Genomic DNA, 115343 nt, shown 5'->3' with positions numbered 1-115343 from the left:
AGACATCGTCGCAACAGAAGTACCCAATCTTTTCAAGAAGTTCTATCGTGCCTCTAATGCGCGTTCTAGTAAGCAACTTGGTACTGGACTGGGACTGACAATTTTAGAAAAACTAGTGGAAAAACTAAAAGGTACTCTTACAGTTGATAGCCAAGCTGGGTGGATCAGCTTTACTATTCACCTTCCCCTCAGTAGAGTAAATCCCCTACCACTCAGGGTCTCCGCGTAAAACGATTCATTTACTAATTTAGTATGGGCTTAGGTTCTGATGAAAAAAGTCTTGGTCATTGAAGATGAAGAATTTGTTCGAGATAATTTGGTAGAACTGCTGGAACTAGAAAATTATGAGGCTATCAGTGCCCCTGATGGATTAGCAGGCATTCAACTGGCTCAACATCACCTGCCAGACTTAATTCTTTGCGACATGATGATGCCGCTTTTAGATGGGCATCAAGTTCTTCAAGCCCTGAAGCAAGCAACAACAACTGCGACAATTCCATTTGTTTTTCTCACAGCAAAATCGCATAAAACGGATACTGAACTTGGATTGGCGCTAGGGGCGAACGATTATTTAACAAAACCTTATACTGCTGCCGACCTACTCAATGTGGTGTCCCGTCTATTGAATTAATTCATATCTATAAAGTGGGAGGGGCAGACCCAGGTGTAACGGTTTGGGTAACCTGGCTGAATTTTGAAAGGCTAGGGGCGCTGAGTGGCGATCGCCAGCCGCACGCCAGGAATTGCTCGCAGCCGATCCATAATCTCCACGACCTGCCCGTGAGGCACAACTCGATCTGCATTGACGATCACCATTGGCCCATCTTGGGATGCTGCGGCCAGTTCACCCACCCGAATTTGTAGGGTTTCTGCATCCATAAATTCTTGATTCAGCGCAATTCGTCCTTCAGGGTCGATAGTCACAACCACCTGAGTTTGGTTTTGGGCTTCGGAGGTGACTGCCCCTGGCAAGTTGACTGGCAGCCCTTCTGAGCGGGTTAAAAACAGCGACGACATAATAAAAAACGTGAGTACCGCAAAGATCACATCGATCATCGGCACAATGTTGATCTGTGGTGGTGGCTCAGGATCATTGGGAAGACGCATAAGAAGCTCCTCCGCGCTCGTAGCGACGACGATACAGTAGTTCCATTTGCCCACCGTACTCTTGAATAAGGGCCACCTGCCGCTGGTACAAACCTCGAAACATATTGGCGAATAATAGGGTGGCGATCGCCACTACCAGCCCTGCCGCTGTGGAAATCAGGGCTTCGCTAATTCCTGAGGTCACTCCAGCGGTTTGCGTATTCGTCAAGTCGCCCAACCGCAGTGATGCAAAGGATTGAATGAGGCCTAATACGGTACCTAGCAGGCCTAGCAGCGGTGCCACGCTAATGACCGTATCAAACACAGTGCTAAACCGCTTGAGGAGCGGAAGCTCGGCCTGCGCAGAGCTTTCGAGCGCCAGCCGAAACTCGTCGGGGGTAGGTTGTTCTAGCTCTAGCGCTGCCAAAAAAATACGGGCCATGGGCAGGTCGGCATTCTTTTCCAACTGCTGAAAGGCGGCCCGCGAGCTCCGTCGATACAGGGCAATCGCCTCTTGAATGACGCGATCCTGCCGATTGGTGAGCTTCGACCAAAACACCAGCCGTTCCAAAATCAGCGCAAACGCCAACACCGAAAAACCCAGCAAGGGAAGCATCACGACTCCCCCTGCTTGAAAGAAATTTTGAATGTCCATAGGTCAATCTGGGGACAGACGGGCTATATACCAAGCCTACGCAAGGCACCGCACGGGCCCGATCCACACCTGAAACCAACTCAATGGTGAACAAGTGCGATCGCGTAAACTCAAACTGCAACAACCCTTCCAGCCAATTTCCCAAATCGCTGACCTTGGGAAATTACTGTTTGGGAAAGTGTTCTATTTGAGCATACCCGCTAAAGACCAGCTTTTGACCGTGGGTTTCTAGGCGGTTCACCCGCAGCATCACCCCGTCCAAATCAAACCGATCAAAATCCACCATATTGTCCAAAATTTCGGCAAATGCCATCGTCAGCACTTCCGATAGCCCAGTCATGTCAGCTGGAACCTCAGCCCCTTCAAAGCGCGGGTCTTTAAACGAAATGCGCTTGCGGCGCTCCACCGTCAACGTTGCCACCAGGCTAATCGGGACATCTTTGCGGTTGGGCAAATCGGTAACGGCTTGAAGTTGGATCTGGTTCTCGGGCAGCAGCTTCACCCGAATGTCGCGAAACGAGACCGGTTCCCCACCCGACAAATTAGTAACCGCTTCGGCCTTCACATTGACAAGATGCTGCGTCACCAAAGGCGACTCAAACGCTTTATTGATTGCGGCTTCGGTCAGCATGACTTGGGCTACAGCCTGAGTCGGTTGACGGAGCTTGATCTGCCCTGCAAGCACAGAGCCAGGGTCGATGCTCACCGCATCTGTCGCAAAAGACATTTCTTCCACTTCAAAATCGCGGCGAATGACTAAATTTCGACCGCTCATTTTGAAGCTGTCAATACTGCCCTGCAACAGCTTGCTCGAAGGATGACACTGAATATCAACCTCCACAGCTTCACAGGAAGTGAACAAATGGCGAATGGATTGACTGGCAACTGCATTCAGCATTTGCTCTCCCAAATCTGCATTGAGACTGCTCTTGAAGTTGTTGAGGACGCCAAACATGACAAACTGCCTTTTTGGGTTTGTTACCTTTTGTAACAAAACGCGAGATGAGTCGCAATATTTCTTAATCCTAGCGAAAGCTGTCGGTTTTGTGATGCCGAAATCGCTCAAATCCGCACTCTGGCTCAACGATGGCAGTCGATAAACGCTGCAACGCTATGCTGTGTAAGCAAAATAGCTTCCTCGACTGCATGATAGAAATTCGTAATCTTGCCTATAAGCTTGAAGAAGGTTGAAGGATGGAGGATGGGTGAATCGAGATGATGAATCGAGATTTTGTGGTGGACAGGTGAGCTTGGCGATCGCGAACCGATTACCCTGTAAAGGTGGGATCGAACGAGATGGGGTAGGTAGAGCGGTACTTTCCTGTTGATTAAGGTTGATTAAGTCTGTGGGTTTATCAACTCTTTTTGCCAGGATCGCCGTTGTCCTTGAATTGTTGACTTCAATCCTACAGAACAAGCCGTCCTTCATAATAGGCTTACCTGCCACAAAACGGTAAGCTAAATAGTTAATGACAAATGGCTATGTCGCTCAATAGCCAATGATTGTACTCCCCTAAATTTCGGACGCTGCGTGTGCCCAAAGCTGGCATCATTTACAACGATATCAAGCCCGTTGCTTGTCAAACTGCCGAAGAACTGCGTGACAAGCTTGTTTCCTATGGATGGGACGTGTTTTTGGCGACTGGGGTCGGTGGCATTTTAGGCTACTCAAAACCCAATCGCCCGATTTGCCATACTCCGCTCAAGAGTTTGGCACCTCAAGGCTTTGACGAAGACATGGCATTTGCCATTGTGCTGGGGGGCGATGGTACGGTGCTGGCTGCCTCCCGGCAGGTCGCACCGTGGGGCATTCCCTTGCTCGCCATCAATACGGGGCACATGGGCTTCTTAACCGAGACCTATCTCAACCGCTTACCCCAATCACTAGAAATGCTGGTGGAAGGGGCCTATGAAGTGGAAGAGCGGGCCATGGTGGCCGTGCAGCTGTATCGGCAAGATGTGCTGTGTTGGGAAGTTCTGTGCCTGAATGAGATGGTGCTGCATCGTGAACCGTTGACGAGCATGTGCCACTTTGAGGTTGAGGTGGGTCGGCACGCTCCGGTGGATATTGCGGCGGATGGCATTATTGTGTCTACGCCGACCGGCTCGACGGCCTATGCCCTATCAGCAGGTGGCCCAGTCATTACGCCGAACGTGCCGGTGTTGCAACTGGTGCCCATTTGTCCTCACTCGCTGGCTTCGCGGGCATTGGTGTTTGCAGACAGTGAGCCTGTGACGATTTTTCCGGCGAACCCAACCCGATTGGTGATGGTGGTGGATGGCAATGCTGGCTGCTATGTGCTGCCCGAAGATCGGGTGAGGTTGCAGCGATCGCCCTATACGGCTCGGTTTATTCGGCTTAAGCCTCCAGAATTCTTTCACCTGCTGCGCGAAAAGTTGGGTTGGGGGTTACCCCATGTGGCCAAGCCCACCTCGGTGGAACTTCCGTAGCGGTTGCGCGGTCGTTGACCTGGATGGCGCTGATAGCCGTTCAAAAGGTCGGCTAAGGGGCCAAGGTTTTTGCGCTGTGAGAAACCAGAAAGAAATGAACATGCTAGAACTGATGGAATGACAGCGGCCCTTATCGCAACAGTTATGAACACTGGAAACTTGGAACGTAGCCCTCGTGTGCTGTTGATTGAAACAGATGAGGTGTTGGCACAGCATGTGAGTGCCGATTTGCAAGATGCGGGCTATGAAACGGCGATCGCCTTTGATGCCGCTACGGGCATGCAACAAGCCAAAGATTTCCAGCCAGAGCTGATCGTGGTGGATCGGATGTTGGCCGGGGAGTCGGGTTTGCAACTGTGTACGCATTTGCGGGCTACGGGAATTCGCAATCCGGTGCTGCTGCTCATGGCCAAGGATGCGGTGGAAGATCGGGTGGCGTGCTTGGAGGCGGGAGCCGATGACTATTTCCTTAAGCCGTACCGTCCTGAGGATTTTTTGAAGCTGGTGCGGCTGTACCTTCAGCCGGATACCGCAACCAACGAACAGCTTCGCTTTGCAGATTTGATGCTGGATTTGGCAACGCGTCGGGCATTTCGGGGCGATCGCACCATTGAACTCACCATGAAAGAGTTTGAGCTATTGAAATACTTGATGGAGCATCCCCGTGAGGTGTTGACCCGCGAACAGATTTTGGAAAATGTGTGGGGTTACGACTTCATGGGCGAGTCCAACGTGATTGAAGTCTATATCCGCTACCTGCGGCTCAAAATTGAAGACGAAGGCGAGAAGCGGTTAATTCAAACCGTGCGTGGCGTAGGTTATGTATTGCGGGAGGCATAGCAGATGAAGCGAGAGAAGCAAACCCGGCAGGTTGTATCGGGTGTGGTCTGTTTGCTCAGCGTTGGTTTGAGTGTGTTGCTAATGGGTTGCACAAACGCTCCTGCTGATTCCCCCTCTTCGTCTCCAGCACCCAATCCTTCGACAGCGGCTGAGGCTCAAACGATGGCGCAAAGTTTGCCAATTACCGCCGAAGCAACGATGGCCGATCAGGTGATTCAGCTTGAGGTGGCGCGATCGCCCCAAGAGCAGGCCATGGGCTTGATGTATCGCCCTTCCCTCGAAGATAACCGGGGCATGTTGTTTCCCTTTCGACGCGCTCGTCCGGTGCAGTTTTGGATGAGGAATGTGCTGATTCCGCTGGATATGGTGTTTTTACGGAATGGAGAAGTGCAGGCGATCGTAACCGCTCCCCCTTGCGATGCCGATCCTTGCCCTACCTACGGCCCTCGGGTGCCCGTGGATAGCGTGATTGAGCTGCGTGGTGGTCGGGCTGCCGAGATTGGACTATCTGAGGGTGATCGCGTTGAGCTGCGATTTTTGGAGCCTTAATATCTGAAGCGTTGACTGGCGATCCCTTAAGGAACGACTTTCTAAGCTGTAGAACAGACTGTGGTTTTTAACGAACTGTAAACCAGTTTCAAGGACGGTTTGTGAACCCAAATCCCTCAGTCTGTAAGTTTTTCATGATTCATCGACCGACTAGAAAAAAATTACTAGATCGAACGATAAAAGAAATGCTACACTCCGATCCCATATCTGCGTAAGCCTGTGGAGTTTACGGAAATCGCTTTTATCGCCATGAAGAAATAACGTGTAATCCCGGTGGGTTGCGAGTTATCTCTGCGATGTAATAGGCACACCGGGAAATCTACAGGAATGGGGCGATCGCCAGTGCTATCAAATGCCACTGGTCGGTGTATTGAAAGATGTACCGATTGGCTTATGCAAAAAGCGAGTAGCCGGTGAACATGAATCATTCCATTGGGTCATTTCACCTATCCCATTGATCCGCCACGATATAAGTCCCACCTTGCGGTTGGGATCGCTTAATTGCCAAGCCTTGCCTTCAAACGCATTGGGTTTACCCCAGGATGGTTTCATCTGATGTCCCGCCTGTCGGGCGCTCCAGTGTAACCGCCTAACGCCTCAAAACTTGCATTCTCTTCGCTCAGAATTACCAACCACTAGCAACCACCAAGGAGGTGATGACAACGATGTCGCCTAATACCTATTCCAAATTGATTCAGTTTTTGCGAGAGGAACTGCTGCTCCCAGACTCTTCCATCGCAGTTGCGCAGCGCCACAGCGAAAAAAACCAGGGACCGTTGCCAATGGTGCTATGGCAGTATGGTTTGGTCACCTTGGATCAGCTCAATCGCATTTACGACTGGATGGAAAGCGCCTAGGAGATGGCCGATTTGATGTCGCGTGGCTCTGCCATTGCCTAGGCTTCAACATCGTCCAATTACGCCAATTACGGAAATTCACAAAATTATTGGACTGAGCGTGAGTACAGAGCGATCGTTAACCGCTTGTTGATGGCTAGTTGCTAATCACTAGTTGCTCTCTTCCAGTTGCGTTCTTAGCTCATCCAGGGAAGGGTCGCTTTCGGTGCTGGCTGGCAAGCTTGTCTCGCTAGGTGCACCCCCGGTCATCAGTTGTTGCTTCATAGCTGCGAGTTCGGCATCTACATCGCCGCTCTCTAGCGAGGCAAACTTTTGCTCTAGGGTGTCTTGGTTGAGTTCGGCGATCGCAGCAGAGCGGGCTTCCAGCTCCTGCACTTTGTCTTCCATGCGCTCAAAGGCGGCAACGGCACTGCTGGTGCTGGTGCGTCCCAGCATATCGTTCAACTTTTCAGAGGCTTGAGCCGAACGCGCCCGAGCAATGTACATATCCTTTTTGGTTTTTGCTTCGGCCAGTTTGCCTTCCAGCGTGACCAAGTTTTGCTTCATCTGCGCCACAATTTGGTTTTGCTGTTCAAGCTGACCTTTAATGGCGGTTGCTGTTTCTGTATAGGTTTTGCGGCGGGTCAGGGCTTCTTTCGCCAGTCCATCGTCGCCCTTTTGCAAGGCAAGCTGCGCCCGCTGGTACCATTCTGTTGAGAGCTGCTCGGCCTGAAGCATTTGCCGTTCGCTCCGCTTTTGAGCAGCGATCGCCTGAGCCACTGCCTGCCGCAGCTTGATCAGGTCTTCTTGCATGTCGATAACAGCCTGCTCCAGGATTTTTTCTGGATCCTCCGCCTGCCCAATCAAACTGTTGAGTGTGGCGCGAATCAAGCGGCTAAGTCGATCCAGTAATCCCATAAGAGTGCTCCGTTTGCCAGTAATACTCAGCGTTTCGGGCAATCGTAAATTTAGCGATCGCCCCATTAGCGTACCACTATTGCCTCTTTCCATCTTAACCCACGAGCCTGGGTCGCTCTGTCTCCAAAGGCATAAACCCAGATGTTTTGGATTTGGGATTGGCGTTTGTGCTGCGGCGTTGATCGGCAAGCGATTGACCTTTGTGGGGTGAGTGTGACCTGACTTTGCTGGGTCGTTGAAGGGCGCTGTCCGTTGGTTCGCGGAGTCGAGACTACCTAACCTACCCATCGCAAGCTGCCGAGCAACTTGCGTCACTCGGCAGCTTGCGGAATTCAATCCAAAATCAAAAATCCAAAACCCAAAATCCTACATTCTAGGCTTCTACCGGAATTTGCATTGCTTTGGCGAGCTCGGCGGCCACTTTGGGGCGAGAGAACTCGGGTGGTGGCAACTCACCACGGCGGAGCATTTCGCGCACTTTGGTACCCGACAGGTGAACCCGCTCTTCCGGCAGGCTGGGGCTGGTCTTTGTCGTGGCCATTTGCTGGGTACGGGTGCAGTAGAAGGCGTGCTCAAACTTGAGCGGGGTGATGCCAAGCTCTTCGGGCTTGAACTCATCAAAGATGTGCTGAGCGTCGTAGGTGCCGTAGTAGTCGCCTACGCCCGCATGGTCGCGACCCACGATGAAGTGGGTGCAGCCGTAGTTTTTGCGGACCAGGGCGTGGAAGATGGCTTCGCGGGGGCCTGCATAGCGCATGGCGGCGGGGTTAATGGCCAAAATGACGCGATCGCGCGGGAAGTAGTGTTCCAGCATGATTTCGTAGCAGTTCATGCGCACATCAGCAGCGATGTCATCGCTCTTGGTGGCACCCACCAGCGGATGTAGGAACAGGCCATCCACCACTTCCATGGCGCACTTGATGATGTATTCATGAGCGCGGTGAATGGGGTTACGGGTTTGGAAGCCCACCACGGTTTTCCAGCCTTTTTCCTGGAAGAGGGCGCGAGATTCCACTGGATCAATTTGGTAGGTGGGGAAGCGGGGGTCGGCATCGCGCTGAAGCAGCCAGATGGGGCCTGCCAGGTTCACAGCGCCCTGCTGATACACGACGGCTACACCGGGGTGCTTTTCCTCGTTGGTGCGATACACGTGCAGCGCTTCGTGCATTTTGTCGTAGGTGTACTTTTGGGTGAGCTGCATCACGCCCACAAAGCGATCGCTCGCATCATCCAGCCGCACTAGGTCGCCCTCTTTTACCGTATCAGCGACCTCTTCCGAAACCGATAGAGTGACAGGAATCGACCAGGGTAGACCGTTGGCCAGATACATCTCATTGACGACGCGATCGTAGTCGGCCTTTTCCATAAACCCGGTAAGGGGGCTAAAGCCACCAATCGCAATCATGACCAAATCCGAAAACGCACGCTCGTCGAGCTGAATGCGGGGCAAGTGGTCGGCCTTATCCAAAAATTCCTGCTTTTGTTCGGCAGAGCAGATGCGGTTGATCAGTTGCCCACCATGGGCGGCAATCGTTTCGATTTGGTGACTCAAGGCTTTTCCCCCTCTAACGGCTAACACTGCTAACCCTAGATCCTATTACGGGGCTGTAACAAATAAACAAGGATTGCTTGACAACCTGTAAAACCCTGATGAAGAAAGCGACGAACCATTCAAAACCGGGAAATTTAAACCCAGCAAACTCGGGTATAAATCTGTTCAACGGTTGATGTGCTTACCTCTATGCAGCTTCTGATTCTGGCCATTTGCGCGGTTGCTCTGTTTTTGACATGGTTGCTCTATCGCGAAATTCAGCGACAAAATCGACCCCGCATTTCCACAACACTGGTTGCCCACAAGCCAGCCAAACCGACTGGGAAGGCGAGCGATCGCAACTTCTCCTTTCGATTGAAACCAACTGCTGGCAAACTTCAGCACCGTCCAGTGACACAGGGTCAAGCGTCCAGAGCTGCTGGTCGCTCTCATGCCAAATTGGTGAAGCTGCTGAATGGCGATCGCTCGGCTGCTCAACGGTTAGTGCAGTCGCTCATGCTCAAGCATCCCGATCGTTCAGAGGAATGGTGCTACGAAAAAGCAGTGTTTGACCTGGAGCGCGATCGCGGCTAGCAGAACGTTAGGAACGGCGGCGATCGCCCCTGCGACGGGCATCCCGATTGTTGTGTCCACCTCGGTCTGCCTTGCGAATGCCCAGTGCCTCGTTGTAGATGCGCTCGTTGGCTTCGGCAGACTTGAACAAATCCACCACGGCCATGGGGTAATCCACACCAAGGCGCACCTCAAACCGCTGCTGTTCGATGGGTAGCAACTTCCATGGCTCGTGAACTTTGCTCGCGGGCAGGTTAGCCAGCTCCGGCAGCCAGTGTTTGACATAGGTTCCGTCGGGGTCGTAATCCTTGGCTTGCTTGGTGATGTTGAAGAAGCGGAAGCCCCGCGCATCATTGCCCACGCCAGCGGTGTAGTTCCAGTTGCCGTAGTTGCTGCACACATCGTGGTCGATCAGCAGCGACTCAAACCACTCTGCGCCCATGCGCCAGTCAATGCCCAGGTTTTTGGTGAGAAAGCTGGCCACATTTTGCCGCCCCCGGTTGGACATAAAGCCCGTTGCCGCCAGCTCGCGCATATTGGCATCCACCAGGGGAAAGCCCGTCATGCCCTCGCGCCACAGGTCAAATCGCTTTTCGTCTTGTTTCCAGGGAATGTCCACGCCTTGTAGTCCTGCGGGGAGGAAGACCTTGTTGCCGTGCTTGGCGCAAACGAACCGGAAGTAGTCGCGCCACAGTAGCTCAAAGATGAGCCAGTAGGTGGAATCGTTTTGGATGCGATCGCCCTCGTAGCGTTCCACTTCGGCATGGATATAGCGGGGCGACAGACAGCCCAACGCTAGCCACGGCGAAAATTTGGAGGAATAGTCTGCCCCCAACAGGCCATTGCGAGTTTCTTTGTAAACCCGGAGGCGATCGCCCTGCCAGAAATACTGTTGAACTCGCGCTTTGCCCTCCGTTTCGCCACCTCGAAATTCCAGAACCCCACGCGGATCGGGTTTGGGTGCTTCCAGCCCAAAGGTTGCCAGTTCGGGCAAGCCTCCCACCGAAACATTGGGTAGGGGTGGCAGTTGCTTGGGTGTGGGCAGCGGCGAATTCACCGACGACTCTCGCTCCACCTGCTTGCGAAAGTTGGTGAACAGCTCGGGAATTTGGGGAATGCCAAAGGGCAAGTCGTCGGGATAGTAGAGGGTATGGCCCCAGAAGGTTTTGGCCTTAACCCCAGTTTTGCTGAGGGCTGAGTTGAGCGCTGATTCGACGGCCCGTTCTTCGGATGTCACTTCTCGGTAATAGTAGACCGCTGCCACGCCCAACTCCTGAGCCATTTGGGGGATCACGGCTTCTGGCTTGCCAATGCGAAGGATTAGATCGCTACCGAGCGATCGCAACTGTTGCCGTAAGTCCGCCACGCTTTCCAGCAAAAACTGGGCTCGAAACGCTCCCGTTTTGGGAAAGCCAAAGGAAGTGGTGCCGAAGTGGCGCGGATCGAAACAGTACACCGGAAGGATGGAGGATGGCCGAGCCTGAACTGCCTGATGCAGCGGTTCGTGATCATGCACGCGCAGATCGGCACGGTACCAAATCAGAATGGGTGCTTGAGCCATAGGTAAAGTCGCAAAACAACAGCAGCAAGGGGAGAACCCACTGCCTCATGTTTGGTTATGGGTTTGTTCAAAAGGTTTAATCGGCAAAATGCCCTAAGGAGCGCGATCGCCTCCTCTCCTTATGATACAGTTCGTAACATCTGCATCATCTCTACTATCATCATTGATGGCGACCTGTTCTCTGGTGTCACTCCGGTGTAAATATTTCGCTGTTGATTGTTGTGAAATGATCACAAGCGCTTCAATTTTGAGGATGATGAACAGTTAGCCCGTGTGAGCGACCCCAAAACTCTGCACTGGGCGATCGCGGATATTTCCATGAACCGTTGCGTCAGTGGCAGCACAACGCCACTCTAAGAAGGGCTATGAAGCATTTAATTGAAGGCATTCGAAAGTTCCAGAAAGAGTTCTACTGCACCCATCTGGATTTGTACAAGGAACTGGCCAAAGGCCAGAATCCGCGGGTTCTCTTCATCACCTGCTCGGATTCACGGATTGATCCATCCCTGCTGACCCAAGCCAACCCCGGCGAAATTTTTGAAATTCAAAATGCGGGCAATATCATTCCGCCTTATGAAGCGACGAACGGCGGTGAGGGTGCCACGATTGAGTATGCCATTGATGCGCTGGGCATTCGCCAAATTGTGATTTGTGGCCATACCCACTGTGGAGCCATGAAGGGCTTGCTCAACATGGAAAAGATTGAAGATGAGCTGCCTCTGGTGCATGCCTGGCTCAAGCATGCCGAAGCCACACGCCGTGTCATTCAAGAACACTACGGTCACCTGGAAGGCGAGGATAAGCTCAAAGCTGCCGTAGCCGAAAACGTACTCACCCAAATCGAAAACCTGCGCACCTATCCCACCATTCACTCCAAGCTGTTTAAGGGTGAACTCAAGATTTATGCCTGGGTGTACGACATCGACACAGGCGAAGTGATGGCCTACGACCCCGAAGACCATTCCTACGTACCGCCTCAGGAAATGCTACCCCCTGAGGAGCAAGATCCATCCCTGGCGGCCACGTTTGCGGGGTGTGAACTACCGACTGCTGACCATAGCCGCCAGCTCAAATCTCGGCAGGGCCACAGCGGAGCGTCTAATCCGCGAGACCCGGCCCCTGGCTCTGTTTCAACGAAGACGAAAGAGTTTATGACTGCGCCCCTTGAGGCCGCGATCGCCCAAGATCGCCCGGTTCATGCCAGCCAGCGTATTCCTTCTATGTACATGTCGCCGGAACAAAGCGATCGCATCTATCGGGGCTCCAACGGCAGCAAACGCTAATCTTCAGCTGAGAACTACAAACAAGTTGAGAATTATAAAAAAGAGCAGGCGATCGCCCTGCTCTTTTTTGTGGTTTATAGCGCTACGCATTCGGAACCAGACAGGCTGTTCTTTGAAAAGCCGTGCGCTTTTAGGCAGCTAGGTTGAGAACCAGACATTGGGCTCCTAGGGTAACTGTTCCTCATCTAATTGCCTTTGCCAGGATAAAGAGAGGTATTAAAGCCTTCTTCTTCTAACCAAAATGGCGGCTTGTCTACATTGCGTAACCAATAGGTACGAGAGATGCTTACCCCTACATTTATTCCATCATGAGTGATACCGAATGCACCAAAATTATCAAACATGTAAAGTAACGGTTCGTAGGGCTCTGGATGTTCGGTCGTGCCAGCAATGCCACTATCTTTGAGTGCTGCCCAATGCAACTCCAACTCGCATACGTTTTGAGCGTGTTCGTTAAGGGTATATGAGAGAGTTTTAAATTTAGTTAAGTGATGACGCAGTTTATTAAGGATTTCGGGATTTGCTCGAATCGTTGGCTCTTTGTATTCTGCAACATCAAAAGGAACACGGATTGTTTCTGGAATGCTGAGTGTTCTCCCCCAAAGTGCCTGTCGTCGAATGAATTCCATCATTAATACCACTTGAGAGTCGAAAGCAAGTTTTGAAGGATTTTTTACTTTTCGCCATTCAATACTACAAATCCTGGAAAAGGCAGCCTCAGTGTGTGAATCAGGCATGTGTGATTATCCTTTAGCGATCGCACATCAGGTGGCAAAAATAGCGGCATCATCGCCAAACGCTTTGAATTCCAGCGCATTACCACTTGGGTCTAGCAAGAACATCGTTGCTTGTTCTCCCACTTCGCCTTTGAAGCGTACATAGGGCTCAATCACAAACTCGATGCCTTGCGCTTGCAACCGCTGCGCCAAGGCTTCCCAACTTGGCATATCCAGAATCACGCCCCAGTGCTGCACGGGTACCGACTTGCCATCCACCGGATTCGTTGCCACAGTTGTATCGGTCGGTTCGCACAAATGCGCCGTAATCTGGTGGCCAAATAGGTTGAAATCAATCCAGCGATCGCTCGTGCGCCCAACCGTACAGCCCAACACCGACTCATAAAACTCACGAGTCTTGTGCAAATCAGTTACCGGAAACGCAACATGAAACGGACGAATCGCCATACGAAACTCTAAACTCGCTACTCCGACAACAAAGACAGCTGCTGCCCACCTTGCGCCTCATAGAAAACGCGCTCCACATCGCCCCGGCGATACATCGGGGTTGTTTGCCGAAAGCGAGTCACCATGCGGTATGTGATTCCCGCAGCTTCCAACTGCGATCGCCCCTTCTCCTGCGAACAGCCCAAAATTTGAGCCGCATAGTGCAACGGCAACCACTGCTTGCCAAACCGCTCCAGCAGTACCTCATCCGGCTCGCTCAGCATTTCATGAAGCAAATGCTCCGCCAGCAGCCAACAGGCTAGCGTATCCGCCTCGGCCCGGTGCGATCGCCCCACCTGAAAGCCAAAATGCCGCACCAAATCAGGCAAACTGCGCGATCGCAACTGGGGTAGCATCAACCGAGCAAACTGCACTGTGCAAAACTGATCCAGGGCCATCCGCGCAAACGTGGTTCCCATGCGGCGGTACTCCGCCTGCAAAAAACCATAATCAAACTCCAGATTATGAGCCGTCAGCACGCCCTCGTTTAACCATGGCAAATAGTCCGGCAACACTTGCGCCGTTGGTGCAGCCGCATCCACCATGTCCTGCGTGATCCCGGTAAAGGCCACAATCCTAGGTGGAATCAGGGTCTCGGGATTGACCAAATGAGTGTGCTGCCATTGCACCCCATCAGCCAGCGATGCGCGCAGCACCGAAATTTCGGTAACGCGGTTAGTGTGCGGTTGGCTGCCCGTTGTTTCTACATCGACCACGGTGAGCGATCGCTGACTCACCTGCCGATAAAATGCAAGCAATTCTGTTGAAAGCATCATCCCGTTATACCGCAAACTGGCGTGAGCAACAGGTGCATCCCAGGCGCATCAGACCGCCCAGCTACATCATCGCCAGCTCACCCACCACATCCAGCCGCTTGCACTCGCTCAGGGTCATGTATCGTTCCGACAACGTTTCGGCAATGGTGGGAGAAATCCAGCCCATTTGCTTCAGCAAATGCGTTGCCACGGCATACTTGGCGCGCTTGGCTCCGTCATTGACCTTAATGGCAAGACCCAGCCCTTCACCCACCCGACCAATGCACTGAATTCCCTCGGCTCCCGCCTTGCTGACCAACTCTCCCGATGTGAGCTGCATCAAGTCGGTATCAAATTCGCCTTCGCCCGCAATCATGGTGGGGTGGTGAGTCATCGCCCGAACGATGCGCTCCATTTCTACACTGGAGCCAGAGGCCAATTGGGCATATAGCGAGGCCATTTGCCCCATTTGCAAAAAGTAGGTTGGGGCACCGCAGTCGTCGCGGGCAGCAATAAATTCCGCCGCTGGCATGCGCAGCAGTTCGGCAACTTTGCCAAGAATAAGCTGCTGCACCGGATGGTTGCGATGCAGGTAGGTATTGAGAGCGAAATTTCGCAGTTGGCACACCGCTAACATGCCTGCATGCTTGCCCGAGCAGTTGTGCTGGAGGGCGCTTTTTTTGCCATTGGGAATGGGGCATTGCAGGGCAGAGGGATCGACATCGCACCGCCACAAAATGTTGAATGCCTGCCGCACTTGCTCGACATGCCCCCGATGGGAAGCACACATAATGGCCAAGTCGCGATCGCTCAGTCCATAGCGCTCCAGTGCCCCAGTTGTGGCCACCGCCAAGGCCTGAAAGGGCTTCAGTGCCGATCGCATAAAGGTTGCCGTTTCGGCATTGCCAGCGACCGACAGCACGCGGCCGCGATCATCTGCGACTGCTGCTTGCACATAATGTTTTGATTCCGCAATTCCTTCGCGCAGGAGGCGAACTTCTAGCTCAGCCGTGTGTGTCCGTTTTCCCATTGTCATGGCTATAGACTGTGACATACTCCCGTCTCCGGTGCAAGTCCACCATCGAGAACAAGACACCGGTTGGACGCATAAACATGAGACGTGAAAACCCAAACCCTGTCGGGGCCGACCAAACTAGAGCCCAAACGACAAAATCCAGGTGCTGGCCCCTAGCACCAATAAACCACCAAACGCAGCAAAGGTGAGCAAAAGCCGCTGCAAGATGGGCTTGATTTGATACGTCACAATCAGGCGATCGCGTTGCAGCATTTCCTCGGGTTTGGTCCAGGTTTGGCCATCGTACCAACCCGACTCTTCGTAGAAAATGGTGTCCTTCATGAGGCGATCGCGCACGTACAGCCAGCCCAACAGCAGTTGCACCAGCGCCAGCAGCGGAATCACACAGGCACCGCCTGCTGCACACAGCACAAACTGCCCCGGATACTTATTGGCGGGAAAGCTGACCGTAGCAATCGGCGCAGAAAATGCCCAACTCACAGCCCACAACAGCAGAATCGGCTTGAGATATGCAACTCGGCTGAGCGTTGCCCACCGAAAAAACCAGGATTCGGTCAAATCCTGAAATTCATTGATCGGCTGCTGCTCGGTTGGCACCGGACAGACGGGGGCGGAAGGCTTCATGATCATGAGACGCAATGATTGCTCACGGTACCGGATCTGATTATGGAGTGTTTCCCAATGGATGAAAAGGGGCGAATGACTTGGGAAACTGGCAACGCCCGCTTAGGGCTGGGATGGCGTGAAAGGAACATGTTCGGCATGTCCCCAAAATGCTTCGAGACTGTAGAACTCACGCTCCCGAGGCATAAAGACGTGAACAATGACTTCGCCATAATCCAGCAATAACCAGTTTCCGTCGGCTTGCCCCTCGGTTCGCAAGGGCTGACGGTGCCATTGTTCTTCTACTTTAGCTTCAATACTATTGGCGATCGCACGAACCTGAGGTTGCGACAGGCCGCTGGCAATCACAAAATAGTCGGCCAAGTAAGAAACATCTCCCACTTTGAGGATCGTGATATCTACGCCTTTGCGGTCATCAGCGGCTTCGGCAATAGTGACAGCCAGCTGTAGTGCCGCATCCTCCGCTTGGGCAGATGCAGGAGTTGAGGCGATCGCATCAGGATTTCGAGAATAGGTCATCTAAAAAATCAAAACCTCACCATAGGTACAATGTGAACGATTGAGGCCACCTCACGTGCCTCGTTGCTGTGCAGTGCGGCTGGCCAAACCTGTGAACGGTAGACATGCAGCTGTCGAAGAGGATTGGCTATCGGCTCTATGGATGCACGAGCCATGAGCCATCCATGATCGCTGCGAACAAGGGTTATGGCCTGATCATAGTCAATTCCGACAAAGAGGGAAACTATCCATCATGACAGATGGCCACAGGAATGCACAAAGGCTCGTGTACCAATTGGTTCACCCGTTGCGGACTTTGCAAACATCCGTAAACAACCGTGAGTTTTGGCTTAGCTAAAAAGCCCCTTCGCACCAGTTCCGCAATTTGGCCCACCCTGCGGGAAGCAAGCTACATCCCCCAGCCCTTTCTCCTAGTAGTGGGAGAAGAGAAGCAAGATTCACAGTTCCTCTCCCAAGCTTGGGAAAGGGACTTAACGTGAGTTATGGATAAGCTGAAGTGCCCATTTTTGCGTGCGCGTTGCGCACGCAAAAATGGGTTTTTCTGAGGCTTGCGCGCCACGCAAACCTCAGAAAAACCCTGAACCGAAACTGACGGGATTTAGGGTGAGAGCTACATAAGGTGGGATGCATCCTAGGCATGGACTTTAAGTAGAGGGAAAGGAGATTAGCCGTGTTTAGGAATGGCCCGTTTGCGATCGCTCGACAGAAACCAGTTGCGTGTTTGCAGTGCCCGAGGATGGATCAGGCGGGCGGTCTCCAGCAGGTATTGAATCGAGTAGTCGCAGGTCATCCACACGGCGCGGAGCAAATTTTGAGTGCTCATGGCGCGGAGCTGCTGTAGAACAGCTGTGTCGCCTCGTCCTGGCTCTAGGGTATCGGCCAAAAACACAATGCAGCTCACTGGGCTCATGTTGGGTTGACCCAGAGTGTGGTTGGCGATCGCCCCCAATACTTCGGGATCTTGCACCCCAAACTCATTGCGGGCAATTACGGCCCCGATGTCGGCATGCAGCAAATGGGGATTCAGCTCATCAACTGGGTCTAGCTCCATCCCTTGGGCCTGGGCCATTTCCAGCAAACGCTTGGGCGAAAAATTTTTGGCTAGGTCGTGCATTAAAGCCGCTTGCGCTGCTTGGCGGGCATCCACGCCATGATGCTCGGCCAGCTCGATCGCCATGGCTTCTACTCGAAGAATGTGCTGCACTCGCGCTGGGGGAACCTCTTGTTCTAGCCACGTCAACACGCGCGATCGCAATGGCTGCTCCACAAACATGTGTTCCAAACGCCTCTTAATTTCGCCACTCTATTTTCTATAGTAGCGAGGTAGTCGCGAGGTATTAGGCGGGGTTTGGTTGGGATGGTGATGTAGACCCCAAACGAATGCTACCGCCGCGTGGCAACCTGTTCTGGAAATTGGGCGATCGCCGCAACTTTGGATTGACGCTGAATCAACCGTGCAAACAAGGCTTCGTATGCATCCAATGCGCGATCGCGAGCATAGTAGTTCAGGGCAAACTGTCGACCCTGCTGCCCTAACTCTGCGGCCCGCTCTGGGTCGTGGTATAAGCCGCGAATGGTTTCGGCAAGCATGCTAGGTTGCTCAGCCGGAACCACCACACCACCGCCACTTTGGGACAGGGCGCGCGCCGCCATCCCGTTGAGCGGCACTGAGGCCACAATCGGGCGACCGCTGGCAAGCAACAGCTGTAGCTTCGATGGCATGTTAAACGACACCACATTGCGTTTCTGCACGACCAATCCCACATCCGCAGCCGCCAACATCTCAGGCAAGTAGTGCCTGGGTTCAAAATCGCACAGCAGTACATTGTGGATATTGTGCGCTTTGCAGTACTGGGCTAGCCGCTGTCGAGCCCGCTCCTCGCCCACAATCACGAACTTAACATTCGGAAGGTCTTGCAACTTGGCGGCTGCATCCAGCACGGTTTCCAACCCTTGGGTTAGGGCTATGTTGCCGGAGTACATCACCACAAACTGATTGTCCAAACCGTAGCGTTCGCGAAAGGGGTTTCCAGCTTTGGGCGTTGGCCGCACAAAGTCGGTATCGACCCAGTTGGGAATACAGGTAATTTTTTCTGGAGGGACTTGCTTGCTCAGCAGATTGTCGATAAACCCTTCAGTAATGACGCTAATGGCCGTGGCTGAACGGTAGGCAAATTGCTCAAGCATTTTGAAGATGCGAATGGCAAATTTGCTTTTGATCAGCCCCAGATGAATGGCCGCCTCTGGCAAAATGTCTTGCAAATTGACCACAACTGGGCAGTTGTAAATCCAGCCCAGCAGAGCTGCAGGCACACACACTGGCAACGGTGGAATGGTGAGCAAAATGATGTCGGGCTGCCAGCCGTTTAGGGCTTGTACAAAACTGGTGAGAACAAAGCTACCGTCCAAAATCATGCGGGCTACTAAGCCTGGTTTGGGACGGATCCACACATAGCAGCGCTGAATATGCACCCCATTGCGGACTTCAGACTGGTAGAGTTTGCCACGGTAGCCTTCGTAAATTTTTCGCTGAGGGTAATTGGGCATCCCTGTGACAACGCGCACTTCGTGACCGCGCTTTACCAAGCCCTCTGCTAGCTCGGTCATTAAGGGCGCAATCCCGATAGGCTCAGGATGGTAGTTGTAGGAGTAAATCAGGATTCGCATGGTGGCAGATGAAGAGGGTGAGCCCGGCGGGGGCTGCCGGAGGGTGGGTAGAGAGCCAAGTAAGGATGATGTCGCCAGACCAGACGAGTGATGAACCGGTGCTGAAAAGCAGAGAGGATGGCCGAGCGGAGGAAATTGGATGGGGCTAGTAAGAATAAGGTGAAAGCTGTAACGGCTGAATTGGGCCTGTCCTGCTGTCCGTTCGGTTGATGGTTTAGGTATAAAGATTGCGTATACAAGTTACGTATACAGAGTGCAGCTCTAAAATCGCGAAAGTTATTCTGAAAATTTACTTAAATTGCTGGCTGAGTTGATGGTGCCATTTCCCGAATAGCGATCGCCAAAGTGACGGTTCATGATTCAGATAACGGTTTACAGAGACACTCCTAAGGCTATCTTTCCCCGATTTGTTCTTAGCTCATAGGTCAAGCATAACGCCGCTTTTCCTGGCTATATCGACCTTACGGCGATCGCTTCAGACAATCTTTAGTCAGAATTTTGACATAGTAAAGATTTGATGAAGTATCAACTGATGCATGCTGTTAGGAATACGGATAACTGGGCCGAAAGGGCGATCGTCCTTGAAGAGCCGAGTTTGTCAGGGTTCCATCCTGCTAAAAAGCCCCTAAATTTTCTGTTGACATCGTTAGAAAGCTCTTTTGCTGATCGAAAAATCAGCAGATTCTAAATGATTTTTGCAAAGAAAATATTAAGTAAGTTAGATCGCTGAGGTCGAGGAAGCGCTGGGTTGGGGTGCCTTCCTGAAGCACCTGCTGGAGCTGCCCATCAAAGCGATCGCAGTAGGAATCATGAGCGCATCCTCGGTCTGGGGTTGTCCGTAGGTTCTGCATTCATCTACATTCATCGGTTTTGCTCCTTGTTAATGAATGACCTGAAACCCTTTGTGGTGTTCAGGTGGCTTGTATTCAACCAGTACTTGATCGACTAGCGCTGTGGGTGGTCCTTGATGGCACCAGCGCAGCATCTCCTCAACGCGATCGCGCGGCCCCTCAAAAATTGCTTCAACTCGACCGTCTCGCAAATTGCGAACCCAGCCGCTGAGCTTAAGCAGCGTTGCCGTATCCCAGGTAGAGGCGCGGTAGCCCACACCCTGTACCCGCCCCAGCACAAAGACATGGGCGCAGATCGTGTTTGGATCAGAAGCCGATTCAGCCATGTGTATGCCTCATTTGCCATGTGAACTGCTGTGTCAACCCAAATATATGGCATCAGCTTAAACCGTCAGCAGGCTCTGGGTAAGGTCACCAATACCGCTATCTATCTATCGGTAGACCCAGGCAAATTTACGCCTTGTTGGGGAGCAAAGTTTACGTCTAGAGAGAGCTAATCAAAGCTGCCGATTTCGCTATTGTTTGGATATGTAGCTCAGTCGGCACTATTACCTGGCCATCGTTATGTCTAACAATCATTTCCCATTTCCCGATCAACTGGGTGCAGCTGTGAGTGATGCTGCGCAATCGGTCGCCAGCACAGCCGACCAGGTTGGAAAGTCGGTTGCTCCTGTTGCCCAAAGTTGGATTGAGCGCACAACCGAAACGGTGGGTCGATTTGTCACACCCATTGCTGACAATCCTCTGGTCAAGATGGCGACCAAGGCCCCTGGCATTAAGTGGCTGATGGCTGCGCTGGGACAGGTGGATGTGGCAACGGTGCACGAAGAAGTGCTGAAGCTCCGGCAAACATACCCAGCCGATTCCAATGAGCAGTTGGCGCAGCGAGTGATTGCCAATGCTGCCACCAAAGCCGCAGGAATTGGCCTAGCTGCTAACGTGGCTCCTCCGCTGGCCTTGAGCTTGCTGGGGTTAGAGCTGGCTGCTATCAATGCCCTTCAGGCGGAGATGGTGTATCACATCGCGGCAATCTATGGATTTGAACCGAATGATCCGACGCGGCGAGGTGAGGTGTTGGCGCTTTGGGGGCTCTCGATGGGTGGCTCGAACGTGCTAAAGGCAGGCTTGAGCGTTGTGGAGCTGGTGCCATTGGTGGGGCCTGCGGTGGGAATTGCCAGCAATGCGGGCTTGCTATATGCCTTGGGCTACGTGGCCTGCCAGTTTTATGAAAACAAGCGAGCGTCGTTCGAGCTAGATGCCCAGCGTCAGCTTAATTCGACTCTGGACGCTGAGCTATAAAACCAAACGATGAGATGGGATAGAGCTTGAGCGAGCTGAGGATTGACGAGTGTCAGTTCGACTGCCCCAATGTTGAGAGGCATGCGCCTGAACATTGGGGCTTTTCGTTTGGGTCTGGACTTACGCATTGGTGTTGTGGGTAGGGTACTTCGCGCCCTACCCACAACACCAACACACCAGATTTAGTGGGCTTGCGTAAGCCCTGTCGGTGATGTTGAGTTTGTTATGGGATGTGAACCAGTGAAAGCTACCGTCTGTAGCTGCAAAAAGTTTGCGTGTGGGATGGTTGAGCAGTTCTGTCGAGGCTAGCTTCCTAGTCGGAGTTTGGTTCTGAATAGAGGGCGATCGCGCGCTACGGCTCCGCTGCGCCACAATTCATGCAGAAGGTCGGAATCTCTGGTTATGGTGCGCCAGTCGATGTACCCAAAAGCGAGCAGTGTTCAAGGCAGGCAGTTCTATCTAAAGACGGATAGCCAGTCGCGCTCGCTGCCAGCTTTTGCCGGATACACTAAGCTTCAGTACAAGTACTGGCTTTTTGCCCCCGACCTTTAGGAGTGCACACCATGACATTTGTCGGTATTGCATCGATGGATTCATCTGCGATCGCCCCCGTAGATGGAGGGGTTTCCCCCTTGTCGCAATTCGTACCAAGTCCACAACCAACCAGCCTCGACTTTAACCAAACCCTAGATGAAGAGATCATTGCAGCGGTGCAGCAAACCAACGGCACGTTAATTTTTGATAATGGCTCTCTCACCAGTAACGTCACATCGCCGTTGGGCGACGTAATTGGTACTTACAACTTGGTGGATCTGCTGGGTCAGCTCAGTGTGGAGTTTCAGGAACTGGACGGTACGTTGACGGTTGAGAACGGTACGATCGCTGGGGATTTATCGACGGGTGACCAATTACTGACCGGATCACTCCAGTTCTCGCAGCTGGTTGGCAGTGCATTGACCGATGTGGTGACCAACCTGTCGGGGACGGTGCCATTTGCAAATGGGGCCTTTGAAGTAGAGATTCCCACAGCGCTGGGTACCGTTAGCGGCACGATTGGCTTTGGTAGCGGTGCACTGGTAACGGACTTGACCACGCCCTTTGGCCCAGTCAACTTTTCGGTTGATTTTGGCGACAATGCCCAAATTCCCTTTTCGATCAACAATGCAGGCAACAATATTGCGGCTGTTCTGGACTTGTCGAACGGGTTCATTTCTTTTGATCTATTGCCAACAAGCACGGGCGGCGAGATTCAAGTCCCGCTGACGTGGCTAGAGGGCAGTATCACCTTTGCCAATGGTCAGGCGGCAATCGCCCTACCTACCGTCTTTGGCGATGTAAATACCACAATCGATTTGGTCGGGTTGGTCGAAACCGAAGTCGTCCCCTTCCTCAACAGCATTGCCGGAACGCTCACGGTCAATGACGGTCTGCTCACCGCCGATTTGACCACTCCCGAAGGTCCGTTTGTGGGAACGATCGATGGCGTAGCGCTGCTGGCCGAGTTGTCGGAAATTGCGGTGGGAACGTCGGGCACCATCATCATTGGCGATGGCCTGATTGTGAGCGATTTGACCACGCCCATTGGGGATTTGGTCGGCACCATCGATTTGTCTCAGGCGTAGCCGTGTTCGGGACATGTCCCTAAACCTGTGGTGCGTTGGCCAAGAGCCGCGTACCCACACTTCTGACTGAGCGATCGCCGCCAACCGAATTATCGAAATCAAAATAGCCCATGGTTATGTGCGCGACTCGCACGCAACCATGGGCACTTTCGTTTATCTATCCTCAGGTTATCGAACGGTGGCGATCGCCCCGGTGCTTTCATTCGCAAGCCGATCAACCGCGCACACGGCATAGGTTCCAGCGGGAGCAGCAAGGGTTGTGGTGGTGCCTGGCAGAATGCGGTACAGGCTCCACTGGTTGCCCGACTGGCGGTAGATGCTCCAGGAGCGAGGGACGGGTGTGGCGTACCAGCTGAGTTTGCCAGAGGCGACCCGCAGTTGCTGAACGGTTGTGGGTGCCTGGTTGCCAAGCCAAGCCATGGTGGGTGGTAGCGTGGGTGGTTTGTAAATGTCGGTTTGTAGGCGATCGCTAAACCCATTGCGATTGGCTGCTAATGATTTCATGCTGTAGAACACGTTGCCCTGTGCCAACCTGGAATGGCGATCGCGGGTAAGGGCAATTTGGCGCTCTAGCTCGGTGGTGTCTTGGTTCGCTTCGACCAACAAAGCCAAATTATTGCCGGGATAGATGTGCCGCTGGCGTGTATTTTGGTCGAGCCACCAATCTAGTAGCGCTGTGTAGCTTTGGGCTGGTGGGTCAATTCGCCAATAGAGTTGGGGCGATAGGTAATCGACCCAGCCCTGCTGCAGCCACAGGCGCGAGTCGGCATAGAGTTGCTCGTAGGCATCGAGCCCTCGAATTTGTGATGGTTGCCCCGGTCGGTAAATGCCAAACGGGCTAATGCCAAATTTGACGTGGGGCTTCGTGGCCTTAATGCCAGCGGCTAGCCGTTGAATCAGCGTGTTGACGTTGTTGCGTCGCCAGTCCGAGAGAGACAGGGTGCCGCCTGCATTGCGATAGGCCTGATATGTGGCTCCATCGGGAAAGGTTTGCCCCGCAATGGGGTAGGGATAAAAGTAGTCATCTAAATGAATGCCATCGACATCGTAGCGGCGTACAACATCCAAAATGACGTTGTAGGTGCGATCCTGCACAACTCTGGCACCGGGGTCCATCCACTGCTGGTTTCCCCAGGTGTACACCACGTCGGGATTGGTGGCGGCAATGTGGGGGCGAACGTGAACCGTTTGGACGGTGGTGCGGGCGCGGTAGGGATTGAACCAGGCATGGAGTTCGAGATTGCGCTGACGGCACTGGGCGATCGCAAATGCCAACGGATCGTAAAAGGGTTCGGGGGCTTTGCCCTGAGTGCCGGTTAGCCAAAAGCTCCACGGCTCCAGCGAAGACTGGTACAGCGCATCGCCCTCGGGCCGCACCTGAAACATTACCGCATTACAGTTCATGGCTTGCAGCTTGTCGAGAATGGCGACCAACTCGGCCTGCTGTTGAGCGGTTGTCAACGTTCGCTGGGAGGGGAAATCGATATTCCAAACGGTGGCTACCCAAGCGGCGCGCAGCTCTCGGCGATGGCTTACGCTGGCTAACCGCATCCACTGCACTACCCATTCCGAGTTGATCGGAGGCACCCGCTCTTGCACTACCAGGCATTGATAAATGAAGGCGGCAATATCGGCACGAGTAGCAGCTTCGAGCGATCGCACCCGATTGCGATTGGGGTGGTTGACTACGATCCCCGCTTCGCTGGCGGCGGCGATCGCCCCTGCTGCCCAGGCCGGAATCTGCGCGGCATCTTGGTAGAGATCGCCCAACGGAATTGCCGTTGAGGCCGATAGTCCCAGCCCATTCACTAGCGCTACCCAAGCCTGCACCCTGGGGATCGATTCCAAGGGGCGAAACTCACTGCCGGGATAGCCAGACAGGAATCCGGTTTCGTAGGCCCAGCGAATGGCCGCCGCCGCCCAATAATCGGGCGAAATATCCACAAATGGCACATAGGGCCGCACCAGAGGCTTGGTAAACGCCGCCCGCAGCAATGCCGCAAACTCGGCCCGACTCATGGGGCGATCGGGCCGAAAGGTACCATCCTCAAAGCCGCGGATGATCCCCCGTTGCGTGAGCCCTTCAATAAACGGCTTGGCCCAATGGGTTTGAATATCGGGAAACGAGGATGTGGAATTGACCATAACAGTACCTGGGTCACGAGAGAGGATGCACCCGGCGATCGCGCCGATAGCCCCTGTTATAGCGCTGCTTGTTCGTTGCTCATGTAATTTCTTCAGGACTTACGCATTTGTGTTGTGGGGGGGGTGTGACCCCCCCCCCCCACAACACAAACACACCAGGTTTAGTGGACTTGCGTAAGTCCATCTATTCTTGAAACTTGAGATGGATGACAGCTTTTAGACGAGGGCCTTGAGTAAGGCTTGCAGCTTGAGCTTGACCTCGGCCAACTCGCGGTCTGGATCAGACCCTGCCACGATCCCGGCACCGGCATATAGGCGGGCTCGGTTGCCCTCGAGTTCGGCTGAGCGAATGCCCACCACAAATTCGGCATTGCCTTGGGCATCGACCCAGCCGAGGGGTGCCGCATAGCGCGATCGCCCAAACGGTTCGTAGCGGCGAATTTCGGCACAGGCCAAGTCGCGCGGCATGCCCGCGACGGCGGGAGTTGGGTGCAGCTCTGCCAACAGATCGAGCGGGTGTAAATGGGCTGGAACTGTTCCCCAAATGGGGGTTTGCAGATGCTGAATGTTGGACAGTTTGAACAGTTGGGGCATGGTGGCAGACTGCGGGGTAATGCCCAAATGCGTGAGGCGATCGCACAAAAAGTCGGCAACAAGCTGGTGTTCGTGGCGTTCTTTTTGGCTACTCAGCAGGCGATCACCATGGTCAGCATCGGCTTCGGGTGTGGAACCACGCGGGGCAGACCCGGCCAATGCTTCAGTTAAAAAGCGACCATTTTGCACTCGAATCAGCCGTTCAGGACTGGCTCCAATAAAGGTTTTTCCGGTGCCATTGTGGGTAGAAAAAATGAAACAGTCGGGATGAGAATGACGCAACTGCTGAAGTGATTGAATCCAATTAAACGGAAGGGGTGATACGACATCAACGGCATGGGAAAGCACAAGTTTGTCCAGCCGTTTCTGCCGCATTGAATCGAGGGCTGAGGCGACGGTTGCTCGAAAGTCATTCACATCGGAAATTTGCCATTGATGAAAGGCTGGATTGAATGCTGTGGGAAAGTGAATCACGCGATGTTTGACGGACTGAATGGATTGAAATTGCTGCCAAACTCGCTGACTAATATCTTCTGTTTTGCTATATGCATGAAGCGTAATGCAGGCGATCGCCCAGGATTGGTCTGCTTGCCGAACCACTTGCCATGCGGGCAAAAATGCCATTGCTGGTGCTGGGTCGTGCTCCGATTGGCTTTCATCTGCAAAGAAAGTAAAGCTGCACAAAAAACGAGGCGAACGTTGGGTTGAAATGCCGCCGGTGTAGACCTCGCAAGATTGGATAAATTCTTGAACTTCGGCAAAGCGAAACTGACCGCTACTGGTGCGAGATTCGACCGTGCCAAATGCAGCGATCGCATCTTGTTCACCGGGTTTTTCTAAATAAAAATGCGCCTCTCCAGGACGCACCATTGTTTGCAATACCGCGAGGGGATCGGTTGGATCTAAATCAAAGGCGATCGCCACGAATTGGGCATCGCGAGTTTCAAGATTTTTGTGTTGAATAGAACGGAGATATTGAGCAAGCGTTTTACAGTCTTGAAAAGAATGAATTGAACTGGGTACGACTGGCATGGGTAAACCGTTAGGGATGCAATCGACAAACTCCGTATCAAGCAGTTCTAGACTTGCTCAAAATCGCTCGAAGCCTTTATAGAAGCCGGATCAGGACGATGGAGTTGTTTACTACAGGTAACATAATTGGCAGGCTCTAGCCACCAAAATCACCCGATGTTAGTCACAACTCTTTACAGTTGTTGCTCGTGGGAAGGCATCAGTGGGTACGCCAGAAGTCCTAGAATTTTAAGGATTACAGCCAAGCAACCTCAAGTTTGAGCGGTGCCGTTCTCCACATCTTCCTTTTGAATTTTCCTTTGAACTTCTTGCCTTGATTCAGCATGACGATCAAACCCCTGCGTTCTTTCGAGTCATCTCATTCTCAAACTGGGCAATCGCCCTCCAAAAAGCTGTGGATGGCGGCCATAAAACCGCCGATGTATAGCGTTGCCATTATGCCGATTGCGGTGGGTACGGCGATCGCCTGGGCCGAAACGCGCACCCTTCACTGGCCTATCTTTCTCACGTTTTTGCTATCTGCCGTGCTGATTTTGGCGTGGGAAAACTTGAGCAACGATGTGTTTGACTCCGAAACGGGCATCGACCAAAACAAGCACCACTCGCTGGTGAACCTGACGGGGAACAAACCCCTCATTTTTTGGATTGGCAACCTGTGCTTGGCGTTGGGCGTGTTGGGAATTGTCGCGATCGCCCTGTGGCAGCGCGACTTTACTGTGCTGGGGCTGATTTTGGCCTGCTGCGGGCTGGGGTACCTGTACCAGGGGCCTCCGTTTCGCTTGGGGTACCACGGCCTCGGCGAGATTTTGTGCTTTTTTGCCTTTGGGCCACTGGCGGTTGAGGCGGCGTACTACAGCCAAACTCAAACCTTTTCGTTGACGGCCCTAGCGGCCTCTGTGGTGGTGGGGATCAGCACAACACTGGTACTGTTTTGCTCGCACTTTCACCAAGTGGCGGATGATATTGCCGCAGGAAAGCGATCGCCCATTGTGCGGTTGGGAACCCAACGTGCCGCAAACTTACTGCCTTGGGCCTGTGGTGGCTTGTTTGGTTTGATTGTGGTTGGAGCGGCGTTGGGCTTTTTTCCGCTGTGGACGCTGATCGCTTTGGCAAGCTTGCCGCCTGCCCTTAGCCTGTGCCGCCATGTGGGGCAGTTTCACAATCACCCCGAGCGAGTGAGCAACAGCAAATTTATTGCGGTGTCGCTGCATTTTTGGAGCGGGGTGCTGTTGTGTTTGGGCTTTGTGGTGTAGCGGGTCGTTCCAAAAAGTGCAGCTTAAATAAGCGCAGATCAAACAAGCGCAAATGAGATGCGCGATCGCCCGAGTGACAAGAGCGATTGTCTCTCAGGTTCACTCAAAACCCCTTGGTTGGCCTGTTGTGCCAACCAAGGGGTTTTGAGTGAACCTGAGTTTTGGATAAGCTGAAGTGCCCATTTTTGCGTGCGCAACGCGCACGCAAAAATGGGCTTTTCTGAAGTTTGCGCGCCGCGCAAACTTCAGAAAAGCCCTTAACCGAAACTGACGTTGAGTAACAACCCAAATCGCCAATTTTCGTGAGTTGGGGATGGAATTGCCAAACTCCGACCTACGACAATTGCTGTGCTTCAGTCTGATCCCTGGATCAAGCCCGCAAGCGAGGGCTAGAGGCTTAAAGCCGTTGAATCAGGGCTTTGAGCTTGTGCTTGCGAGCAGTGGCAGGAAGGACTGACAGCAAATCCCACGCAATGTGAGGCAATGCCAACAGAGAGCCTATATGGGCACGCCACTTGCTCCAGGTACGGAGCGATCGCCCCAGAGGAACATTCCACCAGCGGTTGACCGAGCACACCATGCCCGTTCCAATCGACGTGACCTCGTGCCACCAGCAGGACGGAATAAATAGAATTTCGCCTGCATGCAGCATGACATCGTATCGCTGCGCTAGAGCCTTGCGGTAGCGCGGAAACGCCTCAAAATCGGGGCGATCGGGATAGACCTGGCTGTAAACGGCGCGTCGCCGCAATCCATAAATCAAATGGTTCCACACCGAAAAGGGGTGCAGGTTGTACAGCTGGCTGGGCGGAAACAGAATAATGTGTTTGGTGCCGTAGAGCTGGGTGAGTGTGCCATCTAGGGGGTCGTAGTGGAGGCAACTGGTATGTCCGGCTGGCCCACACCAGAGATTGAGCGGCGTCATGGAACCTTTGAGACCCAGCACCGCTTCGGATTTTTGGAAGACGGGTGCATCGGCCAGGGGTGTACCGCCTAATCCACATCGACCGAGATAAAGGTCTTGCTCGTAGGCTTCGCCGCTGCGAATGAGATCTGCATACTCGGCAAAGGGCATACTGCGCAATGCTACGCCGCTGCCCATGTCTTGCCAGTCGCGTTTGTCTTGCTGGTAGCGATCGCGCCCGTACTTGCGAACTGGGAATGTGCGATCGCCCAAATGCTGAATCAAGAAGTCGAGATCCCAGTTGGGTTCCCCATCCAGTAACCCAGAAATCACCACAGGCCGTCCGGGAATGACATAGGTTTGAAGAAAGGCTTCTGGATGAATTTCGTGAGCTTGTAACCGTGGAACAGACAGAGGCGATTCAGGTTGGAATGCTGTAGAAAGTGTTTCTTGCATGAGTCTAAAGAGATAAATTCACGCCCAGTTCCCCAGCTTATCAACATTTGAAAGCATAGGGTGCTGGAGGGAATTTAGTCTTTCGATCGGCTAAAAACCATATTTTTGAGTACGTTGATGTAATCAGCAGGCTACGGTGTCCTGGGAACCGATGAACCTATAACTCCCTGAGTAAATATTTAGCATAGATAGAAAATTAGGTTGCGGAGAATTTGGGCACGCCAAATTCTCCGCAACCTAATGTGGAGCTGCCCTTCTAACCACACGCATTCACGACTGTGAAATATAGCAATAGCCAGTTTGATTAGGACGTTTTTGGGGGATGGCGTCGCCATCCCCCAAAAAACGTCCTTGTCTCAACTAAGCTGTCGCCAGCTATAGAACCGTGAAGCACAACCGATTTGAGGAAGCTTGGGTGGTAGGGTTAGCCTTTGCTGAGGGCGATCGCGCGTCCATCTTGATGCCGATCGAAGAGGATGCGAGGGGTGATCAGGGCTCGCACCAACAGCAGCAACGAGGCTAGTTCGCCAGGGGTGCGTCGGCTTTGCCATTGCCCTGGACGGCAAAACAGCATTTCAACCAGTTGGCGATGGTCTTGCACCCCCATGGGGTTAAACAAAATGCGCAGGGTGGGTAAGCCATTGCCCATTGCGTGGCGTGTGATGTGCCCAGTCACGGTGATGTTGGCTTCCATGAACGTGAGCTGTACGGTTGGGTGATCTCCCATGGGGTGCGATCGCAACGCCTGAGTAAGCATCACCTCAGCGCCAATTTCCGAAAGCAGGGTGGTATGCCCCCAGTAATCCTGACCATTCACGCGCAACCGCACCGTGCGCTGAATTTCAAACCAGTCGTACAAACTTGGGCGTGGCACATCTAGCAAAATCAACAGACCAATGCCTAGCATGACCAAGTTATAAATGCTCCACAGCCACCCAATTCCCAACCCCTTGCTATTCACCATTTGGTGCGCTTCGGGCGCAAGGGTGCCCATGTGGCCCGCCATCTTGAGGTTGATGATCAGGCTCATGGCCGTTAGGAAAAACAAGATGAGCAACGGCATGCCCAGCTTCCAGTTGAAATGGAAGCGATCGCTCGATAGCCCCTTGGGCGTAACCTTAAACCCGCGCGTAAAGGGGTTGAGCATCGTTTGGATTACGGTGATCGCTAACGGAAAGCACAGCGCAAAGGAGTAAATGTCGGACAAAATAGCCGAGCGCGATCGCTCATTGAGCCAAGAAAAGACCGTTAAGCTGACCACATAGTACGGCACAAAAAAGAACAGTAAATCCTGAGCGGTCGCCCGCAGCGGAATCACCCCCAAAAACGAATAGGCCAGCGGCATGAGCAAAAAACCGACCCGCGAAATGCTGGTAAACCAGTGCAGTAGACCTTCCAAATGGGCCAACCGCTGAATGGGTTTGAGGCCGGGAATTGTGAGCGGATTGGACTGAATAAAGAACGCTTGAAGGGTGCCGCGTGCCCATCGCAAGCGCTGCATGGCGTGGGCGGCAATATTTTCGGCGGCAAGTCCGGCACTGAGCTTTTCGTCTAAATACACCAGACGATAGCCTCGTGCCGAAATGCGAATCCCCGTAAAGTAGTCTTCGCTTAAAGAGTCGGTGACAAAACCACCCGCCTCTTCCAACGCCGATCGCCGCACCACAAACGAGGTGCCCGCGCAAATGACGCTACCTGCCCCATCGCGAATGGGCTGAATTTGACGGTAGAACACTTCTTCTTCGGGCGTGAGCACATGCTCTAGCCCCAGGTTTCGCGCCACGGGATCGGCATTGTAAAAAGTTTGGGGCGTTTGCACGAGCGCCACCTGCGGATCGCTAAAAAAGCCGACGGTGCGGGTCAAAAAGTTTTGGGTGGGCACAAAGTCTGCATCGAAGACCACCACCAATTCGCCAGAGACCTGCTCCAGAGCGTGATTGAGATTTCCGGCTTTGGCGTGGCGATTGTCGGGTCGGGTCAGGTAGTGGCACCCCAACTGGCGGGCCATCGCCTCGATTTCAGGCCGCTGGGTATCATCTAGGACATACACCTGCTTGGTGGGATAGTTCAGCGCCTGACACCCAATGACGGTGCGCCGCACAATAAATTCTGGCTCGTTGTAGGTGGGGATCAGCACATCTACGGTGGGGGTGTAGGCCCCGCTGAGAACCCGCTGAGATAGCCGCTCGGCCTCGGGACGGCGATCGCGCGCTCGCAAAAAGAGGGACAGCATGATGATGTTGCTGACCAAGAGCAGTAGCTCCATGCCAAACAAGCTCAGGCTAAAGATGCCGTTGAGCGGTGTATCGAGATTGAGGGTGGTCAGCGATCGCCACAGCAAATAGCGCACGGTTAGCGCTAGCAAAATGCTCACCACCACCACCCGCGACCATGAGCGAGGCCGGGGCGATACGCGGGTGATTACCAGCACCAGGCTTAACAGCAGGAGCGTGGGCACGGCAAGGTACTTTTGCGTCACCATGGGGGCTTCCAGCCACAAGGGCGGGTTCTCCTGCATGCGGCTTAACCAATCAACCGTGGCCAACACTCCGGCATGGCCCGAAACCCAGGCAATACTTACCGTCAGGGCGATCGCCATTAGTCCCAACACCACCAGCGTGGCGACTTGGGGGCGTCGCAAGGCCCGTTTCCTATGCCCAAGCTTGAAGCGACTTGCTTCCAGTACCATTCGTTTTCTCCCGTGTGAGCCTGAAATCTAGATCGTGAAGCAATGTAACGCTAGGGAACCGTCTTGTAATCTAACGGAGAAACCTTAAATCTTCCTGAGTCGCTAGTTCTAGCTTTGTCTACGATTGATGACATGAGAGGGTGTGCGGGAATATCGGCGGCGATTGGGTCGAACGGCTATCTGCCCTCCCCGCATTGGTTCTACGCCAGGACTGACGCAGTTGAGTAATTTATGGAACGTTTAGTGCTCCATAAATTACTCAACCCCCTGGGTTTTTTGGATGCAGTGAGTCAGTTCGATACGCTTTGCTTGCTTGAGTACCTATGCGCGATCGCTGCGACACAGATTGCTTTGTTCACAGTACGCATCATGCGAGCGAATGGATGCTAGAAAGTTCTCGTCTGCTATATGCCGTGGCTTTTGCCAATGACCCAGTGCCGTCGAAAGTAACGCGACAGGCTAGATTCTTCCAGCATGAGGCAAATGGGGCGACCGTGGGGGCAGGTGCGTGGCTGTTGGGTGGCTTGCCACTGGCCGAGTAGGGTTTGCATCTCGAGCAGGGTGAGTGGCATCCCGTTGCGAATGGCTGTGCGGCAGGCCGTAGCCACCAGCGCTGTTTCCAAATCGCCGCCCAGGCTCAGTTCTACCAGGGCTTCTGCACAGTCGTCGCGCTGGCTTAGGGGTTCTGGCACGGTTCGCGCGGCCCACACCGTTTCACCAAAATCTTCTATCTCGATGCCCAGCCGCTGCAACTGTTCGACTTGGGTGGGGCTGAGCTGCGACAGCAATATCGGCGGATTGAGCGGCACCATCTGCCAGCGATCGCGCAGTTGTTCGTACAGCACGCGCTCATGGGCAATGTGCTGTTCCACTAGCCAAATGCCTGAGGGATGCTCGGCCAGAATGTAGGTGTTGTGGAGTTGGGCGATCGCTTTGAGGGGGGAATGGGGAGTGGGGAGTGGGGAATCGGGAGATGGGATGGTGCGACTGGAGTCATAGACACCTTCCATTTCCGCCGCTTTGATCACCTGCTCGACTCGTTGGCTATAGGCGGAGTCCGCCAGGGTGTTTGCTTGTAGGCTGAGGGTTTGGTGAATGACGTGGGTAATGCGATCGCGCCATTCATCCAGCGATTGCAAGTAAATTTCGGCCTTGGCTGGATGACGGTTCCAGTCAACGGCACCCGGCGGCACCCGCAGCTGTACCAAGCAAACGGGATAGCGATCGCGCGGCAGAGTGCGTCGAAATGCAGACACAATTGTTTGTTCTAGTTCGGGATGGTGCACAATGCGGCCATTGACGCCAACGTTGACCCAGTCGGGACGACGACGATGGCAGCGATCGGGCAACCCTAGCAGCACCTCTACCGAGGCCGCATTGCCATCAAACCGATGCGATCGCACTTGCAAATCCTGCGGCTGCACCTCACGCAACAGTTGGGGGAAAATGTGCTGAGCGCTTGCCCCACCCCAAATGCAAAACCAATCGCGATCGCCCTGCTGCACTTGCCAAGTGACTTGGGGATGACACAACGCCAACCGATATACCGTTAGCTGTACAGCACGCAACTGCTGTGCCAGCGAGGGTAAACTGTGGCGGCGAGGCAGCAAATTACCAAACAAGTTGGAAACCGTGACGATCGTTCCGGGGGCGATCGCCACCACCTCGGCATGGGCTACGCCTCCGCCAGCGGTGTAGCGCATAGACCAACCTTCATCGGCCTCTGCGGTGCGACTGGCAATCTCCAGTTCCGAAAGCTGCACCAAACTATGCAAGGCCTCACCACGAAAGCCCAGACTGTGGATTTGCCACAAGTCCTCTCGCTGATGAATTTTGCTGGTGCTGTGGGGAGTTGCAGCCGCTTGCAAATCGGCATTGCTCATGCCGACCCCATCATCGGCCACGCGTACTCGCCATTGCTGCGGCCAAAGCGCGATGCGAATGTGGGTTGCGCCTGCATCCAGTGCATTTTCGGCCAGCTCGCGTACCACCGCCGCCAGAGAGTCAATGACCTCTCCAGCCGCCATTAAGTGGATAACATCGTCGGGTAGAGCCTGAATTGCAGCCATGAAACCAAGGATACGGGCGAACGGTTCAGCAGAGCGTGAAAACCCGCACGTGCACGCAAAATTCTGTCGTGGTTCAGCCTTGCTCTCGACGAAGCCTTGCAACTTGGTAAGGCACTTACAACCCCTCTAGGCGGCGATACCATTCATTGTCGATCGCATCCTTTCGTTCTAGCTCTTGTTCGGTAAGCTCGCGTTGCGAGTCGTAGGCTAGGTTGTCTTCACCAACAATGCTTTCGGTGGCAAACTGACGGGCAAAATTGAGCTTGTGTTGCAGCGCTGAGTTGGCTTCGTTGAGCAAAATTGCGCGATCTTGGCGTTGTACATTGCGGGCTTCAATCTTCTGGTTTCGGCGCTGAATCCACAAGTAGCGCAGCAGGGGAATGCCGATAAACCCAAGCCCATAGGCCAACAGCAAGCCGTAAATGCCGCCCACAAAGCCAACAATGCCTCCTAGGGACGCCGCAAACCCATCCCGCAGCAAAAAGCCCAGCCACACCGCCCCAACCAAGTTGGCAGCTCCCAGGCTGCCTGCCAAGGTGAGCTGACCCGAGGAGGCTTTGCTAAACTTCCACAAATTTTCTTTGAGGTAGGCCGGCACAGACTTGGCTTGTTGCTGCTTGGCGCTGACTTGCAGTTCGGGAAAGCGGTAGATGAGCTGGCCGTCGTCGCTGACTTCGGGGCTGCCATTAAATCGGGTCAGGATTGGCAGCATGTAGTCTTCGTACTCTTGGCTGGTACTGCCGTCTGCGATATCCAAATAGGGTGCAATTTGCTCGGCAACCACGGCTCCTCGGTTGTTGCGGATGACGGTGGCGATCGCCCCCCAGCGGCGTTCATCCAGGTCTGCATTGGGATTGCCATCCCCAAATAGGAAAGAGAACACAGACTCTAAGAAACTCAGCTCGCCATCTTTGCCCCCGGCTCCCGGCTTGTAGCGTCGGGGCGAGTAGTCGGGCAAGAAAATGTAGTACCAATCCATGCCAAACCAGAGGCGTGGCAAGAATAGGATGCCGCCGTTGCGATCGCCAATGCTGTCGTTATCCCCATCTCGATTGGCTGTCATCAGCGCAATGTAGATAGCAAGAATGGCCAGCACAATCAAAATCAGCGAGGCCACCAGCGCAATCCCAAAGGAGATGCGGATTATGTAAAACAAAACGCGCCAAACCTGATTCCACCAAGCTTGCAACCGTAGCCGAACATACTTGCTTTGCAAAATTGAACGAAACTGACGGGGAAACACAAAAGCGACATCGCCAGATTCGGCAACTTGCATGTGGCCCCCAGCTTCGGAGGCGAGCGCCAGCAAGCCCTGCTCAGCAAGCTTGATATCCAGCCCAACTTTGGCGGCCACGTCTCCGGCGGTAACTCGATATTGGAGTGCTTCGACAGCCCGCATAATTTCGGGATTTGGCGTCATGACTTTGCCTCGTTCGCAGCGTATCTAAGTTTCCCAATCTCCTTTCCAATCTAGGGACATTCGAGGGAAATCGACAACGTAATTTTAGAGAGAATCACCGAACAGAACTTTGGGGTGTTGTCTGGCAAAGAGCCTGGGCGTTTTGAGGTGGGAAGCGCAACAGGGGCAACAGATAGCCCACAAGCGATAGCAATAGGGCGATCGCCACTTTTTCGAGAAAGGAATGGTGCGATCGCGCCGATTGACAGCAACAGCCTGCACCCACCTCAACCTGCGATCGCTCGGCTGCCGCCTCATGGGGAACTGCGGCCTCAGCGGCAACCCACATGACCGACCCATCGGGGAAAACGACAACATTATCCAGCAGGGTAGGCATGGGCTGTTTCACGTGCGATTCGGCACTGACACCATTCTTAGCAGCAGAGTGAACACTCGCTGGGCGAAATTCGGTGTGATGAGATCCAGGTTGACGAGATTCGGTTGGATCAACCCCACGCTGGATGGACTGAGACGACGACACTAACAAACCTAATTGGTTCATAACGATTCAGGAACTCCGCGACTAGATTTAGTATCGAGGAGTAGCCCAATTTGTCGGGTGATTTGGCAGGGCTACACTGCGTGATATTACGGGCAACCTGGCGTGATGCGATCGCCCCTGTATCCGTGATTGCCCAAGCAGAATGATGTGATAGATGTCACACACTCGTTGCGATCGCCCCTCTGCCTGACCAGCATAATTGACGATGCCGTTTCCTAAATCAACTCATTCTCAATCGGCTTAGCAAAGGTCGGTTTAGCAGATGTAACGATCCAGCAACGGTCTTTCCCAATCTTGGAGAATCGCACCCAAACGACGCTAAAGTAGCTTTAAGATTGTCAACACCAATTGGTAATGATTGGCCTTGATGACTGCCTGTTCTAGGCGCAACCACCCTTTATAAAAACGGTCCTTTATCCTCCCCTTGCTCTATGCCAAGATCGCAGCGCAACGATAACTTTATCGACAAGTCTTTTACGGTCATGGCCGACATCATTTTGAAGATCATGCCCACCAAGCAGCGCGCCAAAGAAGCGTTTGCTTACTACCGGGATGGAATGTCTGCCCAGGCCGATGGTGAGTATGCCGAAGCCATGGCCAACTACGAAGAAGCGCTAACTCTAGAGGATGATCCCTACGATCGCAGCTTTATTTTGTACAATATGGGGCTGATCTACGCCAGCAACGGCGAACACGACAAAGCCTTAGAAAAATATCAAGAAGCGCTAGAGCTCAATCCTCGTATGCCTCAAGCGCTCAACAATATTGCGGTGATTAACCATTACCTGGGCGAGCGAGCCGAAGCTGAAAACGATCGCGCCACTGCCGATGATTACTACGACAAGGCTGCCGAATATTGGCAGCGGGCAATTCGCCTTGCCCCCAACAACTACATCGAAGCCCAAAACTGGCTCAAAACCACAGGCCGCTCCAAAGCCGACATTTTCTTCTAACGCGTTTTTGGGCTACCAACCCAAGCTTCCGGAGTCTCCGGTTTCCCAAAACCATCTCTGGTTTCCCAAAACCCCAAAGGTGGGCATCGCCCACCAGCCTCTCTCTCCTCCCCCGACTCCCCATTCCCGACTCCCCATTCTTGCTCCTAGTCCCTAACTCCTAATCCCTAACCTCTACTTCCTCCCTCTATGTCTATCGATCGCGAACAAGTTCACAAAGTTGCTCATCTTGCCCGTTTGGCACTGACTCCTACCGAAGAAGAGCAGTTCACCACCCAGCTCAGCAGCATTTTGGATTACTTTGAGCAGCTGAGCCAGCTCGATACGAGTGAGGTAGAGCCAACGACCCGCGCCATTGATATGGTGAATGTCACCCGACCCGATGCGCTCCAGCCCGACCCCAACCGAGAGCAAATTTTGGACGGCGCACCCGATCGCGATGGCGAATATTTTCGTGTTCCTCAAATTTTGAACGATTAGCAATTTACAAACTGACTCGGCTAGGAGCATTGGACATGACGGCTTCTCCAACTCCACCCCCTTCGGGCAATACCTGGAAATGGGTTGCGTTTGGCTGTGGAGGAGTTGCGCTTGTCATGATTGGGGCGATCGCTGCTTTGGCATTCTTTGCACAGCGCTATCTCACGCTTGCAGTGGATCCTGAGTCGGCCGCCACCAAAGCTTCCGAAATGATGGACTACGAGATCCCCGGGGGCGCGGTGGGTGTGGTAGCCATTGGCCTTGGGCCGATGCAAATGGCCGGAGTCGCCAGTGCCCAAAAACCTGCCGATACGTCGCTGTTTGTTGGCAAGATGGCGGGCTATGCCGGCCAGGTCGATATCAATGAAATGCAGCGCTCATTTGAGGGTGAGGCAGAAGTGCCGGGTACCACGTTTCGGGTGACGGCTCAGCAAGAAGAGTCGCGTCAGCTCTGTGGACAAGCGGTAACGGTATTGGTTGCAGATGGAGAGCAAACCGACACCAACGCAGCCCCTGGAGAAACGGTGCGCGCTGCCGTGAACATGCAAACGGTGGTGGAGTACGAGGCTGATGTGTTTTTTGTGTCGCTAACGACGGCGGGAGATGGGGCGCGCGATCGCGCCAATCAAGTGTTTGACTCCCTCAACTGTCGATAGCGCTCTGGTTCAGCCCCATTACTTCAACCTCGTGTTAGAGCCTAGGCCGTGCTTTCTGCTGAGTTGGGGATCAGGAACTACCCCATGGACTAGGCGATCGCTCTCCAGGATGGTTTAGGATATTTATCCCAAACAGGACTTACGCACTTGTGTTGTGTGTGGGGTACAAAGCACCCCACACACAACACAAACACACCAGATTTGGTGGACTTGCGTAAGTCCTACCAAACTTAAGCGTGTTTTTTCGGGGTGCCTAATGGTAGAGCCGCAGTGTTCTCCACGGTTTTCGATTGTGGTGCCAATCTATAACGAAGAGGACACCATTCCTGAGCTATATCGGCGAGTGAGTGCCGTTTTAGATATGCTGGATGGCCCATCGGAGCTAATTTTGGTAAATGATGGCAGTCGCGATCGCTCCCTTGCCCTGATGCGGGAACTGCATGAGCGCGATCGCCGCGTGTGCTATCTCAGCTTGGCGCGCAACTTTGGCCACCAAATTGCTGTCACCGCAGGCATGAACTTGGCGCGAGGCGAAGCCGTGGTGGTGATGGATGCCGACCTGCAAGACCCACCCGAGCTGATTTTGGACTTAGTGGAACAGTGGCGACTGGGGTACCACGTGGTGTACGCCCAGCGGGTGCGGCGGCAGCAAGAAGGCTGGCTGAAGCGGCTGTTTGCCTTTGGCTACTATCGGGTGCTGCGCAGCCTTGCCGATGTGGATATTCCCACCGATACGGGCGACTACTGCCTGATGGATCGATCCGTGGTACGAGTGCTCAATGCCATGCCCGAGCGCAATCGCTACATTCGTGGGCTACGGGCCTGGGTAGGCTTTCGGCAAACAGCGGTTCCGTTTGAGCGCGATCCCCGCTATGCTGGCCCGGTCAAATACACGTTTCGCAAGTCGTTGCGCTTGGCTATCAACGGGCTGGTCTCATTTTCCACGGTGCCGCTGCGGCTCTCGACCTATTTGGGATTGATGGCTGCTGCGATCGCCCTCATTATGGCGGTTTTGGTGATTTACTGGCGATTTTTTGAAGTGAATTCGCCTCTGACAGGGTTTGCGGCGATCGCCGTTGCGGTGTTCTTCATTGGCGCCGTACAGCTCATTTGCATCGGTATCTTGGGCGAATACATTGCCCGCATTTACGAAGAAACCCGAGGTCGTCCGCTCTACATTTTGTCGGAAGTCGGCGGATTTGAGACCCTCACCGAACCCAACCTCTAACTCTTTACTCCCGATTCCCTACCCCCTACTCCCGATTCCCTACTCCTACCCCATCTGCTGCAAATAGTCCCGGTATCCCATGTCCTCTAACTTCTGCTGTTTGCCCATCACCATGTCATTCAATCCTTGGGCATAGGCCAAAACTTTGGCTTGCAACTCGGGATCATGGCTAGCCAGAATGCGGATGGCCAGCAATCCGGCATTTTGAGCATTGCCGATCGCCACCGTTGCAACCGGAATTCCGGCAGGCATTTGCACAATGGAGTACAGCGAATCTACGCCCTGTAGCGCTTTTGTGAGGACGGGAACGCCAATCACAGGCAAGGGCGTGAGCGAGGCGACCATTCCGGGCAAATGCGCTGCGCCACCTGCCCCGGCAATAATGACTTGAATGCCGCGCTGGTGGGCAGTTTTGGCATAATCCACCATGCGTTCGGGAGTGCGATGGGCCGAAACGATCGCCACTTCGCAGGGCACACCAAACTGTTCGCAAATGGCGATCGCTCCCTGCATGGTTGGCAAGTCCGAATCGCTGCCCATAATGATGCCAATCACCGGAGAAGACATAAACTAAACCGCTAACCGCTAAATTTGGAAACCTACAGAATAGCCGCTTTGGCTGACCTCAGGCAAACCAAAGCGGCTTCATGGTGTTGGTTAAAAAAAGGTATCTAAGGTTGAACGTTTGTTTTGGTTATCTATAGGGCGATCGCGCAAACCTACTCATCCATCATGCCAAACACAAACGCACAGAACGCAAAAGCGATCATGATAGGCATGGGCGAATGGGCATAAACACTGGCTGCCGCAGAGCAAACCGACACCGACCAAGCGGCCATATTCCAATACTTTTCGTGGCTAGTGAGGCCGCGCTCCAGCTTAATCACTTCTAGCGCTTCGTTGGGAATGGGCAATGGCATTACCGCAAAGGGAGGAAATGCCCAATACTGCTTACTTTCCTGGAAGGGATCTGTCCAGCCATTCTCTTCGCACCATTCTTGAATCCATTCAAAGCAAAACTTATTCATGGCTTGACCACTCAACCTGAAACACCAAGGAACAAACGCTAGGGCGCACTGCAATTGCCTAGCTATTCGCAGCAACCTGCGAACTCATTTGCGATCTGGCTTAAAAATTCCTGATCTCGAACCGAAACCCGTACTCGCAGCATACAAGCAGCCATACGTCGAAGTCATATCACTGCCGAATTACTTTGTAGCCTAACAGACCGAAGCAAAGGCTCATGACTGATGACATTAAACGTTACTTCATACCCTGTTACATCGGCTCAATTGCCCTTGTAGCAAAGGGTTTGGGCGATCGCACTTGGTTTTACCAACTTCGATGGATTGTTTGCAACGATTGCGAACTTGTTGCAATTTGCAATCCCTAAGCGATTTCTGAAACATAATTTCAAACGAGTTCAACCTTTGGATCAATTCCAATTCAGAGATCCTTTGTGAGAGGGATTTCGGCTGGATGAACTGTTACATCTCCATCATCCTGCTTTACATCACGTGGAATAGACAACGCTGAAAAGCGGCGAATAAAAGGAGTGAAAGTCTTTTATGGGGATCAAAGCTTTGCGCTAGAGTTGAGTATGCTTTTACCCCAACGTGGTCAGCGGAGATTTGTTACCATAGGCGTATAGTACGGGCGAACCAAAACCCTCTTTGCGCCATTCATTTGCATCATCAACAGGAGTGTGCAGCGATGAACCAATTTATTGTAATGGCCGACATTATTGAAGAACCGCAGCTGCGCTACACCTCCGATAATCAGTTGCCCATTACCGAAATGTTGGTGCAGTTTTCTGGCATTCGGGAAGATGATCCACCATCCAAGCTCAAGGTTGTGGGCTGGGGCAACTTGGCTCAAGAAATTCAGGAAAACTTTCATGCAGGCGATCGCGTCCTTTTAGAGGGGCGATTGGGCATGGTGTCGTTTGATAACCCCAACGGCTTTAAAGAAAAGCGTGCCGAAATGACTGCCTCGCGTGTTCACAAAGTGGGTGCTGGCGAAATCACCAGCACTCAACCGTCGGCCACCCCCGCCGCCAGTGCGCCCGCCGCCAAAGCCGCTGCCCCCGCCGCCAAAGCCCCGGCCAAAAGCAAGCCCGCTGCCCCGGCTCCTGCCGCTGTAGACTACGACGATATTCCGTTCTAGAGGCGGTTTAGGGCGATCTCGCTCTATACGCCCAACCGTTCAACCAATTCGAGATGGGACAGAGTTCTGATTAAGGATTCTGTCCCGTTGTGCATAGGCCTTACGCACTTCATCCGAAAAACCAGAGGGTTGAATGATTTTTGGGGCGCTTAGCGCCCCAAAAATCATTCAACTGCGTAAGTTTTGGTGTATTTGGGGCTTCTACGGGTTTGCAAATGGATTCTGCGGTCGCCCGTTCAGTAGTGCCGCAAATGTTACAGAATGAGACATAGCGTTATGTGCGACAACACGACTTCGAATGAGCGGATTTAGCAAACTGTGGGTTCAATGGCAACGGTGGGTGTGGACAGGAGCGATCGCGCTGCTGTTGGTACTGGGCTGGGCCAACCCTGCCATGGCCAGCCTGACCGACGATCACTACGATGGCGACATCTTTCCTCTCTATGCTGGAAACGGCTACCTTGTTCCCCCCAAAGTGACCCTGGCTCAAGCCTTTCAGCGCACAAACTATCCCACCGTCCTCAGCTTTTATGTGGATGACAGCAGCGACTGTAAGCAGTTTTCGGCAGTGCTGTCTACGGTCGAAGCCTACTATGGCAAAGTGGTGGATATTTTGCCGATTCGGGTCGATTCCTTGCCGGTAAAAGACCAGTACGATTCCACTGAGCCAGGTTACTACTATTCGGGACAAGTGCCGCAAACCATCATCTTCGACAAAGACAATACGATTCTGTTCAACGAAGTGGGCAATATTCCCTACGAACGGATGGACGATGTGCTGCGCGAAGTGTTTGACCTGCTGCCTCGCGAAGAATCGGTTGAACTCAAGCGTCGTGTCGTCAACGAAATCAACACCGAATTGGTGAAGTAGGTGTCATCGTTTGTGGGACACAGTTTGGCAGGGCTGGCAACCTATGCCATCACTCAACGCATGCAGGCTAGCCCTTCACCAAGGCAAACCCACCTCAGCTGGCGTTGGGCAACCTGGCTGCTGGTGGTCGCATCCCTTCCCGATGTTGACTACCTCGTCCCCGCTCTCATCCTGGAGCAGGCAAACCAGCGGATTAGAACAACCCATTCGTTGTTATTCGCTTTGCTGATACCGGGTTGCACTGTGCTGGTGCTTTGGCTATTGGGCAAACGAGGAACACCGCACAAATGGCAGAGTGTGCAAGTTGTTGGGGTTGGCCTTTCTCATTTGGTGTTGGATTTGCTGACGGGGGTGTTTCCGCTGCCAGTGCTGTACCCGTTCAGCACCCAAACCTTTCGGCTGCCGTTTGGGCTGTTGCCTAGTGCTGGGCGCATTCAGTTCACCAACTATTTTCTCTATCGCAATCTTTTGATTGAGTTAGGAGTCTTGCTGTCTTTAATCCTCAGTCTGTTGGCGCTTACCAAGCGTGCGGTGGGTTTGGGTAAGCGGCTACTGCTCGTTTTGGCCGGATTCACGACTTCTATTGGCTTTATGGTTTGGGTGGCTTCTCTGAGCCGCTGAAGGGCAAGAAGACATCGGTGATGTCCTAGACGTGGGTTGGTGGTTGTGGAAGGGTGCATCGAACCCTTCCACAACCATCAACCACACATTGAAACAAGACCTAGAAACAAGACCTAGGCATCCATGCTCTACCGTGACTCGTTACACTGTGAAAGGACAACAGGAGGTTTAAGCATGACAGGAACAACTGGAGCCGTTACGACGGATGCACGGGTGCTGATGCGGGCGGCTTACGAAAATCGCTACACCTGGGATTCCAACTTTCCGGGCTATACCGCTGATGTGACGCTGACGATGGACGGCAAGGTGCACACGGGCAAGGTGCGCGTGAACCCCGACCTGAAAGCCGAAGTGATGGACGTAGAAGACGAAGCTGCCAAAAAGGCGATCGCCGAGCAAGCTTGGGAAATTGCCATTCACCGGGTCCGCCGCGAGTTTGAAGCGACCCATGCCAACAACCAGTTTGCCCTTGGCGAAACCGACGAAACGGGGGCCGTGGAAATTATTGTTGAAGGCAAGTCTACGGGCGATCGCTACAAAGTTCGCGATAATAAAGTGGTTCTTGTGCACCGTCACATTCATGGCGTGGTTGTCACCATCAATACCTTCACCACCCACGACACCCCTGAGGGCTACCTCTCCCACACCTACGACTCGGTGTACCACGACCCCACCACGGGCGAGCAAAAGGGTGGCGTGAGCCAATTTGACGATCAATACACCAAAGTGGGCGACTACTACGTGTTGACTCAGCGCACCATCACCACCGAGTTCCATGGTAAAAACCATGTGAACGACTTCAATTTCTCCAACATTGCTCTGCTGCAACCAGCCACAGTTTAAGAGCAGTGTAAAGAGCATCGTACAGATTCAATGGCAAGGGTTGGCGGTGTCCAATTATCCCCTCCCATGGTTTCATCGTTCGATCTCTTACAATAGATGTATTGCGAATTGCGATCGCGCTAGGTACCCCTATGTCAACACTGGAACTTACACCTACAAACGTTGAATCTGTTTTAGATGAGTTGCGCCCTTACCTCATTTCGGATGGTGGCAACGTCGAATTGGTCGAGCTAGATGGGCCTGTGGTAAAGCTTCGGCTCCAAGGCGCTTGTGGTTCTTGCCCTAGCTCCACCATGACGTTGCGCATGGGCATTGAGCGCCGTTTGCGTGAGCGCATTCCCGAAATTGCTGAAGTGGAACAGGTTCTCTAACCCCTTCTGAAGATCCGCTCGGGTAAACGGGCTGATAGACTCGAAAGCGGGGAATGCGATCGCGTTCCCCGCTGTTTGGCATTTGGGGCATCCGTCATCAAGCTGTCTTGGTTTAGGATGCTATACCCCTGATTTTGTTCCTCTATCATCGGGTCGCTCCTCTACATAACCTATGACTCATCCGCTCTACGTTGCCTTTGTTTGGCACCAGCACCAACCGTTGTACAAAAGTCGCACAGCGGGGCAATATCGCTTGCCTTGGGTGAGGCTGCACGGCACTAAGGACTATCTCGATTTAGTGCTGTTGCTCGAAAAATATCCCAAGCTGCATCAAACGGTGAACTTGGTTCCCTCGCTGATCATGCAAATTGAGGATTATGTAGAAGGCACCGCGTTTGATCCGTACTTGACGCTGGCGCTGTCTTCCACCGACGAGTTAAGCGAAGAAGATCGACGCTTTATTGTCGAGCACTTTTTTGATGGCAATCACCACACATTGGTGGATCCCCATCCTCGGTATTCTGAGCTATTTCACCAGCGGCAAGACAAAGGTTGGGATTGGTGCATTGATCACTGGAGCCCACAAGATTTTAGCGACCTGCTAGCGTGGCACAACTTGGCTTGGTTTGATCCACTGTTTTGGGATGATTCCGACATTGCAGGTTGGCTCAAGCAGGACCGCAACTTTAGCCTGAGCGATCGCCAGCGCATTTACTCCAAGCAGCGGGAGATCATGAGCCGCATTGTGCCGCAGCACCGCAAAATGCAGGAGTCGGGCCAGCTAGAAGTGACGACGACGCCCTACACCCACCCGATTTTGCCTTTGTTGGCTGATACCGATGCGGGTCGGGTGGCCGTCCCCAACATGGCGTTGCCCCAGCACCGCTTCCAATGGTCGGAAGATCTGCCTCGCCACTTGCAAAAAGCGAAAGACCTGTACCGCGATCGCTTTGGCTGTGAACCTCGGGGATTGTGGCCATCAGAGCAGTCTGTCAGCCCCAGCATCTTGCCCTATATTGCCGCGCAAGGATTCAGCTGGATCATTTCCGATGAGGCGGTACTGGGCTGGACGCTCAAGCACTTCTTCCATCGCGATGGATCGGGAAATGTGCAAGAACCGGAGCTAATGTATCGCCCCTATCGCCTGGAAACGCCCCACGGCGATTTGGCGATTGTCTTTCGGGATCACCGCCTTTCCGATCTGATTGGTTTCACCTACGGCATGATGCAGCCGGAAGAAGCGGCAGCAGATTTGGTGGGCCATTTAGAGGCGATCGCTCACAAACTCGTTTCTCACCAGGCTGAAGGTTCCAGCACTTTGGAACATCCGTGGCTGGTCACCATTGCCCTGGATGGCGAGAACTGCTGGGAATACTATCAGCGCGATGGCGTGCCCTTTTTGGAAAACCTGTACGGCCAGCTCAGCAAGCACGACGGCATTCAGCTCGTCACCGTGTCGGAGTTTCTCGATCAATTTCCACCCACGGCCACCATTCCTGCCGAGAGCCTGCACAGCGGCTCCTGGGTGGATGGCAGCTTCACCACCTGGATTGGCGATCCCGCCAAAAACCGAGCCTGGGATTTGCTCACCCAAGCTCGCATCACCCTGGCCAACCATCCCGAAGCCACCGAAGAGGCCAACCCCGAAGCCTGGGAAGCGCTCTACGCGGCTGAAGGTTCGGACTGGTTCTGGTGGTTTGGTGAAGGCCACAGCTCCAACCAGGATGCCATGTTTGATCAACTCTTTCGAGAGCACCTGGCCGCCATCTACACCGCGCTCAATGAGCCGATCCCACCGGAGGTGCGCCGTCCCGTGGAAGACCATACCCGCCATTGGGACCATGCCCCCACCAGCTTTATCCACCCCATGATTGATGGGCGAGCGGATGAGCAGGATTGGGATAAAGCGGGCCGGATTGAGGTCGGCGGCGCGCGGGGCACCATGCACCGCAGCAGCAAGGTACAGCGCCTCTGGTACGGAGTGGATCACTTGAATTTGTATTTGCGGGTGGATTTTGCCAGCGGCACGCGCCCCGGTATTGATATTCCTCCAGAGCTGCATTTGCTATGGTTCTACCCCGATCGCACGATGCACAACAGTCCGGCTCCGATTGCGGAGCTGCCCGACGAAGCCCCCATGAACTATCACTTCCACCATCATTTGGGGATCAACTTGACCACGGGCGATCGCTGGTTGCAAGAAGCAGGCGAGTATTTCCAGTGGCACTCCTGCCATACCAAAGCGCAAGTTGGGTTTGATACTTGCCTGGAGGTTGCCATTCCTTGGGGAGATCTGCGGGAAATTGGTCCCGACTGGTCGCTACGGCTGGTGGTGATTTTGGCGGAAGACAGCCGCTACGTTAGCTACCTGCCGGAAAATGCGCTGATCCCGGTCAATGTGCCTTAGCGATTAACCCCAATAGTCCTTGCACTCCAACAAACTTATCCTGAACCTAAAGACCCCGCACATAGTGCGGGGTCTTTGGATTGGGCGCGTTGCATCAGTGCGGCTTGATTGGTGCGATCGCCACAGCCGCTTTACTGCGGGGTTTCTTGCAGGTCAGGCCGTTCTTCGGGCACAATGGCCCCTTCGACTGGGCAAACCTGGAGACAAATGCCACAGTCAATACAGGTCGAAAAATCAATCCAATACCAATCCGTGCCCTTGGTATTTTTCTCAGGGCCAGGATGAATGCACGCCACAGGGCAAGCATCGACGCAATCGGCAACTCCTTCACAGGTGTTGGTAACAATGGTGTGCGGCACAGTGTTCTCTTTCTCTCAAATACATCAACAATGACGACAGGACTTGCGTTAAGTCCAGCAAGAGTCAAATTTGACCCTTCATTCACTATAAAAAACTATCAGGATCAAAGCTATCTTGCTTGTGATTCCCTTGATTTTTGGTGTCTCTATGACCCCCTTTGAGCGGCAGCATCAATCCCTGCACCATAACTGAGCGATCTAGTTCCACGTTCCGATGCAGAGTTGTAGGACGATCTCTTTTAATAACCTATTTATTTTTCTTTTGCTGATGTGCTAAGCGCCATGCTAAATGACGATTAATCGCTGTGATTGCATCTTCTATTCGCCAGCGAAATTCAGTTTGACAACGAAGTTCACGTAAAAGAATCGGTTTAAAAAGGTGCTTCTCTAGTCGCTGCTTTGTACGTGCAATGTATGCAAGACCTAAGCAAGCATTAGCCCGTACCTTATCACTTGAATGTTCAGCTAAACGCAAACGTACATCTTGGGCATATTTCCAATCTGGAAAATTCTCGCCCAATGCTAATGGCAAGATTAAAAGATCCTCTATCGATCCACAACGCAATATCCTCTCAATTTCCTTTTTGTCCCTGAGTATAGGTAGATGGCGATAGATGCGTGGTTGTGAACTGGATCCTGAGCTGTTCATTAGTTCAATAAATCAATCAAGCATGGGAGCGCTTGCTAGCAGTCTGACAATAATTCCCTTATCTATGACCTGGCGGCACAATATCAGGTCTCATCCAGAAACATTCACATACGGTCTTGATCCTAAATCTAGCTGCATTAACCCACGTTTTCAAAGAAGAGTTCTAAGCAACATCATTCGAGCTATGTTTGACTCAATCGGAGGGCGATCGCGCCATTTGCTTCAGCGAGCCCAGAGCGGACCAAAATGTTAGCCCTGCATGGATAAACCCCTGCCTAATCAGGAATGTGATAGCATCCGATTAATTTTTTATGCTCTTTGGACTTACGCATTTGTGTTGTGGTGGTGTGGAAGCACGCCACCACAACACGAACCCTCTTAATTTAGTGGGCTTGCGTAAGTCCTGTCCCTAATAAAAAGCAGAGTTATGCAGATCAAAGAGCGCTGGAATCGTTTGAAGCCGTGGCATCGCGGTCTGGTGTTCAGCGGGCTCATATTGCTGGCTGGGTTGGGATTTTTGTACTGGCGCTTTCAACGCGCCATCACCCCGATTGCTCCCTCTGCGTTTTATACGCCACCAAACCTGTTGCCAGCAGGCACTCCGGGCACGATTCTGCGCCAAGAGCCTCTCCTGGCAGATCTGCCCGAAGGAGCCGTAGCGTGGCGCATTATGTACCTTTCTACTGGCATGAATGGTCAGCCGATCGCCGTTACGGGTACGGTCGTCGCGCCCAAAGATGCAGGTAACTCACCGCTTCCGGTGGTGGCATGGGCGCACGGCACCATTGGCGTGTTGCCAGAGTGCGGAGTGAGCCACACCGCAGACCCCTACAAGCAAACGCCGGTTGTGGATTTGATGGTGCAGCAGGGCTTTGTTGTTGTGGCAACCGATTATCCCGGTTTGGGAACACCCGGCATTCACCCCTATTTAGTCGGCAGTGTGTCAGCTCACTCCATCCTCGATTCTGTGCGGGCAGCGCAGCAGTTGGGGGTAAATGCGGGCGATCGCTTTGTGGTGTGGGGTGCCTCGCAGGGGGGACAGGCGGCCATGTGGGCAGCACAGTCGGCTGCGACCTATGCTCCAGAGCTAACCTTGGTGGCGGCAGCGGCGGCGGCTCCGGCCATTAACTTAGCTGGCATTATCGAAGCCAAAACCGATGACCAGGGTGGTGGTGTGTTTATTGGAGAAGCGCTGTATGCCTGGAGCCACACCTATCCCAATGCCAATCTAGACGACATCATCCGACCAGAGCATCGGCAGCAGTTTGAGCGAATGGCGACGACCTGTGTGTCTACGCCTGCCGCATTTTTAACGCTGGGCACGTTGCTCAAGCCATCGGAGTATTTGAGCGTTGATTTAATGGCGACTGAGCCATGGCGCACCATTATTGATCAAAACACGCCACGCGATCCCATTCCGGTGCCGCTGTTGATTACCCATGGCACGGCAGATCCGCTGATTCCGCTGGAGCTAAGCGAGGCGGAGGTTGCGCGCCGCTGTGCCGCTGGAGAAGATGTTGAGTTGGTTCGCCTGCCTGGGGTGGGCCACGATGCGCGAAATGAGTCTGGCATTGTGACGGTGGGCTGGATTCAAGATCGCTTTGCTCAACGACCCACTGGCTCTAACTGTGAGGCAATGCCAAGCCAGGGCTAGGGGTGTACTGCAGATTTTCGAAACTCGGCTGGGCAACGGTTTTCCCAAAAAGCCCATGACTCATCTGCGCCATGAGGGTAATGGCAGAGAGCGATCGCACCCAATGCCAAAAATAATTCAAACAATCTTGTGAAGTTAAACCAACACTCCATTCGGACGATGTTTTTTATGTTTGTATAGCTTAAAGACTTTTTGTTCCTGTGCGATTTAAGGAATACCGTCTTTTTCTACACTTCAAGAACTCTAAGTCATTTCCAGGGTGCGTTTATGACCAAACAGATACTGCGGTTTACGCGTGATTCGTTCCTTAAGCGGCGTCCAGAGCATTTGGGGCACTTGCCCGAGCATGAAAAATACCCGGTCAAAGCTGGGACAGAATACGAGATTGCTTCCTACGCATGGGCTGATTCTTCTGGCGATTTTGACGAACACATCAAATTTGCCCTCAAAGAGCAGGCTATCAACGGTTTCAACACATGGTTTGTGTTTAATCGCTCTGCAGAAGTCGTGTTTGACGGTGCGATCGTTTATCCCCTAGAAGAGCAATCTGCGGTTCAAATTCTCAGAATTACGCACCCTACCATCCTTAAGCGGCGGCCGGTCTTTGCCTCGGAACTATCGCCTGAGGAAATGGCTGAAGTTTCTGTTGGCACTACCTTTGACCTGCATTCCTATGCCTATTCTGATGTGGCAGGCAGCTTTAACGATCACATTCGCTTTGCCATTAATCAGCCTGAGGACTACATTCGCGGATTGAGTACGTGGTACGTATACAAGTTTCATGCTCAAGTTGAGTTTGACAATGCCGTGGTGTATCCCCTGCCGGATGTTGATCCGCTGGTTGCGCCGATCTCGGCTCCAAGGCCAGCGGCGGCTCCCCAACCGATGCCTCAACCAGTGGCTGTGCCTCAACCGGTGGCTGCAGGACGGGTGGAGCAGCCTCCTGCATCTAGTAAACCACCTGCCTACAGTGGCCCAACCATAACGCTACCGGGCAAAGGCAAGGTCTTTTTGTGTGAACCGATCATTCCGGGAGGTAGCTTTAGCTGGGCGGAGGCCACCCATGGCGGTAGCCGTATTCCCAAAACCGTCCAGGAAGTTGAGAACATTGTTGCGCTGGCCCAACCGCTCCAGCGTGCGCGTGAGCAGTTGGGATGCCCCTTTAAGGTAACCTCTTGGTATCGACCTGAGCCGTTTAATCGACGTGCAGGAGGTGTGCGCAACAGCCAGCACCTAGGCGGCAAGGCGGCAGATTTGGTTGTGGCGGGTATGAGCGGTCGTCAGGTTGCAAATGCTGTTATGAGCTGGTGGCCAGGTGGCATCGGCATTTACCCCGGCAATCGCAAGCACATTGTGCATTTGGATGTGGGTTCTCGCCGTTCATGGGGGTTCTAGCGTCTCTTGGTGCGATCGCCATGTGAGGTCCAACAATCCCTGAACGCTAAGCCATGAACCGCAACTGGCGTTATCAGGTAAAAAGCAAAGAGACCCTGCTGTTCTAGGGTCTCTTCTTCCATCTAGGCTGCTGCTCAGCAATCAGCAGCAGTAACAAGAATTAAGTTAGGAGCCGATCGCTTCTACACTAACGGTTCCATCCACATCCACCCAGGCCAGTTGAGGAATGCCGCGATCGCGCGCATAGTCTCGAATGGTGTCGGGTGTTTGCTGAACGCCAAGCTCTAGCTCAACCCGTACCAGGCTGGTGGAGGTACGAATCGTTTGAGCATGGGCAAAGGCTGCAGCATAGGCCTGGGGCGATCGCGGTACTACCAACCAGTCGGCACTGGGAGTTTGCGTTGGTAGATGGCCGCTAGGTAGTAGCGTTTGGTGCAAATCTTCGATATTGAACACAAAGCCAACACCGGGCGACGCCTTGCCTTGGGGGTGGTAAAGCCCTAACAGTTGGTCGTAGCGTCCACCCTGTCCCAGCACCCGCCGACCCGAGGCGCGATCGCTCACAATTTCAAAGACAATTCCCGTGTAATAGTCAAAGGTTTGGATCAAGCTTAGATCCAATACCAACGTTGGCGACGAGGTTCCCGCCTGAGCAAGGCTTTCCTGCAACAGGTCGATCAATGCTTTGAGATTATGAACAATGCTTTGCTGCTGTGGCGTGAGGTCGAGACTGGTGACTCGCTGCAACACATCTTGAGGCCGACCCCGCAAATCTAGCAGCAGCAAGGCGCGATCGCGCAACTCGTCCGACAAGGGCAGCGATTCTAAGCCAATGCGATCTAACCGGGCGATCGCCCCCCGTACCTCATCCCGAATCGACTCAGGGAAGCTAGAAAAGAGCGATCGGGTCAGTCCGGCTTCAGCTAAAACTAAATGACAATTCTGCAAATGGAGGGTCTTCAAGCAATCGGCTACCAGAAGCAGCACCTCAGCATCTGCCGCAACGCCCCCTGCACCCAATAGTTCAATTCCCGCTTGAAAGAACTCCTGCTGCCGATCAAAAGCGCTACTGCCCAACCGTCGAAACACATTCGACGTGTAATATAGGCGCAGCGGCAAGGTCGCCCCCGCCATCCGAGTAACTGCTGCACGGGCGATGGAAGCTGTGAGTTCCGGACGCAATCCCAACTCTTCGTTTTGCCCATCTTGCAGTTGCAGCACGGTCGAACGCTGCACAGCCCCCCCAGCCATCAGCGTATCCATGCGCTCAAGCGTCGAGGTAATGATGCGGTGATACCCCCAGCGGTGAAAGACTTGCTGCAAGCGATCCTCAATCCATCGCTTTTGTGCAACATCCAGCGGAAACAGATCCCGCGCACCAACAGGGGGTTGATAAATCATTTCTTTTTCCCACCAAACAAACCAAACAAACCACCACCTTGAGACTTACCATTTTTTGGGGGCGTTTTGGCTGCTTTAGCATCGGGTTTCTTGGGATTGGCTGCGGCTTTTTGGCCGGGGGCGCTGGCAGCGGCACCATCAATTCGGCGCATTCCCTCTTGGGCAATAGTGTCTTCGGGGTTTAGCTCTAGCGCCTTACGGAAATGAATTTTGGCCATGGTGAGCTGCTTGGATTTGTAATAAATCAATCCCAAACGGCTGTGAACGGTCGCATTGGTTGGGGCCATTTGCAGCGCATCTCGTAATTCTTTGATGGCGCTGGTAAAGTCGTTTTTCTTTTCAAACTCTTGCGATCGCCTCATATACGCTGCCACAATCGCATCTTTCGTTTGTGGAGGCTTGGGAGCGGCGGCAGGTCGTCCGGGGGCAGGAGGTGCTGTGGTGCGGTTCTCTCCCGATGCAGGCATCTGAGTCGTTGGAGCAGCAGGGCTAGGCGACAAAAAGTCGCTCTTGCCAGACTTCCGCATGACGTACACCAAATTCAACTCGCTGATTTGACCCGTCACGTCTATCGTTTTGTCGAGGTGATGATACTGCTCTTCTGCCAGCTTTTTGACAGCCATTCGATAGGCATAATCCAGCTCGCCCCGCTCTTCTGCGAGCTTGCGCGACACCTCTCCCGTCAGCACGACGGTTTCTTGTTGCCGCAGGGCCTGTTGCCCCTTCAGCTTGAGCAAAACTTGATGCTCAACCAGGCTCTTTTCATTCGACAAAATTTCGTAGGCCGGGTTCACCAGCTTTGACAAAAACTCAGCCGCGCGCTGGCGATCTTCCTCGCTCTCCTTCGCGCAGCTATCGGGATGCAGTCGCCTAGCTAGCTTGAGATAGTACTTGCGGATCTCTTTGGCATCGGCATCGACCGGTGCACCTAGCACAGCATGATGATCGGTAAATTCAAAACCAAACAAGCCTTGGTCAATCTTTAGCGACATGCAAACCCTCTTCCAACCTGCCCAAGTTCCCTCTAGTGTACTTCGCTTATCCTCGCTGTGGAGGTTAGGTTTGAGCGAATTCTGACAAAGGTTGAATCTGTTGCAGTGTGGCGCTCAGTTCTTGGTGGATTTTGCCGTTGGTTGCCAAAATGCGCCCCGATTTGATGTCGTAGGGGCTGCCATCATAGGCTGTCACTTGTCCGCCTGCTTCTCGAATGAGCACAATGCCCGCCGCCATATCCCAAGGAGAGAGGCCGCGCTCCCAAAATCCATCAACCCGGCCACAGGCTACAAAGGCTAGATCTAACGATGCGGCCCCTCCGCGACGTACCCCTTGGGTAAGGTGGGTGAGATGGCAAAACTCAGCATAGTTATTGTCGGGAGTGGAGCAGCGATCATAGGCAAAACCAGTGGTTAGCAGGCTGTGTTCTAAATCAGCGGTGGTGGAGACGTGGATGGGCTGACGGTTGCGGGTAGCTCCCAGACCCTTGGCAGCGCGAAATAGCTCGTTGTAGTAGGGGTTGTAAATTACCCCTACTTGGGGCTCTCCGTGGATCAGCAAGCCGATGGATACCGCAAAAAAAGGAAACCCATGGGCGTAGTTGGTGGTGCCATCTAAAGGATCGACGGCCCACAGGTACTCACTAGAGTCGAGCCCCGAGGCTCCGGTTTCTTCGGCTAAGATGGCATGTTCGGGAAAGTGTCGCCGCAGTCGGCTGAGCACTTCGGCTTCGGCAGCGTGGTCGGCTTCGGTGACCAAATTGCCCGATCGCCCCTTTTCTTCAATGGCTTCTAGATTTCCGTAATGTTGCAAAATCACGCTGCCAGCTGCGAGTGCGGCCTCGGTTGCAATATCGAGAAAAATATGGAGCTGATCGGGAGTGGTCATGAAAGCCAGGGGAAATGAAATTGCTGAACGGACAGGATAGATGGCACGCTCTCAATAAGAGCGCGACTGCGCACTGGAGCCAGATAACACTGGGGAAGGGTTGGGTTAGAGGCGCGATCGCCTATTCCTCATCCAGGGGGAGACCCCGCTTGACCTTGCCCCGACCAAAGTAGCGTCCAAACTGCTGCTCGTATACTTCATCTTCATCCTGAGTTTCCACTTCCAGGTCACTCAAAGGATAGCTGACACACAGCAGGGCGTAACCTTTGGCCCGCAGCTCTGGCGACAGACCCATGGCTTCGGGCTGATACAGCTCTCCCGACAATACTCGTACGGCACAGGCGGTGCAGGCTCCATTCCGGCACGAAAACGGCAGCTCAGCTCCGTCGTGCTCGGCAGTGTGCAAAATGTAGCGATCTTCGGGCACAACAACCGAATGGGTTGTGTTGGTTTGTCGGTTGTGGATGCGAACGGTATAGGAACGGGTCATGCTGGGTTGAACAACATTAACTGGGCAGTGCTTTGATCATACGGCTTTCTGTGCCTGGTATGGGGCCGTTGATGGTTTGGGCGATCGCTCACTCTCAGGACTGACGCAGTTGAATAATGTTTGGGGCACTTAGCGCCCTAAACATTATTCAACCCCTGGTTTTTTTTGACGAAGTGCATAAGTCCTCACTCTTTCGGGTCTCGGGCTCTTGCAAGCTTGAGCAAGCGCTCGTTTGGGAAAAACTCATGAATCGAACGGAGAGATTTCACTCATTCCGGCGCAAGTTCTGATACGATGATTATTTGTGACCAGATTGACGTGCTCATGCAGCATGGCCTAAATCAGAAGTCGCACGATACAACTGCATACCCCCCTGGAGAGATGGCCGAGTGGTTGAAGGCGCAGCACTGGAAATGCTGTTTAGGGGTAACTCTAACGAGGGTTCGAATCCCTCTCTCTCCGTTGAAAAAAGCTAAATCCTCAATGCATTGATTTAGCTTGGCTCAAGCAATGTTTAATCGATAGGCAGTCACTCCACACGACGGGGTGGCTGCTTTTTTGCGGTGGCTGCGGTTCGGGAGTTTGGCCGCGTTCTGTCACCGATGTCTGGCTTCCTATAATCTTAAGAAAATCTTTAATCAATACTCATAACGACTACTGATTTAGGTGGGCAAGTGTAGCTCATATTACAACGGTTTTTTTTAAAAACCTGTTCACTGATTCAGTCATTCACGTTTTTACACATCATCAATCACTAAAAATGAAACTGCTAAAGCGTATGAGAAAGTCGCAGTCCTTTGGTTCTCCAAAGCGGCTGTGGCCCGTGTTGAGTGGGGTTGGGGTTTGTTTGCTGTTGGTGACGGTTTGGGCCTCTTGGTTTTCTCCTGCCGTAGCGGAACATGAAGTTTATGAGGTGAAATCAACTCCTGAGAATGTGATCTGGGGAGAGCTATTTAAGCCAGATAGCGCGCCTATCCTGACGGTGAAGTCGGGCGATCGCATTCGTATGGAAACGGTTTCCCATGAAGGCATCCTGGCCGATCAGGGTGATACCGTTGCCTTTTTGACGGGTGCGGGTATCAAAGAGTCTGAAATTTTGCCAGACCAGCTCACGATTAAAGGTCAAGTGCCAAAATCTGGCCCTGGCCCCCACGTTGTAACTGGCCCCATTTATGTAGAAGGGGCTGAGCCCGGCGATGTATTAGAAATTAAAACCATCGATATCGATTACCGCGCTCCCTATGGCGTGATCTCCAATCGTCATAATCGTGGAGCCCTACCGGGTGAGTATCCTGAAAATGGTGCGCCAATTTATACCAAGGTAATTCCTATCGATGCCAAGGATGAAATTGGTATCTTTAAGCCTTCGAATGGCTTGCCCGAGTTGGAAATTGAACTCAAGCCCTTTATGGGATTGATGGGGGTGGTGCCTGCCAATCCTGAAGAGGCAGTGAACTCCGTACCTCCAGGGCTGTATGGTGGCAACGTGGATATTAAATACCTGGGGCGCGGCAGCAGCTTGTACTTGCCTGTGCAGGTTCCGGGTGCGCTGTTCTACTCGGGCGATCCGCACTGTGCCCAAGGCAATGGTGAGGTGGCGCTAACGGCGATCGAATGTTCGCTGACGCCTATCTTTGAACTGGTCGTTCACAAGAACATGGACTTGCCTGCACCCATGGGTGAAACCGAGGATGCCTGGATTGCCGTGGGCCTAGATACCGACCTCGACGAAGCCATGAAGAAGTCAGTGCGTGAGTATCTTCGGATTATGAACGACAAGTACGGGCTCACCAAGGCCGATGCCTTCCTGTATGCCAGTGCCGACATCGATTTTGAAGTGTCTCAGGTGGTAGACATTGTGAAGGGAATTCATGGTGTAATCCCCAAAGACAAATTCAAGGCACTTGAGCCGTAATTTTTGCGTCACTGCCTATTGAGGGCTTATCGAGTTGAATGGTGGGTGATGGGTTTTGCCTATTGCCCACCATCCAAACTTCCTCACTTGAGTTAGCGGTGAGTAAACCCTGCTGAAAGCGGTTGGAGAGCTGAAGCGGCTTGTTTGGCGCTCCTGCTCCACCCCGGGGAATTATGCTGATAGTAGACTCATCCTTGTGGTGTTGGTATGTTCGTTCATTCGGTGGAATGTCGCTGTGTAGAGCACACTCAGGTTAACAGTCTACAAAAGGCTCGCCTGTTATGGATAGCGCTAGGGCTGATTGGTGGATTTTCGGCAATTGAGCTGGCGGTGAGTGTGTCGAGCGGCAGCTTGGCGCTGTTGGCTGAGGCTGGACACATGGTGTCAGACTGTACGGCTCTGGCGATCGCCCTGTTGGCAACCTGGATTGCCCGTTGGCCGAAGTCGGAGCAGGCTCCGTTTGGCTATCGTCGAGTTGAGATTGTGGCGGCGCTGGTGAATGGGCTGGGTTTGGTGGCGATCGCCCTGTGGATTGCCTGGGAAGCGGTGGAGCGGCTGCAAGCCCCTGCGACCGAGATTGTGGCCTTGCCCATGTTGATGACGGCCGTACTGGGCTTGGTGGTAAATGGCATCAACATTTCGCTGTTGCATGGCCACAGCCATACGGATTTGAATTTGAAGGGCGCGTTTTTGCACATGGTGGCCGACGCCATTGGCTCGGTTGGGGTGATTGTGGCGGCGATCGCCGTCTATGCATTTGGCTGGTACTGGGCCGATAGCGTGATCAGCCTGATGGTGGCGGCCGTGATTGTGGCGGGGGCGGTGCCTTTAATTCACCAAAGTTTTGGAATTTTGCTAGAGCAAACGCCTGGTTATTTGGATGCGAATGCAGTAAAAGCGCGGCTAGAAAGCTTTGACGGCATCCTGCGGGTCGAAAATTTTCGCTTGTGGGCGATCGCACCTGGCCAAGAAATGCTGCTGGCTCATTGTGTGGTAGATGTGGCCGATGGGGCTGTGCGCGATCGGCTGTTGCGCGATGCCCAAAGCGTTTTGATGGACGAGTTTGGGCTGGCAGATGTCTGCCTACAAATGAGCGCTCCGGTCTTGTCCCGCGTTGTGAATTTGTCGCAGCACCATGTTTTAGAGTTGCTGGCTGCGCAATCGACTCAACTGAATGATTGATGCCGTTTGAATGCTAGGGGATGGAGCCGCTGTTGGCGACAATACCGAGCAGAAGAGTCTCTAGACCCTACAATCAGCTCAGGATGGATGCAAGCTTGCCCCATGTAGCGTGTTTGCATGATTTCTGAAGCGTTTCATTGCGTTGGCTGGGGTCGGTTATGCTCCGTCAGGTGAGTCGTTTAAGAGGCCGACTGTTAAGAGGCCGACTTTGGCTGTTGGCGATGGTGTTGGCGATCGCGATTGGCAGTTGTGCCCTGGGGAATCGGGCAGTAACTGAACCAAGCTTACTGACTGACCCATTCTTGCAATTACCAACGGCATCGTCGGTGCGAGTGGTGTGGTTTACCGAGTTTGAAGGCCGGGAGCACGTTCTGGAATATGGTGAAGGATTCCAGTCCCGAGCGATCGCCACGAGCATTCCACTCTCCCACGTGCGAGAAGATCAACAGTCCCGGGTCGGTCGTCAAACGAAAGACGGCCAGGTTTACCGCCAGCTAACTCCTCGCCCAATTTGGCGACATGAAGCCGAGGCTGTTAATTTGCCGCCCAATCAGCGCATTCCTTACCATGTGCAGAGCCAAGATGACCAGGGTCGTGAGGTGACTAGCCGCACCTTCACACTGGCCCCGGCCCCGTCTCCCGGCACTCCCCTCAAAATCTTGCTCACATCTGACCACCAAAGCAAAGGAATGACGGCGGCTAACTTGCAGAAGGTCGCAGAAACCGTCGGCCAGCTCGATGCTGTTTGGATGGCGGGCGATCTAGTCAACATTCCCGATCGCGCTTCGGAATGGTTTGATGACAATCGGGGCAATGCCTTTTTTCCTTGCCTGCAAGGACGAGCCGAGTTTGTGCTGAAGGCGAGTCCCGATGCAGCCACTGGCACCCGCTATGTAGGCGGTGAAATTATTCAGCATGCGCCACTGTTTAGCGCGCTGGGTAACCATGAAGTGATGGGGCGCTCCGGTCGCCTTGGCAGCTTAAATGAAGAGTTTGAGGATGCCATTTCCCGAGAGGTGGCGCTGCAACTGTACGGTGAGGAGAACCTCAAGGCCAATTCTTACAACAGCGACACTTACGAAGAAATCTTGACTCTGCCTCAGAGCCTGGACGGTGGCGAGCGCTACTATGCCGTGACCTTTGGCGATGTGCGGTTGCTTTCTCTGTATGCTACGAATTTGTGGCGTCGTCCTAGCCTGGACCCCAGCGACAAAAGCCGCTTTCGGGAGCCGGAAGGGGAGGAGAATAACCGCGAAGCTTGGGGCTACGGGCAACTCCTGTTTGAGGCGATCGCTCAGGGAAGCCCCCAATACAACTGGCTCAAGCAAGAACTCAGCAGCCCCGAGTTTCGGCTGGCCCGCTACAAGGTGGTGATGCTGCACCATCCCATGCATAGTTTGGGGGAGAACGTGATTCCCCCCTACACTAGCCCGGTGCGGGTAGTAGAGCGGAATGGAGCGGGGGCGATCGCCGCAATCCGCTACGACTACCCCAGGGAAGATGACTACCTGCTGCGGGATGTGATGCCCCTCTTAGAAGCCGCCAATGTGCAACTGGTTCTCTATGGCCACTCCCATGTGTGGAACCGCTTTCGCACACTCACAGGCATTGATTTGCTAGAAACCTCAAACGTTGGCAATACCTACGGTGCAGCCTGGGGAAGCAACGCGCGCAATCTGCCCGACCTACCCTCTGAGTTCTACAATCTGCAAAACTACACCACCATTGGTGATCCGGGTGGGCTGGAGCCGATTGTGCCAACGTTGGCCCCCCTCACGGATGAAGCCGGTCAACCGCTGCCGTACATCGCAAGCAACGACATCACGGTTTTCAGCATTTTTGACACGGGTACGGGCATCATCAGCAGCTATCGATTCGATACCCGCGACCCCGACTCCGCCGTCGTCAAGTTTGATGAGTTCCAGCTTAGCTTTGGGTAAGCGGGCTGCTGTGCCAATATCCCACTGCGGCTGCAACCGCTAGGGATATTCGGCCACAAGATATTTCTATACATCAACGCGCCTGATGCTATGAAATCCGTTTCTCTGGCCGGGTGGGCTGAAACGATAAGGCCGTCGAACTGCCGTATTACACTAGCTAGAGTTCTCTCAATCGCACGGGTGGATGAAAGTCGCAACTTGGAATGTTAACTCGGTCCGCACTCGGCTGGAGCATGTGACCAACTGGCTCACAGACAACCCAGTGGATGTGCTGTGTTTGCAAGAAACGAAGGTCGTGGATGATGATTTTCCGCGATCGCCCTTTGCCGAGTTGGGCTACCAAACCTACATCTATGGCCAAAAATCCTATAACGGTGTGGCTTTGGTGAGCCGCACTCCCTTGGAAGAGGTGAACTATGGCTTTGGCGGCATTTTGGGAGATGCGATCGGGGCTGAGTGGGATGCCCAAAAGCGCGTGATTTCGGCGGTGCTGGACGGCGTGCGGATTGTGAACCTGTATGTACCCAACGGTTCCTCGGTGAGCAGCGACAAATACACCTATAAGCTCGGTTGGCTCAACATTCTGCGGGAGTACTTAAAGACTCTGCTAGAGCAGCATGCAGAAGTTTTAGTATGTGGCGATTTCAATATTGCGCTGGAGGATCGGGATATTCACGATCCCAAAGGCCGCGAAAAAGAAGTGATGGCCACCGATGCCGAACGCAATGCCCTAAAAGCGATCCTGGAACTTGGCTTTGCCGATGCCTTTCGCAAGTTCAACCAGGAGGATGGGCAGTTTAGCTGGTGGGATTACCGGGCTGCTGCCTTTCGGCGCAACTTGGGCTGGCGAATTGATCACCACTATCTGTCTCCCAGGCTGTACGATCGTGCGCTGGATTGCCTCATCGACAAAACCCCTCGCAAGTTAGAGAAACCCAGCGACCACGCCCCCGTTATCGTAGAAATTGGAAGCGCAACCTGAGCGTAGCGCGATCGCCACGAACGGGAGGGCACCATGTGCGGACGATATACCCAAACTGCCTCTGGACAGCGGCTGGCCGAGACATTTCGGCTGGCAGATGAGCCAGATATGCCAGCTCGCTACAACATTGCCCCAACTCAAACCATTGCCGTGGTGCGAATGTTGGCAGAGGAGCCCGCGCCCCAGTTAGCCTTCATGCACTGGGGACTGATTCCCTCCTGGAGCAAAGATCCCAAAATGGGGGCACGGTTGTTTAACGCACGATCCGAAACCGTGGAAGAAAAGCCGTCGTTTCGGACGGCGTTTAAGCGGCGACGCTGCCTCATTCCGGCAGATGGCTTTTACGAATGGCAGAAGATGGAGGATGGCAAGCAGCCCTACTTTTTCTACCTTCCTGGGAAGGAGGGCGATCGCCAGCCTTTTGGGTTTGCGGGGCTGTGGGAGCATTGGGAAGCGGGCGATGGCTCGGTGATGGAGTCTTGCACCATCCTGACCACTGAGGCAAATGCTGATATGGAAGACATTCACGATCGCATGCCAGTGATTGTGAAACCCGAAGACTACGACCGCTGGCTGAACCCATTGCAGGAAGGGCGATCGCTGCACGATATCCTTCAGCCGTTTGGGGAGGGGGCGATCGCTCGCTATCCCGTTGGCAAAGTGGTGAACAACGCCCGCAATGACTCGCCAGAGTGTATGGAGCCAGCTGCCTGACCCCGCATTGAGTCAATAATGTTGCGCGAAAGCAATAACCTCACGCTAAAACTAAGGGAACGATTTGGGGCCAATCCTACGGCGTGTCATCAATCCCCTGCGCCCTGTGCTCCGTGTCAGGGTTCTTGCGTCCAGCATTCCTCTAGCAACACCGTTGCTTGAGCATCCCCCGTTTGCTGGGTTATGGCCCGAGTTCACCCGGTTTTATCACGATTCATGGATGATTCTCTGCTGGCGGCGTTGGTGCAGTGGTGGCGGCGTGCGGTGAAGGCGGCACCGGGGAGTGACGCAGTGGCGGTGGACATTTGGATAGCTCAGGTGCGATCGCTCCTGCTGACGAGTGTGGCGTTGCGATGGTGTGAGGTGCGTGGACTAATCGTCTCTACAGAAGATGGACTGGGCCGTATCGGCAGATCAGACTGGTCTGAGGCGTTTGACGAGGCAGGCTGGAGAGCCTGGACGGATACCGCCTGTCACAATGTGCGCCATGGTTGGAATGTGTGCTTGCCGATTGGAACATTGCCACCGCCAGCGCACATTTCTCCGAATTTGGTGAAAGATTTGTGGACGCTGCTGATGGCTCAGTCTGCGATCGCCATTGAGCTGTTGGGGCAGGTATACGAGGCGACCTTGTCTGCTACTCGGCGTAAGGGTCAGGGCTCGTTTTATACCCCAGAGCCTTTGGTTCAATACATGGTTTCTACCCTGTTGTATCACTGGTTTCAGCGCCACGACGCGCTGCCGAAAGTGCTCGATCCGGCCTGTGGAGGCGGCGCATTTTTGGTGGCGGTCTTTCGGGTTGGGTTGCAGCGGGGGCAGTCTGTTGGGCTAACCGATTGGCTGCACTGCTTGTATGGGGTGGATGTTGATGCTCAGGCGGTTGCCATTACTCGCCTGTCGTTGCAGATGGCCTATCACGAAGCCCATGGCTGCGATCAAGTACCAACTCCGCTGCCGGATTGCGACACGACGATTCGCTGGGCCAATACATTGACCGATTCTCTCCCGGCAACGGTACCTGCTCGCTACGATGTTGTGCTGGGCAACCCGCCCTACATGGATTCGCAATGGATGAGTGTGCATCAGCCAGATTTGCGGGCGTTTTGCAACCAGCGCTATCAGGTCGCCCAGGGAAATTGGGACTTGTTTTGTGTGTTTATTGAGCGATCGCTGGAATTGTGTAATCCCGGCGGTTTTCATAGCTTTGTCGTGCCCAATAAGCTGCTGTGTGTGCCTTATGCGGCGGCGGCGCGATCGCTCTTAGCCTCGCATCGGTTGCTGCAATTACGGGACTATGCCAGGGTTCCAGCGTTTGCGGCGGCGGTTTACCCGCTGGTATATGCCGTACAGGTCAACTCAACCGAAGGGTCGGTCGATCGGGTGGTGTGCGATCGCATGCTGGATCTGCATCGGATTGAGCAGTCTGGTTGGTTAACCCGCGACAGGTTTGAGCGATCGCCCTGGCGGTTGTTTCCTGTATCGGCAAAAGGCGGCGGATGGGACAGTCTGCCAACTTTGGGGCATTTGGCAACTGTGCATGGGGCTGCCAGTGTTAGCGATGCCTATGTGATTCACCCGCTGATTCAGGAGGGAAGCCCCACGACCCCTGGTTTGCGCGTGGTTAATAGCGGCACGCTCGACTGTTATCAACTGCTGTGGGGTATTAAGCCCATGCGGTACTTGGGCGATCGCTTCCACTATCCGGTGATTCCGCCAGAGCTAGAGTCTTGTTTACCCAAGCGACGATCGCACCAAGCTCGCCAACCCAAGCTCATTGTTGCCAGCATGACCAAGACATTGGAATGTGCGATAGATGCAACTGGAGCAATTCTGGCCGGAAAGTCTACAAGCATCATTCAACCGACCCATGCGGCAGTAGATATCTATTACTTATTGGGGCTACTGAACAGCACGGTGGTGCAGCGCTGGTTTTGCAATATGTTTGGTGGCAATGCGCTCCAGGGTGGGTATTTGCGCATTGGGCCTGCCCAACTCCGAGCCATTCCCATTCCATTGGTTGAGCCTGCTGGGCGCGATCGCCTAATTGGTCTGGTGCGCGATCGCCTCCGGCTCATGTGCCCCAAAGCTCAAGCCGATTGCGATCGCCAGATTGATCAGCAAGTAGCCATGCTCTATGGCGATCGCAGCCTGGATTAACCTCAAGTTAAGATCAACGGTGTGCCGCTCTTAAACCAAGGGTGGGCTCGATTCAGCTAACTGACCTGAGTTTTGGATAAGCTGAAAAACCCATTTTGGCGTGCGCGTCGTGCACACTAAAATGGGTTTTTCTGAGGTGTGCGCGTCGCGCACACCTCAGAAAAACCCTTAATCGGAACTGACGTTACTATGCTTGGATGACGATATCGCTTGCCGTGAGCGATGGAGCATTACTCAGCACTGCAAATAGCCCACCACTGCCAAATCCAGCATTGGCTTTGTTGGGGTTGTAGTACAGTTCGCCAGTGCTGGAGTTGTACAAAATGTGGGCTTCGCTGATAGCAGCAGCGGCCTCACTCGCCACAATGGCAAAGTCGGTGGTACCCGCTAAGGTTTGCCCTGGCATGGTGACTAATGCTGCAAAGGTTGTTTTACTCAACGCAACTTTATCCAGCCCAACCACAAAATCGGTAATGGTATCCACTCCAAGCCCAGCTGTGCTAAAAGGATTTCCCGTATTAAAGGTAAAGCTGTCTGCACCAGCTCCACCCGTCAGCACATCATTATCAACTCCACCAATGATGATGTCATTACCGTTTCCACCGTTAATAGAATCGTTACCAATGCCACCTCGCAAAAAGTCGTTGCCGTCTCCGCCCAGCAGCGTGTCGTTACCGCTGCCGCCCCGCAGCACATCGTCGCCGCTCAGCCCCTCCAGCAGATCGTTACCATCCAACCCGTTGATCACATCGTTGGATTGATCAAAGCCGCGGATGGAGTTGTTTAACCCGTTGAGAAATGTGGTGCTGTTGCGGTTAAAGATGGCAGCTGGATTACTGAAGTTGTCGAGGACATCGAAACTATCCTGAATAGTCGTTTCGTTGGAAAACAGAATATTGCCGATGTTGACATTTGCGCCGGTTCGCTGCAGCAGGTTATCAATCAGATCGAGCTGCATGTTTTCCAGCACGATAGTGGTATTAGCTACCCCATCAAATGTAATCTGCAGATTGTTGCCAACCTGTGCCAGCAGCAAGTTGCGAGCGGTTAACCCATCCCCTACCAACCTCAGGGTATCGACTTCGGCGATCTGAGCGGTTGAGAGCTGAGTGCCCCGACCCACACCACCAAAGTCGCGGATGGTGGTGGTGCCGCTTCCCGCTGCAATGGTGAACTGCTTTTGGCCTCCTAGCCCCGATAGTACCTCGCCCGCCTCATCGTCATTAAGAATCGTGATGGTGGCGTTGGCATTGCCCAGCACAGCGTTAGTAGCGCCCGTAAGCCGTAGACCAAAGGTTTCGTTGGGCTCAACGGTGGTGTCGCCCGTTACCGCAACAGTGATGATTTGGCTGTTGGCACCGCCTGGTAAAAAGGTGAGTGTGCCGCTTCCAGGGGCAAAGTCGTTATCGGTTGCTGTTGCTGTGCCATCTTCGGTTACAAACGACACAACGACGGGCTGGGTTGCCGAACCCGATAGGGCCACAGTAAAGGTGAGTTCTGTAACGCCACTGTTTCCTTCCAAAACACTGATGGTTGCTGGTGTGAGCGTCACGGTGGGAAGAACGATCTCTGCATCGTCGTTGAGGATGAGCCCGGTGGCAGTTCCAGTGCCCAGCACAGCCCCTGAAACCACGGTGAGATCGATCGTAAAGGCTTCATCTGGCTCGATGATGGTGTCGCCGTTGATGAGGACGGTAATTTCCTTGAGGACTTCACCAGGGGCAAAGGTAAGGGTTCCGGAGATAGGCACATAGTCGCCATTGGCGGCGGTGGCGGTTCCATCTACGGTAGTGAAAGATACAACCACTGGCTCTGTGCTGGGGGCCGATAGCGATACGTCAAAGCTGTAGGGAGCGGTGCTGCTGTTGCCTTCGGGCTGGCTGACGGCTTTGGGGGCGATCGCCACGTTGGGTATCAGCGCAACATCATCATTCACAATGGTGAACGTGGTGGTCGTTTGGGTTCCCAAAGTGGCACCCGTCGTCGGGTTTTGCAGCACCAGTTGCAACGTCTCATCGGCTTCGACAATGGTATCGCCCACAATCACCAACTCAATCTGCTTGGTGGTTTCACCATCGGCAAAGGTAACCGTGAGCGGTAGCGAGTTGAGAAAGTCGCTGTCTGGGGTTGCACTTCCACCTGCCGCCAGCACAACCTCGACCGAGACAACACCATCGCTGCCGCCCGTACGCTGCAAGGTCGCTACCACCACGGATGCAGTGCCGCTGTTGCCTTCTAAAACACTGCCGCTGTCGGTCGTGAAGGAAATTGTGCCGGGAATGGGTGCAACATCATCATTCACAATGGTGAACGTGGTGGTGCTTTGGTTGCCCAAGGTTGCTCCCCCCGTTGGGTTGCTCAGCACCAGTTCCAGCGTTTCATCGGGTTCAAAAACGGTATCTCCAACGATAGGAATTTCGATTTGCTTTTGCGTTTCGCCAGGGGCAAAGGTCACAGTAATGGGAAAGCCATCGGTAAAGTCGCTGCCTGGTGTGGCGGTGCCCCCTGCACGTGTAACGACGACGGTGACCGTGCCATCGCTGCCTCCTGAACGGGCGATCGTGGCAATTACGGTGTTGGGGGTGTCGCTGTTGCCCTCGGGTGCGCTGTAGGTTGCCGAGGTAAAGGCCAATGTTCCCGGAACAGGTTCTGGATCGTCGTTGACGATCGTAAAGGTACTGGTGGATTGGCCACCGAGGGTGGCCCCGCCTGTGGGATTGCCCAGGGTGAGTCCAATGGTTTCGTTAGGCTCAAAACCGGTGTCTCCCACAATGGGAATGATGACCTGTTTGGAGGTTTCGCCAGGGGCAAAGCTGACGGTAATGGGAGAGATGGCTGTGTAGTCTTCTCCGGCGGTGGCGGTTCCGTTGGCGATCGCCACTTGAACGGTCACAGCCCCTTCGCTACCGCCTTGCCGCTGTACCACTGCGATGATCGCATTCACCGGCCCATTGTTTCCCTCAATGGCACTGTAGGTTGCGCTCGTAAAAGTTAGAATGCCGGGCTGCCGCTCAACTGCGCCAATATCGACTGTGCCCCCCGAAATGCGAGTGCTTCCCCGTTGATCGGTGATTGCTCCTGCCGGAATGAGGGCATTACTGCCAGCATTAACCGCAGGGCTGTTTGGTAGCAGGGCATGGGTTTGAGTTAGGCCACCATTGTTAGCCAATGCCCCTAACCCTGGATTGGTCACACCGCTTTGATCACCGGCTCCTGTAAAGGCAGATGCGGCCCCTCCCCGACCAACGAGGTTGAACCCATTGCTGATGATTGATTGCACGACACCACCAATTACAAAATCGGTGTCGAGATCCACATCGGTGTTCACATTTCCTGCAACGATAGTGTTGCCAAGCACCGTGCGCGTAACCGCATTGCCCGTGCTAGCAATGCCGCTACCCCCATTGTTAACCGCCTGATTGTTGGTAATCGTGCTGTTGAGAATGGTTGTTTGGCCGCTGTTGTTATAAAGACCCCCACCCTTAGCGCTTGCCGTATTGCCCGAAATCGTGGAGTTAATGATGCGAGTTTGGGTGGTGGTGAAATTGGCACTGGTGTTGCTAATTAGGCCACCGCCGTAGCTTGAACTGTTGTTGCTGATAGTGCTGCGGGTAATGGTGAGATTACCATTGTTGGAAATGCCGCCGCCATCAAAGTTTGCGCTGTTATTGCTGATGGTGCTGTTGGTAATGGTGAGATTGCCATTGTTGTGGATGCCACCACTGCTGAAACTGGCTTGGTTGTTAGTGATGGTGCTGTTGGTAATGGCCAATGTACCGTTGTTGAGGATCCCGCCTCCGTCGGCGTTGCTGCTTCCGCCTGTAATGGTGACATCGTTAAGAACGGCATTGGCACCGGAAGCGATACGAAAGACTCGGGTGCCATCACTGCTGTTGTTAATGATGATGGGAGCTGCCACGCTATTGCCATCAATGGTGGTGGCGGCGCTATCCGACAGAACAAGCTCACCCCGCGTCAAGGTGAAGGTGTAGGCGGTGCTGCCGTTGAAGACGGTGCTATCAAAGCGAATGGTGTCTTGGCCTGGGTTGGCATTGGCTGCGTTGATGGCTTCGCGCAACGACACACCACCAACGCCGATGCCATTATTTTCATCGGCTAAGGTATTAACTGTATAAATTGCCATAGGACGTTCAGGAGGGGGAATGGGCTAGTGGGTGAATGGTGGCTAAGATGCCGTTTTTAAAACAATGGTGAGAGCGCACAACCTGAAAAATATGGAAATCTGCTGATGGAGTCGCGGTGAATATTCGTTTCAGTAGGTTCGGTTATTACTGAGAATTTGCTGTGCAAATTGCTGCTTTTCAAAGCCTACAAGGATGCTTTAAACCCTGAGAGAAAGATCAGAAACTTGTAAGCTTTGAGGTCTCTGAGCCTGATTGTGCAAGGAATTTATTTTCTGTAAAGGCGATCGCCCACTAAAATATTCAAGGAATAAATTTTTGGTTACCTTGATATTGCAGCGAAAGTTACGTAACAGTACTGAGTTTCTTTTGAAACTTCATAGCGTCTTTGTAAATATGAACTTCTCTTGAAGTTCTGGTTAAAAATCCTGGTTGGCGATCGCAGGATTTGCATGAGTCGTGAAACGCTACCCTGTTGCTCAGTTCAGTGCGATCGCTGCATGGGTTGAGTGTGCATTAGCTCTGGACAAGCCGAAGCACCGATTTTTTCACATTGCGCACACAAAAATCAAAAAATCAGCTTTTCTAAGCGTGGTACGCTGCGCCACGCTTAGAAAAGCGCTTAGCTGCAACTGATGGTTCCTTCAGTAAGGGCTTTTCCACACAAGATATCCAAACCCATCGAAGGGTTGGATCGGGAATCAGGATTCGGGCATGGGATGTAGACGCCGCACTTCTGCATGGGCCTGAAGTTGATACCAAAAGTCTTGGTTTTGCGCTTCGATGGCTTTGAGTTCGTCCAATCGCTCAAAAATGCGGTTGGTAAAGTCATCTACATCGGGTAGTTGCTCGCCCAAATTAGACGCATCGAGTTCGATATCGATCATGCCGATCGCTTGCAAGTATTGCTCGCTGAGCTTGTGATTGTGGTCGATCCGCTGATGCAACAGTCGAGTTGCGGTTTCAATACTGTTGACCCGCGAGGCATAAAGGCTGGCGTTGAAGCGCATCATTTTGTTTCGCAGCGCTTGCAGTTGCCGAATGAGGTGGTGCTGCTCCTCAGATTCTTGGCGCAGTTCTTCGATCCGTTGATGGAGAGCGGCTTTTTGTTGAACGAGCTTGAGTTCGCTTAATAGACGCGCTTCTTCAGGGCGATCGCTATCAAACGGTGGAGTTGTCAGTTCGGCAATGTGGGTCATGCGGCTGCTCAGAGCGATCGCCATGCTGCCCAAAGCCACCAGCCCTAAATCGACCCCACCAAACAAAGCTCCAACGGCGATCGCCGCCGATAGTCCTCCGGTTTGCCACAGCGATCGCTTCCCTGCGATGGGTTGGGGCAGTTGGTACAGCTTACCCAAGGAGTGATTGTGAATGGCCAACAGCCGATCGAGGGCATGACCTTTTGTGGAATAGATGACAGCGATGCGATCGCCCTGACGCACAGGAACTATGGCCTGATCGTTGGGGGTCGAAAAACTGAGCTGCTTGAGCTGGCGACCAGGTGTTGCAATGCGCAACTCGTAGCGTCGTCGGTAGTATTTGGGTAACTGTTCAGACAGGTACAGCAGGGGCTCGCGCTTGGCCATATGGTGCGACAATCGGCCAAATATGCCTTCATACTTAGCGTTGCAGCTGGGGCAACTTGCCTGAAACAGTCCATCGGCGGTAAAGCGCCCCAGCGAGCGGGCACATGTGGGACAACTAACCAGTGGAGGCATGAAGTATGTAGGAGATGCGAAACACCTAAAATCCCCTCTTTAGCTGTTATGCATGTTTTTTCTAGGCATGGGAAGGGGTCGTGCAACGGAACTTAACAAGAACATGACCTTGGTCATGGGTGCACGGTTTTTCATTCAAAAATAGAATTTGATGACAGAATGCTTACAGCAGGCTGCCAGCAATCATGCCCACCAGCAGCACAAACCCCAGCCACACATTTTGCCGAAAAATTTTGCCATAAATGGAGCCAGGGGGACGCTGCGGTCGGAGTTGGGTATATTGCCATGCCCAGCCTCCGGTGGCGATCGCCAGTGTTACCCAATAGCTTCCGCTTAATTGCATGACTCCACCGAGTGCGGCCAATAACGCCACCGCTCCCCCAAAGAACAGTCCAACCGCCAAGGATGCGCGATCGCCAAAAAAGAGCGCACTGGAGTTTACCCCAATGCGGCGATCGTCTTCGCGATCGGCCATGGCATAGACCGTGTCAAATCCAAGCGTCCACAATACGGTTGCGCCCCACAGCAACCAAGTGGGTTGTTCCAATGTGCCCGTCACCGCCGACCAGCTAATGAGAACCGCAAACCCCCAGGCAATTGACAGCACCAACTGCGGTACCGGAAACACCCGCTTGGCACTGGGATACAGCACAATGACCGGAACGGCAGCTACACTCAGCCAAAAGCTCAACGGTGTTAAATAGAACGTGAGCCCATAGGCGCACAACATACCCACCAGCGCCACCACAAACCCCGTTTGCACCGTGAGCGATCGCGCGGCCAGAGGCCGATTTTTCGTGCGCTGCACGCGTGGGTCAATATCTCGATCCCACAGGTCATTAATCACGCAGCCTGCCCCGCTTGTTGCTAGCGTTCCCAGCACAATCACTCCAATCAGCGGCAGTGGCGGCACACCTCGCGCCGCCAGCACCACCGCCCATAGCGCCGGAATCATCAAAATCAACCGTCCGGCAGGCTTATCCCACCGCAACAACCGAACGATAGTAAGCCAGGTGGGTTCGTGCTTGGTTGGATCGGTCAGCATAGGTGAGGGAGTTGGAAAGGGCTAGGGGCTAGGATTTAGGGGTTAGGGAGGCGGGAGGAGGGGAGGGGCTAGGATTTAGGGGTTAGGGAGGCGGGAGGAGGGGAGGGGCTAGGATTTTGGGGTTAGGGAGGAGCAGGTAGAACCAGAAGTCTGGAATGAAAAGGGTGCAAGAGAGTACAGCTAATAGTCATAGTCCCAAATTCTGCTCTCTTGGTGTCCGCAGGCCACTCAATTGCTCGAGCAACCAGCAGAGATTCATGTTAATTTCCCGACTCCCGCTTCCCCCTATCCCCTAGTCCCTAACTCCTAACCCCTCTAAAGTAAGGTTACAGGAGGGACAGTGACCTACGGTAGCGCATGATCATTACGGTGGCGAGTTTTAAGGGTGGGGTGGGCAAGACGACGACGGCAATTCACTTGGCAGCATTTTTGCAAACGCAAGGGGAAACGTTGTTGATTGATGCCGATCCCAACCGTTCGGCGACGGGGTGGGCCAGCCGGGGAATGCTGCCGTTTGAGGTGGTGGATGAGTGGCGATCGCCCCAGCGGATGCGACGAGTTGACCATGTGGTGATTGATACACGGGCTCGTCCGGCACACGATGATTTGGCTTTGTTAACCGATGGGTGCGATTTGTTGGTGTTGCCTACGACTCCGGATGTGATGGCGCTGGATGCGTTGGCCTTAACGCTGGAATATTTGCACGAAGTGGGCGCGAATCGTTATCGAATTTTGCTGACCATCATTCCGCCAAAGCCCAGCCGCGAGGGCGATCAGGTGCGGGTTATGCTTCAAGAAACGGGAATGCCCATCTTTCAGACGGGCATTCGACGGCTGGCTGTGTACCAAAAGGCTGCAAAGCAGGGCGTCCCTGTGTATGAAGTGAAAGACCCGCGTGCGGCGGAAGCTTGGGAGGACTATGCGCAAGTGGGAGCCGAAATTTTTCACAAAATCTGATGGCCCCAAGACTACTCGCAAATGCTGGGCTGAGCTGAGTTTCCAGGATCAGGGTCTTGCGGCCTGTTGTTAGAGGATGTCTGAGAAGTCACAAAATAGGCCCTCATCCCCCAACCCCTTCTCCCAACATTGGGAGAAGGGGGGCTGCAAACCCTTTTCCCTCTCCCAATTTTGGGAGGGGAAACACAAGGGGAGAGGGCAATACACGAAGCTTTAGGCACTTTTCAGACGTCCTCTTACTCCATCTTTTCCCCACTTAGGATAAAGATGGGATCGAGTGCGGCAAACACTTGGCTGGTGCCCCGTCGTTCCAATCGGTTGAGGGCGGATTGCACAACTTCAATGTTGCGGGTTTGGAGTTCTGCCAAGCTTTCGGAAATGGTGTACAGCCCTTCAAAGTTGGTGGCAGTGGCCACAATTCGACCGCCAGGTTTGAGGCGGCTCCAGGCAGTGGCAATGATGTCTTTGGGCGATCGCCCGCCTTCGATGCATACGCAGTCTGGGGCTTCGGTCAAGGGCTTGAGACATTCTGGAGCACTGCCCTCGATCACTTCTACATTAGTGACCGAGAAGCGATCGCAGTTGCGCCGAATCAGGCTGGCGACCTCTTCATCGCGCTCAATGGCGTAGATCTTCCCCTGCGGGCACAGCAGCCCCACCTCAATGGGAATTGTGCCCGTTCCCGCGCCAATATCCCACAGCACAGCATTGGCCTGGAGCCGCAGTTGGGCCACCAGCAATACGCGAATTTCGCGCTTGGTGAGCGGAATACCAGGCAACTGCTCAAACAGCTCATCGGGAATGCCAGGAGTGGTGTAAGGCCAAAGAGGTGAAGTCATCGCGAGGCATTGGCTAGGGGCTGATCGGTCAAACGGTCGGCTTGGCCTCATTCTAGGCGACTTCCGATAAAGCGATCGCAGGGCAATGTAAACGCTAGGTGAACTTTTTCCCTGAGGAACTTAGCGGAGGAAACCCTGCTACTTTTGCTGCCAGATCACCAAAATTACCCCCGCAATGATGCATCCCAGCCCAACCAGGCGTGCCGGGGGAATCGTTTCCTTGAACACAAAATAGCCGAGCAGCACTGCAAACACATAGCTGAGCGCCACAGACGGGCCAACAATGCTGAGCTTGACGCGAGTGAGCACCAAAATGTAAGCGATCGAGGCAAGGCCATAGCACGCTAGGCCAAACAGCAACTCAGGGGTAATCGCAATTTTGAGAATGTGGCTAATTGCGTTGGTGGCTTCGACTCGCCCTAGCTTCAGCGCTCCAGCTTTCAGAAAAAACTGCCCTGCGACTCCAATCAAAATGGAGGACAGTAAAAGAAGAAATTCGTTGAGCGCCACCGCAACCTCCTACCGTTAACCGTTCTTAGTGTACCGCCCGCACGAGGGCGAATCGGTTGCTTGCTCCAGAATTTCGCAACCACCCAGACTGACGCATCTGGTTGGAATCTGAACGCTGTGGCCTGGTGGGTCGGGGGCCACGCGCACCACTAACCCACCATCTGCCTGTGACAGCCTTTGCCAAAAACAAGACTAGTTTTCTCAAGAGTTCGGATATGCTCTGGCTAGGATCGATGCAGCACGTTTAGATAGGGATTGGGTACCACTTGCAACTGTTAACCTCATGTCGTAATTGCCATGACTGAAACGATTCGATCTCCTTATTCAGAGGAGCAGGTGTCTGTGTGGCTTCAGGGATTGCTGGCGATCGCCTGGGCCGATGGTCATTTCGATGAGCCAGAAAAGGCCATGATTGCCAGTTTGACCGAACTGGAGCTTGCCCCTCAGCTCGATTTAAACACTCGAAGCACGGTGACACCGCAGGATGTGGTTCGCGTGCTTGGTGCCGATCCGCATGCTTCGGAAAACTTTTTGCGAACCGCGGTCATGGTGGCGATCGCCGATGGGGTGTACTCACCGGACGAAGATGCGCTGTTGCACCAATACTGCACCGGGCTAGGCATGAAGGCTGACATTTTGGACTCGCTGCGAGCGACCCTGGCCCAAGTTCGCTCTGCCACAGAAACCGGGATGAGCGCACCCGCAGGGAACAGCCAAGGGTTTGACGCACCCGCCGAGCACTACGTGCCTGTGTTGGCCCCCGTGCAGGAATGGCTCGATGGCCTCGAAATCCATGACCCACGGTTGGCCCGCTTCCTGTGCAAAATGATTCCGCCGCAGTGCCCGTTTGAGCGGGATGTCGTGTTATTTGGCAAAAAAGTGGTGCACATTCCTGCCATGTGCAAGCTCAACCCGCTCTACGAACAACTTGTGGGCCTGCGGTTTCGATCGCTCTCATACCTGGCCGATGAGTGTGGAGAAGATGTCTCCCCCTATGTCTAACGTGAGTGATGGATAAGCTGAAGCGTCCATGTTTGCGTGGGCGTTGCACATGCAAACATGGGCTTTTCTGGGGTTTGCGCAACGCGCAAACCCCAGAAAAGCCCTTCACCGAAACTGACTTTATGTCTAGGGCGATTAGGGATAGGGCGATTAGGGATACTAGCTCACACTACGTTCACTACGCTCAAGCCTGAGTATGCAGGCCATGTAGGCGCACCTGAGCAGCCTACATGGCCACCTGCTTAACGTGGTCTAGCATTTGCAGTCCATGCACCAGCGATGCCCCTCCCCGAATCGCCGTTGCCACATGAATGGCCTCGGTCATTTGCTCTAGGTCGGCTCCCTGTTGCAAGCTTTCGTTGCTATAGGCATCGATGCAGTAGGGACACTGCACCGTATGGGCCACGGCGAGCGCAATGAGCGCCTTTTCCCGGGCTGACAAGGCCCCCTCGGCAAACACCGCACCGTAGTAGTCAAAAAACTTTTTGGCCAGTTCGGGGCTGCCTTCGCCAATGTTGCCAAACTGGGCCAAGTGTTCGGGCTTGTAGTACTGTTCCATAAGTAATGGTTGCGTTTGCGCTAAGCGGGAGTAGACGCTACCTACTCTAGCGCTATTGCTCGGTGGGTCAAGTCCCGTGCATTTGTTGCCATGCCAACTCTGCGCGTTCGGCCTGTTGGGCATTGCAAGCCCAGCATGTTACGTAACATTGCTGATACGTCAGCCGACCATTTTGCGCTCCAATCAAGGTCATATTTCCCGAATGTCGAGTCATGCTCGACTCCATGGGCATAATGAATGGGTGTTTTGTTTTTGCCCATATCGTTTTACGCAGTTGGAATGGTTTTAGCCAACTGAATCATCAGCATTCTTCCAGGTTTTTCTGCCTTAAAAGCTTTGAACTAAAAGATCAACTTGAGGTTTGCTTCCTCGCTCTTCGGGCATTTGCGCCAGCCAGAGAGGAACAGGCGCACAAATTTTCGTGATGGCCATCAAATAAGGGAATTGCATCGTGGCAGCGTCGTTTGAAGATGTAATTGATGAGTTTGCTCAAGATTCCAGCCTGCGAATCAAGAAGCTGCTCGTTTACGCCTGCAAAAACTATTGGGAAAGTGAGCCTTACCGCCTCGACTATTTTGATCTGTCGAGTTTGGTGTTGGAGTTGATGCAGCTTTTGCCAACGTCCGCCCAACTTGAGGCGCACTTAATCAAAGTTGCTGGAACGCTGAGCAAGGCGGCGGAATATACATTAGTGGCCAATATGATTGTTCATCACCTCAAGCCGCTGTATCCAGATGAGGTCATGACCGAGGGTGCGATCGCCCTGTCTGACGAAATCTTATCTGTTGCCACCGCATTGGATCATGAGCCAGAGCAGCATCGCATCAAGAAACTGTTGTACTGTGCCTGCCGACAGGTTTGGGAAAATGACCCGGTGGTACTTCAGCACGTAACATTGGGCGAGCTAGTGGCGGAATTGGTGGCGATCGCCCCCGATCTCCAAATTTTGCGCGATGGATTAGTCAGCATTGTGGCCACGCTCAATCGCCGGAATGAGTACATGCTCATTGCCCAAACGGTGATGCAAACCATGGCTGTGCTGTATACCTCAACGCCTGAAGGAGCCGTGACCGAGGCCAGCCCAATGATGACGCAACCCATGCATGAACCCATGCCCAGGGGAATGATGAGTCCACCCATGGTGCCCATGCCTGCGCCGCCGCCGCCACCGCCGCCCTTTGTGGTTCAGCCTGCAATTGTTTCATCCCGCCCTGACCCATCGGATGAGGATGAGCCAACGACTGCGGCAACCCCATCCACCCGCATGATTCCAACCGATCAGCGGACCTGGGTTGATCTGCGGCTGGAAATTATGAACTATTGCAATCCCCTCCGGGCAAAGGTGCTGCTGTACTCAGCTCTGTATGAACCGGTGGGGGCGGAAGCGGATATATGGACAGTGCTGCGATCGCACACCTTAGATGGCTTGGTGCAGCAACTCGTTGCCCGGTGCGATCGCCTGCAAGATGCCAAACATTTGCTGCGGCAACCATTGGCCCATCTCGAATCGCCCGATCAATATCGCCAAGTGGCAAGCGCTATCCTGCGGGCAATTCGGGTTCTGTACCCTAACGATGATCCCTTCACTATGGATAGCATCTCGGCTGCTGATATTGCTGGCGATCGCTCGGCCTATCAGCGGGTTATCCCTCATGATGATGAAGCCACCTCCCCAGATTTGCGATCGCACTCCTCTTAATCCCACCTCCTTACTCTTCTCATTCCCCCCATGAACGCCCAGGAAATTTTGCGCCAGTATGCCGCCGACCAAATCAACTTTCAAGGCGCGAGCCTGAATGGCATTAACCTGGCCGAAGCCGACCTGATCGGCATTAACCTGAGCCAAGCCGACCTGCGCAACGCCACCCTTTCCCTGGCCTACCTCAATCGGGCCAACCTCAGCCAAGCCAGTTTGGTTCGGGCCAACATGGCTGGTATCAACCTCAGTCAAGCCAATCTAATTCGGGCCAACCTGCGCGATGCCGACCTGCATGGAGCCATTTTGCGCGGAGCCGACCTGCGCGGAGCTGACCTATCCCTGGCCAACCTGTGCGATGCCAACCTGTGCGATGCCGACCTACGTAATGCTGAATTGGGGGGAGCGAATCTCACCGGAGCCTGCCTGCGCGGAGCCAACCTACGCGAAGAAAATCGAAAATACATCGCTAACCTGCGCGGCGCAAATTTGAGTCAAGCCGACCTGCGTGGAGCGAACCTGACCGGAGCCGACCTCGCCCGCGTCAGCCTGCGCGGAGCCGACCTGAGTGAAGCCATGCTGCGCAACGCCGACTTGCAAGGTGCCGACCTTACAGAAGTCAACCTGACGGGAGCCTTTTTGACCGAGGCCAACCTGCTGCAAGCCAGTCTTTACCAAGCCACCCTTCGCAATGCCAAGCTAGAGCGGGCCGATATGCGTGAGGTCGATCTCACCGAAGCTGACTTGACCCGCGCTATTTTGCCCGATGCCAAACTTTCCAAAGCTCGCCTCAAGCGGGCGATTCTCTCTTTTGCCCAAATGAGCCGAGTTGACCTGAGCCGAGCCAACTTGAGGGGTGCCCAGCTCAACGCTGCCCACCTGACCGATGCGTATTTGGCTCGGGCCGACTTTACCGAAGCCGACCTCACAGAAGCCAACCTTGTTCGCGCCGAACTCAGCACCACCAACCTGATTGGAGCCATCCTTCAAGGCGCCACCATGCCCAACGGTGAAATTCATGAGTAGTGGCACAACTTACGCACGTCATCCGAAAAACCAGGGGGGTGAATGATGTTTGGAGCGGTAAGCGCTCCAAACATCATTCGACTGCGTAAGTCCTGACAGAATCGAACAGATTTTAGGATGATTGGGCGTGCGTCAAGTTCATGAATGCGGCCAAAGCCAAGATACAACAAGAACCTAGCGTTTCGCCCATGCCGCTGAATTCCTTTACCCCACGGCTTCCCCACTTCTCAATTTCCTACTCCCCACCTCTTAACGCTAGAATTTGTGCATTCTGGCTGATATTCAATTCCTCCAATTACATGAGCAATACCGTACTGGATGTTCGTAACCTCAGTGTTGAGTTTCGGACGGATAACCGCGTTGTGAAAGCGGTAGATGGGGTCTCGTTTGAGCTAAAGCGTGGACAAACGCTCGGAATTGTGGGGGAATCGGGATCGGGAAAGTCTGTAACGGCGCTGTCTCTGATGGGACTGGTGCCCAATCCGCCAGGGCAAATTTCGGGTGGTGAAATTTGGTTTCGGGGTGAAGATCAGCCGTCGATTGATTTGGTTGGCTTGCCCCCAGAGCGGTTGCGCGAGTTTCGCGGTGGCCAAATTTCGATGATTTTTCAGGAGCCGATGAGTTCGCTAAACCCGGTGTATACCGTTGGGTTTCAGCTTACGGAGGCAATCTTGCAGCATGAAAGCATTTCTGCGCCAGAGGCGCGGCGGCGGGCGGTGAATTTGCTGCAAGAGGTGAAGCTGCTGCTGGCAGATGAGGAGCTAGAGGAGCAGTTTCTTCAGGAATGGTATGAAATGCGGCTCACGAGTAGCTTTCAACAGGTAGAGCCACCCCCCCAGCGAGAAATTCAGCAGGCGGTGAATCGGCGCAAGCTTTCGATTTTGGATCGCTACCCCCATGAGCTGTCGGGTGGGCAAATTCAGCGGGTGATGATTGCCATGGCGATCGCCTGTAATCCATCGGTGCTAATTGCAGACGAGCCTACGACGGCTTTGGATGTGACGGTGCAGGCGCGAATTTTGGATTTGTTGAGGGAGCTGCGCGATCGCCGTCAAATGTCGATTGTGTTTATTACCCACGACCTGGGCATCATTGCCGAAATTGCCGACGTGGTAGCCGTCATGTACCAAGGCAAGATTGTAGAGTATGGCACCATTCTGGATATCTTTTCCAATCCACAACATCCCTATACCAAGGGGTTACTGACCTGTCGCCCCCAGCCTGATCGGCGGCTGCGGTATCTGCCTACCGTCTTGGACTTTATGGAAGTGGTGACAACGCCAGAGGGTCTCGAAGTTCGCGAGAAGCCCATGGCGATGGCCCAGGCGCTGCGGCTAAACACCGAAATTAGCGAAGTTGAAAGCCAGGAACGCTTGCAAGCCCTCCAAGCCAACCCTCCCTTAATGCAAGTCACCAACTTGCAGGTGGGTTTTCCGATTCGGGGAACGTTTGGGCAGGCTCAGCGCTATGTCATGGCAGTCAATGGCGTATCGTTTGATGTGTTTCCAGGGGAAACGTTGGGGCTGGTGGGTGAGTCGGGCTGTGGCAAATCGACCCTAGCGCGGACGTTGCTACGGCTGATTAAGCCGATGGGCGGTTCCATTCTGTTTGATGGGGCCGATTTGGCCAAAGTGGATGGTCAGCACTTGCGAAATCTACGACGCGAGATGCAGATTATTTTCCAAAACCCTTTCGGCTCCCTCGATCCGCGCATGAGCATTCGTGCGGCGGTGATGGAGCCGTTGAAAATTCACGGCGTTGGCAAGTCAAAACGCAACCTTGAGGAGCGCGTGGCATACCTGCTGGAGCGAGTAGGACTCAACCCGGCCTGGGGCGATCGCTTTCCGCATGAGTTTTCGGGTGGGCAGCGGCAGCGGGTCTGTATTGCCAGAGCCCTGGCGCTCAACCCCAAGTTTATTATTTGTGATGAGTCAGTTTCGGCTCTGGATGTATCTGTGCAGGCCCAAGTGCTGAACCTGCTGAAAGAATTGCAAGATGAGTTCAAACTCACCTACATTTTCATCTCTCATGACTTGAGTGTGGTGAAGTTCATGAGCGATCGCATTATGGTGATGAACCGCGGCAAGGTTGAAGAGATCGGCCCCGCTGAGCACATTTACCGCAATCCCCAATCCGCCTACACAAAACAGCTGATTTCGGCCATTCCCAAAGGCAGTATTGAAGCAATTCGCGATCGCCAAGCCAGTAGGAGCAGGGACTAGGGATTGGGAGTTAGGGACTAGGAGAAATGCGACATTCGCTTGTCAATGCTCGCAAATGCCATATCCCCAAACCCAGCGCTCGCCTACTCCCTACTCCCTAACCCATACTCCTTACACCGGCTGCACCACAGGTGGAATCGGCTTTTCTTCCTGTGGTACGGTGGGTTGCCGAGTTTTGAGATTGAACCGGAAGCCATGGGGCAAGATGTGCAGCTTCACATTGTGAACTGCCAGGTGCTCATCGGCCAACAGGTGTTCCACGTTGTTGTACGTGGCACCCGATTCATCCACGACTGTGACAGAGCCACTGCCCACCACCTCTAGCTCATCCTCATTGACGATGATGGCGGTGTCTTCGTCGATGCCAAAGCCCAAGTTGGCGGGCTGTTGCACCAAGGCAGACACCAGGCGTCCCAAGCGGCCTCGCTGGGCAAAGTGCTGGTCAATCACAATCCCTGGCAGAAATCCCATCCCTGGGCCCATGTCCACCACATCCACCCGAGGGCTAGCTTTCGATTCACCCTCAATGATCATGATGTCGGGCATCATGGCGGCTCCTGCGCTAGTGCCACCAACTACGACACCCGCCGCATGGCGTTGGCGAATCGCTTTGTCGAGGGTGGTTTCCTTAATGAGCTCAATAATGCGAGCCTGATCTCCTCCGGTAAAAAAGATGCCGCTTGCTTGTTGGACATCTTCGATGAAGTGGGGCTTGTCAGCATCGTCGCGAATCTCGGTGTCGATAATGCGAACATCTTCAACGCCTAGTCGCTCAAATACTCGGGTGTAGTCATCGCCAGCTTCGCGGGGCATGCTGGTTGCTGCGGTAAGCACCACAATGCGCGCTTTGGTGCCGCCAGCCAATCGAACAAATTCTCGCAATACGGTGCAGTTTCCTTCTTTGTCTTCTGCTCCACCAATAATGATGAGTGGGCCCTGTGGCGTGCGATCGCCCATAGGTGGGTGGCCTCCTATTGCCATGTGAAGATCCTCAGTGTGTCATTTTGATCACCTTTCTTGCCTGATCCCCTGGATAGAACTTGTAGTAAGGCGATCGCTCTATCTCACCCCTTGGGTTGGATCTATGGAGCTGAAAACTCATCTCCTATTCCTGGGAACTCTAAACAACGTAGGACTTACGCTCTTCATCTGAAAAAATCAATGGGTTGAATGATGGTTGGAGCGCTTATCGTCCCACCCATCATTCAACTGCGTAAGGCCTGTAACGGTGAGAGAATCCTTGGGAAGGGTAGATATGAAGCGTCGGCATCGTTTTACTTCCTGGGTGCTGATGGCGGTTTTGGGTTGGAGTTTGGTGTGGTTCGTTGGTGCGTGTCGCCAAGGGCCTCAGCTTGTCAAGGTTGATGGAAGTTCAGCAAAAGACTTGGTGCAGCTCGCCCAGGTCGATCGCACTCCAACACCGACCCGTGCGAATATGCCAAGCGAGCAAGGAGCCGCATCCGAGGCCGACTACATTTGGTGGGAAGCCGAAACGCCCCTTGCAAGCAACTTTCCATCCCAGAATCCCTTTGCGCCTGCCAATGCCGCCGAAGCCCGCGCCCTATCGGCTGGAGCCTGGATTGGACAAGACCGAGGAGCGATCGCCCCCGACTTCCAACCGCGCTTCTTGGACTATGAGGTGACGGTGCCTGTCGCTGGACGCTACCACTTCTACACGCGCAAGTTTTGGAAACATGGAGCCTTTCGCTGGCGCTGGGATGATCAATCCTGGCAGTCGGTGAGTCGGTTGGTGTACCTCATGGATGCGGTGCTGGTGCGATCGCAGGTGGTGGTGAACTGGGTGCCCCTAGGAGATGTGGAGCTAACCCAAGGTCGGCATACGTTGCGCATTGAGCTGACCCAGAGTGGAGATGTGGCGGCATTTGATTGTTTTGTGCTGACTCGGCAACCGCTGCGTGCCCGCGGCACCCTCAAACCCGACGAAGAATATGCCCGAGCGCGCCCCGGTTGGTCAGTGTTTGACCCCATGCCCGATGAGTTTTTGCCCAGCCCTATTGATTGGCGATCGCTCAACGAAGCCTTTGCAGGCGAGCAGGGCCGCATCCAGGCCAGGGGAGAAGATCTGGTACACGAACGCTCTGGCGAAACCGTGCGATTTTGGGGGGTGAACTTGGGGCTTGATGCGCTGGGCATGGATGAAGCCACCATGGCGCGCATGGCTCGGTTTTTGGCCAAGCGCGGGGTGAATTTGGTGCGGTTTCATGGCAACTTGCTCACTCGCGATTTGCAGGTGGATGCCGAAAAGCGCGATCGCCTCTTTGCCCTGGTCGAAGCGCTCAAAGCCGAAGGCATTTACACAGCGCTTTCCATCTATTTCCCGATCTGGATAAAGCCCATGGATTGGTTGGGCTACAGCGGCCAGCATCCCTTTGGGCTGATATTTTTTAGCGATGAGTTTCAGCAGCGCTACTACAGTTGGTGGCGCGAGCTGCTAACCACGATTAACCCAAAAACTGGGCGATCGCTTCGGGATGATCCGGCTATTGCCCTGGTGGAATTGGTCAACGAAGATTCCGTTTTCTTTTGGACGTTTAAGCCATACGAGACGATTCCCATTTCCCAATCCATTTTGCTAGAGCAACGGTTTGGTGCCTGGCTTACCCAGCGCTACGGTTCAATTGATGCGGCCCTTACCACCTGGAACGACCCGTCAGAAAATCTGCATCCCACGCCCGATCGGGTGGCGGTGCAGGCGGCGGCGGTCATCTCCTCGGAGCGGCGTACCCCTCGTGCCCAGGATACGGCTCGATTTTTGGCTGACCTACAGCAGCAATTTTTTGAAACGGCGATCGCCTATCTGCATACCGACTTGGGCTATCCCGGCTTGGTGTCGGCTTCCAACTGGGTCACCGCCAATCCCCGCATTTTGGGGCCATTGGATAAAGCGACAAATACCGTGGCCGATGTGATGGATCGCCATGGCTACTTTAGCGGCCTTCATCGGGGAGATGCGGCTGGTTATACCCTCGCCGCTGGCCAGGAATACCGCGATCGCACCGCCCTGTATTTGCTGGATAAAGACGAACAGGCCGAAGACGCAAACCTGCCCATTGTGGGAGTGACCTACAACGGCAAGCCCGCCATGGTGAGCGAACTCAACTGGGCCATGCCCAATCGCTACCGGACTGAGTTTCCGTTACTGGCGGCCGCCTATGGACTGTTGCAAGGTAATGATGCCTTTTGCTTGTTTGCCATGGATTACGATGGGTGGGCTCCCATTCTAGAAAAGTCGGCGATCGCCACGCCCAGCATTATGGGTCAGTTTCCGGCGGGTGCCTTTTTGTACCGCCAGGGTTTGCTGCAACCCGGAGCCAATGTTGCCGATATCACTCTTAGCCTGGAAGAGGTGCGATCGCTGGCCGGAGCGCCGATTTCCGCACCCCAAAGCCTGGACACCTTTCGCGCTGCCGATATTCCCCCCGGTGGCGAACTGCTGAGTATGACGGCTTCCGAGCTCGATCCCCTGGCGATGTTGGTGGGGCAGGTCAATCTCCGCTTTGCCACCACGGCCACCGCCCGCATTCAAGACCTATCGCCCTATGTCAACCGTCAGGCCAAAACCGTGCAAAGCTCGACCCAAGAGCTGCTATGGAATTATGGGAACGGCTTAGTAACGGTCAATGCGCCCCAGGCTCAGGGGGCAATCGGTTTTTTGCGGCAAGCAGGCTCTATCCAACTCGATACCCTAATCCTTTCCAGCACCTTGGATTATGGTTCTGTGATGCTGGTGGCGCTGGATGGCAAACCCCTGGCGCGATCGCACAAGATGCTGCTGCAGGCCATGTCTGTCGATGAAAACGACGGCTGGAAAGCCAGCGGCGACCCCATCAAAGTGATTGAATCGGTTGGGTCTGCGCCGCTCATGGTGCAAAACCTATCGGGGCAGATGGCCCTGAATCGCCCCGATGCGCGATCGCTCTCCGTCACTGCATTGGATGCCAACGGGTATCCCATCCGGCAAATTGACCAGGGCGATCGCTGGGAACTGTTGCCCGATGCCTTCTACTACCTCATCGAAAAAAATTAGATCTCCAGTGGAAATTGATACGAGAATGAAGCGTGCGATCGCCCCTGCCGATTGAATCGCTTCGAAGCGATTCGAATCGCTTCCTACCGAACAGCCCAACCAAAATGATTCCCGTAAACTAAAAACCGACCGCAAACGTGTGGTGTGGTTATTGTTGTTTTGTGCTTGTAAATCTCGCTATGACCAACTCCTATCCCCGTGACCTCATTGGCTACGGCCGCACTCCTCCCCATCCCCAATGGCCCAACGATGCCCGCATTGCCGTGCAGTTTGTCATCAACTACGAAGAAGGCAGCGAAAACTGCATCCTGCATGGAGATGCCGCCTCCGAAGCGTTTCTCTCCGAAAGCATTGGCGCAGCTCCTTTGCTAGGGGTTCGCAATTTGAATATGGAATCTTTCTATGAATACGGTAGCCGAGCTGGCTTTTGGCGGCTGTGGCGGCTGTTTACCCAACGTGGAATTCCCGTGACGGTGTACGGGGTTGCCATGGCTTTGGAGCGCAACCCCGATGCCGTGGCCGCTATGCAAGAAGCCAGTTGGGAAATTGCTAGCCACGGCTACCGCTGGATCGACTACCAATACATGGGTGAAGCCATGGAGCGAGAGCATATTCAACAGGCGATCGCCATTCACACCCGCGCCACGGGGAGTCGCCCCCTCGGCTTTTATCAGGGGCGTGTCAGCCCTAACACGCTCCGCCTGGTGGTCGAAGAAGGGGGCTTTCTCTACAGCGCAGACAGCTACGCCGACGACCTGCCCTACTGGAACGACGACTACGGCAAACCGCAGCTCATCATTCCTTACACCCTCGACAATAACGACATGCGCTTCGCCACCGCTCAAGGGTTCAACTCTGGCGATCAGTTTTTTGCCTACCTGCGCGATGCCTTTGATGTGCTGTACGCCGAAGGGGCCGACGCTCCCAAAATGATGAGCATTGGCCTGCACTGCCGTTTGGTGGGGCGTCCGGGGCGTGCTGCTGCGCTGGCTCGCTTTTTGGACTATGTGCAGCAGCATGAACAGGTGTGGCTATGCCGCCGCATTGATATTGCCCACCACTGGCACCAACACCATCCTCCCCGGCGGGCAGGCTAGCCAGACCAGAACCCACCAACCCGACTGCCAGCGATCGCACCCTGCCCCTCTAAAATGGAGAACAGGGCTGAGATACCTTGTGCATCAATCCCAAAAAAGTTGGGAGATTTTGAGCTGGCAAGCCCGCCCAAAACCTCCCAACTCTTTCAGTCCTATGAGGAAATGTAATCGGGTAACGCGCGATCGCCAGGCTTTGTTCTACAGTACAGATCAGCAATTCGCTTACCCCAACCCTCTCGATTCATTCGCAACGTTTAGTAGGAGAAGATTTTGGCTACTTCGACCTCTTTGAAAACCACACGATCAGAAGAAATTTTTGCCGCCGCTCAAAAGCTCATGCCCGGTGGAGTTAGCTCTCCTGTGCGCGCCTTCAAATCGGTCGGCGGCCAGCCCGTCGTATTTGACCGAGTGAAGGGAGCTTACGCTTGGGATGTGGATGGCAACCAGTACATCGACTACATCGGAACTTGGGGGCCTGCGATTTGTGGCCATGCCCACCCCGACGTGATCAAGGCCATTCAAGAAGCCGCCGAAAAGGGGACTAGCTTTGGTGCCCCCTGCTACAACGAAAACGTGCTGGCCGAAATGGTCATTGATGCTGTGCCCAGCATTGAAATGGTGCGCTTTGTGAACTCCGGCACCGAAGCTTGTATGGCTGTGCTGCGCCTCATGCGGGCCTACACGGGTCGCGAAAAGGTCATCAAGTTTGAAGGCTGCTACCACGGTCACGCTGACATGTTTTTGGTCAAGGCCGGTTCGGGTGTGGCGACGCTGGGCCTGCCCGATTCGCCGGGTGTACCCAAAACCACCACTGCCAACACCCTGACCGCACCCTACAACGACCTAGAAGCCGTTAAAGCCCTGTTCGCAGAAAATCCTGGCGAAATCTGCGGTGTCATCTTGGAACCCGTGGTGGGCAATGCTGGCTTCATTCCTCCCGATGCGGGCTTTTTGGCTGGGCTGCGCGAAATTACCCGCGAAAATGATGCGCTGCTCGTATTTGATGAAGTGATGACCGGCTTCCGCATTTCCTATGGCGGTGCCCAAGAAAAATTTGGCATCACTCCCGACCTCACAACCCTGGGTAAAGTGATTGGCGGTGGTTTGCCTGTGGGGGCCTACGGTGGCCGCAGAGACATCATGCAAATGGTGGCTCCTGCTGGTCCCATGTACCAGGCCGGAACCCTATCTGGAAACCCGCTGGCGATGATGGCAGGAATCAAAACCCTCGAAATTTTGCAGCGACCCGGCTCCTACGAGTACCTGGAGCAAATTACCAAGCAGCTGGCAGATGGTTTGCTAGAAGTGGCCAAGGAAACCGGACATGAAGCCTGTGGTGGCTCCATCAGTGCGATGTTTGGCTTTTTCTTTAATCCTGGCCCTGTGCACAACTACGAAGATGCCAAGAAGTCTGATCTACAGAAGTTTGGCCGCTTCCATCGGGGAATGTTGGAGCATGGTGTGTATTTGGCCCCGTCTCAGTTCGAGGCAGGCTTTACCTCCATGGCTCACACTGAAGAGGACGTGAAGCGTACCTTGGAAGCTGCTCGTTCTGTCATGTCGGCACTGTAATCTTCAATCTGCCGCAGGGTCTTTTCCCGATAAGTCGTAAAAATCCCAGAGCGCCACTGCCAGTGCTCTGGGATTTTTGATGGGAGGGAATGAACGCAAGACTGATGCATGGATGCTGTGTGGCGGGTGCTTCATACCTGCCATACAACCCAAACACATGACATGGGGCGGACTTGCATCCGTTTTGAACCTAGTTGAAGCGAGTTCAGCGATCGCCCAGAGTCGTATCCCGCTTGGGTTAGCAGGTGCAGCCCTTGTGTCCACAGTCGCCATGGCCGTCGGGGTGACCATTGGCACACGCTTCGCTGCAATAGTGTTTGCCATCTTTTTGAATGGCTTGCTCTAAATACACAATGCAAAGGCACGGCTCGCAGGCGCATTTCATTTGAGTGACAGCCGACATGTTGAAATTCCTCAATCAACGATCAATGCTGCAATCAGCATAACACCTGAACAGTTATTCAGATATTGAAATCTGTAAAGCTGAGGGATGAGATTTAGATAATGGGCAATGTCTTGGGTAATGGTTTGAGTAATGGTTTGGAGTTGTAAAACCTTGACCGAGAAGCGATCGCACGGATTTAGGCAGGTAGCCACAACACGACTATCGAACCAAAGAGAGCGGCTCGGTGCGCGGTAGGGCATCTCGCTTGCCCGTGAGCAGATACACCACCATCGATCCTTTGCCCTTAATGGGAATGGCACCGCGAGACTCGAAGCGATAGCGATGCTTCAATCGTTGAAATACGGCCTCTGTGACCTGAATACCGCCTGCTACGCCGTGCGACTCCATACGGCTTGCCGTATTGACGGTGTCTCCCCACAGGTCGTAAATAAATTTTTTGACTCCAATCACTCCTGCAACGACGGGTCCAGTATTGATCCCAATTCTCATTTGAAAAGGGCGCGAATGGCTGGCACTGAATTGGGCGATCGCCCACTGCATATCCAAGGCCATATCCGCGATCGCCTCTAAATGATCGATCCGCTCTGTCGGTAGCCCGCCCACCACCATGTAGGAATCCCCAATCGTCTTAATTTTTTCGAGCCCATGCCGCTCCGCCAGGTAATCAAATGTCGAAAAAATTTGGTTCAGCAGCGTGACCATTTCCTCCGGCGGTGAACTCGAAGACAACTCTGTGAAGCCAACGATATCGGCAAACAGGACTGATGCCTCGGCAAAATTTTCGGCGATCGTCCGGTGCTCTTGCTTGAGTTGTCGCGCCACAGCCTCGGGCAAAATGTTCAGCAGCAGTCGTTCCGATTTTTCCCGTTCCGATTCTAGCTCCGCCAACGCCTGAAACTCTGCCTGCTGCAGCCGTTCGTACATCAGCACCGACAAGTTGCAAATCACGCAAAACCAAAACAAGTACAACCACAGCGACTCATCCCACAGAGCTGCTTGCTCTTGCTCTAGCCCCAAAACTGAGTTCACGCCAAAAAAGTAGGCCAACACTCCCACTTGGGAGAGTAAATGGATGGGCCAGCGAACGGGAATGAGCGCAGCCTGCGCCAAAAACACAAGCGTCCAAGCAAAGATGCCAGGAAAGGCGAACCCGCGCCAGGTTGCCCAAATTTGCTCAATTAGCGTGATGGACCAGGAACAGCCCAGCAGCACCAAAGCCGGATGGCGTTTGCCAAAGCGGGAATGATGCAGCACCAAGCAACCTGCCAAGCTGAGCCAAACGGCGATCGCCATTCTGAGCCAGCTGGGATCTAGCGAACCTGGATTGATGCTGCCCATGAACAGCCGCAGCATGATAAACGTTGCATAAGCCACAATCCCAATTTGAAGGGCAATTTGCAGTCGCCGCCGCATAAAAGACTGCCGCCACGCCAAGTACCGTTTCAGGTCATTGGCTGACAAGCTGGGATAGAGAACTTGCCAATACTTCTGGATGTGTGAAACGAACGCACGCTTGTTCACGGGGCTACTGGGGTAAGGTGAACCTGAACAAAATCGAGGTTATGAAAGAATGAATAATACCTACCAAAACTTACCCATTTTGCGCAAAAAAAATGAGAACAAGGTGATACCTTAGCTACCTCTAATGTAAAGTTTCACGGCGTGGAGCGCGGGCAACGAGTGGTTTAAACCGTCCGTAGCATAACCTTACTCGTCCATTGCAGCTAGTTTGAGCGATCGCTGTAGCTCAATCACCTCATCACGGTGCGCTTTAACTAGCACCAAATTCCGAGGAGTTTCGGAATCGCTCTCCAGCGCCTCAACCTGAAGCGTAACCGACTCTTGCCGTCCGGCCTTCTTCCAGTAAAAGATGCCCGCCAAAGGCGCTAGCAGCGTTAAAAACGGAAATACCGTGGCATACCTTGGATTTGCCATTGAGAGCACAAGCGACAGGCAAAGAATGCCCACCGCTGCCAAGCCCGACAAAAACACCGCCAAAAAACCGCTAGGGCGCACCATCCCCTCAAACCGAACCTGATTTTTTTCGGCATCCACAGCCGCAATACGATAGGCACGCTCCATAAAGTAGCGCTGCAAATCTTCTAGCAAGGAAACTTGAGGCTGCTCAGCAACAAATTTGGCAACCTCCGTTCGATCTTTTACCGAAGCTCGAATGAAGAAAAATAACCCAATACCCAGCAGCAACGTGAGAAAAACAGTCGAAGAAAGAACAGGCAGGTGCATAGACCACACAATTAAAAACGCACAACCACCATTAAGGCGCTAATACTATGGTGCCTCAGATAGTGCCTGAGCACGTGTATCAAACTTGCGAACCCTGATTTTTATCGTTAACACTATCGTCAAGACTATCGTTGGGACTTGCGCAGTTGAACGATGGTTGGGACGCTAAGCGCCCTCACCATCGTTCAACCCCCGGTTTTTGGGATGAAGGGCAGAAGTCCTAAAAGTATGTTCTTCTCTGGGTGCAAATGGAGGTTGTTGAGCGTGGTGTGTAACCTAAGTTCCCAAAAAACAGAGGGATTCTGCCATGGCAGAATCCCTCTGTTTTTCCAATTCGCTCAACATTTAGAGCAGTTCAGTGATCAAGTACATTCCTGCTCGGCAAAGAAACCTAAGATGAAGGTGCTTGAACTGGAGAGCGTAATCAGCAGCCATCTGATGAACGAATGGACTCCATTATCGAGCAGCGATCGCTTCTGGCACTTGACTATCGGCATAATCGCTCCACAAACGAGAGAGATCTTCTGCCTTTTTGCGCCACTCTGGAGTGATTTGATACATGCGACGAGGTCGCCCTCGGCCCTCAACTTTCTTCCAATATCCTGAGATCGCATGAGTATCTTCCAAAAACTTGAGCGCACTATAGAGCACCGTATCGGAAAGTCGATAGCTCGGATGCTCTGCCTCTAGAAGCTGAATGAGTTCTGTTCCATAGGAATCGTGGCGCAGCAACACATCCAGCACATAACAAACAGCAAGCTCTTTGTTTAGGTAGTTAGGCGGAGGGTTCTGGAAGAATTGGTAAATCTGATCAAGTGTGGTCATACGGCTTGTCCAAGATGGCTCTTTCAGTACTGGCAATCCCTAAAGTGGGGGGCTTTTGGACAGAGGGATTAGAGATTTAACCGACAGATAAAGAATGATAAGAATCTTAAGTCTATTGTCGGCTATTTAACCAGATCAGCTTGACTTTTAGCGTAGCTGGTCGAACTACGGTGGCTAAGGTCGCTTAACCGAAGCCTACGCGGTGAAACAAAACTCAATTGAAGTATGAGAGCACCGTTACGAAAAGCTGGCGATCGCCAGTACCCAACGCATAGTGCTATCAGTCACCAGATTGAAGCTTTGTTTGGCTGGGAAAGTTGGCGATCGCCAACCTTGTTGAGAACTGTTCTCAAATAATCCCAAAGCCCAAATGACGAACTTGGCGTCATGTTTTGATGGATATGTCGATTCTAGACACTACACCAATATTCATCACTCAAACCTAAGAGAGATTTCCTCTAACCACTCTATAAATGGAGAGAGAATCCCCTAGCAAGACGACCAGTCTGTTTTCAGAGTTCCCGTTATTGAAAGTAAAAAACGACCTTACCACACAAAAATCAATGATGAAGATTGATTTTTGTCTAGGTTTAAAGGGTTGGTCACTGGTGCAATTGCCTCCAGGCACGACAGATAAGGGGGTGAGTCGCTGAGTGATGGAAGGTAAAATTTGAATCCATCAAAGTTCTTAAAATTCATGCCTGGAGAAGGCTTGAGGAAATTTAGAGCCCATCAAATCGAGGATGGCTGTAGCGCCCTTCCCACCCGATTCATCAAGGAAATACGACTGATAATTTTCTGTTGAATCAGCGATGAACCAGCGGCGTGAACAAGGTGTAGCGAATTTTTAGGGTAAGTTCAGTAGTTTTACGGAATGCTGAATTGTTTGCTTAAACGAGTCCCGATCTCAGTGCAACCACTGCCGCTTGAACTCGATCATCAACCGCCAGCTTGTTCATGATGCCGCGCACATGGGTTTTGACAGTATTGGGGCTCAAGTAAAGCGCCTGGGCAATTTCGGGATTGCTGCGTCCTTCAACCATGAGCTTGAGCACTTCTATCTCGCGTTGAGAGAGTAACCCCACTGCGGCTGCATCTGCTGCATTCGTTGGCGTTTTTAGATGATCCATGACTTGGCGAGCCACCAGCGGATCGAGATAGCTGGCCCCTTCGCGGGCCGCATCGATTGCCGCAAGCAGGCGCTCAACGGTTGTACCTTTGACGCAATAGGCATCAGCTCCAGCCGAGAGTGCTGCAATGACTTCATTTTCGGTCGTGTGCGAGGTCAGCATCACAATGCGGACTTGCGGTAAGGCTTCCTTAATTTTCGCGGTAGCGGCAATCCCATCCATGCGGGGTAGCCCAATGTCCATCACGATAATGTCGGGCTTGAGTTTTGTGGCTTCTTCGACTGCGAGATAACCATCGTCGGCTCGTCCTACAACTTCAATATCAGGCTGGTTGCTCAACGATTGCTCCAGTCCTAGCTGCATCATGGGGTCATCTTCAACAATTAAGACCCTGGCAATTGCAGGTTCAGAAGCTTCGCTCATGGTGGACTCCTTCGATGACATACGGGCGGTTAGGTAAAACCCTGTAAAGACAGATTAACCTGTCTTTGCTGGAAGAGATAAGACTGGAAAATTTCGGATGGTACTACTAAATGTAGTACTACAGAAAGATAATGAATCCCTAAAGGGATGAGCTGATTTTTGAATGGCTAGATTTGGTCGTGTTTCAAATGTGTGGTTATTGGTTGTGGAAGGGGTGCATCGCACCCCTTCCACAACCAATAACCACACGTCTAGAACATCACCCTAGATTTCAAGTTCTGGCTTCTAAAAATTAGATAGGGCTTACGCAGTTGAATGATATCTGGGGCGCGAAGGCCCAAACATCATTCAACCTATAGTTCTTCGTATGAAGTGCGTAAATCCTCAAGCTGACTAGGGGCTGACTGCGATCGCCAACCAAAACATGAGTGGGGCAATAAGAGGTGCGGGCAAAAACGGAGCCACGCGAACGTTGCCAATGTCGAGCAGCATGAGCCCGATGGCAAAGACCATGAGGCCACCAACCCCGGTAACCAGCATGACAACGGGAGAGTTGGCGGGATCGGGCAAGGATTGGGCCAAGGACCCGGCTGCTAATGACAGAATGCCCTGGTAGATGAGGATAGATAAGGCTGAAAACCCGACGCCCATGCCATAACTGCTGGTGAGGGCGATCGCCGCTAGCCCGTCCATGGTGGCTTTGAGCGTGAGCAGGGTGTTATCGCCAATGAGGCCATTATTGAGGCTGCCAATGAGTGCCATGGGGCCAATGCAGAATAATAGACTGGCAGCAACAAACCCTTCGGTAAACTTGCCTTTGCCCTTAAACCGATGTTTTAGCCAATCTCCAACAATGGTGAGTTTGTCTTCAAGCTTGAGCCACTCGCCGAGCAATCCGCCCAGCACCAGGGTGAGTAATCCGAGAATGATGCCATCAACAACCCCTGCGCCAGCCCTGGTCAGGCTATTAGCCATGTTGAGCCCAATTAGCAATGTGGTGAGGCCCACTCCGTGGGTGATGATGCGCTGCATACGCGGCGGCAGGCGATCGCGAAATAAAAGCCCCAGTGTGGTGCCCAAAACGATTGTGCCAACGTTGATCCAGGTTCCGCTGGTTCGAGCCCACAGATCCAATAACATGCGATCGCCATCAAAAGTTGATAAAGTTGCCCACGCATCTTAAAGACATAGCGGCTGCAATGCTTCCTCCAAACAGGCGATCTTGGCGCTGCCCTTGACCTGAACTATCGGACAGGCAGCGCTATAGATGGAGACCTGCTGCACAAATGGCTGTTTGGAGCGTGAAACATTGCGCAGTGGTGCCGCGCAATGTTTCATGCAAGAGGTCTATTGAGTAGAAGAGAGTTAACGAGCGGGCTTGGCGGGCTTATTTTGCATGATCATTCGCTCAAAGCTTAGGCCAATCACACCCAGCGTTACCAGCAAAATGCCCATAATTTGAACGGTTTTGAGGGCAGTGATCGGCCCAGGAGTAATTAAGAAGGCCAGCAGTGCCGTTAGCACAGGACCGCTTGAAGCAATGATTGAAGCTCGGGCTGCCCCTAGCCGCTGGACGCCCAGATTATTTAACAAATAGCCAATCAGGGTTAGCGTGCCCAACACCAAACCGCCGAGCAGCAGACCCGCCAGGTTGCGCGGCGGTTGCTGGACTCCAAAGGGAATGAGCATCAGGTTGGCCAGCACAAAAATGGTGACAAACTGAATAAAGCTGACGGGGACGGGATGCAGCTTTTTGAAGCTGATCTGCATGGAGATGAGGTATAGCGCAAAGAAGACGCCGGAAAAAATGGCGGCAACGATGCCACTGACAGAAACGGTGGTGGTGCCTGCTAGCCGAGGCAGTGCCGTTAGCACAACGCCGCAGAGAATGGCAAACATGACGATCCATCGCAGAAAGGTGGGGCGATCGCCAAACAAAAACCATGCCAGCGGGACGGTAATCAACGGATACATGAACAGGATGGTGACGGCCACTCCAGGACTAATGGCGGCGATCGCCAGATAGATCAGCACTTGTGAGCTGAATAAGAAGAGACCGCTCCCAATCACCGTCAAAATAGGGCGTAAATCTCGCGATAGGAAAAATGTCTTCACATCCCGCCATACGGGAGGATACAGCCATCGGGCGACAAACCACATGACTGGAACCACCACCACCATCCTCAGCCACAAAATCAGCAGCGAATCGGAGAAGGAATCCAACTCCAGCGAGACTGGAAAGCTAAAAACCCCAAACAGCCGCGTTTCCCAGCCAATCATGCCGACCACAACGTTATGCAGCGATAGCGCCAGAGTGGACAGCAAAATTAGAATCAAGCCCAACTGAGCTGGGGTGCGTTTGGCTGAGACTGCAGGCTTGCCAGATTCGGGCTGGCTGGCTCGGCTTGCGGCAGCGCGAGAAGCCCGAGACGCAGAAACGGGAGCCGTTGGAATATTTGATGCGGATGGGGTATCTGGTTGAGCCGCAGAGGGGGTTCCTTGTAGGAGACCCTGAGTTGAGCCAAGCGATCGCCCTGAAGGCACGCCACTTGCGGATTGGGCCTGTTGGAGTTGAGGATAGCTGCCGGTGGGAAATGGACTGGCCTCGGCAGGGTTTTTGGCGAGTTCAACTTGAAGGCGATCGCTCAGGCGGCTCACCAACTCATCCAATAACGCCTCGCCCTGTTTTTCTAAACCCTGCATGCGTTCTAGCCGTTGGGCTAGGGCTTGCTCATAGGTACTTAGATCTTGCTGCAAAGCCACCAACGCCTGGTTAATGGTGTTATCTAGCGCCATCATGGCTTGGTTGGTGCCTTGCTGTTGCCCATCCGTTAAGGAAGGTAGCTGGCCAGAGGCTTGCATATGGGAGGTCTCATTTTGCTTGAGCCGCTGCGACAGGATGGCGTAGAGCTGACTGGCCAACGCTTGGGCGAGTTGCTTTGCCCATACTTTTTGCTGGGCAAGCTGCTGCTGACTCAGCAAAATCTGATGCTCAGACTGAAGTGCGTGGTTCTGAGCTTGCAGTTTCTCGATGTCGTTGAGCAAGCGCGATCGCTCGGCCTGTAGCCGCGAGATGTCCTGCCCCATTTGGGTCACAACCTCTTGCTGCAATGAGCGCAGGTCTTGCGTAACCGCCTTCAAAATTTGCTCTGTTGCATTGGATGGTTGAGGATCCATTGCATCCGCGTTGTTGGGTTGGTGATTCACGTTTCCCATGCAGCCCTATGTGTGTTGGCGCTAATGTTTGGAATCGGCGTAGGCCCGATGGCTGAAATGCGTGGTTCGAAGTGGCACAACCGCTTTGCAGCAACCGATTGAGGTCGGCATAGGTTGGCTTTACATCGAGTTCAAGCCCCGATCGATCCTCCAAAGTGTACCCAATGCAATGAGATCCCAACCAAATTCGCAGGAAAATTTGTGCGAGTGAGCCTCGATAATAAGGCTGGACTGCATTATCTTCTCCGCCATGACCCAGCCCAAAATCATTGTGCTTGATGATGATCCCACCGGATCTCAAACTGTTCACAGCTGTTTATTGCTGATGCAGTGGGATGTTGAGACGTTGCGCTTGGGGTTGGCGGATGCGTCGCCCATCATGTTTGTGCTGACCAATACGCGCGCCATGACCCCCGAAGCCGCCGATGCCCGAACCCGTGAGGTGTGTCGCAATCTTAAACAGGCGATCGCCCAAGAGCAGGTTCAGGATTTTTTGGTGGTCAGCCGATCGGACTCTACCTTGCGGGGCCACTATCCCGTCGAAACCGATGCGATCGCCGAGGAGCTTGGCCCGTTTGATGCTCACTTCCTCACGCCCGCCTTTTTTGAAGGAGGCCGTATCACCCGCGACAGCATTCACTATCTCATGATTGACGGGGTGCCCACGCCGGTTCACGAAACCGAATTTGCGCGGGATTCGGTCTTTGCCTATCGTCACAGCTACCTGCCCGACTACGTGGCCGAAAAAACCGCTGGGCGCATTCCTGCCGATCAGGTCGAGCGGTTTGTGTTGAGCGATATTCGCGCAGGGGTGCTGGAACGGTTGCAGCACTTGCACAACAACCAATGTGTTGCTGTCGATGCCGAAACGCAAGCGGATCTGAACCAGTTTGCTCAGGATGTGTTGACTGCGGCATCTCAGGGCAAGCGGTTTCTCTTCCGCAGTGCGGCCAGTTTGCTCACAGCCCTGGCTCACCTGCCGCCCCAGCCCGTTCCTGCCGAGGCCATGCGCCAATACACCCGCAACGGCAAGCCCGGAGCCGTGATTGTAGGCTCCCATGTCAAAAAAACGACCGAGCAGCTTCAGCAATTGCTGGAAACTCCCGGCATTGTGCCGATTGAGGTGGATGTGACCCACTTGCTAGAAGATTCGCCTGTGCAACGCGAGGAATTGCTGAGCCAGATTCTCGATCAGGTGCATCAGGCGCACCAGCAGGGTAAGACATCGGTGGTCTTTACCAGTCGGCAAGAACTTACCTTTGCCGATGCCCAAACGCGGCTGGATTTTGGGGTGGCGGTGTCGCGCCTGCTTATGGATGTTGAGCGGGGGTTGCCCGCAGAGATTGGGTTTTTGATCAGTAAGGGGGGCATTACCTCCAACGATACGCTGAGCGACGGGCTGGCGCTACGGACAGCGCGCCTGCTAGGGCAAATTTTGCCGGGTGTGTCGATGGTGTGCACCCCTGCCGAGCATCCCCAATTTCCCAACTTGCCGGTGGTGCTCTTTCCCGGAAATGTGGGCGATCGCACCTCTCTGGCTGAAGCCTATCGCCGCCTGAGCGCCTCCTGATTGCGGGGTTGAAATCCATTCAGTTCTTCACAGAAGGGCTAAATTTTTCCAACTATTTCCCGTTTTGATTGGCGATCGGACGACTAAGATGGATAGTTACATTCCCGCAAACTCATTCGCTCAACCTGAATTCACGTCAAAACGGCTCCCTCATGAATTCTGAGTCTTCTTCCCCAATTTCCTTGTCTGCTCTGCCTCAGGCGGTTCCCGAATCCAGCCTCAACTTGCAAGTACGCCTTAAAAGTGAAGGCGGCCGGCTGTTGCTGCTGTTGCCGCCCGAGGTCGAGCCCAGCAGCACCGCCCCCACCTGGACCGATATTTGGCAACAGTTCAAGCATCGGCTCAATGCGGGAGAGCGCTTTTGGCAGCCCAATACCTCGGTGCATCTCATCGCGCGCGATCGCCTACTGGATGTGCGCCAACTTCAATCCATTGACGACGCGCTCAACGATGTGCAGCTACGGCTCAAGCGGGTGTACACCAGCCGCCGCCAAACGGCTGTCGCAGCGGCCACCACGGGCCTATCTGTTGAGCAACAGCCCTCTGTAAGCCAGCTGGCTCCTGCCACCGAAACCAGCCAAACCCTCGAAGAACCGCTATACCTGCAAACCACCGTGCGATCGGGCATGGATCTGCGTCATCCCGGCTCCATCATCATTTTTGGAGACGTGAATCCTGGCAGCACCATCACAGCCGATGGCGATATTCTGGTATGGGGTTATTTGAGAGGAGTTGCTCACGCTGGGGCATCAGGCAACAACCGCTGTGTCATTATGGCGTTGCGGCTAGAGCCAACCCAACTCCGTATTGGAGACATGGTGGCTCGTGCACCCGAAACCCCGCCAAATGAGTATCAGCCCGAGGTCGTTTACGTTGCCACCGACGGCATTCGCATCGCAAAAGCTGCTGATTTTTCAAAACTTCGTTTGCAAAACTAAAAGGACATATCAAGAGGATTTTCATGAGCCGCGTCATCGTCATTACATCGGGTAAAGGAGGAGTTGGCAAAACCACAACAACTGCCAACCTGGGCATGGCTTTAGCCCAACGGGGACGCAAGGTAGCCGTGGTCGATGCAGACTTTGGTCTGCGAAATCTCGATTTGCTGCTGGGCTTGGAGAATCGCATCGTGTTTACAGCGGTCGAAGTCTTGGCAGGAGAGTGCCGGTTAGAACAAGCCCTTGTGAAAGACAAGCGCCAGCCCAATTTGTCGTTGCTGCCCGCAGCCCAAAACCGCACCAAAGATGCTGTCAATCCCCAACAAATGAAAAAGTTGGTGAATGCACTGGCTCGCGTCAATGACTATGTGCTGATTGACAGCCCTGCCGGAATTGAGATGGGATTCCAAAACTCAATTGTGGCTGCGACCGAAGCCTTGATTGTGACAACGCCAGAAATCGCGGCGGTTCGCGATGCCGATCGCGTTGTGGGTTTGCTAGAGGCCAACGACATCAAAAAGCAACACCTGATTGTGAACCGTCTCAAGCCGGCTATGGTGCAAGAAGACCTGATGATGTCGGTCAAGGATGTGCAAGAGATTTTAGCTATTCCGTTGATTGGTGTGATTCCAGATGACGAGCGCGTGATTGTTTCCACCAACCGAGGCGAGCCGCTGGTGTTGGGGCAAAAACTTACCCTGGCTGGATTGGCTTATGAAAACATTGCCCGCCGTGTCGAAGGTGAAAAGGTTCCCTTTTTGGATTTAACTGCGGCTCATGACGACTTGTTCTCGCGCATTCGTCGCTTGTTCCGTGGGTCTTCTCGCTAATCGTTTCGGTTGCCTTCCTCTATATCCCTCACCCGTTCGCCCCATGCTGATTGAATTGCTTGAACGCATCTTTCCACGACACCCCGAGGTGAGCACAAGCCGAGAGACCGTGAAGCGCCGCTTGCAGCTTGTGCTTGCCCATGACCGATCCGATCTATCGCCTGCCACGATCGAAAAAATGCGGCAGGAAATTCTTGAAGTTGTATCGCGCTATGTTGAGATTGACCAAGACTCGACGGAGTTTATGCTGGAAAACAGCCAGCGGTCAACGGCTTTGATTGCCAATTTGCCCATTCGTCGAGTCAAGCCCGATTCTCAAGATTCGGGTTCGATGCTCAATGCTGAGTAGGTCTTTTCTGCTTTGGGGTTGGATGCGAAGCGGTGTGGGCTTTTGTATGGGTCGGGGTTGCTGCGAATTGACCGATGCGGCCAGGCTGATGGTGCGATTGCGGAATCGTCGTTGAGTATAGGTAACCCAGTGGAAACGACGAACTTTTTGGCGTGGGTTTTGCTAATTGGGGGTGTGGGAACCTTTGGCTTATGGGTGATGCTGTGGGCCTATCGCGGTAGTGGTAGCCGTGCGGTCGTGTTTGGCGACCCGATTGATCTGCCGCCGCCAACGGTAGAAACAGAAGAATACGAAACGCTAAAGGCTGGACTGGTACGGTTTCGCGAGGGAGCCTTTTCTCAAGCGATCGCCCAATTCTCCAAAGCGATTCTGCTAGATACTCAGTTTGCCGAGGCTTATCATAACCAGGGGCTCACCCAAGCCAACCTTCGACAGGATGGAGATGCTGTGCGCAGTTTGGTAAAAGCAGGTGAGTTGTACTTAGAGCAGGGCAATCCAGCTGGCTATGAGCGAGTGAAAGCCGACTTGCAGCAACTCAAATCTGCAAGAAGCACCGAATCTTCGCCTAAATCTTCGTGAGTAAAAGACTCGCTTTTGCCGACCTTGAGCCAATTTGGATGGCAAAACGGGCTTGTGAAACGGCTTGGAAAAACCTCAAAGCTCAAGAGCCCAGCGTTGAACATGTAAGGAAGCAGCCATCATTCACCAGAAAACCCTAGAACTCTATGCCGTCCGCACAGAGTTCTAGGGTTTGAATTTTAGGGTGTCCAGCTATTTGGAATCGACATGTCGATTCCAAGATAAAGCTACCGAGTTCCGTTGGCTTCCTTTTTTCCCAAGCGATCGCTAATGCCTTGCAGCCTTTGGGTAGAGGGAACTGGCGATCGCGGTGCAGGCAGGTCTGTATCGGGCCAGTTGGGAAGATCGGTACAGGGACACGACATGTCTGCCCGTAGCCCCAAGTCGAGCATCGGTACTGGCATGTCACAGCGGGCACAGGAGGTAATAATCCACGCAGAAGATAACAGATTCGCAATCGTCTGGGTTGTGCCTTCTAAGTACGCATCGTGAGCGTGGTGACTCTGCACCTCTTCCCAAAGCGCCTCAAAGTCATCGCTGTAGCGATCGCCCTGCACAATATTGTGAGGCGACGCAAGGGGCTGCGCATTGTGGATTAGAATACGCTTGCCTAGTTGAAACCAATAAGCCAGGTACTGTTTAACCTGTTCTTTGGATGCCATAGAACCTTATACTCAACAAAAAAATTGTGCGATCGCCTCATGGCCATAGCGTCAACCTGCTGCGATTGTTGCCAACGCCCTATCAACCAAAGTTAACCAACACAGTTAACCAACGAACATCCGAATGGCCTTGATTGAACGGCATTGCATCATAACGGCATGATCAAAAGAGCGATCGCCCGTTGCTTCCTAACTTCCTGCCATTTGAGCGTTCGGTGCATTAGCCTTAACTCTTGCATCACCCAAGCTGCACCCCACATCAGTTTGATCTTCAGTTAGATCTTCATGTATCAACACCAGATGCCGCTCAGTGATGAATGCCGCTAGGCGAAAGAATCTCGCTCAACTTCTGCACCTTTCGCTTTTGCAAAAACGTTTCTATATTTTGTCGTGACTTCATGCTTTATGCTATCCGGCACAAGGTAGAAATATCCGTCCGAAAGCCAAAGGTTCCATTAAGCTTTTTGGAAATTTCTTGGCCGATAGACCTGGAACAACATCCCCTAAATCTCACGGCCCGGATGCTGAGGGAGTGGTGTGCCCAATCTGCTGAGGTTGAGCACATGACCCCCGGTGACTAAATACACGACGGTAGCGATCGCGCCCAGGTGTCGGGTGATGCTGCCCAGGCGATCGCGAAACTGCCGCCCGACAGGATAGGCCGGAACCACACCCCAGCCTGTTTCCTCTGCCACGACAATCACCTCGGCTGAGGTTTGCTCCACAGCCTTGAGCAGCTCGCCCATGGTCGCTTCCCAATCGGCTTCATCTTGCTCCAGCAGGTTTGCCAGCCAAGTCCCCAGCGAATCGATCAACAAACAATCTTGGTCGGAACTGGTGTGAATCAAATCGGTGAGCGCGATGGGAACTTCTTGGGTATGCCATGTTGCAGGGCGGCGATCGCGGTGTTGTTCGATGCGCGATCGCCACTCGTCATCCTCAGCATTCAGCACCGCTGTCGCAACATAGGTGACTGCTTTTTGGGATTGGCTGGCCAGCAGTTCAGCCCACTCGCTTTTGCCTGAACGTGCTGGGCCTGTCACCAAGGTCAATGCCATCTCGTTTCTGTTCCTAATGACGCACTTCGTCCAGAATCTTATAAGGCTTTGAAGCACGTTTCGTGAGCAAAACCGACGACGTATCCTCCATCTGAGTCGGGTCTGCCCCTCGTTCGCCGTGAATTGACCCTGCTGCGGTAGTGAAGTAGTTTGTCAAAATTGCTGAGTTTATCGGATTTCCTCGTAAAATTTACAAAGCATCCGCAAAAAATTAAGCATTTTTGAGGCGCTCAACGGGTTACCAATCCTCAAAAATCGTGGGGCATCCAAATCGTCATGAACTAAATCAACCGACATTGCTGGGAACGTGGGCGAACCGCTGTATGGTTTGAGTCCTGCTATTTTCAATTCGTTCCTGCATTCAGCAATGCCAACCAATGTGTATGGGCTAAGGCAAATTGCTATGAAACCAGAATTGCAGCGTATTGAGGCAATGCTCAGCCAGCTGAAGCAAGTGCAAGATGCTCAAGCATCAATGCATGACGCTACTCAGGGTGATTCTGGCTCAGTGCCGCCCAACGCTGGCACCCTGCCTGCAAAGAAAATGCTGACGGTCCCTCAGCTCGATCCAGAACAGGTGCAGCCGTTGCCTGCCCAAGCGTTGGCAAAATCCCTTGACTTGCCCATGGCTGACCCTTCCCATGCGGCACCGCGCAGCACCACCAACCCTACGCTCGCTTTGGGGTTGTTAAGAGAACTCCAGACGATGGTGTTGAACTGGCAGCAAGAGTTGCAGAGCCTCATGCTTACGATTCAAGACTTGTACCTTGAGGGGCCGGTTGTGGATGGGTGGCTAGAATCGGAACCGATTGATGGGGATACCTCTCCAGCTTCGTTTTTGAGCAATGCCGACTTCAGCCACCTAACGCGATATGTACAATCGCTGTATGACACGCTACCCGATACGTCGCATCACAACTCGGTTGAACCCTCATCAGAGGCGGTGCGGGCGGGATATCGCCTGTGTGGGTTGGATGCGGATGGCAATTTGTGGTGGCATCCGTGCCCAGTCGATCAGGTGCCACAGGTTAGCTTGGCGATCGCCCGACATCAAAAGCTGCGTCAGTTCCTCAGTCGAAAGCAGTACCTTGAGGTGCGCTTGAGCCAACTTTCTGAAGCGCTCATTTCGGTTCACAGCCAGTTGAAAGAGTAGCGCTCAATCGACTTCCGCACTTTGGGAAGCCCTATGGAAATGGATTGAGCGAGCTTAATTGAACGGATGTTGATCAAAGAAACTGTAAATCTTTTTATCTGGCCGTCGCGAATGACGTTTTGTTGTGAATTCATGGCTCAGACGATTAAAAAATAATAATCTTCGTTCAAGAACTCCAGTTGATTCGGCATAAAAAAGAGAAGGGTTTGAGCCGCGATCGTGGTCGTATCACCCTGTACATTCCATTCCGTGTTCACATCTGTGCGTTTCTGTGTGATGGAGTTCGGTGCTAGTTCTTCTGCAGAGCGCATCTACCTGCCCCGCCCGCATGGGTGACTCTGCTTGCCTTGTCTCCATCATTGCCCTATGGCTATTCCCCAAGTTTCAGCCATCATTTGCACCTATAATCGTGCCCACGACCTGGATGGGGCGCTGCGCAGCCTGCTCGATCAGCAGTTTTCGGGCCGGTACGAAATTATTGTGGTTGACAATGCCTCAAACGATCGCACCGCTGCGGTGGTGCAGGCATGGCAAGTGCAGGCAGGCAATCGGGTGCCAATTCGCTATCTTTACGAAGCCACGTTGGGGCTGTCCGTCGCGCGTAACACAGGAGCCGCCGCCGCTCGGGCTGAAATTTTGGCGTATTTAGATGATGATGCGATCGCTCATCCAACCTGGCTTGTAAGCTTGTGGCAGGTTTTTCAAGCGCATTCCGCAGTGGCGATTGCGGGTGGTAAGGTACAGTTACAGTGGCCCGATTCCATGTCGCCACCGCCCTGGTTGTCGGCAGGGTTGAGGAGCAGTTTGGGAGCTTATGATTTAGGCGATCGCCTGCAATTGATTGATTGTCCAGGGCAGACGCCGCGTGGAGTGAACTACGCAATTCGGCGTTCCTTTTGGCAGTCGGTGGGGGGCTTTGATGTCCAACTTGGACGAGTCGGCGGGAATCTTCTGTCCAATGAAGAGCTGTATATGACCCAGCTCGCCATCCATGCAGGGCAGCAGGTGGCTTATGTGCCGCAGGCTCTGGTGCTTCACAAGGTCTCGCCAAATCGTCTGCGCATAGCATGGTTTTTCCGTCGTAGCTGGTGGCAGGGCATTAGCGAATACCATCGCGAGCGACAGATCGGATCACGGTTTCGGGTGCAGCTTCAACAGGGAACAGACCGCTTGTTACGTGGCCTTTACCACGCCTTGCGACCCCATCAAGATCTAGCTCAACGGTTAGATCATGTGGTGTATGCCTACGGCCAACTTGGCTACTTGGCGATCGTCTTGAAAGAGGGACTCACCCAAAAGGTGGGACACAGGCTAGTTCGCAGTGTCGTAAGCTAAGATTGCGAGTCTATGAAACCGATGCGCCCCAAAGTTCCAGTTTCTGTGCTCATTCCTGCTAAGAATGAGGAACTCAATTTGCCTGCGTGCTTGGCCAGTTTGGCTTGCGCGGATGAGGTGTTTGTGGTGGATTCTCAAAGTGGCGATCGCACCACCCAAATTGCCCAAGATGCAGGGGCCACGGTGGTGCAGTTTCATTTTGATGGACGCTATCCCAAAAAGAAAAATTGGGCACTCGATACCCTGCCGTTTCGCAACGAGTGGGTGCTGATTGTGGATTGCGATGAACGCATTACCCCTGAACTGTGGGATGAGATTGCGATCGCCATCCAACACCCCAGTTATGCGGGCTACTATCTCAATCGTCGCGTTTACTTTTTGGGGCGTTGGCTCCGCCATGGTGGCAAATATCCCGACTGGAATCTTCGTCTATTGCGCCATGAGCTGGGGCGCTACGAGCACTTGGGGACTGAAGGAGTGCCCAACACAGGCGACAACGAAGTGCATGAGCATGTCATTCTCAAGGGTCAAGCGGGCTATCTCAAAGCGGATATGCTGCATATCGATTCACGCGATATTTATCACTGGCTAGAGCGCCACAACCGTTATTCCAATTGGGAAGCGCGGGTGTACTACAACTTGCTGAAGGGCATGGGCGATCGCGGCACAATTGGTGCCAACTTGTTGGGGTCTGTGGTGCAGCGCAAGCGTTTTCTCAAAAAAATATGGGTAAACCTGCCTTGTCGCCCAATGTTGCGATTTCTGGTGTTTTATGTTCTGCGGTTGGGCTTTTTGGATGGCCGACCGGGCTACATCTATGCTCGACTGCTCAGCCAGTACGAGTATCAAATTGAGGTTAAGCTTTACGAGCTGCTCAAAATGGATGGCCATATTAACCAGGTAGAGCAGCATTACGGCTCAGGCGATCTGCCGGCTCGAACAGCGGCTAAGCTCATGCGGGATGGACGCTACAAGAGTCCGTCGAGTACGGCTGAGGGTGCATCTATCCACTAACTGCCTTTTTTTTTGGGTGTGCTGTGGGATGGGGAAGTCTGCATTGTGCGCCTGTATGATGGTGTACCGATATTGTTGTGTGTTTGTGTTCTGAAGTGGGGGATCATGAGTTTGTTGCCCAATCGCGATCGCCCTTCCCCAGCCGACCCTTTTTTGGGCGTTCCAGTTTCTGAAGATAATTGCTCCCCTGACTCGGCTCGTCCCGCCATTGATGCACCATCGTTGGTTGACCTCCAACGCTACAACCAATCGGGGTTTGATCGGGGCCGACCCGGATGGTTGATTGTGCTGTGGTGGCTGGTGCAGGCGATCGCCTTTCCACTCACGCTGCATTCCATGAACCAACTGCGTTGTGGCTTGTTGCGCTTATTTGGTGCCAAGATTGGCAAACGAGTCATCATTCGTCCTACGGCTCGATTTACCTATCCCTGGAAGGTCAGTATTGGAGACAATAGCTGGGTGGGCGACGATGTCGTGTTTTACAGCCTCGACCAGATTTCTGTTGGCACACATTGCGTCATTTCCCAAAAATCTTACCTATGCACTGGTACCCACGATATTCATGATCCAGCCTTTGGGCTTATGACCGGGGCGATCGCAATTGGCAATGGCGCGTGGATCGCAACCGACTGCTTCATTTCCCCAGGAGTGTACATTGGAGCCAATGCTGTCATAGGTGCACGGAGTATGGTGTTGACCGACATGCCCGAACAGCAGGTGTGTTGGGGGTCGCCTTGCCGCCCACGCTATGCCCGCACTATGAAACATGACTGATATAGACCTAACAACGCCCGTTGTGTCGAACTCTACGAGACTGGGATGATGGGCCATGGCTAAGTGGCCCACAGCATCTAAACATCCTGAGTTTTGGATAAGCAGAAAAGCTCTTGACCGAAACTGACATTGGCTAGATAAGTTCCAGAGTAGTGAGCAAGATTTACGTCTCTTGGGGGTTGAACTGTGGGTCTACCTAGGAAGTTTCAGTCGATTTCCTTATCATGAAAGCGACTGCCAATATTTGCATTCTTGCCTGAGGGCGCACTGTGGTGCGCCCTTCTCAATACCAACCACGGCCTTAGCTCCTGAACCGTTGAAGAGCGACCCTCGCTTTTGAAGTCTTTGCTCCATAGAGACCGCAAAAGGCCCAACCATCAATCGGTGTTCAGGTACTCCCGGTTCAAGATGCGATCGCCGTGATTTGTCCCCTTCTTGTGATGGAGATTTATGCTGGAAACTTGGCAAGCAAGTGTGGCCGCCATTGTATTTATTTCCGTCATTGCGCTGATCATGACGGAATGGGTCCATTTAACGATCGCGGCCTTTTTGGGAGCGTTGATTTTGGTGTTTGCCAATGTGCTGTCGCTGAATGAGGCGATCGCCTACATCGGCAGCAGCTACTCAACCCTCGCCTTGTTCTTTGGTGTCATGGTATTGGTGCGATCGTTCGAACCCACCAAAATTTTTGAGTATCTCGCAACGCAAATGGTGCTGCTGGCCCGTGGAAAAGGCAAATTGCTATTACTTGGCATTGTGGGCGTCACAACGGTCGTGTGCGCGTTTTTGCCCAATGCCACCACCGTTATGCTGCTTGCACCGCTCATTCCACCTATGGCCGCTGAAGTGGGGGTCGATTTTGTACCGCTGCTGATTTTGATGGTACTAGTCTCCAACAGTGCTGGGTTACTAACGTTGGTGGGCGATCCAGCCACGTTTATTGTGGGCGACGCGATTAACGTTAGTTTTCTCGACTATTTGCTGCGGCTTAGTTTGGGAGGAGCGATCGCACTCCTCGTCATTCTGCTGCTCTTGCCAATCCTGTTCCGAAAAATTTGGAATCGAGAACTCAACAACCTAGATCATTTGCCCACCCCGCAAATCAACCACCCTCGGGTATTAGCGGTAGGTGCCATCATTGTTGGGTTTGTGCTGGTCTTTTTCGTAGTTGGTGAAACCTTGCCCATTCCCGTTACACCCGCGGCGGTTGCGCTCATGGGCGCGGCCCTGGCACTGTTGCTCGCTCACCACAGCAAAATTGATACCCTCAACAACATCCTGCGCGATGTCGATTGGAGCACGCTCATCTTCTTTATGAGCATCTTTGTCTTGATTGGCGGCTTGCAAAAGACTGGAATTATTGCGGGATTATCTAACGTCTTGGCCCTTATTTTGGGACAAAATGTAGCGGGCGCTTCTCTGTTACTCCTCGTTTTGGTGGGAGCTGCCTCAAGTGTTGTGCCCAACATTCCCCTTGTGGTAGCGATGGTGCCCCTGCTCAAGCAGTATTTGCTCAACGTAGGGTTGGTCGGGCCTGAAGTACTTAATCCAAACTTTGGGGGCGATTTCCCACCAGAGGTGTTGCCGCTATTTTACGCCATGATGTATGGAGCAACCCTGGGCGGAAATGCCACCCTAGTAGGCGCTTCGGCCAATATCGTAGCGGCAGGCATCTCGGAGCTGCATGGTCGCCAAATTACCTTTCGACGATTTTTGCACTATGGGCTACCTGTTGCGGTGGCTCAGCTGGTGGCTGCCAGCCTGTATATGCTGTTTCGCTTTTTGCTCTAGTCGCGTTGTGCTATGCTCTCAGCCCCAAGTTTTGAAACGCTGCTGCGTTCAAGCTGATGAGCTTGAAGATCATGAGGTTCTCCTCGGTTAGCGTGCAAACACAGTTAGTGGTCAAATAAGTTTTGATATTGCAGCAGATCCAGCGTGGCAAAGGTGGGTAGACAAGCAAAGCACTCGTAAGCGAGCTCTAGCCGTTCTTCGCGTTCTAGCATGGCGGTTAGCTTTTGGCGCGCATTGAGTAGGTAGCGCACATCGTTGGCGGCGTACTTTAATTGCTCTTCGCTGAGATTAGCGGCGTTGCCCCAGTCCGAAGTTTGGGAGGTTTTGTCGAGTTCAACTTTTTCCAACTCAAAAATCAGATCTTTGAGGCCGTGCCTGGGGGTATAGGTGCGGGCTAGTTTGCTAGCAACCTTGGTACAAAAGATTGGGGTTGTATAAATTTCCAAGTTGTAACGCAGGGTTGCAATATCGAACCGAGCAAAGTGAAAGACCTTGACGATGGATTCGTCTTCAAACAGGGCTTTGAGATTGGGGGCTTCGGTTTGGCCTTTGGCAATGCGCACGACGATGACATGGCCGCTGGAATCGCACAGCTGCACTAAGCACAGGCGATCGCGCCAGGGCAATAAGCCCATGGTTTCGGTATCTACGGCGATCGCCTCGGACTGTTGAAATGCCGCCAGCATTTCGGCAGAGATGTCTTGTTCACACACTTGAAAATCTTGCAGCGCCATAGGTGGAAAATGTGAGGAGTTTGCATTATGTCAAAAGTTTGGCGGGCAGCATTGCCACCCGCCAAAATCATGCCACGTTTGGGCTCGTTCGGTTGAGTTTGTCAGCGATCGCGCTGATTAGCGCTGTTTAATAAACACCTGCGTGAAGTAATACGAACCGTCGCTCGCCTGCGTGACACCAATGCCAATTAAATCAAAGTCCCCTTCTAAGTTGGCGCGATGGCCAGGACTGTTGATCCATCCCTCTACCGCTTGGGTCGCTGGATTGGTATAGCCTCGGTTAAAGGCCACATTTTCGCCAGCCCGACGGTAACGAATCGATTGGGCGATCGCCGCCACTCGCTGTTCAAATCCATCATGGCTGAGCTGTTTTTGCTGAGACATGGCCTCGCTGTGTAGCCGAGCCTGTTGGGTAATCACTGCACTGGGCGCTAGAGATGAGAGACCTCGCTCCTGGCGATAGGCATTGGTTTGCTCCAAAATTTGCTGCTCTAGCGATGTCAGCTCAGGAGCTTCAATCACTGTTGGCGATGGGTTCAGACCGAGGGTCGGTAACCCCGATACTTGAGGCAGTTCCACCCCCAACCCTGACAGACTAGCAATGAGCAGTCCGCTGCCCAACGCAATTCGAAGAAATCGTGACATGAGAATTTCGCGCCTTAAGCGCCCAAATTAAGGTGTTTTGCGGCAGTTTGCACGTCCTTGTCTCCCCGGCCCGAGCAGTTGATCACAATTCGGGGAGAGCCCTCAAGCTGAGGACACAGGGTTTTCAAAAAGGCGATCGCATGGGAAGTTTCCAATGCAGGAATAATGCCCTCCAGCCTGGATAGCTGCTGAAAGCCTTCCAGCGCTTCGGCATCCGTGATGCTGTAGTACTCGGCGCGGCCTACATCCTTCAGGTAGCTGTGCTCTGGCCCCACACCGGGATAATCTAAACCAGCGCTAATGGAGTAAGGCTCAATCACCTGCCCATCAGTATCTTGCAACAGGTAGCTCATCGCTCCATGCAGTACCCCAACTCGGCCTCGAGTTAGCGTTGCGGCGTGCTTCTCAGAATCCACACCCTCGCCACCCGCCTCAATGCCAATCATGCGCACGTTGGCATCTTTGACAAATTCATAGAACAATCCCATCGCATTGGAACCGCCACCTACACAGGCCAGCAGAATGTCAGGTAAACCGCCCCACATCTCCAAGCACTGCTGCCGTGTTTCTTTGCCAATGATGGACTGAAAATCGCGAACCAGCATGGGATAAGGATGCGGCCCCGCCACAGAACCTAAAATGTAGTGAGTGGTTTCTACATTGGTTACCCAGTCGCGAATCGCTTCGGAGGTGGCATCTTTGAGGGTGCCCGTGCCCGACTCCACCGGACGCACCTCTGCCCCCATCAGCCGCATCCGAAATACGTTGAGCGACTGACGCTCCATATCGTGTACACCCATATAAATGATGCACTGTAAGCCAAACCGAGCACACACCGTCGCGGTTGCGACCCCATGTTGTCCGGCTCCGGTTTCGGCAATGATGCGCTGTTTGCCCATGCGCTTGGCCAATAGCACTTGGCCCAACGCGTTGTTAATTTTGTGAGCGCCTGTGTGGTTGAGGTCTTCGCGTTTGAGATAAATTTGGGCACCAGAGCCATCGGGCCGAGCGAAGTGCTGCGTCAACCTCTCGGCAAAGTACAACGGTGTGGCGCGACCCACGTAGTCCTTCAGCAGGCCCTGAAACTCTGCCTGAAACTCGGCATCATCCCGATAGCGATAGAGTGCCGCTTCGAGTTCGGCCAAGGCGGGCATGAGCGTTTCGGGAACATATTTGCCGCCAAACTTGCCAAAGCGCCCCTGAGCATCGGGCACTTGGGTGGACTGGGGTTGGGTGCTGGAAGGAGAGATTGGGGTAAACGTCACGGCTGTTGCTGGATAGATGTAGGTCTACAGCCTCCATTATACGAGGCACCTATGGCAGTTTCGGAGATAGGGTTTTGGGCGATTTGGCAGAGGGGGAGACGCCGCATCGGAGGTGGGTGGCGATCGCTTGCATTGGCCTGCCTTGGAATAGACGATCGCTGGGTTGCTGGGTTCCTGCTTCGCCTGAGATAATTTGAATTGACCTGTTGGGTGTGAACTGCGATGGCTAGCTCAAAGCGATCTGACAAGGCGAAGTCTGGGGGCGATCGCACGGTTTGGCGAGAATTTGGTGGTGATGATAGTGCCGCATTGGAGCGTCCGGTGCCAGAGTTACCGCCCAATCAACAGCAAATCCGGGTGCAGGCTAGCCGCAAAGGGCGTGGTGGCAAAACCGTAACGGTGATTACGGGATTTCAGCTCAAGCCCGAAACGCTCCATGCGCTGATGAAGCAGCTAAAAGCGCAGTGTGGCGCGGGAGGTACCGTTAAGGATGACACGATCGAAATTCAAGGCGACCACGCGCAAAACCTGGTGCAGCTTTTGGTGAAGCAGGGGTATCAGGCCAAGGTCAGCGGTGGCAAAGGCTAACGATGGCTACGCATTGTTCCGGTCGGTCGGTTAGCTGTTGATTTGGCTATTGATGTGATCGAGTCCTGCTTGCACCGCCTGCCGAAAGCGGTCAGTGAGCTGTTCTGTGGTAGAGGTGCGATCGCGTTGGTAGGCTTCCAAATAATCCGCCAAATTCACAGCCTCGCCAACGTGGACAATGACCTCGCAATCGCCTTTGGGAGCGGGCTGATCGATATTGAAAATGGCCCGTTCTAGCCGAATTAGCGTGTCCAAAAACCGTTCTGGCGTGGGTTGATCGGCAACATACCCGTAATACAAGGCATCGAAGTTAAGCAGGCGGTTGGTGGCAATGCGGATTTTGGCGCTGAGGTCGGTGCTAATGCTGGCGGCAGCTTCTGCGGTGGAGTCGAGCGATCGCTGCACCCGATATACCCGCTCTCGCAAGGGATCATTGGGTTTGGGGTCTAGCCCCAAGCTGGCCTCGCAAAACGCCAAGACCTGCTGCCGAATAGCCTGGATGCGCTGGTTGCGATCTAGCGCACTGGTTTGTTCAAGGGTGAGTGCATATTCATGCTCAAACTGAAGCATGGCCCGATCTGCAACAGCCAACAGGCGATCGTAAAAGTCGGTCGTGGTAGTCGGAATCTGAAGCGATCGCTCTAATCTTGTCAGCGTGTCGTCAATTATCGGTGCCATATCGTTGAGGTAACGATACTTCAGGCTGACAGGCAAAACGTAAAGGTCTGCCTGCTCGTCTTGTTTGGCCACTTTGCTCATGGCTTGAAGCGCAATCTGAACCGCACCCGACCGAAATGGCATCACTGTATCGTTCTGAAAGGAGTAGCCACCTTCCGGGAAAATAATCAACCGACAACTGGGCTGAGTCAAAATCTCCAGCGTTTTGGCAATACTAGGGCGATCGCCCATTCCACGCCGAACTGAGTATACTCCAACTCGCTGCATGAGCCAGCCTGTTGCCCCCTTGAACTGCTCTTGCGCCGCCAAAATATTGAATGCATGGCCAACTCGTCCCGATAGCAGAAACACGGCTAGCCAGTCGAAATGGGTTGGATGGTTGGGCAATAGCAACAGCCGTTGAGTTGCCAAAGCCCGAATTCTTTCAACCGACTGGGGTTCCAGATTGAGGCGCATTTGGTAACGCCATTGGGCAACGGGAGGTGCGATCGCCTGAAGCGACTTCACTAGCCAGGGATTAAGCAACGGTGGGTAAAAATTGGCCATACGGTTGGGGTGTGTGCGATCGCGAGTAAACCTGAGCTTCACTCTGGTCAAAATTGGTAGATGCCGCAGTCGGGTCATGGTTCGTGAGCCTTGCCTAAGGCAGTCCCTCAAAACCCTCAAAACTCGACACGAAACGCATCGATTTTGACTGGATTCTCCCATTCACAAAAGGATGGGTTTGCAAATCATAATAAAAAGCACCTCAATTGAGGTGCTTAGTCCGTCAGCTTGATGAGATGGTTGAGATCCACATGGTGGGCTATCTTGCACTTAATCCATCAACATTGATTTCGCTTCTGTGCCAATAACAGGGGCAGAGAGAAACGGGGTCTTCAAATCCAGAATGGGACCATGAGCGATCGCAGGCAAAACCGTGCGCGCCTGAGTTGTTAGTGCAACCGTCGCTACATCATAGGTTTGTGTTGCCAGCTTGGGGTAAATACCAATGCCGATGATAGGCACCAACAGACACAGCGCAATGAACGCTTCACGAGGGTTCGCATCGGTTAGGCGGAACTCCTTCAGCGCAGTCCCTTCAATACCGTAGAAAACGCGACGCAGCATCGACAGCAGGTAAATTGGTGACAAAATCACACCAACCGCTGCGAGCAGCACAACCACCGTTTTGAACGGAACGCTATAGGCATCACTACTGGTAAAACCTAAGAAGATAGTCAGCTCACCCACAAATCCGCTCATACCGGGCAGCGCCAGTGACGCCATAGAGCCAGCCGTAAACAACGCAAACACGGTCGGCATTTGCTTGGCCATTCCGCCCAGCTTGTCCATCATCAGAGTATGAGTCCGTTCGTAGGTCACCCCAGATAGGAAGAACAGAGCAGCTGCAATCAAGCCATGAGAAATCATTTGCAGCATGGCACCGCTGACCCCAATCGTGGTGAAGGAGGAAAGCCCAATCAGCACGAAGCCCATGTGCGCAACCGAAGAGTAAGCCATGCGGCGCTTCAAGTTGTTTTGGGCAAAAGCGGTGAGTGATGCATAAATAATGTTAACGACACCCAAAATCGCCAGAATCGGTGCAAAGTAAGCATGGGCATCGGGCAACATTTCCATGTTCATACGAATCAGCCCGTAACCCGCCATTTTGAGCAGAACACCCGCCAAAACCATAGAGACAGGAGCTGGAGCTTCGCTGTGAGCATCCGGTAGCCAGGTGTGCAGCGGAAAAATCGGCAGCTTAACCCCAAAGGCCAAGAGGAAGGCTGCATACATCAAAAGTTCGAAGGGTAGCGAATAGCTCTTGGCACCCAAAGCCTGGAGGTCGAACGTAACATCGCTGCCACCGTAGAAGGCCATGGCCAATGCGGCAACCAAGATGAATATGGAGCCAGCGGCGGTGTAAAGAATAAACTTTGTTGCGGCGTAAAGACGCTTTTCACCACCCCAGTTGGCAATCAGCAGATAGACCGGAACCAGCTCTAACTCCCACATGAAGAAGAATAGCAGCAGATCTTGAGCGACAAACACTCCAACCTGAGCGCTGTACAACACCAACATGAGGAAATAAAACAGTCGTGGCTTGTCGGTCACTTTCCACGAAGCCAGGATAGCCAGAGTCGTGACTAAGCCCGAGAGCAGAACCAGCGGCATGGATAGGCCGTCGACTGCGACTGACCAGTTCAGGCCAATTTGGGGAATCCATGCATAACTTTCGGCAAGCTGAAAGCCACTGGCTTGAAGGTCGTAATGCTTCCAAAAAGCGTAGAGCATGGAAGCAAATTCAATTAAGCCAACAGCCAATGAATAGCTACGGATGGTTTTTCCGTACTTGTTGGGAAGAAGCGGAATTGGTAGAGCCGCGACCAGCGGGAAGAGGATTAGTGCGGTTAGCCAAGGAAATTGTGTACTCATCATGGGAGCCTACCCATAGACTGCATTGCGTGGAGAGTGCGGGCTAAAAAGCGGTTTGTTAAGTGAAACCGGAGCCTAGTCTGCGGGGCGAAGTTATGCGTCTGAAGAGAGAGGCTCAAAAATGCTAGAAACTCGGAGTTCATAGCACGTGTAGAAGATGGATGAACCACTCTAGGAGATGAAGAGACCGTGGATCTGCACTGCCTCTGTTAACTGCGCTTTGACAGACTAAGTCAAACTAGCGAGCGTTTAATGGGGATTTGTACCTACTTCTTAGGATACCCCAATTGTTAAGTTTGTTAAACACGATTTCTAGAATATTGTTGCTGAAAGAGGGTTACACCCTCTGAATGGGTTACAAACAGTAATGAATTTTAGGGCGATCGCTCTTGATGTTCTCGTGGATAGTTTGCGAGTTGCCATCACGAAGTTGCTCTCTAATCAAGGCTTTTCGGGCGTTCTTCATAAAAATTGGCGTGTGAACCGTGCTCATCCCTATGATGGCAGGGAAAAAAAGAATGTAACAAAATCTTTATATTTCATGGTTTAAGTGAGAGTATCTGCTCTCATCAAGCAGCCCTAACTTCTTGCCTTGTTAGGAGAAATTGGGTGGGGATTTTCGAAATTTTGGAGTAGAGCGATCGCCCCCTTCCGCAAATGCAGCGTTTGCGTCAAAGGGGGGCGATCGCCGCTAGCGTGCAACTCCGTCTAGACTCTGAGGTGTATCGACAGGGTTGTTAGCTGCTAGAGCCCTTCTACAATGGATGCGTCATAGAGCTCTGATGCGTCTACGGGGGTTGGCAGCAGGCCAATTTCTTGACTGGTTTTGGCAGCAAACTCCAGGCTGTCCATTACATTTAGTGAATCGTTGGCATTGAAAACAATAGATTTGTTTTCAGCAATGTTGAAAATGCGCACTGTTTCCAAGAGCGCTGGAACTTCTTCCGCTGTGACTCCAAGTTTACGCGCCACAATCTCATGGGCTTCTGTTGGGTTGTCTCGTACAAAGGCCACGCCTTGATCAATGGCCTTCAAAAAAGCTGCAATCTCGTCTTTGCGGGATTGAATGACTGATTCCTTTGCGACAAGGCCAACGGGAATAATGTTGGTTCCCTTTGAGGTAAAGATGACCTCACCCTGTCCTTCTTTGGCGGCGTTGCTGAGATAGGGTTCGTAAGTGACAGCTACATCGATGCGATTGGCCGCAAAGGCCGAGGCTGCTTCGGCTGCTGGAATGACTTGCAAGCGAATATCCTGCTCGGAAAGTCCAGCGCTCTCTAAATATTTGCGCAGTAGCAAGGCTTGTAAAGGCAAGCTTTCCCAAGCGATATTTTGTCCCTGCAAATCTTGTGGGCTGCTGATACCGCGCGCCAAGATGCCGTCAGCTCCATCGGAATAGTCGGACAGCATGATGAGGCGCAAGCTGGGATCTTGACCTGCCATGACCACCATGTCGGGAACGCCTGTCCATGCTAAATCGAGTCGATCGGCCAGTAGACCTGTGTTGACGTCTGTTGCGATCTGAAAATAGCTGTCTTCAACCTCAACCCCTTGCGCTTGAAAAAAACCTTTTTCTAGGGCGACGTAGTGACCCGCAAACCCCGGCCACGGTGAGGAACCCACTACCAAAGGACGTCCGGGGGTGGCATTTTGACTATTGCAGGCAACCAGAATGCCAAATGCTAGAACGGAGAGGAGAAGAAAGCGAAGGAGGCGGGGCGACGGTTTCAACATAGGTTGCGCGATCGATGAGACAACTGAGTGCTTTTAGAATATGCAGTTTTGGGGGATGAAGATGTCACACGCTAAACGAATTGTGAAGCAGCAGGAGCGATCGCTCTGGAATCTCATGAGGCCTATGCTGTGCGATCGCCGCATTTGGCGAATTATGGTGCCAATGATAGTGAGTGGTATTGTGGTGCTGCTTACGATGGTGCCTGCTTTGGCTCAGTCATCTGGGTTGGATGGGCGTGTGTCGCGGTTGGAGTCGGAAAACTCTCAATTGCGGGCGCGGGTAAACCAGCTTGAATCTCAGGTTTCTCGGCTAGGGCGATCGCCTGCTTCCAGAACTCCCCAGACTCCGCCTCCAGTGGTGCGAGGAACCGAAGGTTCGGCCCTGGCAGAAGATCCGGTCTTTCAACGGTTGGCAACGTTGGTCATTGAACTGCGAGAACGCATTGTTGCCCTGGAGCAAACCCAATAAAACAACACAAAAAAAGCTGGGTTGTGCTCCCAGCTTAAACGGAACCAAACATGAGTCGGGCACACATTAGCTAACGACTCTGACCAATTTGCCGTCGCGCAATTGCACAACGGGGTAGTTGCACATCCGTACTAAGTGTTCGTCGTGAGTGGTGACGATCACGGTAATTCCAATCGAATTCAGCTTTTTCAAGATTTTGATTACTTGAAGCGAGTTGTCGAAATCTAAGTTTCCAGTCGGCTCATCGGCCAGCAAAATTGGCGGTGTGCCAATGATGGCGCGGGCAATGCTGACGCGCTGTTGTTCTCCCCCTGACAGCTCATCGGGAAAACAGTCGGCTTTGTCTTGCAGGCCAACCAGGCGCAAGGTGGGCAGCAAGCGACGATGAATTTCTTTGCGAGAGCAGCCTTGAGCCCACAGGACAAAAGCTACGTTTTCTGAAACGGTGCGTCGGGGAATGAGCTTATAGTCCTGAAATACGACCCCGATGCGGCGGCGTAGCAATGAGAGGCGATCGCCCTTGAGCTGTGAAATGTTCCAATCCTGCACAAGTACATTGCCCTGGGAGGGGCGCTCTGCACCGTACAGCAGCTTGAGTAATGTTGATTTGCCGGCACCTGATGGGCCGGTAATGAAGAGAAAGTCGCCGCGCCCAACCTGGAGATTCACATCATTCAGCGCGGTTGCACCGTTGGTGTAGACCTTGTGCACCCGCTGTAGCTTGACGATGGCATTGGTTGCAGATCGATTTTGCCCAAAACCAAAGGTTGAAGAGGGGGTGGACT

At 53.3% G+C, this 115343-nt stretch carries 104 protein-coding genes and 1 tRNA gene (2 of these 105 only partly in view); 51 read left to right on the top strand and 54 right to left on the bottom strand.

Translation table 11 applies throughout. The features are described from left to right. Positions 1–229, top strand: partial view of a hybrid sensor histidine kinase/response regulator gene (locus ACQ4M4_RS01775; protein ID WP_430682729.1) — the final stretch only. Its footprint begins 914 nt before the window's first position; 229 of the gene's 1143 nt are visible here — the last part of the coding sequence; its start codon lies off the left edge, out of view; its stop codon occupies positions 227–229. Positions 230–268: 39 nt separating this feature from the next. Further along, positions 269–631, top strand: coding sequence for a response regulator transcription factor (locus tag ACQ4M4_RS01770; protein WP_430682728.1), 363 nt, complete (start codon positions 269–271; stop codon positions 629–631). A gap of 71 nt (positions 632–702) precedes the next feature. Here the strand turns inward: ACQ4M4_RS01770 and ACQ4M4_RS01765 are convergent, their stop codons facing one another. The 3 genes from ACQ4M4_RS01765 to ACQ4M4_RS01755 form a co-directional block, all read right to left on the bottom strand. After that, complete coding sequence (locus tag ACQ4M4_RS01765; RefSeq protein WP_430682727.1) at positions 703–1107, bottom strand: ExbD/TolR family protein; 405 nt, start codon at positions 1105–1107, stop codon at positions 703–705. Beyond that, a complete protein-coding gene (locus ACQ4M4_RS01760) occupies positions 1091–1741 on the bottom strand; it encodes a MotA/TolQ/ExbB proton channel family protein (protein ID WP_430682726.1) in 651 nt (216 codons plus the stop codon). Before ACQ4M4_RS01760 ends, ACQ4M4_RS01765 begins: the two co-directional genes overlap by 17 nt. A 163-nt stretch (positions 1742–1904) precedes the next feature. Further along, positions 1905–2696, bottom strand: a complete 792-nt coding sequence (locus ACQ4M4_RS01755) for an LmeA family phospholipid-binding protein (RefSeq protein ID WP_430682725.1) — start codon at positions 2694–2696, stop codon at positions 1905–1907. A 578-nt stretch (positions 2697–3274) separates the two neighbouring features. Between ACQ4M4_RS01755 and ACQ4M4_RS01750 the strand changes: the two genes are divergently transcribed. From ACQ4M4_RS01750 to ACQ4M4_RS01735, 4 genes are all read left to right on the top strand, one after another. Next, positions 3275–4192, top strand: a complete 918-nt coding sequence (locus ACQ4M4_RS01750; RefSeq protein WP_430682724.1) for an NAD(+) kinase — start codon at positions 3275–3277, stop codon at positions 4190–4192. 117 nt (positions 4193–4309) lie between these two features. Continuing rightward, on the top strand, positions 4310–5032 hold the full coding sequence (gene nblR / locus ACQ4M4_RS01745; protein WP_430682723.1) for a response regulator transcription factor NblR: 723 nt from the start codon (positions 4310–4312) through the stop codon (positions 5030–5032). Between the two features lie 3 nt (positions 5033–5035). Then, positions 5036–5581 (top strand): DUF192 domain-containing protein, encoded by a 546-nt coding sequence (locus ACQ4M4_RS01740; protein WP_430682722.1) that lies wholly within the window; start codon positions 5036–5038, stop codon positions 5579–5581. 665 nt (positions 5582–6246) lie between these two features. Continuing rightward, positions 6247–6438 (top strand): DUF2949 domain-containing protein, encoded by a 192-nt coding sequence (locus ACQ4M4_RS01735; protein ID WP_430682721.1) that lies wholly within the window; start codon positions 6247–6249, stop codon positions 6436–6438. 150 nt (positions 6439–6588) lie between these two features. On the opposite strand, the gene ACQ4M4_RS01730 is transcribed toward ACQ4M4_RS01735, so the two are convergent. After that, a complete protein-coding gene (locus ACQ4M4_RS01730) occupies positions 6589–7428 on the bottom strand; it encodes a PspA/IM30 family protein (RefSeq protein ID WP_430682720.1) in 840 nt (279 codons plus the stop codon). A gap of 280 nt (positions 7429–7708) precedes the next feature. Beyond that, positions 7709–8887, bottom strand: a complete 1179-nt coding sequence (gene sat, locus ACQ4M4_RS01725) for a sulfate adenylyltransferase (protein ID WP_430682719.1) — start codon at positions 8885–8887, stop codon at positions 7709–7711. A 189-nt stretch (positions 8888–9076) separates the two neighbouring features. On the opposite strand from sat, the gene ACQ4M4_RS01720 reads away from it, so the two are divergent. Then, the gene (locus tag ACQ4M4_RS01720) at positions 9077–9460 is read left to right on the top strand and encodes a hypothetical protein (RefSeq protein WP_430682718.1); all 384 of its coding nucleotides are present in this window, start codon (positions 9077–9079) and stop codon (positions 9458–9460) included. Between the two features lie 7 nt (positions 9461–9467). Here ACQ4M4_RS01720 and ACQ4M4_RS01715 read toward each other — a convergent pair whose 3' ends face one another. Next, positions 9468–11000, bottom strand: coding sequence for a DASH family cryptochrome (locus tag ACQ4M4_RS01715; protein WP_430682717.1), 1533 nt, complete (start codon positions 10998–11000; stop codon positions 9468–9470). Between the two features lie 365 nt (positions 11001–11365). Between ACQ4M4_RS01715 and ACQ4M4_RS01710 the strand changes: the two genes are divergently transcribed. Continuing rightward, positions 11366–12283, top strand: a complete 918-nt coding sequence (locus tag ACQ4M4_RS01710) for a carbonic anhydrase (RefSeq protein ID WP_430682716.1) — start codon at positions 11366–11368, stop codon at positions 12281–12283. Positions 12284–12468: 185 nt separating this feature from the next. On the opposite strand, the gene ACQ4M4_RS01705 is transcribed toward ACQ4M4_RS01710, so the two are convergent. The 9 genes from ACQ4M4_RS01705 to ACQ4M4_RS01665 all read right to left on the bottom strand — a co-directional run bounded on the left by ACQ4M4_RS01705 (position 12469) and on the right by ACQ4M4_RS01665 (position 20284). After that, positions 12469–13020, bottom strand: a complete 552-nt coding sequence (locus tag ACQ4M4_RS01705) for a hypothetical protein (protein ID WP_430682715.1) — start codon at positions 13018–13020, stop codon at positions 12469–12471. Between the two features lie 27 nt (positions 13021–13047). After that, a complete protein-coding gene (locus tag ACQ4M4_RS01700) occupies positions 13048–13467 on the bottom strand; it encodes a VOC family protein (RefSeq protein WP_430682714.1) in 420 nt (139 codons plus the stop codon). Positions 13468–13484: 17 nt separating this feature from the next. Further along, on the bottom strand, positions 13485–14282 hold the full coding sequence (locus ACQ4M4_RS01695; protein WP_430682713.1) for a 3'-5' exonuclease: 798 nt from the start codon (positions 14280–14282) through the stop codon (positions 13485–13487). Positions 14283–14343: 61 nt separating this feature from the next. Then, positions 14344–15315, bottom strand: coding sequence for an asparaginase (locus ACQ4M4_RS01690; RefSeq protein WP_430682712.1), 972 nt, complete (start codon positions 15313–15315; stop codon positions 14344–14346). 99 nt (positions 15316–15414) lie between these two features. After that, entirely contained in the window at positions 15415–15921 is a 507-nt protein-coding gene (locus ACQ4M4_RS01685) for a CGLD27 family protein (RefSeq protein ID WP_430682711.1), read from the bottom strand. Between the two features lie 102 nt (positions 15922–16023). Continuing rightward, entirely contained in the window at positions 16024–16440 is a 417-nt protein-coding gene (rsfS, locus tag ACQ4M4_RS01680) for a ribosome silencing factor (protein ID WP_430682710.1), read from the bottom strand. Between the two features lie 664 nt (positions 16441–17104). Beyond that, the gene (yqeK, locus tag ACQ4M4_RS01675) at positions 17105–17707 is read right to left on the bottom strand and encodes a bis(5'-nucleosyl)-tetraphosphatase (symmetrical) YqeK (RefSeq protein WP_430682709.1); all 603 of its coding nucleotides are present in this window, start codon (positions 17705–17707) and stop codon (positions 17105–17107) included. A 116-nt stretch (positions 17708–17823) separates the two neighbouring features. Next, positions 17824–19107, bottom strand: coding sequence for a glycosyltransferase family 4 protein (locus ACQ4M4_RS01670; protein ID WP_430682708.1), 1284 nt, complete (start codon positions 19105–19107; stop codon positions 17824–17826). An 880-nt stretch (positions 19108–19987) separates the two neighbouring features. Beyond that, the gene (locus tag ACQ4M4_RS01665; protein ID WP_430682707.1) at positions 19988–20284 is read right to left on the bottom strand and encodes an acylphosphatase; all 297 of its coding nucleotides are present in this window, start codon (positions 20282–20284) and stop codon (positions 19988–19990) included. A 238-nt stretch (positions 20285–20522) separates the two neighbouring features. Between ACQ4M4_RS01665 and ACQ4M4_RS01660 the strand changes: the two genes are divergently transcribed. Further along, entirely contained in the window at positions 20523–21257 is a 735-nt protein-coding gene (locus ACQ4M4_RS01660; protein ID WP_430682706.1) for a hypothetical protein, read from the top strand. Between the two features lie 563 nt (positions 21258–21820). Continuing rightward, positions 21821–22879 carry a hypothetical protein gene (locus tag ACQ4M4_RS01655; RefSeq protein WP_430682705.1) on the top strand — a complete coding sequence of 353 codons (1059 nt, stop codon included), beginning with the start codon at positions 21821–21823 and terminating at the stop codon, positions 22877–22879. Between the two features lie 168 nt (positions 22880–23047). Here the strand turns inward: ACQ4M4_RS01655 and ACQ4M4_RS01650 are convergent, their stop codons facing one another. Both ACQ4M4_RS01650 and ACQ4M4_RS01645 read right to left on the bottom strand, forming a co-directional pair. Then, on the bottom strand, positions 23048–25024 hold the full coding sequence (locus ACQ4M4_RS01650) for a glycoside hydrolase family 10 protein (protein ID WP_430682704.1): 1977 nt from the start codon (positions 25022–25024) through the stop codon (positions 23048–23050). 216 nt (positions 25025–25240) lie between these two features. After that, entirely contained in the window at positions 25241–26650 is a 1410-nt protein-coding gene (locus tag ACQ4M4_RS01645) for an isochorismate synthase (protein WP_430682703.1), read from the bottom strand. A gap of 323 nt (positions 26651–26973) precedes the next feature. Here ACQ4M4_RS01645 and menA point away from each other — a divergent pair, with 323 nt between their 5' ends. After that, a complete protein-coding gene (gene menA / locus ACQ4M4_RS01640; protein ID WP_430682702.1) occupies positions 26974–27903 on the top strand; it encodes a 2-carboxy-1,4-naphthoquinone phytyltransferase in 930 nt (309 codons plus the stop codon). Positions 27904–28300: 397 nt separating this feature from the next. Here menA and ACQ4M4_RS01635 read toward each other — a convergent pair whose 3' ends face one another. From ACQ4M4_RS01635 to ACQ4M4_RS01615, 5 genes are all read right to left on the bottom strand, one after another. Beyond that, the gene (locus ACQ4M4_RS01635; RefSeq protein WP_430682701.1) at positions 28301–29263 is read right to left on the bottom strand and encodes a cupin-like domain-containing protein; all 963 of its coding nucleotides are present in this window, start codon (positions 29261–29263) and stop codon (positions 28301–28303) included. Between the two features lie 424 nt (positions 29264–29687). After that, positions 29688–31904 (bottom strand): glycosyltransferase, encoded by a 2217-nt coding sequence (locus tag ACQ4M4_RS01630; RefSeq protein ID WP_430682700.1) that lies wholly within the window; start codon positions 31902–31904, stop codon positions 29688–29690. Between the two features lie 452 nt (positions 31905–32356). After that, positions 32357–34021 carry a DNA mismatch repair endonuclease MutL gene (mutL, locus tag ACQ4M4_RS01625; protein WP_430682699.1) on the bottom strand — a complete coding sequence of 555 codons (1665 nt, stop codon included), beginning with the start codon at positions 34019–34021 and terminating at the stop codon, positions 32357–32359. A 115-nt stretch (positions 34022–34136) separates the two neighbouring features. Further along, entirely contained in the window at positions 34137–35441 is a 1305-nt protein-coding gene (locus tag ACQ4M4_RS01620; RefSeq protein WP_430682698.1) for a hypothetical protein, read from the bottom strand. 94 nt (positions 35442–35535) lie between these two features. Beyond that, positions 35536–35982, bottom strand: coding sequence for a hypothetical protein (locus ACQ4M4_RS01615; protein WP_430682697.1), 447 nt, complete (start codon positions 35980–35982; stop codon positions 35536–35538). A 431-nt stretch (positions 35983–36413) separates the two neighbouring features. On the opposite strand from ACQ4M4_RS01615, the gene ACQ4M4_RS01610 reads away from it, so the two are divergent. The 4 genes from ACQ4M4_RS01610 to ACQ4M4_RS01595 all read left to right on the top strand — a co-directional run bounded on the left by ACQ4M4_RS01610 (position 36414) and on the right by ACQ4M4_RS01595 (position 39299). Next, on the top strand, positions 36414–36935 hold the full coding sequence (locus ACQ4M4_RS01610; protein WP_430682696.1) for a photosystem I assembly protein Ycf3: 522 nt from the start codon (positions 36414–36416) through the stop codon (positions 36933–36935). A 189-nt stretch (positions 36936–37124) separates the two neighbouring features. Further along, positions 37125–37415 (top strand): Asp-tRNA(Asn)/Glu-tRNA(Gln) amidotransferase subunit GatC, encoded by a 291-nt coding sequence (gene gatC / locus ACQ4M4_RS01605; RefSeq protein WP_430682695.1) that lies wholly within the window; start codon positions 37125–37127, stop codon positions 37413–37415. Positions 37416–37450: 35 nt separating this feature from the next. Further along, complete coding sequence (locus ACQ4M4_RS01600) at positions 37451–38071, top strand: hypothetical protein (protein ID WP_430682694.1); 621 nt, start codon at positions 37451–37453, stop codon at positions 38069–38071. 256 nt (positions 38072–38327) lie between these two features. Further along, positions 38328–39299: a glycosyltransferase family 2 protein gene (locus tag ACQ4M4_RS01595; RefSeq protein ID WP_430682693.1), complete on the top strand. Its 972-nt coding sequence runs from the start codon at positions 38328–38330 to the stop codon at positions 39297–39299. 45 nt (positions 39300–39344) lie between these two features. On the opposite strand, the gene purE is transcribed toward ACQ4M4_RS01595, so the two are convergent. Beyond that, positions 39345–39866, bottom strand: coding sequence for a 5-(carboxyamino)imidazole ribonucleotide mutase (gene purE, locus ACQ4M4_RS01590; RefSeq protein ID WP_430682692.1), 522 nt, complete (start codon positions 39864–39866; stop codon positions 39345–39347). A 152-nt stretch (positions 39867–40018) separates the two neighbouring features. Beyond that, a complete protein-coding gene (locus tag ACQ4M4_RS01585; RefSeq protein ID WP_430682691.1) occupies positions 40019–40327 on the bottom strand; it encodes a hypothetical protein in 309 nt (102 codons plus the stop codon). A 685-nt stretch (positions 40328–41012) separates the two neighbouring features. Here ACQ4M4_RS01585 and ACQ4M4_RS01580 point away from each other — a divergent pair. The 6 genes from ACQ4M4_RS01580 (at position 41013) to ACQ4M4_RS01555 (ending at position 46578) form a co-directional block, all read left to right on the top strand. Next, positions 41013–41465, top strand: coding sequence for a single-stranded DNA-binding protein (locus ACQ4M4_RS01580; RefSeq protein ID WP_430682690.1), 453 nt, complete (start codon positions 41013–41015; stop codon positions 41463–41465). Between the two features lie 298 nt (positions 41466–41763). Continuing rightward, positions 41764–42336 carry a thylakoid membrane photosystem I accumulation factor gene (locus ACQ4M4_RS01575; RefSeq protein ID WP_430682689.1) on the top strand — a complete coding sequence of 191 codons (573 nt, stop codon included), beginning with the start codon at positions 41764–41766 and terminating at the stop codon, positions 42334–42336. Then, a complete protein-coding gene (locus ACQ4M4_RS01570) occupies positions 42337–42957 on the top strand; it encodes a metal-dependent hydrolase (protein WP_430682688.1) in 621 nt (206 codons plus the stop codon). 174 nt (positions 42958–43131) lie between these two features. Continuing rightward, positions 43132–43800 carry a DUF3386 domain-containing protein gene (locus tag ACQ4M4_RS01565; protein ID WP_430682687.1) on the top strand — a complete coding sequence of 223 codons (669 nt, stop codon included), beginning with the start codon at positions 43132–43134 and terminating at the stop codon, positions 43798–43800. Positions 43801–43931: 131 nt separating this feature from the next. Continuing rightward, complete coding sequence (locus ACQ4M4_RS01560; RefSeq protein WP_430682686.1) at positions 43932–44171, top strand: NifU family protein; 240 nt, start codon at positions 43932–43934, stop codon at positions 44169–44171. Positions 44172–44343: 172 nt separating this feature from the next. Next, entirely contained in the window at positions 44344–46578 is a 2235-nt protein-coding gene (locus ACQ4M4_RS01555; protein WP_430682685.1) for a glycoside hydrolase, read from the top strand. A gap of 131 nt (positions 46579–46709) precedes the next feature. Here the strand turns inward: ACQ4M4_RS01555 and ACQ4M4_RS01550 are convergent, their stop codons facing one another. Both ACQ4M4_RS01550 and ACQ4M4_RS01545 read right to left on the bottom strand, forming a co-directional pair. Further along, positions 46710–46937: an indolepyruvate ferredoxin oxidoreductase subunit alpha gene (locus ACQ4M4_RS01550; protein WP_430682684.1), complete on the bottom strand. Its 228-nt coding sequence runs from the start codon at positions 46935–46937 to the stop codon at positions 46710–46712. Positions 46938–47184: 247 nt separating this feature from the next. After that, on the bottom strand, positions 47185–47469 hold the full coding sequence (locus tag ACQ4M4_RS01545; RefSeq protein WP_430682683.1) for a hypothetical protein: 285 nt from the start codon (positions 47467–47469) through the stop codon (positions 47185–47187). A 544-nt stretch (positions 47470–48013) separates the two neighbouring features. Here ACQ4M4_RS01545 and ACQ4M4_RS01540 point away from each other — a divergent pair. Further along, a complete protein-coding gene (locus tag ACQ4M4_RS01540; protein WP_430682682.1) occupies positions 48014–49240 on the top strand; it encodes an alpha/beta fold hydrolase in 1227 nt (408 codons plus the stop codon). A 267-nt stretch (positions 49241–49507) separates the two neighbouring features. After that, a complete protein-coding gene (locus ACQ4M4_RS01535) occupies positions 49508–50635 on the top strand; it encodes a YcbK family protein (protein ID WP_430682681.1) in 1128 nt (375 codons plus the stop codon). A gap of 165 nt (positions 50636–50800) precedes the next feature. On the opposite strand, the gene ACQ4M4_RS01530 is transcribed toward ACQ4M4_RS01535, so the two are convergent. The 4 genes from ACQ4M4_RS01530 to ACQ4M4_RS01515 all read right to left on the bottom strand — a co-directional run bounded on the left by ACQ4M4_RS01530 (position 50801) and on the right by ACQ4M4_RS01515 (position 54407). Then, on the bottom strand, positions 50801–52036 hold the full coding sequence (locus ACQ4M4_RS01530) for an ATP phosphoribosyltransferase regulatory subunit (protein ID WP_430682680.1): 1236 nt from the start codon (positions 52034–52036) through the stop codon (positions 50801–50803). Next, positions 52033–53028: a tetratricopeptide repeat protein gene (locus tag ACQ4M4_RS01525; RefSeq protein WP_430682679.1), complete on the bottom strand. Its 996-nt coding sequence runs from the start codon at positions 53026–53028 to the stop codon at positions 52033–52035. The genes ACQ4M4_RS01530 and ACQ4M4_RS01525 overlap by 4 nt, the downstream gene beginning before the upstream one ends. 64 nt (positions 53029–53092) lie before the next feature. After that, the gene (locus ACQ4M4_RS01520; RefSeq protein ID WP_430682678.1) at positions 53093–53917 is read right to left on the bottom strand and encodes an inositol monophosphatase family protein; all 825 of its coding nucleotides are present in this window, start codon (positions 53915–53917) and stop codon (positions 53093–53095) included. A gap of 121 nt (positions 53918–54038) precedes the next feature. After that, positions 54039–54407 (bottom strand): 2Fe-2S iron-sulfur cluster-binding protein, encoded by a 369-nt coding sequence (locus ACQ4M4_RS01515; protein WP_430682677.1) that lies wholly within the window; start codon positions 54405–54407, stop codon positions 54039–54041. A gap of 375 nt (positions 54408–54782) precedes the next feature. Between ACQ4M4_RS01515 and ACQ4M4_RS01510 the strand changes: the two genes are divergently transcribed. The 7 genes from ACQ4M4_RS01510 (at position 54783) to ACQ4M4_RS01480 (ending at position 63297) form a co-directional block, all read left to right on the top strand. Beyond that, positions 54783–54869, top strand: a tRNA-Ser gene (locus ACQ4M4_RS01510). 316 nt (positions 54870–55185) lie between these two features. Next, on the top strand, positions 55186–56322 hold the full coding sequence (locus tag ACQ4M4_RS01505; protein ID WP_430682676.1) for an acetamidase/formamidase family protein: 1137 nt from the start codon (positions 55186–55188) through the stop codon (positions 56320–56322). Between the two features lie 207 nt (positions 56323–56529). Beyond that, the gene (locus ACQ4M4_RS01500; RefSeq protein WP_430682675.1) at positions 56530–57504 is read left to right on the top strand and encodes a cation diffusion facilitator family transporter; all 975 of its coding nucleotides are present in this window, start codon (positions 56530–56532) and stop codon (positions 57502–57504) included. Positions 57505–57662: 158 nt separating this feature from the next. Then, positions 57663–59444, top strand: coding sequence for a metallophosphoesterase family protein (locus ACQ4M4_RS01495; protein ID WP_430682674.1), 1782 nt, complete (start codon positions 57663–57665; stop codon positions 59442–59444). 184 nt (positions 59445–59628) lie between these two features. Further along, entirely contained in the window at positions 59629–60426 is a 798-nt protein-coding gene (xth, locus tag ACQ4M4_RS01490; RefSeq protein WP_430682673.1) for an exodeoxyribonuclease III, read from the top strand. A gap of 33 nt (positions 60427–60459) precedes the next feature. After that, positions 60460–61140, top strand: coding sequence for an SOS response-associated peptidase (locus ACQ4M4_RS01485; RefSeq protein ID WP_430682672.1), 681 nt, complete (start codon positions 60460–60462; stop codon positions 61138–61140). Positions 61141–61356: 216 nt separating this feature from the next. Then, complete coding sequence (locus ACQ4M4_RS01480) at positions 61357–63297, top strand: Eco57I restriction-modification methylase domain-containing protein (protein WP_430682671.1); 1941 nt, start codon at positions 61357–61359, stop codon at positions 63295–63297. Positions 63298–63484: 187 nt separating this feature from the next. On the opposite strand, the gene ACQ4M4_RS01475 is transcribed toward ACQ4M4_RS01480, so the two are convergent. From ACQ4M4_RS01475 to ACQ4M4_RS01465, 3 genes are all read right to left on the bottom strand, one after another. After that, a complete protein-coding gene (locus ACQ4M4_RS01475; protein WP_430682670.1) occupies positions 63485–67441 on the bottom strand; it encodes a beta strand repeat-containing protein in 3957 nt (1318 codons plus the stop codon). 699 nt (positions 67442–68140) lie between these two features. After that, positions 68141–69157 (bottom strand): hypothetical protein, encoded by a 1017-nt coding sequence (locus ACQ4M4_RS01470; protein ID WP_430682669.1) that lies wholly within the window; start codon positions 69155–69157, stop codon positions 68141–68143. 163 nt (positions 69158–69320) lie between these two features. Further along, entirely contained in the window at positions 69321–70202 is an 882-nt protein-coding gene (locus tag ACQ4M4_RS01465; protein ID WP_430682668.1) for a 4-hydroxybenzoate solanesyltransferase, read from the bottom strand. Between the two features lie 357 nt (positions 70203–70559). Between ACQ4M4_RS01465 and ACQ4M4_RS01460 the strand changes: the two genes are divergently transcribed. Beyond that, positions 70560–71159: a ParA family protein gene (locus ACQ4M4_RS01460; protein WP_430682667.1), complete on the top strand. Its 600-nt coding sequence runs from the start codon at positions 70560–70562 to the stop codon at positions 71157–71159. Positions 71160–71395: 236 nt separating this feature from the next. Here ACQ4M4_RS01460 and cbiT read toward each other — a convergent pair whose 3' ends face one another. Both cbiT and ACQ4M4_RS01450 read right to left on the bottom strand, forming a co-directional pair. Continuing rightward, positions 71396–71998, bottom strand: coding sequence for a precorrin-6Y C5,15-methyltransferase subunit CbiT (cbiT, locus tag ACQ4M4_RS01455; RefSeq protein WP_430682666.1), 603 nt, complete (start codon positions 71996–71998; stop codon positions 71396–71398). A 138-nt stretch (positions 71999–72136) separates the two neighbouring features. After that, positions 72137–72508, bottom strand: coding sequence for an EamA family transporter (locus ACQ4M4_RS01450; protein WP_430682665.1), 372 nt, complete (start codon positions 72506–72508; stop codon positions 72137–72139). Between the two features lie 297 nt (positions 72509–72805). Between ACQ4M4_RS01450 and ACQ4M4_RS01445 the strand changes: the two genes are divergently transcribed. Then, a complete protein-coding gene (locus ACQ4M4_RS01445) occupies positions 72806–73510 on the top strand; it encodes a Mo-dependent nitrogenase C-terminal domain-containing protein (RefSeq protein ID WP_430682664.1) in 705 nt (234 codons plus the stop codon). A 226-nt stretch (positions 73511–73736) separates the two neighbouring features. Here ACQ4M4_RS01445 and ACQ4M4_RS01440 read toward each other — a convergent pair whose 3' ends face one another. Beyond that, entirely contained in the window at positions 73737–74069 is a 333-nt protein-coding gene (locus tag ACQ4M4_RS01440) for an arsenosugar biosynthesis-associated peroxidase-like protein (RefSeq protein WP_430682663.1), read from the bottom strand. Positions 74070–74520: 451 nt separating this feature from the next. On the opposite strand from ACQ4M4_RS01440, the gene ACQ4M4_RS01435 reads away from it, so the two are divergent. The 3 genes from ACQ4M4_RS01435 (at position 74521) to ACQ4M4_RS01425 (ending at position 79013) form a co-directional block, all read left to right on the top strand. Beyond that, positions 74521–75768 (top strand): hypothetical protein, encoded by a 1248-nt coding sequence (locus ACQ4M4_RS01435; protein WP_430682662.1) that lies wholly within the window; start codon positions 74521–74523, stop codon positions 75766–75768. Positions 75769–75798: 30 nt separating this feature from the next. Next, positions 75799–76791 (top strand): pentapeptide repeat-containing protein, encoded by a 993-nt coding sequence (locus ACQ4M4_RS01430; protein ID WP_430682661.1) that lies wholly within the window; start codon positions 75799–75801, stop codon positions 76789–76791. Between the two features lie 299 nt (positions 76792–77090). Beyond that, complete coding sequence (locus tag ACQ4M4_RS01425) at positions 77091–79013, top strand: ABC transporter ATP-binding protein (RefSeq protein ID WP_430682660.1); 1923 nt, start codon at positions 77091–77093, stop codon at positions 79011–79013. A 111-nt stretch (positions 79014–79124) separates the two neighbouring features. On the opposite strand, the gene ACQ4M4_RS01420 is transcribed toward ACQ4M4_RS01425, so the two are convergent. Further along, a complete protein-coding gene (locus ACQ4M4_RS01420; protein ID WP_430682659.1) occupies positions 79125–79994 on the bottom strand; it encodes a cyanophycinase in 870 nt (289 codons plus the stop codon). A 274-nt stretch (positions 79995–80268) separates the two neighbouring features. On the opposite strand from ACQ4M4_RS01420, the gene ACQ4M4_RS01415 reads away from it, so the two are divergent. The 3 genes from ACQ4M4_RS01415 (at position 80269) to hemL (ending at position 85730) form a co-directional block, all read left to right on the top strand. Next, positions 80269–83061, top strand: a complete 2793-nt coding sequence (locus ACQ4M4_RS01415) for a hypothetical protein (protein ID WP_430682658.1) — start codon at positions 80269–80271, stop codon at positions 83059–83061. A 179-nt stretch (positions 83062–83240) separates the two neighbouring features. After that, entirely contained in the window at positions 83241–84158 is a 918-nt protein-coding gene (gene puuE, locus ACQ4M4_RS01410) for an allantoinase PuuE (RefSeq protein WP_430682657.1), read from the top strand. 288 nt (positions 84159–84446) lie between these two features. Beyond that, the gene (hemL, locus tag ACQ4M4_RS01405) at positions 84447–85730 is read left to right on the top strand and encodes a glutamate-1-semialdehyde 2,1-aminomutase (RefSeq protein WP_430682656.1); all 1284 of its coding nucleotides are present in this window, start codon (positions 84447–84449) and stop codon (positions 85728–85730) included. 238 nt (positions 85731–85968) lie between these two features. Here the strand turns inward: hemL and ACQ4M4_RS01400 are convergent, their stop codons facing one another. The 4 genes from ACQ4M4_RS01400 to ACQ4M4_RS01385 all read right to left on the bottom strand — a co-directional run bounded on the left by ACQ4M4_RS01400 (position 85969) and on the right by ACQ4M4_RS01385 (position 89205). Continuing rightward, positions 85969–86133: a metallothionein gene (locus ACQ4M4_RS01400; RefSeq protein WP_430682655.1), complete on the bottom strand. Its 165-nt coding sequence runs from the start codon at positions 86131–86133 to the stop codon at positions 85969–85971. 201 nt (positions 86134–86334) lie between these two features. Further along, the gene (locus ACQ4M4_RS01395) at positions 86335–87657 is read right to left on the bottom strand and encodes an adenylate/guanylate cyclase domain-containing protein (RefSeq protein ID WP_430682654.1); all 1323 of its coding nucleotides are present in this window, start codon (positions 87655–87657) and stop codon (positions 86335–86337) included. A gap of 186 nt (positions 87658–87843) precedes the next feature. Then, positions 87844–88380 (bottom strand): cofactor assembly of complex C subunit B, encoded by a 537-nt coding sequence (locus tag ACQ4M4_RS01390; RefSeq protein WP_430682653.1) that lies wholly within the window; start codon positions 88378–88380, stop codon positions 87844–87846. A gap of 456 nt (positions 88381–88836) precedes the next feature. Further along, the gene (locus tag ACQ4M4_RS01385) at positions 88837–89205 is read right to left on the bottom strand and encodes a PadR family transcriptional regulator (RefSeq protein ID WP_430682652.1); all 369 of its coding nucleotides are present in this window, start codon (positions 89203–89205) and stop codon (positions 88837–88839) included. 225 nt (positions 89206–89430) lie between these two features. Between ACQ4M4_RS01385 and ACQ4M4_RS01380 the strand changes: the two genes are divergently transcribed. Next, entirely contained in the window at positions 89431–89562 is a 132-nt protein-coding gene (locus tag ACQ4M4_RS01380; protein WP_430682651.1) for a hypothetical protein, read from the top strand. Positions 89563–90095: 533 nt separating this feature from the next. Here ACQ4M4_RS01380 and ACQ4M4_RS01375 read toward each other — a convergent pair. The 4 genes from ACQ4M4_RS01375 to ACQ4M4_RS01360 all read right to left on the bottom strand — a co-directional run bounded on the left by ACQ4M4_RS01375 (position 90096) and on the right by ACQ4M4_RS01360 (position 93935). After that, positions 90096–90758: a response regulator gene (locus tag ACQ4M4_RS01375; RefSeq protein ID WP_430682650.1), complete on the bottom strand. Its 663-nt coding sequence runs from the start codon at positions 90756–90758 to the stop codon at positions 90096–90098. Between the two features lie 393 nt (positions 90759–91151). Beyond that, entirely contained in the window at positions 91152–91898 is a 747-nt protein-coding gene (locus ACQ4M4_RS01370; protein ID WP_430682649.1) for a DUF554 domain-containing protein, read from the bottom strand. Between the two features lie 39 nt (positions 91899–91937). Beyond that, positions 91938–92096 (bottom strand): hypothetical protein, encoded by a 159-nt coding sequence (locus ACQ4M4_RS01365; protein ID WP_430682648.1) that lies wholly within the window; start codon positions 92094–92096, stop codon positions 91938–91940. A 27-nt stretch (positions 92097–92123) separates the two neighbouring features. Further along, the gene (locus ACQ4M4_RS01360) at positions 92124–93935 is read right to left on the bottom strand and encodes an EamA family transporter (RefSeq protein ID WP_430682647.1); all 1812 of its coding nucleotides are present in this window, start codon (positions 93933–93935) and stop codon (positions 92124–92126) included. Positions 93936–94224: 289 nt separating this feature from the next. Between ACQ4M4_RS01360 and ACQ4M4_RS01355 the strand changes: the two genes are divergently transcribed. The 5 genes from ACQ4M4_RS01355 to ACQ4M4_RS01335 all read left to right on the top strand — a co-directional run bounded on the left by ACQ4M4_RS01355 (position 94225) and on the right by ACQ4M4_RS01335 (position 98240). After that, positions 94225–95544, top strand: a complete 1320-nt coding sequence (locus ACQ4M4_RS01355; protein WP_430682646.1) for a four-carbon acid sugar kinase family protein — start codon at positions 94225–94227, stop codon at positions 95542–95544. A 152-nt stretch (positions 95545–95696) separates the two neighbouring features. Further along, positions 95697–96482: a septum site-determining protein MinC gene (gene minC / locus ACQ4M4_RS01350; protein ID WP_430682645.1), complete on the top strand. Its 786-nt coding sequence runs from the start codon at positions 95697–95699 to the stop codon at positions 96480–96482. 23 nt (positions 96483–96505) lie between these two features. Further along, a complete protein-coding gene (minD, locus tag ACQ4M4_RS01345) occupies positions 96506–97312 on the top strand; it encodes a septum site-determining protein MinD (protein ID WP_430682644.1) in 807 nt (268 codons plus the stop codon). Positions 97313–97355: 43 nt separating this feature from the next. Continuing rightward, entirely contained in the window at positions 97356–97661 is a 306-nt protein-coding gene (minE, locus tag ACQ4M4_RS01340; RefSeq protein WP_430682643.1) for a cell division topological specificity factor MinE, read from the top strand. A gap of 129 nt (positions 97662–97790) precedes the next feature. After that, positions 97791–98240: a hypothetical protein gene (locus ACQ4M4_RS01335; RefSeq protein ID WP_430682642.1), complete on the top strand. Its 450-nt coding sequence runs from the start codon at positions 97791–97793 to the stop codon at positions 98238–98240. Positions 98241–98467: 227 nt separating this feature from the next. Here ACQ4M4_RS01335 and ACQ4M4_RS01330 read toward each other — a convergent pair whose 3' ends face one another. Continuing rightward, on the bottom strand, positions 98468–98902 hold the full coding sequence (locus ACQ4M4_RS01330; protein WP_430682641.1) for a hypothetical protein: 435 nt from the start codon (positions 98900–98902) through the stop codon (positions 98468–98470). Between the two features lie 503 nt (positions 98903–99405). Beyond that, the gene (gene cobU, locus ACQ4M4_RS01325) at positions 99406–99960 is read right to left on the bottom strand and encodes a bifunctional adenosylcobinamide kinase/adenosylcobinamide-phosphate guanylyltransferase (RefSeq protein ID WP_430682640.1); all 555 of its coding nucleotides are present in this window, start codon (positions 99958–99960) and stop codon (positions 99406–99408) included. A 403-nt stretch (positions 99961–100363) separates the two neighbouring features. Between cobU and ACQ4M4_RS01320 the strand changes: the two genes are divergently transcribed. The 5 genes from ACQ4M4_RS01320 to ACQ4M4_RS01300 all read left to right on the top strand — a co-directional run bounded on the left by ACQ4M4_RS01320 (position 100364) and on the right by ACQ4M4_RS01300 (position 106027). Next, positions 100364–101113 carry a hypothetical protein gene (locus tag ACQ4M4_RS01320; protein ID WP_430682639.1) on the top strand — a complete coding sequence of 250 codons (750 nt, stop codon included), beginning with the start codon at positions 100364–100366 and terminating at the stop codon, positions 101111–101113. 366 nt (positions 101114–101479) lie between these two features. Beyond that, complete coding sequence (locus tag ACQ4M4_RS01315) at positions 101480–102448, top strand: glycosyltransferase family 2 protein (protein WP_430682638.1); 969 nt, start codon at positions 101480–101482, stop codon at positions 102446–102448. Positions 102449–102460: 12 nt separating this feature from the next. Continuing rightward, complete coding sequence (locus ACQ4M4_RS01310) at positions 102461–103462, top strand: glycosyltransferase family 2 protein (protein WP_430682637.1); 1002 nt, start codon at positions 102461–102463, stop codon at positions 103460–103462. Positions 103463–103567: 105 nt separating this feature from the next. After that, positions 103568–104236 carry a hormogonium polysaccharide biosynthesis acetyltransferase HpsU gene (gene hpsU, locus ACQ4M4_RS01305; protein WP_430682636.1) on the top strand — a complete coding sequence of 223 codons (669 nt, stop codon included), beginning with the start codon at positions 103568–103570 and terminating at the stop codon, positions 104234–104236. Positions 104237–104686: 450 nt separating this feature from the next. Further along, positions 104687–106027 carry an SLC13 family permease gene (locus ACQ4M4_RS01300; protein ID WP_430682635.1) on the top strand — a complete coding sequence of 447 codons (1341 nt, stop codon included), beginning with the start codon at positions 104687–104689 and terminating at the stop codon, positions 106025–106027. Between the two features lie 104 nt (positions 106028–106131). On the opposite strand, the gene ACQ4M4_RS01295 is transcribed toward ACQ4M4_RS01300, so the two are convergent. The 3 genes from ACQ4M4_RS01295 to trpB form a co-directional block, all read right to left on the bottom strand. Beyond that, on the bottom strand, positions 106132–106761 hold the full coding sequence (locus ACQ4M4_RS01295; protein WP_430682634.1) for a ribonuclease H-like domain-containing protein: 630 nt from the start codon (positions 106759–106761) through the stop codon (positions 106132–106134). A gap of 117 nt (positions 106762–106878) precedes the next feature. Further along, positions 106879–107406, bottom strand: a complete 528-nt coding sequence (locus tag ACQ4M4_RS01290; protein WP_430682633.1) for a CAP domain-containing protein — start codon at positions 107404–107406, stop codon at positions 106879–106881. 14 nt (positions 107407–107420) lie between these two features. After that, entirely contained in the window at positions 107421–108671 is a 1251-nt protein-coding gene (gene trpB / locus ACQ4M4_RS01285; RefSeq protein ID WP_430682632.1) for a tryptophan synthase subunit beta, read from the bottom strand. A 222-nt stretch (positions 108672–108893) separates the two neighbouring features. Here trpB and ACQ4M4_RS01280 point away from each other — a divergent pair, with 222 nt between their 5' ends. Next, positions 108894–109259, top strand: coding sequence for a translation initiation factor (locus ACQ4M4_RS01280; RefSeq protein ID WP_430682631.1), 366 nt, complete (start codon positions 108894–108896; stop codon positions 109257–109259). A gap of 30 nt (positions 109260–109289) precedes the next feature. Here ACQ4M4_RS01280 and ACQ4M4_RS01275 read toward each other — a convergent pair whose 3' ends face one another. The 3 genes from ACQ4M4_RS01275 to ACQ4M4_RS01265 all read right to left on the bottom strand — a co-directional run bounded on the left by ACQ4M4_RS01275 (position 109290) and on the right by ACQ4M4_RS01265 (position 114089). Beyond that, complete coding sequence (locus ACQ4M4_RS01275; protein ID WP_430682630.1) at positions 109290–110561, bottom strand: 1-acyl-sn-glycerol-3-phosphate acyltransferase; 1272 nt, start codon at positions 110559–110561, stop codon at positions 109290–109292. A gap of 192 nt (positions 110562–110753) precedes the next feature. Then, entirely contained in the window at positions 110754–112358 is a 1605-nt protein-coding gene (locus ACQ4M4_RS01270; RefSeq protein ID WP_430682629.1) for an NAD(P)H-quinone oxidoreductase subunit 4, read from the bottom strand. Between the two features lie 741 nt (positions 112359–113099). After that, positions 113100–114089 carry an ABC transporter substrate-binding protein gene (locus ACQ4M4_RS01265; protein WP_430682628.1) on the bottom strand — a complete coding sequence of 330 codons (990 nt, stop codon included), beginning with the start codon at positions 114087–114089 and terminating at the stop codon, positions 113100–113102. A gap of 61 nt (positions 114090–114150) precedes the next feature. On the opposite strand from ACQ4M4_RS01265, the gene ACQ4M4_RS01260 reads away from it, so the two are divergent. Beyond that, complete coding sequence (locus ACQ4M4_RS01260; protein WP_430682627.1) at positions 114151–114558, top strand: hypothetical protein; 408 nt, start codon at positions 114151–114153, stop codon at positions 114556–114558. A 66-nt stretch (positions 114559–114624) separates the two neighbouring features. Here ACQ4M4_RS01260 and ftsE read toward each other — a convergent pair whose 3' ends face one another. Continuing rightward, positions 114625–115343: the 3' portion of a cell division ATP-binding protein FtsE gene (ftsE, locus tag ACQ4M4_RS01255; protein ID WP_430682626.1), read on the bottom strand. 58 nt of this gene lie beyond the right edge of the window; only the last 719 of its 777 coding nucleotides appear in the window; the start codon falls outside the window, past its right edge; it ends in the stop codon at positions 114625–114627.

This window comes from Leptolyngbya sp. AN02str (genome assembly GCF_050565595.1).
Taxonomy (GTDB): domain Bacteria; phylum Cyanobacteriota; class Cyanobacteriia; order Elainellales; family Elainellaceae; genus Kaiparowitsia.
The sequence above is the reverse complement of the archived record's forward strand: the minus strand, read 5'-3'. Positions and strand labels throughout refer to the sequence as shown.

What these genes read in the sequence shown, in the direction of transcription:
- ACQ4M4_RS01655 (WP_430682705.1), top strand. Translation starts at nt 21,821, where the DNA reads ATGACATTTGTCGGTATTGCATCGATGGATTCATCTGCGATCGCCCCC.
- ACQ4M4_RS01595 (WP_430682693.1), top strand. Translation starts at nt 38,328, where the DNA reads ATGGTAGAGCCGCAGTGTTCTCCACGGTTTTCGATTGTGGTGCCAATC.
- ACQ4M4_RS01610 (WP_430682696.1), top strand. Translation starts at nt 36,414, where the DNA reads ATGCCAAGATCGCAGCGCAACGATAACTTTATCGACAAGTCTTTTACG.
- ACQ4M4_RS01270 (WP_430682629.1), bottom strand. Translation starts at nt 112,358, where the DNA reads ATGATGAGTACACAATTTCCTTGGCTAACCGCACTAATCCTCTTCCCG.
- ACQ4M4_RS01720 (WP_430682718.1), top strand. Translation starts at nt 9,077, where the DNA reads ATGCAGCTTCTGATTCTGGCCATTTGCGCGGTTGCTCTGTTTTTGACA.
- ACQ4M4_RS01540 (WP_430682682.1), top strand. Translation starts at nt 48,014, where the DNA reads ATGCAGATCAAAGAGCGCTGGAATCGTTTGAAGCCGTGGCATCGCGGT.
- ACQ4M4_RS01260 (WP_430682627.1), top strand. Translation starts at nt 114,151, where the DNA reads ATGTCACACGCTAAACGAATTGTGAAGCAGCAGGAGCGATCGCTCTGG.
- ACQ4M4_RS01360 (WP_430682647.1), bottom strand. Translation starts at nt 93,935, where the DNA reads ATGGATCCTCAACCATCCAATGCAACAGAGCAAATTTTGAAGGCGGTT.
- mutL (WP_430682699.1), bottom strand. Translation starts at nt 34,021, where the DNA reads ATGGCTGCAATTCAGGCTCTACCCGACGATGTTATCCACTTAATGGCG.
- ACQ4M4_RS01665 (WP_430682707.1), bottom strand. Translation starts at nt 20,284, where the DNA reads ATGGCTGAATCGGCTTCTGATCCAAACACGATCTGCGCCCATGTCTTT.
- ACQ4M4_RS01580 (WP_430682690.1), top strand. Translation starts at nt 41,013, where the DNA reads ATGAACCAATTTATTGTAATGGCCGACATTATTGAAGAACCGCAGCTG.
- ACQ4M4_RS01445 (WP_430682664.1), top strand. Translation starts at nt 72,806, where the DNA reads ATGACTGAAACGATTCGATCTCCTTATTCAGAGGAGCAGGTGTCTGTG.
- ACQ4M4_RS01470 (WP_430682669.1), bottom strand. Translation starts at nt 69,157, where the DNA reads ATGCCTCCACTGGTTAGTTGTCCCACATGTGCCCGCTCGCTGGGGCGC.
- purE (WP_430682692.1), bottom strand. Translation starts at nt 39,866, where the DNA reads ATGTCTTCTCCGGTGATTGGCATCATTATGGGCAGCGATTCGGACTTG.
- ACQ4M4_RS01565 (WP_430682687.1), top strand. Translation starts at nt 43,132, where the DNA reads ATGACAGGAACAACTGGAGCCGTTACGACGGATGCACGGGTGCTGATG.
- ACQ4M4_RS01730 (WP_430682720.1), bottom strand. Translation starts at nt 7,428, where the DNA reads ATGGAAAGAGGCAATAGTGGTACGCTAATGGGGCGATCGCTAAATTTA.
- ACQ4M4_RS01315 (WP_430682638.1), top strand. Translation starts at nt 101,480, where the DNA reads ATGGCTATTCCCCAAGTTTCAGCCATCATTTGCACCTATAATCGTGCC.
- ACQ4M4_RS01500 (WP_430682675.1), top strand. Translation starts at nt 56,530, where the DNA reads ATGTTCGTTCATTCGGTGGAATGTCGCTGTGTAGAGCACACTCAGGTT.
- ACQ4M4_RS01705 (WP_430682715.1), bottom strand. Translation starts at nt 13,020, where the DNA reads ATGCCTGATTCACACACTGAGGCTGCCTTTTCCAGGATTTGTAGTATT.
- ACQ4M4_RS01495 (WP_430682674.1), top strand. Translation starts at nt 57,663, where the DNA reads ATGCTCCGTCAGGTGAGTCGTTTAAGAGGCCGACTGTTAAGAGGCCGA.
- ACQ4M4_RS01300 (WP_430682635.1), top strand. Translation starts at nt 104,687, where the DNA reads ATGCTGGAAACTTGGCAAGCAAGTGTGGCCGCCATTGTATTTATTTCC.
- ACQ4M4_RS01385 (WP_430682652.1), bottom strand. Translation starts at nt 89,205, where the DNA reads ATGACCACACTTGATCAGATTTACCAATTCTTCCAGAACCCTCCGCCT.
- ACQ4M4_RS01525 (WP_430682679.1), bottom strand. Translation starts at nt 53,028, where the DNA reads ATGTCGCTAAAGATTGACCAAGGCTTGTTTGGTTTTGAATTTACCGAT.
- ACQ4M4_RS01600 (WP_430682694.1), top strand. Translation starts at nt 37,451, where the DNA reads ATGACGGCTTCTCCAACTCCACCCCCTTCGGGCAATACCTGGAAATGG.
- cbiT (WP_430682666.1), bottom strand. Translation starts at nt 71,998, where the DNA reads ATGACTTCACCTCTTTGGCCTTACACCACTCCTGGCATTCCCGATGAG.
- ACQ4M4_RS01560 (WP_430682686.1), top strand. Translation starts at nt 43,932, where the DNA reads ATGTCAACACTGGAACTTACACCTACAAACGTTGAATCTGTTTTAGAT.
- xth (WP_430682673.1), top strand. Translation starts at nt 59,629, where the DNA reads ATGAAAGTCGCAACTTGGAATGTTAACTCGGTCCGCACTCGGCTGGAG.
- cobU (WP_430682640.1), bottom strand. Translation starts at nt 99,960, where the DNA reads ATGGCATTGACCTTGGTGACAGGCCCAGCACGTTCAGGCAAAAGCGAG.
- ACQ4M4_RS01290 (WP_430682633.1), bottom strand. Translation starts at nt 107,406, where the DNA reads ATGTCACGATTTCTTCGAATTGCGTTGGGCAGCGGACTGCTCATTGCT.
- ACQ4M4_RS01735 (WP_430682721.1), top strand. Translation starts at nt 6,247, where the DNA reads ATGTCGCCTAATACCTATTCCAAATTGATTCAGTTTTTGCGAGAGGAA.
- ACQ4M4_RS01480 (WP_430682671.1), top strand. Translation starts at nt 61,357, where the DNA reads ATGGATGATTCTCTGCTGGCGGCGTTGGTGCAGTGGTGGCGGCGTGCG.
- minD (WP_430682644.1), top strand. Translation starts at nt 96,506, where the DNA reads ATGAGCCGCGTCATCGTCATTACATCGGGTAAAGGAGGAGTTGGCAAA.
- ACQ4M4_RS01585 (WP_430682691.1), bottom strand. Translation starts at nt 40,327, where the DNA reads ATGAATAAGTTTTGCTTTGAATGGATTCAAGAATGGTGCGAAGAGAAT.
- ACQ4M4_RS01465 (WP_430682668.1), bottom strand. Translation starts at nt 70,202, where the DNA reads ATGCTGACCGATCCAACCAAGCACGAACCCACCTGGCTTACTATCGTT.
- ACQ4M4_RS01695 (WP_430682713.1), bottom strand. Translation starts at nt 14,282, where the DNA reads ATGATGCTTTCAACAGAATTGCTTGCATTTTATCGGCAGGTGAGTCAG.
- ACQ4M4_RS01555 (WP_430682685.1), top strand. Translation starts at nt 44,344, where the DNA reads ATGACTCATCCGCTCTACGTTGCCTTTGTTTGGCACCAGCACCAACCG.
- ACQ4M4_RS01715 (WP_430682717.1), bottom strand. Translation starts at nt 11,000, where the DNA reads ATGGCTCAAGCACCCATTCTGATTTGGTACCGTGCCGATCTGCGCGTG.
- ACQ4M4_RS01760 (WP_430682726.1), bottom strand. Translation starts at nt 1,741, where the DNA reads ATGGACATTCAAAATTTCTTTCAAGCAGGGGGAGTCGTGATGCTTCCC.
- ACQ4M4_RS01670 (WP_430682708.1), bottom strand. Translation starts at nt 19,107, where the DNA reads ATGCGAATCCTGATTTACTCCTACAACTACCATCCTGAGCCTATCGGG.
- ACQ4M4_RS01615 (WP_430682697.1), bottom strand. Translation starts at nt 35,982, where the DNA reads ATGAACCAATTAGGTTTGTTAGTGTCGTCGTCTCAGTCCATCCAGCGT.
- ACQ4M4_RS01535 (WP_430682681.1), top strand. Translation starts at nt 49,508, where the DNA reads ATGACCAAACAGATACTGCGGTTTACGCGTGATTCGTTCCTTAAGCGG.
- ACQ4M4_RS01265 (WP_430682628.1), bottom strand. Translation starts at nt 114,089, where the DNA reads ATGTTGAAACCGTCGCCCCGCCTCCTTCGCTTTCTTCTCCTCTCCGTT.
- ACQ4M4_RS01485 (WP_430682672.1), top strand. Translation starts at nt 60,460, where the DNA reads ATGTGCGGACGATATACCCAAACTGCCTCTGGACAGCGGCTGGCCGAG.
- ACQ4M4_RS01280 (WP_430682631.1), top strand. Translation starts at nt 108,894, where the DNA reads ATGGCTAGCTCAAAGCGATCTGACAAGGCGAAGTCTGGGGGCGATCGC.
- minE (WP_430682643.1), top strand. Translation starts at nt 97,356, where the DNA reads ATGCTGATTGAATTGCTTGAACGCATCTTTCCACGACACCCCGAGGTG.
- ACQ4M4_RS01690 (WP_430682712.1), bottom strand. Translation starts at nt 15,315, where the DNA reads ATGTCACAGTCTATAGCCATGACAATGGGAAAACGGACACACACGGCT.
- ACQ4M4_RS01710 (WP_430682716.1), top strand. Translation starts at nt 11,366, where the DNA reads ATGAAGCATTTAATTGAAGGCATTCGAAAGTTCCAGAAAGAGTTCTAC.
- ACQ4M4_RS01310 (WP_430682637.1), top strand. Translation starts at nt 102,461, where the DNA reads ATGAAACCGATGCGCCCCAAAGTTCCAGTTTCTGTGCTCATTCCTGCT.
- ACQ4M4_RS01770 (WP_430682728.1), top strand. Translation starts at nt 269, where the DNA reads ATGAAAAAAGTCTTGGTCATTGAAGATGAAGAATTTGTTCGAGATAAT.
- ACQ4M4_RS01520 (WP_430682678.1), bottom strand. Translation starts at nt 53,917, where the DNA reads ATGACCACTCCCGATCAGCTCCATATTTTTCTCGATATTGCAACCGAG.
- ACQ4M4_RS01295 (WP_430682634.1), bottom strand. Translation starts at nt 106,761, where the DNA reads ATGGCGCTGCAAGATTTTCAAGTGTGTGAACAAGACATCTCTGCCGAA.
- rsfS (WP_430682710.1), bottom strand. Translation starts at nt 16,440, where the DNA reads ATGACCTATTCTCGAAATCCTGATGCGATCGCCTCAACTCCTGCATCT.
- ACQ4M4_RS01370 (WP_430682649.1), bottom strand. Translation starts at nt 91,898, where the DNA reads ATGTTATTGGATCTGTGGGCTCGAACCAGCGGAACCTGGATCAACGTT.
- ACQ4M4_RS01645 (WP_430682703.1), bottom strand. Translation starts at nt 26,650, where the DNA reads ATGCCAGTCGTACCCAGTTCAATTCATTCTTTTCAAGACTGTAAAACG.
- ACQ4M4_RS01635 (WP_430682701.1), bottom strand. Translation starts at nt 29,263, where the DNA reads ATGCAAGAAACACTTTCTACAGCATTCCAACCTGAATCGCCTCTGTCT.
- ACQ4M4_RS01575 (WP_430682689.1), top strand. Translation starts at nt 41,764, where the DNA reads ATGAGCGGATTTAGCAAACTGTGGGTTCAATGGCAACGGTGGGTGTGG.
- ACQ4M4_RS01390 (WP_430682653.1), bottom strand. Translation starts at nt 88,380, where the DNA reads ATGCACCTGCCTGTTCTTTCTTCGACTGTTTTTCTCACGTTGCTGCTG.
- ACQ4M4_RS01275 (WP_430682630.1), bottom strand. Translation starts at nt 110,561, where the DNA reads ATGACCCGACTGCGGCATCTACCAATTTTGACCAGAGTGAAGCTCAGG.
- ACQ4M4_RS01530 (WP_430682680.1), bottom strand. Translation starts at nt 52,036, where the DNA reads ATGATTTATCAACCCCCTGTTGGTGCGCGGGATCTGTTTCCGCTGGAT.
- ACQ4M4_RS01440 (WP_430682663.1), bottom strand. Translation starts at nt 74,069, where the DNA reads ATGGAACAGTACTACAAGCCCGAACACTTGGCCCAGTTTGGCAACATT.
- ACQ4M4_RS01475 (WP_430682670.1), bottom strand. Translation starts at nt 67,441, where the DNA reads ATGGCAATTTATACAGTTAATACCTTAGCCGATGAAAATAATGGCATC.
- ACQ4M4_RS01700 (WP_430682714.1), bottom strand. Translation starts at nt 13,467, where the DNA reads ATGGCGATTCGTCCGTTTCATGTTGCGTTTCCGGTAACTGATTTGCAC.
- ACQ4M4_RS01755 (WP_430682725.1), bottom strand. Translation starts at nt 2,696, where the DNA reads ATGTTTGGCGTCCTCAACAACTTCAAGAGCAGTCTCAATGCAGATTTG.
- ACQ4M4_RS01380 (WP_430682651.1), top strand. Translation starts at nt 89,431, where the DNA reads ATGAGAGCACCGTTACGAAAAGCTGGCGATCGCCAGTACCCAACGCAT.
- ACQ4M4_RS01460 (WP_430682667.1), top strand. Translation starts at nt 70,560, where the DNA reads ATGATCATTACGGTGGCGAGTTTTAAGGGTGGGGTGGGCAAGACGACG.
- ACQ4M4_RS01330 (WP_430682641.1), bottom strand. Translation starts at nt 98,902, where the DNA reads ATGGCATCCAAAGAACAGGTTAAACAGTACCTGGCTTATTGGTTTCAA.
- hpsU (WP_430682636.1), top strand. Translation starts at nt 103,568, where the DNA reads ATGAGTTTGTTGCCCAATCGCGATCGCCCTTCCCCAGCCGACCCTTTT.
- gatC (WP_430682695.1), top strand. Translation starts at nt 37,125, where the DNA reads ATGTCTATCGATCGCGAACAAGTTCACAAAGTTGCTCATCTTGCCCGT.
- ACQ4M4_RS01650 (WP_430682704.1), bottom strand. Translation starts at nt 25,024, where the DNA reads ATGGTCAATTCCACATCCTCGTTTCCCGATATTCAAACCCATTGGGCC.
- ACQ4M4_RS01660 (WP_430682706.1), top strand. Translation starts at nt 20,523, where the DNA reads ATGTCTAACAATCATTTCCCATTTCCCGATCAACTGGGTGCAGCTGTG.
- minC (WP_430682645.1), top strand. Translation starts at nt 95,697, where the DNA reads ATGAATTCTGAGTCTTCTTCCCCAATTTCCTTGTCTGCTCTGCCTCAG.
- ACQ4M4_RS01320 (WP_430682639.1), top strand. Translation starts at nt 100,364, where the DNA reads ATGAAACCAGAATTGCAGCGTATTGAGGCAATGCTCAGCCAGCTGAAG.
- puuE (WP_430682657.1), top strand. Translation starts at nt 83,241, where the DNA reads ATGACCAACTCCTATCCCCGTGACCTCATTGGCTACGGCCGCACTCCT.
- ACQ4M4_RS01740 (WP_430682722.1), top strand. Translation starts at nt 5,036, where the DNA reads ATGAAGCGAGAGAAGCAAACCCGGCAGGTTGTATCGGGTGTGGTCTGT.
- ACQ4M4_RS01355 (WP_430682646.1), top strand. Translation starts at nt 94,225, where the DNA reads ATGACCCAGCCCAAAATCATTGTGCTTGATGATGATCCCACCGGATCT.
- ACQ4M4_RS01765 (WP_430682727.1), bottom strand. Translation starts at nt 1,107, where the DNA reads ATGCGTCTTCCCAATGATCCTGAGCCACCACCACAGATCAACATTGTG.
- ACQ4M4_RS01415 (WP_430682658.1), top strand. Translation starts at nt 80,269, where the DNA reads ATGAAGCGTCGGCATCGTTTTACTTCCTGGGTGCTGATGGCGGTTTTG.
- ACQ4M4_RS01505 (WP_430682676.1), top strand. Translation starts at nt 55,186, where the DNA reads ATGAGAAAGTCGCAGTCCTTTGGTTCTCCAAAGCGGCTGTGGCCCGTG.
- ACQ4M4_RS01685 (WP_430682711.1), bottom strand. Translation starts at nt 15,921, where the DNA reads ATGAAGCCTTCCGCCCCCGTCTGTCCGGTGCCAACCGAGCAGCAGCCG.
- ACQ4M4_RS01515 (WP_430682677.1), bottom strand. Translation starts at nt 54,407, where the DNA reads ATGACCCGTTCCTATACCGTTCGCATCCACAACCGACAAACCAACACA.
- ACQ4M4_RS01430 (WP_430682661.1), top strand. Translation starts at nt 75,799, where the DNA reads ATGAACGCCCAGGAAATTTTGCGCCAGTATGCCGCCGACCAAATCAAC.
- ACQ4M4_RS01375 (WP_430682650.1), bottom strand. Translation starts at nt 90,758, where the DNA reads ATGAGCGAAGCTTCTGAACCTGCAATTGCCAGGGTCTTAATTGTTGAA.
- ACQ4M4_RS01620 (WP_430682698.1), bottom strand. Translation starts at nt 35,441, where the DNA reads ATGACGCCAAATCCCGAAATTATGCGGGCTGTCGAAGCACTCCAATAT.
- menA (WP_430682702.1), top strand. Translation starts at nt 26,974, where the DNA reads ATGACGATCAAACCCCTGCGTTCTTTCGAGTCATCTCATTCTCAAACT.
- ACQ4M4_RS01400 (WP_430682655.1), bottom strand. Translation starts at nt 86,133, where the DNA reads ATGTCGGCTGTCACTCAAATGAAATGCGCCTGCGAGCCGTGCCTTTGC.
- ACQ4M4_RS01420 (WP_430682659.1), bottom strand. Translation starts at nt 79,994, where the DNA reads ATGGCAATAGGAGGCCACCCACCTATGGGCGATCGCACGCCACAGGGC.
- nblR (WP_430682723.1), top strand. Translation starts at nt 4,310, where the DNA reads ATGACAGCGGCCCTTATCGCAACAGTTATGAACACTGGAAACTTGGAA.
- ACQ4M4_RS01425 (WP_430682660.1), top strand. Translation starts at nt 77,091, where the DNA reads ATGAGCAATACCGTACTGGATGTTCGTAACCTCAGTGTTGAGTTTCGG.
- ACQ4M4_RS01365 (WP_430682648.1), bottom strand. Translation starts at nt 92,096, where the DNA reads ATGAAACATTGCGCGGCACCACTGCGCAATGTTTCACGCTCCAAACAG.